A 115,343-nucleotide genomic window follows, 5' to 3' on the forward strand; every position below is an offset into this window, starting at 1 on the left:
TGCAGGTTCAGCGGCAAGCCGAGCTTTTCGGAGACGTCGCGGCCGGCCTCCAGCCATGCCTCGCCCATCGGGCCGGCGACCACCGTGAATTCCTTGTCGAACCAGTCGAGCGTGGAATGCTTGCGTGCCATGTCGATCCAAAGATGCGGGAAACGGCCACCCGGCCGGTCGGAGGGCGTGTAGTAGCGTGTCAGATGCCCACCGCGCGGCGTGCCGTCCGGAATCACGGCGCCCTCCTCGTAGGAAAATCCCAGCGCCTGGCCGATGCTGTGCAAATGGTTGTCGAGGTCGTCGACCCAGAACCGGATGAGGTCCTCGTTGCCGGAGCGAACGGCAGCGTCGATCTTGCGGAAGCGGATCATGTTGCCGTAGCTGAAATCGGCATTCGACTGCGCAACCGGCCGCCGCTCGAGGTCGTAGGACTCGAGCAGTTTTTCCGACGCCTGACCGCGCAGGACGTAGACCAGCTTCCAGGCCAAGTTGTGCGCATCCTGCACGCCCGAGTTCAACCCGAAGCCGCCGGTCGGCGGGAAGCGATGGGCGGCGTCGCCAACCACGAAGACGCGGCGGTTGCGAAAATTGGCCGCGACCTGCTTGCTCATGCGCCAGACCGAGCGGTTGAGCAGCGTCACATCGAGATCGGGCACGCCGACATGGGCCCGGATGATCTCGATCATCTCCGCGTCCGTCCACGGCCGGGGCCGCTCGTCCTTCTCCCAACCGATCTGGATGATGGAGAGCCAGCGATCGCGGCCATTCGTGTTGAGAATGCCGGCGCGCGGCGGCACGCCGGGCTTGTCGGTGTAGACCTGATAGCCGGCCGCCTCGCGCGCCAGCGGGAAACGCGAAAGGTCGCCGCGCCAGTACTCGTTCTGCAGAACCGCGAGCGCCGCCGGGCCTACCATCTCGATGCCGGCGTTGCGCCGCGTCTGGCTGCCGGCGCCGTCGCAGGCGAGCAGATATTTCGTGTGCCAGCGCTCGGTCTGTCCCGTCTCGACCGAGCGTATCTCGCAGACCACGCCGTCCTCGACTTCCTCGAAGCTCACGAATTCGGTCGAGAAATGCACTTGCACGAGGTTGGAGTGTTCGATGGTGTTGTAGATCTCCTCCTCCACCGCGTCCTGTGCCACGAGGCATTTCCAGGCCGGGGTCTGGCCGAGATTAGGTTCGGGGCGCGAGCGGCTGATCTCCCGCCCCGCGATGCTTTCGACCTGGACGAACATGTCGGAATCGCCCTGCAGGCCGCGGTCACGGATCGCCTGCTCGATGCCCCATTGCCGGAACAGCTCCATGGTGCGAACCCAACAGCCACGCGATTTCGGATGATCTGTCGTGGTCGGGCTCTTCTCGACGATCACGGCGTCGATGCCGAAACGGTCGAGCAGCAAGCCCATCGCAAGCCCGACCGGCCCTCCGCCGACGATGAAGACCGAGGTGCGGCGATGTGGTTCCGCGGCAATGCCCATGAGGCCTCCTCCCTGCTGTTTTCCTTTCCGCAGAGAGTGCGCCGATTTTGCTATCTCGCAAGAATATGTTTGATATGGTTCTGATCTCGTTTTGCGATGGAGTATCCCATGGACCTCCGGCAGCTTCGCTATTTCGTCGCGGTCGCCGAACGCGGCGGCTTCGGTGCCGCGGCAAGCACGCTCAACATCGCGCAGTCCGCGCTCAGCCGTCACATCAAGGAGCTTGAACACGAACTCGGCGGCGCATTGCTCGAGCGTAGCGCGCGCGGCGTCACCGTCACCGAGTCCGGCAAGGTGCTGCTGGCGCGTGGGCGCTGGCTGCTCGGCGCGGTCGACGACGTCAAGGCCGAGGTCCGCACCGAGAACCGCGAGCCGGGCGGCACAGTGCGGATCGGCGCGCCGTCGAGCCTTGCCGACATCTTCTACGCACCGCTCGCAAGACTCTTCGTTGAGCGCTTTCCGAAGGTCCAGCTCGAGTTGCACGAGGGCCTGACGGAAGCGATGTGCGACCGCCTGCTACGTGCTGAGCTGGATCTCGCGATCGTCACCATGCCGGAACCCAACCATCATCTCGATTTCGAGACGCTGGTGAGCGAGAAGGTCTTCCTGATCGGGCCACCTCGCGATCCGCTGCTGAAGCGCGGAACGCTGACGCGCAAGGAATTCGACCGCCTGCCGGCCGCCGTGGTGCCGCTCAGCCGCAATCCGTTTCCGCCGAACATTCCGTTTTCGTTGCGAGTGGAGAGCAGTTCCCTGATGAAGCGGAGCGTCGCGTCCGGGCTCGGTTACGGTCTGCTGACGTTTTCCGGCATCCACGAAGAAGTGGCGGCGGACAAGCTCTCGGCCGCGCTCCTGCCCTGGTTGCAGGCCGAACGCGTCCTGGCGCTTCCACGCGGCCGGCCGATCACTCGCGCGACGCGTGAAGCCGTTGCCGGGCTGAAGGAAATCTGCGGCATCCTGATCCGCGAGGGAAAGATCCTGACGGTGACAAAGCCACGGTCAGCACCGCGGGCGCCGTCACGGCAACATGCCGCACGGCGTGCTCGATGAACTGGATCGCAGTTTCGATTTGGCATTTGGCGAGAGTCAGGCCTCCGGAAACGTTTCGAGATGACACGCCACCCACTGACCGTCTCCGGCCGACCGAAGCTCCGGCTCCTCTGCTTTGCAGCGATCAAAGACGAATGGACACCTGGTGTTGAAACGGCATCCGCTCGGTGGATTGATCGGGCTCGGCACGTCACCCTTCAGGATGATCGGGTTTCTGATAGCGCCGGGCTCCGGCACCGGCACGGCCGAGAGTAACGCCTTGGTGTAGGGATGCCTCGGCGCGGTAAAGATTTGCTGCCTCGGCGCCATCTCGACGATCTTGCCGAGATACATCACGGCGACCCGGTGCGTCATGTGCTCGACCACAGCCAGATCATGGCTGATGAAGAGCAGCGCAAGACCGAACTGCTGCTGCAGATCCTGCAACAGGTTGACGATCTGCGCCTTGACCGAGACGTCGAGCGCCGACACCGCCTCGTCGCAGACGATCAGGTCGGGCTCCGCCGCAAGCGCGCGGGCGATCCCGATGCGCTGGCGCTGACCGCCGGAGAATTCGTGCGGCCGCCGGTTCAACGCGTCGCGCGGCAGGCGCACGGTGTCCATCAGCGTCGCAACCCGAGCCTCGAGGTCGGCGGAAGACTTGGCGAGACCGAAATTGCGGATCGGCTCGGCCAGGATATCGCGCACGCGCATCCTCGGATTGAGACTCGAGAACGGATCCTGGAACACCACCTGCACGCGGCGACGCATGCTGCGCAGCCCCGCAGGTGAAAGATCGTCGATGCGCTGGCCATCGAGCACCACCTGACCGGCGGTAATGTCGAACAGTCGCAGGATGGCCCGGCCGACCGTCGACTTGCCGCAGCCGGATTCACCGACCAGCGACAGGGTCTCGCCACGTTCGACCTCGAAGGACACGCCGTCCACAGCGTGGACCAGGCCGGACCTGCGGCCGAACAGGCCGCCGCGAACCGGGAAATGCTTCTTGAGGTCGTTGACCTGGAGTAGCGGGGTGCTCATGCCACGGCCGCTTCTTTGGCGGCGTAGTGGCACGCGGCGATGTGGCCGGGGCCCTTCTCTTCGAGACCCGGCGTGACCTGGCGGCAGAGATCGGTCGCGAGCGCACAGCGCCCGGCGAAAACGCAGCCGACGATTGCCTTCTTGAGGCTGGGCACCTGCCCTGGGATCTCGGCAAGCCGCCGCGCCGTGCCGGTGAGAGATGAGCCGAGCCTGGGAACCGCGCCAAGGAGGCCCTGCGTATAGGGATGACGGGGGGAGCGGAACAGTCCGGCCACCGGCGCTTCCTCGACCTTGCGGCCGGCATACATCACCATGACGCGCTCGGCGATCTCGGCGACCACGCCGAGATCATGGGTAATCAGGACGATCGCCGCACCGACGCGGCGTTTGAGGTCCAGCATCAACTGCAATATCTGCGCCTGAATCGTCACGTCCAGCGCCGTGGTCGGCTCGTCGGCGATCAGTAGTTTTGGATTGCAGGCGAGCGCCATGGCGATCATCACGCGCTGGCGCATGCCGCCCGAAAGCTGATGCGGATACTCGCGCACGCGCCGCGCCGGCTCGGGGATGCCGACCAAATTCAGCATCTCGATGGCGCGTGCCTCTGCGGCCTGCTTGTCCAGTCCCTGATGCATCCGTAGCGTCTCGCCGATCTGGCGACCAACGGTCAGCACCGGGTTGAGGCTCGACATCGGCTCCTGGAAGATCATCGAAATGTCGTTGCCACGGATGGCGCGCATCTCGCGCTCGGACAGTTGCAACAAGTCTCTGCCCTGGAAGCGGACTGCCCCCGCGATTTTGCCCGGCGGCTCGGAAATAAGCCGCATCAGCGACATCGAGGTGACCGACTTGCCACAACCGGATTCACCGACGATGGCCAGCGTCTCGCCTTCATCAACCTGAAAGGACACCCCGTCGACGGCGCGGTTGATCCCGTCCGGGGTCCGGAAATGGGTCTGCAGATTCTCGACTTCGAGCAATGCCATTGGATCAAAAACCTCGACTGCCCTACAGGCTCTCTACAGGCTCTTGGCCATGCGCGGATCGAGCGCATCGCGCAGACCGTCGCCGAGCAGGTTGACGGCGAGAACGGTGACGGACAGGAACACGGAAGGGAAGAACACGATGAAAGGCTTGACCTGCCAAAGCGCCCTGCCCTCGGCCATGATGTTGCCCCAAGATGGAATGGTAGGCGGTGTGCCGGCGCCGATGAAGGAGAGGATCGACTCCACGATCATCGCGCTGGCGCAGATATAGGTGGCCTGGACCAGCATCGGCGCCAGCGTATTCGGCAAGATGTGGCGCACGATGATCATCGGCGTACGCGTGCCGGAGGCGACGGCAGCGTCCACATAAGGCTGCTCGCGCAGTGACAGCACGACGCCGCGCACGAGACGCGTGACGCGCGGAATCTCGGCAACAGTGATGGCCAGGATGACGTTGCCGACGCTGCCGCGTGTCAACGCCATCAACGCAATCGCGAGCAGGATCGGCGGTATCGACATCAACCCGTCGATGAACCGCATGAGGATGCCGTCCGCCCATCGCACGAATCCCGCAATGAGACCGATGGCAAGACCGGCCAGCGAAGCCAGGATTGCCACCGAAAGGCCTACGGTCAACGAGACCCGTGCCCCGTAAAGCACGCGTGAATAGATATCGCGGCCCAGCATGTCACTACCGAACCAGAATTCCGCGGATGGCGCGCGCGTACGCTTGGCGGGCGCGAGGGCAGTCGGGTCGACGGTGCCGAGATAGGGCGCGAAGATCGCGATCAATACCAGGCAGAGGAGCAATGCGGCGCCAACCGCAACCGTCGGATGATTGCGGAGAAAGCCGAGCAGGCCGCGCCGGATCTTCACCGGCTGCAGCAGATCAGGCAGCTGCGACGCGATCACGAGGCCGGGCGGCAGGGCAGCGGTGCTGGTGCTGGATACGGTCAATAGCGGATCCTCGGATCGACCAGTGTATAAATGACGTCGACCATCAGATTGACCAGCACGTAGAGGAAGCTGAATAGCAGCACGATGCCCTGGATGACCGGATAGTCGCGCCGCAGGATCGCATCAATCGTCAGTCGGCCGAGGCCCGGGATCGCGAACACGCTTTCGGTCACCACCGCGCCGCCGATCAGCAGGGCAATGCCGATGCCAATCACCGTCACGATCGGGACCGCGGCGTTTTTCAGCGCATGAACGAACAGGATGCTGGGCATCCCGAGGCCCTTGGCGCGGGCGGTGCGGATATAATCCTGCTGCAGCACTTCGAGCATCGAGGCGCGGGTAATGCGCGCAATCAGCGCGATATAGACGCAGCCGAGCGCGACCGAGGGCAGGATCAGATTCTGCAGCCATGGCCAGAAGCCTTCGGCCAGCGGCGTGTAGCCTTGCACGGGAAGCCACTCAAACTTGAGCGCGAACACATAGGCGAGCACGTATCCGACCACAAAGACGGGAAGCGAGAAGCCGAACACGGCGAATGTCATGATGGTGCGATCGATCCAGCTTCCCGCTTTCCACGCCGCCACCACGCCGAGCGGGACTGCGATGAGGATCGTCAGCAGCAGCGTGAGCACCATCAGCGAAAGCGTCGGTTCGATGCGCTGCGCGATCAACGTCGAGACCGGCAGGCTGGTGAAGATCGAGGTGCCGAGATCGCCGTGCACGATGTGCCAGAGCCAGGACCCGAACTGCACCAGGAAAGGCCGGTCGAGGCCGAGGCTCTGGCGAATCCGTTCAACGTCGGCGGGGCTGGCCTGATCGCCTGCGATCACCACGGCCGGATCGCCCGGCGCAATGTAAAGCAGACTGAATACGAACAGCGCGACGATCGCCATCACCGGCAACGTCGCGAGCATGCGCCGCAGGATATACGAGACCATGTCGGTTCACCGTGCCGTCATGCCGCCTTCGACACGCCCCAGAAGAACGGCAGCGGCCCCTTGACGATCCCGGAGATGTTCTTGCGCCACGCCGTGTAACCCAGGAAGAAGCCGGTCGGCGCATAGACCACGTCCTCGAGCGCCGCCTTGTTGAGACGATTGATCGTGGCCTTCTCCTCATCGAGGTTCTTGGCGTCGAACCATGCCACAACCTCCTTTTCCACGGCCTCGCTCGTCGGCCATCCGAACCACGCCTTGTCGCCATTGGCGCGAATGGCGTTGTAGGGGGCAGGATTGATGCAGTCGGCGCCGGCGTGCCAGGTGTGGAACATCTGCCAGCCGCCCTGCCCCGGAGGCGTCTTCATGGCCCGGCGGGAACCGACCGTGCCCCAATCGGTCGCGACGAAGTCGACATTCATGCCCAGCTTCTTCAGCAAATCCGCGGTGACGTCGCCCTGCGCCTTGGTGATCGGTTGATCCTGCGCGACGAGGCAGGTGACGGGCTGGCCCGAATAACCGCTCTCGGCCAACAGCTTCTTGGCCGCGTCGAGATCGCGCTTACCCTTGAGTATCTCGCCGCCCGCCTCTGAATAAAGCGGCGTGCCCGGCGTGAAGAAGCCCGGCAGCGTCTTCCAGAGCGAGGTGTCATCCCCAACCAGCGCCCGCATGTAATCTTCCTGGCTCATCGCCATGAGCACGGCACGCCGCGCCCTGACGTCGTTGAAGGGCGGATAGAGGTGGTTCATCCCGAACGAACCGACATTGCCGAGCGGGTCGGCGATGTCGACGTTGATGTTGCGGTTGCTCTTGAGTACCGGCACCAGATCGGTGATCGGACTCTCCCACCAATCGACCTCGCCGTTCTGCAATGCGGCTGCTGCGGTGGCGGGATCCGGGATGACCACCCATTCCAGGCGGTCGATCAGTATCTGCTTGCCGCCGGCGAGCCAGGACGCCTTCTCCTGCCGCGGCACGTAGTCGGTGAACTTCTCGAACACCGCCTTGGCGCCGGGGACCCACTCGGCCTTCGCGAACTTCATTGGCCCCGAACCGACATAGTCCGTAATCTGCTTGAACGGATCGGTCTGCGCGATGCGCTCCGGCATGATGAAGGCAATCGGCGTGTTGTTCTTGCCCAGCGCATAGAGCAGCTTCGGATAAGGCTGCTTCAGCACCAATTTGAACGTCTTGTCGTCGACGGCGGTCAACTCCTGCTGGAGCGCCTTGATCATGAGTCCCATCGGATCGCGGACCGACCAGCGCGCAATGCTCGCAACCACGTCCTTGCTCCGCACCGGCTCGCCGTCGTGGAACTTCAGCCCCGACCGGAGACGAAAGGTCCAGCTCAGGCCGTCATCGGTGACCTCCTCGGACTCGACCATCTGGCGCTGTGGCTGCAGCATCGCGTCGACGCCGTAGAGTGTGTCCCACACCAGCGCGGCCGCGTTGCGCACGACATACTGCGTCCCCCAGATCGGATCGAAATTCGCAAGGTTGGCCTGGGGCACGAAGCGCAAAGTGCGCGCCGCGGCGCCTTGGGAAAGGGCGGGCATCGAAAGACCGCCCATCGCCGCCAGGCTGCCTGCCCCGGCCAATCCTTTCAACAGGGTCCTGCGATCCATGAAACTCTCCAAGCGTCGGGTTAATGTGGCGATTCCGTCCGTTTTCGTCGGCCAGGGTTCGGCGCCAGGTGAGGTGAAACGGTCGGACCGATGATAAGTGCTTATTTTGCGTGCAAATGGTATGCCAGCGGCCAGGGCATCAACATAGTTATGTTGTCGATCAGGACCTTAACCGGAAGGCTCGACGCTGACGACGCCGTCGATCAGATTGAGGCCGAGCAAGAATTCCGAACTGAACTGCGTGCGCAACAATGGCTCGACGACGATGCCGCGCGCCAGCGCGGCGGCCTCTTCGCGGCGCGCTGCGACCGCCCGCTCAATCGATACCGCCTCGAAGTGGAACGTGGCTCCCGGTCTCGCCTGCGCCAGCCGGCCAAGATCGGGACCGATGACGGTCGCGATCTTGGGATACCCTCCGGTCGATTGACGATCGGCCATCAGGACGATCGGACGGCCATCTCCCGGCACCTGGATCGCACCCATCGCAATCCCGTCGGAGACGATATTGTAGCCGCGGGCGTGCGTCAGTCGGGGGCCGTCGAGAAAACACGCCATGCGATCGCCTTTGGCGGAGACGGTCCACGGCCCGGCCAGAAACGCTGATATCTGATCGTCGGCGAAGTAATCCTGTTGAGGACCGAGGACCACGCGAACGGTATCGATCGGGCGGTCGAGCCAGGGCGCCATGATAGCGCCCTGCGACGGCACCGACGACCCCGACGGTTCGATTCCGAGGCCATCGCCGGCGACGATCGCGCGGCCGTTCATGCCGCCGAAGCCGGTGCGGGTGTGGGTGGCGTGCGAACCAAGCACTTTTGGCACGACGAAGCGACCCGCCACCGCGAGATAGCACCATGAGCCACTGCGCCCGGCACGAATTTTCAGCACCGCGCCTTCATCCAGATTGAGAACCATCGCAGGCGGCAGCGGCCTGCCGTCGAGGCTGAGCGCAAACTCGCCGCCGGCCACGGCAATATGGAGCGGCGCGGATTGGGCGGTCACTTCGACACCCCCCACGGAGACTTCGAGTGCGGTGGCGCCTGCGGGATTGCCGACGGCGAGATTGGCGGCGGCATGCGCCAACCGATCCATCGGGCCTGCCGCGGTGACGCCGAACCGCAGATAGCCGTGACGACCAGCATCCTGCAATGTCACCCCCGGCCCGGCCGAGAGCACGCGAAGGATCGCATCCGACGCGACAGCCGTCATGCGGCACTCATGCGGGCAACGACCTCGCCGCTTGCTGCGCGCCGCTCCATCTCCCGAAAGGTCGCCAGATCGATCGAGTCGAAGCGCAAGAGCTCGCCGGCCTGAATCAAAAAGACATCCTGCTGCTCCGCTGCGTAAAGACGCTCCGGAGTCCGGCCGATGACGTACCAGCCGGTCGGCATCACGAAGGGCGCAACAACGCAGAGGCCGCCGCCGATCAGAACCGCACCTGCGGCATGCGGCGGCCGGGGTGTCGGACGGCGCGATATCTTGAGGGCCTCCGGCACGCCGCCGAGATAGGGCTGTCCCGGCGTGAAGCCGCACATGTAGACCCGATACGTCGCCTTCAGATGCAACGCGACCGCTTCGTCACGGGTCAGCTTCAGGAGTTGTGCCGCCTCGTCGAGATCCTCAGCCAAGGCCGGATCGTAGCAGCAAGGCAATGTCCAAATGGTGCCTTGGCCACGCCCTTCCACGGCGGCTTCGATCGCCCGGCGCACGGTAGCAACCAGCGTGCCCCTGTCTATCTCCAGAGGATCGTAGTGGATCATCAGTGAGCGGTAAGTGGGAACAAACTCGCGCGTCCCCGCGGGAGGATCGGCGCGCAAGGCCGCATCGAGCGCAAGCACCCTGTCGTTGATTGCGGGATCGACGGTCTCGCCGAACTGGACGACGAGCGCGGCCTCTCCCGCATCGAGGAAGCGCGGGTTGCACAGCGCTGGATCGGGATCGACCCGACGTGTCATGCCGCAATTGGGCTGAATGGCTTCAAAGCGACACCGGCACGCTCCAGACGCTCGCGAACACGGCGAGCGGTCGCGACCGCATAATCGGAATCGCCATGAACGCAGATCGAGCGAATGGGTGTCGGCAGGTGCTTGCCGCTCGCCGTGATCACCGACCCGGTTTCGACCATCTCAAGCACGCGCGCAGCGGCCTCCTCCGCGCCTTCGATCATCGCGCCGGGCTGGCCGCGCGGAATCAACTGGCCGGTCTCGGTGTAGCCGCGATCGGCATAGATCTCCTGATAGACTTCGAGCCCGGCGGCCTCACCGGCCGCGACCGTCTCGGTCAACGCGATGCCAAGCATGGCGAGACCGGGATCGACCGCGCGTACGGCCCGCGCCACCGCATCGGCGACGCTGCGTTCTTCGCAGGCGATGTTACCGAGCGCGCCGTGGGTCTTCACGTAGGTAATGCGATGCCCGGCGTAAGCCGCAAGCGCGGCAGCGGCGCCGATCTGATAGGCAACAAGCCTTTCGATCTCCCCATTCGTGAACGGGAGGCGGCGGCGGCCGAAGCCCCACAGATCCGGGAATCCGGGATGGGCTCCGACGGCAACGCCGCGCTCGCGGGCAATGGCAAAGGTCCGCGCCATCACCTCGGGATCGCCGGCATGAAGCCCGCACGCCACATTGGCCGAGGTGACGATCGAGAGCATGGCGGCGTCGTCCCCGCAACGATAGGTCCCAAACCCTTCGCCAAGATCGGAATTGAGATCAACTGACGGCATGGTGGCCTCCTCGACGTTGCTGATGCCGGTCAGGCGTTCATTGGCCAGAGCGCTTCGGCAAGCGCCACTGCTGCCGGAAAGATCGTGACGAATGAGCCATTAACGTACTGGACCAGCACGGGATCGGCATCCACATTCTGCCCGTCTGCCTGGAACTTGACGCGCTTCCACGGCATGATGGTGCGCTCACCGGGAATCTCGGTTGCCACGAGGGCCTCGCGAATCTTGTCGCCGTCCGTCGACTTGGCGCGATCGATCGCATCGGCAAGGACGAGCAGCCCCATCAGCTCACGCGAGGTACTGTCGTTCAGGTCACGGCTGGAACGCACCTTGAACATGTTGTTGACCTTGAGAACGCTCGGCCGCTTCTCGGCCATATCGAGCGAGAAGCTCGCGCGCGAGATGATGCCGACCGCCTTGTCGCCGACCGCGTCGAAAAAGGCCTTGTCGGAAAAGCCGCTCGCCTGGGCGACGATATTTCTGGGCTTGTAGCCCAGTTCAGCCATCGTCCGCATCAGCAGGATCGCATCGGTGATATAGCTCGACGGCATCAAGACGTCGGGATCGGTGGTCTTGATCTGTTGCACTTCAACGCCCAGGGACGGCGAGTTCGATTTGTATTTGATGTCGGCGACAATCTTGTAGCCTCGCTCGGCCGCCAGCTCGCGCTGCGTGTTCGAGGAATCGGTGCCGAAGATCGTATCCTCGAAAAACAGGCCAACGGTCTCGATCTTCTTTCCCTTTGCCTTCTGGGCGTCGAGGAAATCGAACATCGCGGCCGAGAACATTTCGTCCTGTGCGGCCGGACGGAAGAAGAATCTCAGCCCGCGGCGCGCCAGGCTTGGCGACGAGGAATCTGCGCACAGGAACGGCAAGCCATAGCGCTCAGCGACCGCACTGACGGTGGAGGAAACCGACGACAAATAGCAGCCGATCAGGGCGCAGACTTTCTCCTGGGTGATCAGGCGTTCGGCCTCCGAGCGGCCCTTTTGCGGATCGGACTGATGGTCGGCGAAAACCAGCTTGATCTTGGCGTTGCCGAGCCCGGCCAGACCTGCATTCTTTGCCGTCGGCAAATCCAGATCGTAGGAGTTGTTGATGATGTCAGCCGCTGTTTCCATCGCGTGGCGGGCGTCGACACCCACTTGCGCGTTCGCACCGGACATCGGAAACAACACCCCGATGGCAACTTCCTGGCCGGATTGGGCAATCGCAGGTCCCGTCACACCTGACAGCGCCGCAAAGGACAGCATTGACGCGCCGCTCATCAGCACTTGTCTGCGATTCATCCGATTGCTCCTCTGTGTGGGCTTGCGCCCGTCGGTTTCAACCTCGAAAGTCCGGCAGCGATCCTGTCGTCAGGCGGCGAGAGCGACGCTGGAACGCCGATCAGCGGCCAACTCTTGCAGCACCCCTGCAATCTGCTTGATCTTGTTGGCCTTGAGATCCCGCAGCGGCGGGCGGACCGAGCCCCCGTCGAAGCCGCGCAGGTTCATGGCGGCCTTGGTGGTCTGCGGCTGCCCGAACTCCCGTGCCAGCGTGCGGAACGGGTACCAAAGCCGGTGCAGGTCGCGCGCGGCCGCCGCGTCGCCGACTTCCAGTGCCCGATAGGCCGCGAGAATCAGTTCCGGCAACGCGCAGCTGTTGGTCGAGCTGATGCCGTCGAATCCGCACATCATCGGACCGAGGAAGGCGAGGTCCGACGCGCAGAACAAACGGATGCGTCCGCCGATCCGGTTGGCAATCTGATCGATCGCCGTCGGCGACAGGTCGCCCTGCTTCACGCCGACGACACCGGGAATATCGGCGAGCTGCTCCAGCGTCGACGGCGACAAGGTGATGCCGATGCCCGGCGCGTTGTAGACCAGCACGCCGGTCCGCGAACACGGCACCATGTCGCGAAAGAACGCAACAATCTGTGCATCGGTGACCTCCGAGACGAAAGGCGGGGTCACCATCGGCAGGCCGCCGAGATCGCCGGCGAGCGATGTCAGTTCGCGAACGACGCGGACGTCGGAGCCCGCGCTGCACAGCATCACCGGAACGCGATCGCCGACGATGTCCGTGACACGACGGAACAGATCGGCTCGCTCGTCGCCCGACATCGCCGGAAACTCGCCGTAGGTGCCGCCGATCAGGATTCCGTCGAAGCCGAGGCCGATGACCCGTTCGATATTCCGCGCCAGGCCCGGGTAGTCGAACGCGCCATCAGCGATTGGAAGGCAGACGATGCCTAAGACTTTTGCAGGTTTATTTGCCTAGAATTGCACCAGCAGGTGATTGTACTATTGGCAGCTGACCGTACTCTCGTAACGCTCCCTCAAATCGTCCAATAAGCCATGGCGCTTTCAGCTCGTCAGAGCAGTTTCCATCTGGCCAATCAGCTTCTCGACGTCATCCGTGACGCCAAGCTGGAGCCGGGCCATCACCTGCGCGAGCAGCAGCTTGCCGATCTAATCGGCGTTTCACGCACGCCGATCAGATCGGCGCTCGAGGTGCTCGCGAAGCGCGGCATCGTGGAGACGCGAAAGAACCGCGGATACTTCGTGCGAACGCCGTTCGACTCGTTGCATCGCATCGAGATCGAGGTTCCATCGACGGCCGACGAGAGACTCTACCAGCGGCTGGTCCGCGACCGCCTGGACGACGTCGCTCCAAACTCCATGACCCAAAGCGAAATCGCGCGCCGCTATGGCGTCGACCGGGCCGCGCTAACGCGTACCCTGTCGCGGCTCGCCGAGGATGGATTGATTGCAAAAAATAAGGGTCACGGATGGACCTTCCTTCCAACGCTCGACTCGCTGGTCTCGCTCAAGGCCAGCTACCAATTTCGTCTCACGCTCGAGCCCGCCTGCTTCCTGCTGCCGACATTCCGGCCGGGTCTCGCGGCAATCGAGCGGATGCGGCTGCAGCATTTGTATCTGATCTCGCATCCCGACATTGCGACGGTCAGCGGCGCACAACTGTTCGAGACCGATGCGGCGTTTCACGAAATGTGCGCCGAATTCTGCGGCAACGCCTTCTTCGTCCAGGCGATCCAGCACCAGAACCGGTTGAGGCGGCTGCTGGAATTCGGCAGCTACGTCAACAGCCGCCGGGTCCAGGACTGGTGCCGCGAGCACGTCACGATCATCGATGCGATAGCGGCAGGAGATTTGGTCCAGGCCTCCGCCAAGATGCGCATGCACCTTGAACACGCCTTGGCCGCGGCACCATCTGCGCAAGAGAATGACGGCTGACGATCCGGCATCAGCCTGACACCGCACATTCAGCGTTCCGGAGGCGGCTGTGCGCCGGTACGACTGGTGATCAGGCCGTAATGCTCGATGCGGCGGTGCTGTGCGAAGTTGAAGATCGTGTCCTTGCCGAAGGCGGTGGCGTCGAGATCGCAGCGATGAACCAGCAGTTCGTCTTGTTCGGTTTTGGCTTCCACGACGATCTCGCCGTCGGGATTGACGATCAGAGTGCCACCGATCAGGGGGTGACCATCTTCGACGCCCGCCTTGGCGACACATACGACCCATGTCGAGTTCTGGTAGGCACCAGCCTGCACGGAGAGCCGGTTGTGGAACAACCGCTTCGCGGGTCCCTCCTCACTCTTCTCGGCGTTCACCGAGGGCGTGTTGTAGCCGATCATCACCATCTCGACGCCCTGCAGGCCCATCACGCGATAGGTCTCCGGCCAGCGCCGATCGTTGCAGATCGCCATGCCAAGGATACCACCAAGCGCTCGCCAGACGTCGAAACCGAGATCACCCGGCTCGAAGTAGCGTTTCTCCAGATGCTGGAAGGCGCGCTCGGTATCGAATTCCGAATGACCGGGCAGATGAACCTTGCGGTACTTGCCGACGATCCGGCCGGATTTGTCGGTCAGGATGCAGGTATTGAAATGATGCCCGTCCGGCGTCAGCTCGGCGTAGCCGAAGTTCATCGCCATCTGGAATTTGGCAGCCCGCTCGAACAGCGGCCTGGTCGCCGCATTCGGCATCTCGCGCTCAAACCAGCGGTCGACCTCGGATTGATCCGTCATGTACCAGCGCGGAAAGAACGTGGTGAGCGCCAGCTCCGGATAGACGATGAGATCGGCGCCCCCGGCCTTGGCCTCATCCATCAGCGCGATCATGCGCGTGACGACCGCTTCTCGGCTGTCGGCCTTCTGGATCGGACCCATCTGGGCGGCGGCTACATTGATAATGCGCATGAATGACTTCCTGATTGCCCTACTTGGTGTTGCGTTGCGCGCCCGACCAAGCGCACTGACAGTGCCTCGAATCTATGCGGACTGCTTACGCAAGTGGCGCATGCCCCGGCTCCGTCAGCGCTCCGTCACTCATTAAGGGAAAACCACCCGCGAATTGCAATCACCTATCCTATGATATTTCAGGCCAGCCAATAACCGGCACACTTGGCTATGCTCCGCTCAAAGCCTGTACGATGTCAGCGATCAGATCAGACGGATGCTCGATGCCGATCGATAGTCGGATCGTGGAGTCGAGAACGCCGATTCGTTTACGGATGTCGGCAGGAACGCCGGAATGGGTCATGGTTGCCGGCAGGCTGGCAAGCGACTCGGTGCCGCCCAGGCTCACCGCCAGCTTGAATATCTGCAGGGCATTTAGAAATTTCTCTGCGGCCGCCTGACCTCCGACGATGTCGAACGAAAATGTAGATCCCGCACCGCTGCATTGCCTCGCGAACAGGCGGCCGGCGACAGACTCTGCTTCGTGGTGACCGAGGTAATGGACCTTTGCCACCTTGGGATGGTCGCGCAGGTAGTCCGCCACGAGCCGGGCGTTTGCGTCGGCCTTTTCCATGCGCAAGCTCAGTGTTTCCAGCGACCGGCCAAGCATCCAGCAGGAATGCGGATCAAGCTGAGTGCCGATGGCACTACGCAGCGCCTTGACGTCCTTCATGAGGGTCTTTGAGCCGAGCGCCGCGCCCGCAATCAGGTCGGAATGGCCGCCGACATATTTGGTCAGCGAGTACAGCGAAAGATCCGCGCCGTGCTCGATCGGGCGCTGAAACACCGGTCCGAGCAAGGTGTTGTCGCATGCGACGACCGGCGTGTGGCGCTGCGCCTTGCCGATCATGTCGGCGATGCGGCGGATCATCGCGATGTCGACCAGGCCGTTGGTGGGATTGGCGGGGGTCTCGATGAGGATCATCGCAACCCGCCCCTTGCGCATCGCCTCTTCCGCCGCCTGCCGGACGATGGACTCATCAAGACCGTCGGCAAAGCCGACGGCGCCGATCGAAAACCCTGCAAGTGTTTTCACCAGCAACGTTTCCGTTCCGCCATAAAGCGGTTGCGAGTGCAGAATGACGTCGCCAGGCCGGACGAAGGCGAGGATCGTGGTCGATATCGCCGCCATGCCCGACGCGAACAGCGCGCAGCTTTCCGCGCGCTCATAGACCGAAAGCCTGTCCTCGACGATCTCGCTGTTTGGATGATTGAATCGCGAATAGACGAGACCGGCGCCCATGCCTTCCGGCGGCTCGCGGCGACCCGAGACAAAATCGAAGAAATCCTTGCCATCTTCGGCGGTCCTGAAGACGAAGGTCGAAGTCAGGAAGACCGGTGGCTTGACGGCTCCCTCCGACAATTGCGGATCGTAGCCATAGTTCAGCATCTGCGTCTCGGGATGCAGCACGTGATTTCCGATATGAGTCTTCGACGGAAATGGTTTCACCATGGCCTGCCTCGATGTCTTGAGGAAACGACGAACCTACTACGCACCTGTGGCAGTATTAATTCTCCAGCGTGCTACACTGGCAGACTGGGCAGATCGAGCCCGTTGGTACGGGCAGATTCAATCGCGCTTTCGTAGCCGGCGTCGGCATGACGCATAACACCGCTCGCCGGATCATTCCACAAGACACGTTCGAGACGGCGCGCTGCATCCGGAGTTCCGTCGGCGACGATGACCATGCCGGCATGCTGCGAGTAACCGATGCCGACACCGCCGCCGTGATGCAATGACACCCAGGTGGCCCCGCTCGCACAATTGAGCAACGCATTGAGCAGCGGCCAGTCGGACACCGCGTCCGAGCCATCGCGCATCGCTTCGGTCTCGCGGTTTGGACTTGCAACCGAGCCGCTGTCCAAATGGTCGCGGCCGATCACGATCGGCGCCTTCAGCTCACCGCGCGCCACCATCTCGTTGAAGGCCAGGCCCAGCCGGTGGCGATCGCCGAGGCCGACCCAGCAGATCCGCGCCGGCAGCCCCTGGAACTTGATCCGTGCTTTCGCCATGTCGAGCCAGTTGTGCAGATGCTTGTCATGCGGCATCAGCTCCTTGACCTTGGCGTCGGTGCGAAAGATATCCTCAGGGTCACCCGACAGCGCCGCCCACCGGAATGGTCCGACACCGCGGCAGAACAACGGACGAATATAGGCGGGCACGAAGCCAGGGAAGTCGAACGCGTTGTTCAGCCCCATATCCTTCGCCATCTGGCGAATGTTGTTGCCGTAGTCGAGGGTGGGAATGCCTTGGGCGTGGAAATCGAGCATCGCTTTGACGTGATGGACCATCGACGTCTTGGCCGCGGCTTCAACGGCCTTGGGGTTGGCCTCGCGTTTCGCCTCCCACTCGGCAAGCGACCAGCCTTTCGGCAGGTAACCGTTGATGGGATCGTGCGCGCTGGTCTGGTCAGTCACGATGTCGGGTCGTACGCCGCGGCGCACCAGCTCCGGAAAAATCTCGGCCGCATTTCCGAGCAGACCGACCGAGACCGGTTTCTTGCTCTCAGCGCTCTCCGCCATGACCGCAAGCGCCTCGTCGAGCGTGCCGGCCTGACGGTCGAGGTAGCCGGTGCGCAGCCGCATCTCGATTCGGCTCGGTTGGCATTCGACCGCGAGCATGGACGCGCCGGCCATCGTGGCGGCAAGTGGTTGCGCACCGCCCATGCCGCCGAGGCCCGCCGTCAGGATCCATCTGCCGGCAAGGCTGCCGCCGTAATGACGACGTCCGACCTCGACAAAGGTCTCATAGGTGCCCTGCACGATGCCCTGACTGCCGATGTAAATCCAGGAGCCTGCCGTCATCTGGCCGAACATCATCAGGCCGGCTCTGTCGAGCGCATTGAAGTGATCGAGCCTCGCCCAGTGCGGCACGAGATTGGAGTTCGCAATCAGGACCCGCGGCGCGTCGGCGTGGGTGCGGAAAATTCCGACCGGCTTGCCGGATTGAACGAGCAGCGTCTGATCGCCCTCGAGCTTGCGCAGGGACGCGACGATCCGATCGAAACTGTCCCAATCGCGGGCGGCGCGGCCGATGCCGCCATAGACGACGAGCTCACCGGGCCGCTCGGCAACATCAGGATCGAGATTGTTCATCAGCATTCGAAGCGGCGCCTCCGTCAGCCAACTCCTGGCGCTGATGTCGGATCCGCGAGGAGCCCGGATCGTGCGTTCGTTGTCCAGCCGGCTATTCATGAGGCGACCTTTCAGGCAAGCGATGGAAACGGATTTTGCGCGAGCACCGACATGGCGACGCTCGGCAGCATGCCGGCCTCGACCAGCGCCTTTGCCTTCGCGAGGTCGTCGGCCATGTAGCGGTCGGGCCCGAGCGCCGCCACCTGCTCGCGCAACACGGCAATGACGGCAGCAAGCGCCGGGCTCGTCAGGTGCGGCAGACGCAGGTCAATGCCTTGCGCCGCGACCAACAGCTCGATGCCGAGAATGGCGGCAAGATTGTCGGCCATATCCGACAGCCGTCTCGCGGCATGCGCCGCCATCGAGACGTGATCCTCCTGATTGGCGCTGGTCGGCGTCGAGTCGATCGAGCACGGCGCGGCGCGCTGCTTGTTCTCGGCATACAGCGCGGCCGCTGTCACTTCGGCGATCATGAAACCGGAATTGAGGCCGGGTTCCGGCGTGAGAAACGGCGGCAGCCCGAAATTCAATGCAGGATCGACCAGGGTCGCGATGCGCCGCTCGCTGATGGCGCCGATCTCCGACAATATCAGCGCGATCTGGTCCGCAGCGAAGGCGACTGGCTCCGCGTGGAAATTTCCGCCCGAGACGATTTCACCAGTCTCAACCAGGACCAGCGGATTGTCGGTAACGGCATTGGCTTCGATCGTCAGCGTCCGCGCGGCCTGCACGAGCACATCAAGCGCTGCGCCAGCAACCTGTGGCTGGCAGCGCAGGCAATAAGGATCCTGCACACGCTCATCGCCTTCGAGATGCGACTGTCTGATATCGCTGCCATCGAGCAAGCACATGAGGGCCGCGCCGGCCGCGATCTGTCCGGCATGCCCGCGCAACTGCTGGATCTCGGGGCGGAACGGCGCCGTCGACGCCATGGCCGCATCAACCGACAGGGCGCCCGTCACCAGCGCAGCGCAGGTCAGTCGGTGGGCGCGCAGCAAGCCGGCAATGGCGTAGGCGGTCGAGAACTGGGTGCCATTGATCAGCGCGAGCCCTTCCTTCGGCCCGAGTGTCAACGGTGCGAGACCAATGGCCGCCAGCGCTTCACTGCCCGGCACGGTCCGACCATCGACGATCGCCTCGCCTTCGCCGATCATCACGGCAGTCATATGCGCAAGCGGCGCCAGATCGCCGGAGGCGCCGACCGAGCCCTGCTGCGGCACCAGCGGACAGACGCCGCCTGCCAGCATCGTCTGCAACTGCTCGATGATCTCCCGCCGCACGCCCGAAGCGCCACGCCCGAGCGAGATGATTTTCAGGGCCATCATCAGGCGAACGATCGGCTCGGGCGTCGCTGGACCCACTCCGCAGCAATGCGACACGATCAGATTGCGCTGAAGCAGCGCCGTCTGGTCGGCCGCAATGCGCGTCGAGGCCAGCTTACCGAACCCGGTGTTGATGCCGTAGGCGGGAACGTCGGCACGCGCGGCCTTCGCGACGATGTGCGAGGCCGCCTCGACGCGCGGCCAAAATGCGGGATCGAGCACGACAGATGCGCCCGCAAGCACGCGCGCCAGATCATCGAGGCTGACCGTTCCCGGCGCAACGACAAGCGCGGGTTCCCGTTCCGTCATCGTCCCCTCCACACCCGGCTGTGCAACGGATTGAAGCCGATCCGGTAGACCAGCTCGGCGGGACGATCGATGTTCCAGATCGCGAGATCGCACCATTTACCGGCCTCGAGCGTGCCGACGTCATCAAGCAGGCCGAGCGCGCGTGCGCCTTCCCGCGTGGTGCCGGCGATGCATTCGGCAATGGTCATCCGGAACAGCGTCGCCGCCATGTTCATCACGAGAAGCAGCGACGTCAGCGGCGAGCTGCCCGGATTGCAATCGGTCGCCAACGCCATCTTGACGCCATGCTTGCGGAACAGTTCGACCGGCGGCTTCTGCGTTTCGCGAGTGAAGTAGAAGGCCCCCGGAAGCAGGACGGCCACCGTTCCGGCCTTCGCCATCGCCGCCGCGCCGGCCTCATCGCTATGCTCCAAATGATCGGCGGACAGCGCGGAGAAACTTGCGGCAAGCGCCGCGCCCCCAAGATTCGACAGCTGATCGGCGTGCAGCTTGACGGGCAGCCCCAAAGCTTTTGCGGCCTGAAATACGCGCGCCGTCTGCTCACCGGAAAACGCGAGGCCCTCCATGAAGGCGTCCACGGCGTCGGCAAGCCCGGCCTGGGCGACCGCCGGAAGCATCTCCTTGCAGACAAGATCGATGTAGCGGTCCTTGTCGCCATCAGCTTCGGGCGGCAGGGCATGCGCACCGAGAAACGATGTGCGGATCGCGACCGGCCGCTTGCTGCCGAGGTGACGCGCGGCCGAAAGCTGTCGCATCTCGGTCTCGGTGTTGAGGCCATAGCCGGACTTGATCTCGATCGTCGTCACGCCCTCGCCGATCAGCGCGTCAAGTCTCGGTAGCGCGCCGGCGACCAGCTCGGACTCGGTTGCCTTCCGCGTTGCCGCAACGGTCGAGACGATGCCACCTCCGGCGCGTGCAATCTCTTCGTAGCTTGCGCCCCTGAGCCGCAGCTCGAATTCATGCGCGCGGTTGCCGCCATAGACGAGATGGGTGTGACAATCGATGAGGCCAGGCGTGATCCAGCGGCCCTCACAATCGATCCGTTCGGCCGCGTCGGCATCCGCCGGAAAGTCCGATTGCGCGCCGGCATAGACGATGCGGCCACCGCGTGCAGCGACCAGGCCGCGCTCGATCTCGCCGAGATCGGGACGATCCGTTTGCATCGTGGCGAGCCGGGCATTGTGCCAGATACGGTCGAAGCGCTCAGCCATGCGATCGTCCCTCGACTCGAGATGCTTGACAGATATGTCTAGACATATAATCGTGTCGACGTTCTGTCCAGCCGGCTGGAAACATGACACGACTGCATTTCGCTTTCGCGCTGTTGCCCTCGGGCTGGACCGACAACGTGCGGGTAGTCGTCACCGACGGCACGATCGCGGAAATGACGGCCGGCATTGCGCCGGACGCCGGAGACGAACGCCACCAGATCGCGGTTCCCGGACTGGCGAGCCTGCACAGTCACGCGTTTCAGCGCGGCATGGCCGGGCTTGCCGAACTCCGCGGCGACACTACCGACACGTTCTGGACCTGGCGCGAGACGATGTATCGCTTCGCACTGGAAATGACGCCGGATGACGTCGCCGATGTCGCAACCTTGCTCTATGTCGAGATGCTCGAGCAGGGCTTTACCCGCGTCGGCGAATTTCACTATCTCCACCATGATCGCGATGGCTCGCCCTATGGCAACCCTGCCGAGATGGCCGCGCGAATTGCGGAGGCCGCCGAGACCGCCGGTATCGGACTCACGCTGCTGCCAAGTTTTTACGCGCATGGCGGCTTTGGTGGCGTGGCACCACACGCCGGCCAGCGCCGCTTCATCTGTTCCGTCGATCAGTTTGCCGCACTGGTGGCAGCCTCGCGCAAGGTGGTTGGCGAATTGCCCGGAGCCAATATTGGTATCGCGCCGCACAGCCTGCGGGCGGTGACACCGGATGAATTGGCGGCGATTATTCCGCTCGCCGGAGCAGATCCGATCCACATCCACGCCGCCGAACAGACCAGGGAGGTCGAGGACTGTCTCGCCTGGTCGGGCCGGCGGCCGGTCGAGTGGCTGCTCGAACATGCGCCACTCGATCAGCGCTGGTGCCTCATTCACGCGACCCACACGACGGCATCCGAAGTCACCACGCTCGCCAGTACCGGGTCCATCGCCGGCCTCTGCCCGGTGACGGAAGCGAGCCTCGGCGACGGAATCTTCCCCGCCCGCGAATTCCTCGACGCGGGCGGCCGGTTCGGCATCGGCACGGATTCCAACGTATTGGTCGGCATCGCCGACGAGCTGCGCCAGCTCGAATATGGCCAGCGGCTCAAGCACCGCGAGCGCAATGTGCTGTCCGGGGCACCCGGCGCATCAACCGGCCGCGCGTTGTTCGACGGCGCGCTCGCGGGCGGCACCCGGGCACTGGAGCAGCAGAAGGCAGGACTGCAGCCGGGCGCGCGCGCCGACATCGTCACGCTCGACCTCGACCATCCATCGCTGGCCGGACGCCGGGGTGATGCCGTCATCGACGGTTGGATTTTTGCGGCAGGCGGCGGCGCGATCGATTGCGTCTGGGCCGGCGGCAGCAAGGTGGTCGAGGGCGGACGGCACAGGTTTCGCTCAAAAGCGCGCGAACGTTTCAACGCGACGGTGCGGAGGCTGGTGGCATGAGCCTCGCGACCGATCGCGGCAAGGTCGAGGCGGCGGACAGGCTGACGCTCTACAAGCAGATCCGGCACGACATCGAGACGCACATCCTGACCGGGGAATGGCCGCCGGGTCACCGCATTCCGTTCGAGCATCAATTGATGGCGCGCTATGGCTGCTCGCGCATGACGGTGAACAAGGCGCTGTCGGAGTTGGCGCAAGCCGACCTGATCGAGCGGCGGCGGCGGGCCGGCAGCTTCGTCCGTCGCCCCCAGCATCTGTCGGCCGTGCTCAAGATCGCCGATATGCGCGCCGAGATCACCGCACTCGGCCGCAGCTACGGCTATCAGCTTGTTCATTGCGTGCGCCGCGCCGCAACCGCCGCCGATCGTGCCCGCCTCGGCGTGCGCAAGACCGGCAAGGTCGTCGTGATCACCTGCCGGCACAGCGCCGATGACGTGCCGTTCGCGGTCGAAGACAGGCTCATCGATCTCGAGGCCGTGCCGGAAGCGGCGACCGCCGACTTTGCGGTTGAACCACCAGGGTCATGGCTGCTTCATCATGTCCCATGGACAGAAGCCGAACATACGATCAGCGCCGTTGTTGCGGACGATCGCACGGCGGCTGCGCTGGGCATCGCCATCGGCGCGCCCTGTCTCGTGATCGACCGTTACACATGGCGCAGCGCACGAACGCTGACCGCGGTGCGACTGATTTATCCCGGCGACACTCACCGTCTTGTCGCCCGCTTCAACGGGGGCTGAGAAGGTCGGATGCGGCACAATTCATGCAGTGCACTTGGTGCAGTATGGGTCACGCAATACGGATTATGCGACAGTCCGCCGCGCCTGATGCGGAGATCGACAGGGGTTCAATGGGTAGGCAAGAGGAAGACCATCATGCGTAGCTCTCAGGTCATTACGGCAATCATTGCTCTCGTGGTATCCGCACCGGCGCTGGCTGACGACGTCAAGGTCGGCGTCGGCATTTCCGGATGGACCGGCTTTGCACCACTGACACTCGCCAAGGAGGCGGGCATCTTCAAAAAGAACGGCCTCGACGTGACACTGAAGAAGATTCCGCAGAAGGACCGGCATCTCGCCATTGCATCCGGTGACATCCAGTGCGCGGCGACGACGGTCGAGACCTGGATCTCCTGGAACGCCAATGGCGTTGCGACCAAGCAGATCTTCCAGCTCGACAAGAGCTATGGCGCCGACGGCATGGCAGTGCGCAACGACGTCGCCGCGATCAAGGATTTGAAGGGCAAGACGGTCGCCGCATCCGCGCCAGGCACCTCACCCTATTTCGCGCTGGCCTGGATGCTCAAGAAGAACGGCCTCTCGGTGAAGGATGTCACCGTGGTCAATTTGGAGCCGGCGGCCGCGGCGCAGGCTTTCGTCGCCGGCCAGAATGATGCGGCAATGACCTATGAGCCTTATCTCTCGACCGTGCGCGCCGCACCGGACAAGGGCAAGATCATCGCCACCACGCTGGACTATCCGATCGTCATGGATACGTTCGGCTGCACGCCGAAGTTCCTGACCGAGAATCCGAAAGCCGCCCAGGCGCTGGCCGATAGCTATTTCGAAGCGGTCGACATGATCGCCAAGGATCAGACCAAGGCCTACGAGATCATGGGCGCCGACGTGAAGCAGTCCGGCGAACAGTTCGGCAACTCGGCGAAGTATCTGCGCTGGCAGGACAAGGCCGCGAACCAGAAATTCTTCGCCGGCGATTTCCTTGCCTTCAACAAAGAAGCTGCGGACCTCCTGCTTGAGGTCGGCATCATCAAGGCCGCGCCTGACGTCAAGGACCTCTTCGACGCAAGCTACATCAAGTAGCACCATCCCACGTGCGCTTCCGGTTCCACTTCCGCCACTTTGCGGAGCGGAACCGGAGCCTGATCGAACATCACCCGGATATATTGCGATGCGGCCTCTGGATCCCGTGACATCGAGGCAACGCGTGGCTTACGGCCTCGCGTTCTTCGTGCTGTTCGTTGCCCTCTGGGCCTGGGCAACCTTCGGCGGCCATGTCTCAAAGACGTTCCTCGCCAATCCGCTGACCATGGTGCAGGAAGGCTATGAACTGCTGACCCGCCAAGGCTTCCTGTTCGACATCGGCATGACCGTCTGGCGCGTCGTCGGCGGCTTTGCGCTCGCCGCTGTTATCGCGGTGCCGCTCGGCGTGCTGATGGGTGCCTACAAGCCTGTCGAGGCGTTTCTCGAACCGTTCGTCTCCTTTGCGCGCTATCTGCCCGCCTCCGCCTTCATTCCGCTGTTGATCCTGTGGGCGGGCATCGGCGAATTGCAGAAGCTGCTGGTGATCTTCATCGGCTCGGTCTTTCAGGTCATCCTGATGGTCGCCGTGACCGTCGGTGGCACGCGGCGCGATCTGGTCGAAGCAGCCTATACGCTGGGCGCCGGCGATCGCGGTGTCATCCGCCGTGTGTTGCTGCCCTCCACAGCCCCTGACATCGCGGAGATTCTTCGGCTGGTTCTGGGCTGGGCCTGGACCTACGTCATCGTGGCCGAACTCATCGGATCATCGTCCGGCATCGGTCACATGATCACCGACAGTCAGGCCCTGCTCAACACCGGCCAGATCATCTTCGGCATCATCGTCATCGGCCTTATTGGGCTCGCCTCGGACTTCCTCTTCAAGGCTTTCAACGCCTGGCTGTTTCCGTGGAAACTCGCATGACGGCGCTTAGGATCGAGCAGGTGTCTCGCACCTTTCCGGCGCGCGCAGGCCATGCACCGACGCGCGCGCTGGAACCGACCGATCTCAACGTCCGCGACAATGACTTCGTCACCATCCTTGGACCCTCTGGCTGCGGAAAATCTACCCTGCTCCGCATCGTCGCCGGCCTCGACCGGCCGACCACCGGAAGTGTCGTACTCGACGGCCGCGAGGTGACCGGTCCCGGTGCGGATCGCGGAATGGTGTTTCAATCCTACACGCTGTTTCCCTGGCTGACCGTGCGCGAGAATATCGCCTTCGGCCTGCGCGAGCGCGGAGTTTCGCAAGCCGAACGCAGCAAGGTCGCAGACCGGTTCATCCATCAGGTCGGATTGTCCGGCTTCGAGAACCACTGGCCAAAACAGCTTTCCGGTGGCATGCAGCAGCGCACCGCGATTGCGCGCGCCCTGGCCAATGATCCCAAAATCCTGCTGCTCGACGAGCCGTTCGGTGCGCTCGACAATCAGACCCGCGCACTGATGCAGGAGATGCTGCTCGGAATCTGGGAGCGCGACCAGAAAACCGTGCTGTTCGTCACCCACGACATCGAGGAAGCGATCTTTCTCGGGAGTCGCGTCATTGTCATGAGTGCACGCCCGGGCCGCATCAAGACGGAGATTGCCGTCGATCTACCGCATCCACGGTCCTACAAGATCAAGACGAGCCAGGAATTCGTCGCCCTGAAGGAACGGCTTGTCGAAGAGATCCGCACCGAGGCTTTGAAGGTGGCTGGCGAAACCTGACAATCGCTCGGCAGATTTCCTGTTGTCAGACCGGGCTCAAGGCATGGGGGCGCTCGACTGGCTATAGTCACGTTGATAAGCCCGTCCGGCAAGGAATTTTGAGTCGAGACATGACCGTTGCGATTGAGTTGGGGAATACGACGGCCGGCGGCTCAGCAACTCTGGACCTCGAGGAACTGCTGGCCACCCGCCTGCTCGTGCAGGGTAATTCGGGCTCCGGCAAATCCCATCTGCTGCGGAGGCTGCTGGAACAGAGTGCCCAATGGGTGCAGCAGACCATCGTTGACCCGGAAGGTGACTTCGTCACGCTGGCCGAACGTTTCGGCCACCTCGTGATCGATGCCGAGGACCATACCGAGCGCGGTCTGCAGGTCGCCGGCGAGCGGGCGCGCATCCATCGCGTCTCCACGGTGCTTAATCTCGAGGGACTAGACGCCGAGAACCAGATGCGGCGCGCGGCCGCCTTTCTTGGCGGGCTTTTCGAGGTTGCCCGTGACCATTGGTACCCGGTGCTGGTGGTCGTGGATGAGGCGCAGCTGTTCGCGCCGGCGGTTGCCGGAGAGGTTTCGGACGAGGCGCGCAAGCTCTCGCTCGGAGCCATGACAAACCTGATGTGCCGAGGCCGCAAGCGCGGGCTTGCAGGGGTGATCGCGACCCAACGACTGGCAAAGCTTGCCAAGAACGTCGCGGCGGAGGCTTCCAATTTCCTCATGGGCCGAACCTTCCTGGACATCGATATGGCGCGCGCCGCCGATCTTCTGGGGATGGAGCGGCGCCAGGCAGAGGCCTTTCGGGACCTCGAACGCGGTCAATTCATGGCGCTGGGACCTGCCCTCTCCCGCCGTCCACTCGGATTGCGCATCGGTCCAACCGAGACCCAGCCACGCAACGCAACCCCGCGACTCATGCCGCTGCCGGGAACGACACTGGAAGACGCACGCGCCATTGTCCTGGCAGCTCCGCCACCCGAGAATATCCGGCCTCAGCGCCGGCCGGCGCCTGACCTGCTGAGCCAGCTCATGACGGCGAAGTCCGGGCCAATGGAGACCGGTCCCGAAACGGAGGAGCAGCCATTCAGCGCCGAGGAACTGGCAGAGCGGCGTGAACGGCTGGATCGTATCCTCTGTGCCATCCTGGCGGAACCTGACGCGGGATTCCGTGCCATCGGCGTTCTCTACCAGGAGTTCGTGGTCCGCTGCCGAATCGAGGGCCTCGGCTTGGCCGTGCCTGATCTCGGCGACTTCCGCCGCATGCTGACGCGCGCCCGCGCCGGCCTCGGCACCGACATGGCGGAGGACGACGCGTGGCAGGACGTCTCGGTCCGTGCCGCCATCCTGCCTGAGGACATGCAGGGTGTCTTCATGATGATCGCCCGCGCTGCAAAGGACAGCCAACCCTGCCCAAGCGATGCCGCGATTGCCCGCGCCTATGGAACGCATTCGTTTCGGCGCGCGCGGCGTCTGCTGACCTATATCGAGGAACAGGGGCTCATCGTTTGCCAGCTTGATGGCGCGGGTCGGCGCATCGTGACGCTCGTCGAACTGGCCTGGGCGACGGCACCGGGCGCCCCCGATGCGGAAGAACTGTTGACGAAGGGAGTCATTAGCAGTCCTTCTCTCTGATGCGACGATCAAGCGCGCCCGAAACGCTCTCATATCCGCCGCCGCAAGAGAGTTGTCATCCTCTCGGAACCAAGCCCGGAGTTCGCCGCCCGCAGGTCAGCGGCGCAGTTTGTATCCGGCAGCATCGCGATCCCAGGTGTCGGGAGTCTCTCCGGCCTCGCGCAGCGCGACCTTTCGAATCTTGCCGTTCTCCGTGAGCGGCATTTCGGCGACAATCCGCACAAAACGGGGAACCGCAAAGTACGCCATCTGCCCCTCGCAGTACCTGACCACGTCGACGGCATCGAGCGCATGGCCGTCTTCGAGCTGAATGGCGGCGGCAACTTCATCCTCGCCGAGTTCTGACGGCAGCGGATAGACGGCGCAGGCGGCGATCGCCGGATGCTTAAGCAGGACCTGCTCTACCTCCCAGGACGAAACGTTCTCGCCGCGGCGGCGGATCGAATCCTTCATCCGGTCGACGAAACGGTAGTGGCCATCTGCATCGCGCACGACCCGGTCGCCGGTGTGAAACCAGAGATTTCGCCAGGCTTCGACCGTCTTGTCGGGCATCCCGAAATAGCCCGTCGCAAACGCGAACGGCTCGCGCGCGCGAAGCAGCAATTCGCCGGCCGCACCATCAGGCAAGACCGCATCATCGGGATCGACGATGCATGCGTCTACGCCCTCGGCGAGATGGCCCATGGTGCCGGGGCGATCGGACGGGATCGGGCTTGCGAATGCGAAATTCGTCTCGGTCGAGCCGTAGCCATCAAGCAGCGGCACGCCGAAACGCTCCAGAAACGGACCATGAAATTGGCCGGGAACGCCGCCACCGAGCGCAACCCTGAGGCTGTGCGTGGCATCATCGGTGGACGGTGGCTGTGCCAGCAGCATCACGGCCATGGCGCCCAGGAGGTAGCCGACCGTCGCCTGTTGCCGCCGTGCCGCTGCCCAGAAGCCGGAAGCGGAGAATTTCGGCTCGAGCACGTAGGTGCAGCCGTTGAGCAGCGCCTGATAGAATGCGTTCAGCGCGTTGGTGTGGAACAGCGGCAGCGTCGTGAACAGGACATCACCCTCGAGGATGCCGAGCGCGCGCGCCGAATAGACGCCCCACCAAAACATCTGCGCTTGCGGGCAGCAAACGCCCTTGGATGGACCTGTCGTACCTGACGTATAGAGGATCGCGACCGTGTCGCCGGGCCTGACCGGCGCGGGCAGAACCGCCTCGCCGAGCGCGGGCAGCCGCGAAATCGATGCCGGCCCGATCAGCGGCTTGTCGCCCTCCCCAATCGTCCATACAAGATCCGGCGGCGCAACATCGCTCCCGAGCGTTTCGATCGCCGGCACAAGGCCCGCCTCGATCACCAGCAGTTTCGGCGCGGAGTTGCGCAGGATGTGACTCAACTGGATGCCGCGCAGTGCCGTGTTGATCGGCACGCAGACGGCCCCCATCCAGGCGCAACCGAGATAGACTTCGAGGAATTCAGGCCGGTTCGAGCACATCAGCACGACACGGTCGCCGGCGCGAAGTCCGGCCCGCATCAAACGCGCGGCTGACGCGGCGGCAATCCCGGCCGTCTCGGCGTAGCTCCATTGGGTTTCGCCGAAGACAAAGAGCGCACGTTCGCCGTATTGCGCGGCCTGCCGCGTCAGAATGGTCGAGAGGATACGGTCCGCCGGCGGAAAGCGTTCTGCTGCCTGCGGCCAGATCGACCGGCCCGGCCGTTGCCCGGCCGCGCTGCTGTCACCTGCCTGCACGTGCACCTCCACCGATTGCTGCTCCGATCCGCCGAGATCGCCACTGGCCAGCGAGATAGTTTAGGCTTAAAGTATTCACCAAAGCTGCCGCCACAGCAAGCGCCGCGTGCGGGTTCCGGCCGCCGTCCGTCGCGGTGAGCCGGAGGCATCAACAGGAGCTATGTCTGCGATGAGTTCTGACATTCCCTATCGATCGCCATCCGACGCCTTCGCGGCCAGCGCCGCCAGACGGCCGGACGCGCCGTTCCTGCTGGCGCCTCCAAGCGCGGAACTGGCTTACGCGCCCAACGGATTTTCGATCGCATACGGTCCGTTCAAGACGGAAGTCGATCGACTGCGCGCGGAATACGCTGCCGCCGGCTATGGACGCGGTGCGCGCGTCGCCTTGCTGCTGGAAAATCGCCCGGTCTTCTTCCTGCATTGGCTCGCGCTCAACGCGCTCGGGGTTTCGATCGTCCCGATCAACTCCGACGTCCGCCCCGATGAGTTGTCCTTCCAGCTCGAGCTGTCACAGGCCGACCTGCTGGTGGCAACGACGGATCGCATGCACGTGACCAAGGATGCAGCACTCGGGCGCGCCCGCCTGATCGACACCGACAGCCGCATTCCATCCTGCCGGACTGATGTGACTGCCCAGGATCCCGAGTTCAACGGCGAATGCGCATTGCTGTTCACCTCGGGCAGCACCGGCAAGCCAAAGGGGTGCATGCTCTCGAACCGCTACTTTCTCGGGGTTGCCGATTGGTATCTCGCGCAGGGCGGTGTGGCCGAGTTGCAGACGGACCGCGAGATCAATCTGACGCCATTGCCGATGTTCCATATGAACGCACTCGGCTGCAGCGCAGTCGGGATGATGGTGCTCGGTGGCGCCGTGGTGCCGCTCGACCGTTTTCATGCCAACCGCTGGTGGCAGTGCGTCGCCGACAGCGGCGCAACTGTCGTGCATTGTCTCGGCGTGATCCCGGCCATCCTGCTGCAACTGCCGGTGACCGAGGTCGAAAGGCAGCACCGCGTGCGCTTCGCCTTTGCGCCCGGCGTCGATGTTCGCCACCGTGCTACCTTCGAGGAGCGTTACCGCATTCCGATCGTCGAAGCCTGGGCGATGACCGAGACCGGGGGCGCGGCGGCCACGACCACCGCGCGCGAGCCCGCAGGCTTTGGCGCCCGCTGCGTCGGCCGGCCATCCAAAGGCATGGACTATCGCCTCGTTGATGATCAGGGCGCCGATGTCGCACTTGGGAAACCCGGCGAATTGCTGGTCCGGTCCAAGGGCGACGATGTCAGGGCCGGATTCTTCAGCGGCTACCTGAAGGACGAGGAAGCCACCGAAGCAGCCTGGCAGGGCGGCTGGTTTCACACCGGGGACCTCGTTTTCGCCGACGACGACGGGCTGATGTATTTCTTCGATCGCAAGAAGACTATCGTGCGGCGCAGCGGCGAGAATATCGGCGTGCTCGAGGTCGAAAGCGCGCTTTACATGGACACGCGTATCGGCAGCTGCGCGGTGACACCCGTTCCTGACGACATCCGCGGCGAAGAGGTTTTCGCGTTCATCGTGCCGAACACTGAGGTCGACGACGCGGCCGCGCTGGCGACCTCGATCGTCAAGACCTGCGCCGAGCGCCTCGCCTATCACAAGGTGCCCGGCTATGTCGCCATCGTCGACGAGTTGCCGCTGTCGTCGACGCGCAAACTCGCCCGCGGCGAGATCAAGTCGCTCGCGGCCGCGGCCGTCAGCGCCAACCATGCGATCGACTTGCGCGCGCTCAAGGCGAAGCTGCGTCACGCCTGAGCCGCGGGGTGGCTGCTGCACTACGGCAGCAGCTTGTACTTTCCGTTTTCGATCTGGACCAGGATCCGTGCGCGCTCGTCGACCCCGTAGCGGTCGGCCGGCGTGTAGGTGTAGATGCCGTGCGTGCCGACCATATCCTTGGTCGTGAACAGCGCCTCGCGCAGTGCATTGCGGAACGCCGGCGTACCCGGCACCGCACCTGTCGCCTTGGCACGTTTGGCGGCATCCATGAACACCAGCCAACCGTCGAAGGCATACGGCGAAAACGCATCCGACGGCGGCTCGCCATTGACCTTCTCGTAGGCGGCGCGGAACGCCAGCGCGACCTTGCGGATCGGATTGCTCTCGGGAAGTTGCTCGGCTGCGGTGACCGGTCCGGTCGGGCAAATGATGCCCTCCGCCGCTTTGCCCGCCAATCGCAGGAAGTCGGCGCTGATCATGCCGTGGTTGCCGTAGAGTGGCCCTCTATAGCCACGCTCGGACAGCGCGATCACGGGCAACGCGCCAGGCGTCCCGGTACCGCCCAGCATGATTGCATCCGGGCGCGCGGACAGCGCACGCAGCACCTGCGCTGTGACCGAGTTGTCCGAACGCGCGTAACGCTCGTTCGCGACCACCTTGATCCCGGCCTTCTCGGCGCTTTGCAGCAACGAATTGTACATCAAGTCCCCGAAGGCGTCGGAAAAGCCGATAAACGCCACGGTCTTCACACCGCGGCCCTTCATGTGATCGACGATGCCCTGGACGAGAAGCGACGTCGGCTGCGGCGTCTGCACCACCCATGGGCCGCCCTCGCCGGCCGGTACTGGCGCAATGGGTGAGATCGCCACCATCGGCACCTTCATTTCAATCGCGGCAGTCGCCATCGCCAGTGTCTGCGGCGCGCCCGACGTTCCGATCAGGAAGTCGACCTTTTCCTGTTCGACCAGCTTGCGCGCGTTGCGCGTCGACGCGGCCGGATCCGAGCCGTCATCGAGTTGGATCACGCGAACTTTCTCCCCGTCGACCTCGCCGATGTAAGCCTGTCCCGCCGCTAACCCCTTGGCATTCGGCACGCCGATCGACGACACCGGCCCACTCAGGCCGGTGACGAACCCGACCAGGATTTCAGCGTGGGCCGGCGCCATGACGCCGAGCAGTAGCGCGGCGCCGATCTGGAACGTTTTCTTCTTGTTCATTTTGTCACTCGATATGGACCGGAATGGCTCAACCCTGGCCCGCAGACACCAGCGCAAGCACGCGCAGCGGACTGCCGGAGCCGTTCTGAATCTTCAGCGGCGCGGCAACAATCACCGCCCCGGTCGCAGGAAGCTGATCGAGATTGCACAGGCACTGCAGACCGTAACGCCCGCCGCCGTGCAGGAAATGGTGCGCCGGATAGGGTGGATCGAGATGACCGGCCTGGCCGGCGTCGGTCCCGATCGTTTCGTTGCCGAAGCCGATGATGCCGCGCTCCTCGACCAGCCAACGCATCACAGCGGCATCTGGCCCGGGCGTGTGTGCGCCGTCGTCCTTCAGATTGGCGTAGTCGCGCCAACCCTTCTTCGACCAGTCGGTGCGCAGCAGCACCCAATGGCGTTGCGGAATCCGTCCGTGACGGCTTTCCCATGCCTCGACAACCGGAATCGAGAGCAGGAAATCCGGGTCTTGCGCGACCTGTGCCGAACAATCGATGACGCAGGCGGGCGCGATCATGTCGCGGACCGGCAGCGTGTCGACCGAATTGTTCGGCAGATCCTTGCCGGTGAACCAGTGGATCGGGGCGTCGAAATGCGTCCCGGTGTGCTCGCCGAAGGTCAAATTGTTCCAGTACCAGGCGGGACCAGCCGCATCGTATTGCGATATCCGCTGGATGCGCACCGGTGCGGCCTGGCCGAACTCGGGCGGCAGCACGATGACCGGGAAATCCGGGCTGAGCGTGAAGGTCAAATCGACAACGCGCACCGCTCCCGATGCAACGGCGTCGGCAAACTGCACGAGGTGGTTGCTGTCCATTGTGCTTCTCCTGTTTTCAACCGACCTACGACCCCAGCTCGCGCTCGACGGCCTTCGGGTTGGCTGCAAGGCGCTGGCGAATGTCCTCGGCGACATCGCCGACGAACACGTCCTCAAGCCCGCGCTTGAGCGCCGAGACGATCGAGGTCGCGACCATACGGGGCGCGACCTTCGGCGGTGGCACCGTCTGAAACCACTCGATATCGAGTGGACCTGTGAAGACGTTCACCACCTTGATGCCGCCCGGCCGCAACTCCGCGCGCAGGCAGTGCGACAACGACAGAGACGCCGCCTGTGACGCGGAATACGCACCGAACACTGGCCAGTTCGCCAGCGCATACACCGACAGGATATTGACCCATGCGGCGGCACTGTTGACGCCATCCGAACCCCGCATCCGCATCGCCGGCCCGAATGCCTGCGCCAGGTGTACGAAGCCAAGATAGCTCTGATCGATCTCGTCACGCACGACGCTGGTGCCCTGGCGGTCGAGCAGTCCGCCGGCACGAACATGCTCCGCGGTGTTGATGAGGATATCGACCTTGCCGCCGATATCGGCCGCCAGATCGGCAACCGATTTCTCGTCGCCGATGTCGAGCGGCACGATCTCGACGCCATCAAGCCTGCGCAGCGCATCCTCGCCGCGGAACGGCTTCCACGGTTCGGCGACGCCGACAAAAACGATCGACGCGCCGGCAGCCTTCAACGTGGCCACAACTTCCTGACCGACGATGCTGCGCCCATTGGTCACCAGGACGCGCCGGAACTTCGGATCGGCGGTCATCTCACGCCACTGCCTGTCGTCCGTCATGTTGGGGGTCTCACGTTCGGGGTGCGCAAAGGCTACGGCCTGCCCGCTCTTGTCCAGTTGAAACGACATCGTGACCGGCCGACCCTCTTCGCAGTCGGCGTGCAGATGCGCCACCAGCTTCGGCCCACATTCCATCGCGACCAAGCCCACGCGCCATGGCGCACGCTCCCGGAAATGCACGTCGGCAGGGACATGCAAGGTGGTTTCGCTCAACAACGTGCCGCGGCGCGGCGCATCGGCAAAGGCGAGGTCGGCGGACAGGCACGCAGGGCACGCATCGCGTGCCGGATAACAGAACGTGTTGCAGGCTCCGCAGCGCTGCAGCAGGAAGCGCCCCTCGGCGGCGGCGCGCGTAAAGCCATGCGACGCACGGCTGCGGGCGCGCGGTGGCGACGTCGGCCGCCGCGTCCGCAACAGGGGATTCTTGCGGCGCGGTCTTACGATCGGTTCGATCATGTGCCCGGTCCCGCAAGGATCGCCGCGCCCGAGGCGAGGCCGCGATCATAATTGATCATTCCGAAGCCCGACGCCAATCCGATGCGCGCATCCGTGACCTGGGTCGGACCAGCAAGTCCAAGCACCTGGCGCATCGCTTCGACCACCCCGAGATAGGCGCCGCCGGCGCCGGCCTGTCCGACTGACAATTGGCCACCGGAGGTGTTGTGCGGGAAAGTTCCGTCGATCGTAAAATCATGCTGTCGAACGAAATCCGGTCCCTCGCCCTTACGGCAGAAACCGAGATCCTCGAACTGCATCATCGAGATCACGGGGTAATCATCATAGGTCTCAACGAAATCCAGATCATCAGGCTTGACCCCCGCCATTGCGTAGAGTTCGTCGACATCCATCGCCCAGCCACCACGCACCTGAACAGGGTCATCGCCGAACGCGTTGTGGCGCTCGATCGTGGCGAGAATCTTGGCCGCAGGCAATTTCAGCGACATGGCGTCATCTTCCCTCATCACGAGGAACGCCTCCGCGCCGGCACAAGGCATCACGCAATCGAACAAATGGATCGGATCAGCAATCGGCCGTGCCGCCATGTAGTGTTCGATGGTCAGCGGCGTCTTCATCAGGGCATGCGGATTGCGAAGCGCGTTCGAGCGCTGCGCGACGGCGATCTTGCCGAAATCCTCACGCCGGGCTCCGAACGTGCGCATGTAATTGCGCGCGATCAGCGCGAAGCTCGCATTGGCGCCGCCGGCACCATAGGGATAAACCGCGTCCTGGTTGAAGCGCGAGAAGTTCTCGAGCGTGAAGCGGAACGAATCGACATGGTTGGTGTCTCCGGCGACGCAGGCGACGACGCGGGCATCGCCCGCCTGCACGGCCCGCGCGGCACGCCGCAGCGCGGCAATCGCGCTGGCACCGCCAAGCGGAATGGTATCGATCCATCGCACGCACAGGCCGAAATGCTGGGTCAGGCTGATCCCGCTGTCGAGCCCCGCCGTGAAGCTTGACACACAGAACCCGTCGATGTCGCGCGGTGTGATCCCGGCACCATCGACCAGCGATTTCAAGGCCCGGCCGATCCACCATTGCGCGCTCTCGATCGAGTAGCGCACATAGGGGATCGTCACCGGAACCGCCATCACGACCCGGTCGTAAGGTGTGCGGATGGAGTTCTGCATTGGACTGCCGGATTCCTGTCGTGAGGCTCAGAGCACGGTCAATTCGAGGTCGATGTTGCCGCGCGCCGCATTCGAATACTTTATCTCGTTAGACTGCAGCATGCAGGGCCCTAGCGTTGCCTGGATTCGGTGGCTTGGGCACGCGCCACGACCGCGCGAAAATCCTTGCGTGCGCGCTCATTGGCGAGCGCGAAGCTCGGCCCGCGGCTCGGCTCGGTGCCGTTGAGACGCTGTAACTGCACCCACATCTCGGCGCTCTTCAGTGCGACCGCCGCGCAGTTGACCACCGGCGCATAACCAATCCTGAAGCCATGTTCGCTCGCAATCAGGAGAGCGGGCAGCACGCCGGCCGGAATGATGACGTCGACGCCGCGATCGACCAGCGGCTGTGCGCAGGCCGCAAAGTCGCTCAGCATGCGCGCTTTCGCGGCCGCATCGCCGGCAAACGCCGCGCTGAAATCCTCGGGCCGGCAGCCCATGCCGGTGACATGCGCCACACGGCCGCACAGACCATAGCGATCAGCCTGCTCGTAGTGCCAGACCTCGAAAGCTGAATCGAGCGTGACAAGGCCAAGGCGGCGTCCAAGCTGCGACGCCGCGAGCAGCGTCGCCTCACCAGCACCGACCACGGGTATCGTCAGCGCCGAACGCAGTTCGTACAATCCGGGATCCTGGAAGTGGCCCATGACATAAGCGTCGAAGCCGCGCTCCTGCGCAGCGAGCCCATTGTCAACCGCCTGGATCGCACAACGAAATTCGCTCAAGCGGCCGAAATCGCGATCCGCGGGCGTGATACCCTCTACATGGACGGTGGTGCCGGGCGCGGCGATCTCGTTCAGATAGGTCGCAAGCCGCGCCATGTAGGGCGCGCTCGTGGCCTGGTCGACGAAGCTCTGCCAGAAGATGCGCACAGCGGATATCCTGTTCACAGGCGACTGTGCCGATCCCCGAGCCGCCGAAGTCTATGACGGCTGGCGACACACTAGGCTGCCGTTGTGAACGCGTGCCGCAGCCATACACCGTCCCATCGACCAAATTATTTCAACCACAAAATAATTTTGGCGTCAATCGAACGGCTCGACGACACACGCCGCGCACCACAGGGGCGATTTGTCGAAACCGCGGGCAGTTGGCGCCTTTCCCTTTTGCACAAGCGAATTCAGCGTTCGCGACCGCTGATGTTGCGGCAAAACTTTTCCGCCAGGCACCAAGCTGGCGTATTGACGTTCGGCCGAAAGATACTTTAGGCTTTAAACAATTGGCGGCAACCGGCGCTCCGCAGGCGCGTCGGGTTGATCGTGCGTCGATCAAGGGTTCCTTCATCGTGGCTGAGATCATCGACCTCGGAACAACGGGCGCCGTCGGCGAGGTCGCATTCGCCGCAGCCCCTCACTGCGTTTCAGGGCTTTGCGATTTGGGCGGCCAAAAAGTCGCTCACGAGGCCGGCAAAAGCCTCCGGCATCTGATCGGGAAGGGGCACCATGCCTCCTGAAAGCTCGCGCAAAATACTGCCGTCGATCGCTCCAGCGACCTTCGGAGCCATCGGATGAACGTGTGGATCGCCCGTCGGAGCAATGACCAGCGTCGGGCACAGGATGTGTCCCAGACGGTCTTCCATCCGATAGCGATTCACCACCCGGTGGCCTTCCGCGGCCATCTCGCCGGACCTCAGCGCATCAATGATGAATCGTTGCAGCAAATCGGTATCGCCGACCGGATAAAACGGCTGACGGCGCGCCCAGAGCTCGGTGAGATGGGCACCGTCGCTGCGCGTCTCGACATCGTCGATGACCCGCATGCCATGATGCTTGGCACGGCGCGCCGCATCAACGAAAGGACAGGCCGAGAGCACCAGCGCGCTCACCCGCGCCGGTGCCGAGGCGGCCATTTCTACCGCGATGACAGCGCCGGTGTGATGACCGACAATCGCGGCGCGCGGCACGTCCAGCGCGTCGAGCAACGCCAGCGCGGTCTGCGCCCACACTTCGATCGAAGGTTCGCCGATCGGCCGGTCGGAATCCCCGAAGCCCGGCGTGTCGATCGCGATCGCGCGAAAATCGCGGCCGAGCAAAGGCAACACATCGCGATACTCGTCCCACGAGCGTGGCGTCTGATGCAGCAGCAAGACGGGAAAGCCTGCTCCTGCCATGGCCGCGTGAATGCGGCCATGCTGCGTCGTGACGAAGCGGCGCTCGACGGTCGAACCGTGTTTGCGGGCAGTCATTTCACAACTCCTGTTCGGACGCGGCGGTCGGGCGCAGCGGGTTTCGGCGGCGATTGATGTCGATCGTGCCCTTTCAAAATAGCGGCTGTTTTCAACCAAGGGGAACGCAATGCGCAAGATCTTGAGTTTGGTTGCACTGTTCAGCGGCCTCGTCACCGCCTCGACTGCACAGGCCGACATCACGGTCGGATTCGTGACGTCGCTCAGTGGACCCGGTGCCTCGATTGGTATCCCCTACGGGCGCGGTATCCAGGCCGCGCTGGAATACAAAGGCGAGGTCAACGGCGAGAAGATCAAGCTGATCCAACTCGATGACGGGTCCGATCCCTCGGCCGCGAGCCGCGCTGCACGCAAGCTCATTGAGGAAGAGAAGGTCGACCTCCTGATCGGCACCGCAACCGCCCCGTCGACGATTGCCATGATGGCGGTCGCGACTGAACTGAAGGTTCCGATGATCGCCGTTTCCCCGATCACCGGACTGCCAAATCCGGCCGATCAGTGGGGCATTTGCGTGCCGCAGCCCGCCTCGCTGCTGGTCAAGGTCGTCGCTGACCGCATGAAGCGCGATGGCGTCAAGAACATCGGCTATATCGGCTTCTCCGACGCCTGGGGCGATCTCGTCTATAACGGCGCCAAGGCAGCGGAAGCCGATGAAGGCATCAAGGTGCTGACCAACGAACGCTATGCGCGGGTCGACACCTCGGTCACGGGCCAGATCCTCAAGGTCCTCGCCGCGCGTCCGGATGCCGTGCTGATCGGCGGATCGGGCACCCAGGGCGCGCTGCCGCTGCTGGCGCTCAGCGACCGCGGCTTCAAGGGCTCGACCTATGGCACGGTCGCGCTGATCAATCCGGATTTTGTGCGTGTCGGCGGCAAGTCTGCCGAAGGCATTCAGGTCTCCGCCGGTCCGGTCGTCGTCGCCGAGCAGCTTCCGGACAACCATTTTGCCAAGAAGCTCTCGCTGGCATTCCGCGCGGCCTACCAGAAGGCCATCAATGCCCCGACGACGGACGTCTTCTCGGCCTATTCCTTCGACGGCTGGATGATCTTCACGTCAGCTGCAGAACGCGCGCTGAAGACGGCGAAGCCCGGCACCGCGGAATTCCATAAGGCCCTGCGCGACGAGATCCTCAACACCAGGGAATTCGCCGGCGTGCACGCGATCTACAACTTCAAGGCCGGCACCTACCACGGCGTGGACGAGCGCTCGCTGGTGATCGTCCGGCTGGTCAACGGTGTCTGGACCTACGCGCCCTGAGCGACAAGGCTAGCACGGAAGGACGGCCCAAAGGACGGACCACAGCATGACGGCAGACATCGCAGCGATCCTGGCGATCGATGGAATATCGACCGGGGCAGTTTATGCCCTGGTGGCGATCGGAACCGTGCTGATCTTCACCGTCACACGGGTGATCTTTATTCCATTCGGCGATATCGCGGCCTTCACCGCGCTGACGCTGGCGGCGCTCGACGCCAAACAGCTCCCGGGAACGGTTGGGCTGGTCGTCGTGCTGGCCTGCATGGCTTGCGTGATGGAGGTGGCCTCGCTGGTGCGCGCCGGTGAGCTTCGCTCGGTGCCGAAAGCCGTGCTGGGCTATCTCGTGCTTCCTTTGGTTGCGGTCGGCATCGTCTGGCTGGCGATGCGCTTCAATCCAGCGGCGCCGATCAGGATTGTGCTGGCGCTGCTGCTTATCCTGCCGGTCGCGCCGCTGCTCGACCGGATCGTATTTCGTCCGATCGCGGATGCTTCGGTTCTGCTGCTCTTGACGGTCTCGGTCGCACTCCACTTCGCGCTGGTCGGACTGGGGTTGCTGTTCTTCGGCCCCGAAGGTGTCAGGACCGAACCGCTGACATCGCTTGCGCTTGACATCGCCGACGTTCACGTTCCCGGTCAGACGGTACTGATCCTGACGGCTGCGCTGGTGTTCAGCGGCCTGCTGTTCCTGTTCTTCGATTTCACCCTTCTCGGCAAGGCGCTGCGTGCGACGGCTCTCAACCGGACCGGCGCACGACTGATGGGCATCAGGCCGGCGCGCGCCGGGACCATCGCCTATCTGCTGGGGTCGCTGATGGCCGGCGTATCCGGCATCCTGATCGCCCCGGTCAACACCATCTTCTACGACTCCGGTTTCCTGCTCGGCCTGAAAGCCTTCGTCGGCGCCATCATCGGCGGCATGATCAGTTATCCGGGAGCAGCGCTCGGTGCGTTCGGCGTCGGCATTCTCGAAAGCTTCGCCTCATTCGAGAGCAGCACCATGAAGGACGTCATCGTGTTCTCGCTGCTGATCCCCGTCCTGCTCTGGCGTTCGCTCGCCTCGCAGCATTCCGAAGAGGAAGTCGAGGAATGACCCGGCTGCAGATCCGCCTCATCATTGCCGCGGCGATTGCCTGCCTCGTCGCCGCGCCCTTTGTTCTCAATCCGTTCAACATCACCCTGCTGAACTACATCGGGATCTACGCGCTGGCGGCCGTCGGGCTCGCGCTGTTGACCGGGGTCGGCGGCATCGTGTCGTTCGGCCAGGCGGCTTTCGTTGGCATCGCAGCCTATTCCACGGCATGGGTGACCGTTGTGAACGGCTATTCGCCCTGGCTCGGATTGGTGCTGGCGGTCGTCCTGACCTGCAGCGTCGCGGCGATCCTGGGCCTGGTGACACTGCGCTTGCAGGGGCATTTCCTGTCGCTGAGCACGGTCGCCTGGGGACTGGCGATCGCATTCCTGTTCGGCAACATCGAGGGGCTTGGCGAGCATAACGGCCTTTCGGGCCTTCCCCCGATCTCGATCGGCCCGGTCGCCCTGGTCGACAGCTGGCAGATCTACTTCCTGATCTGGGCCATCGTCGCTGCGGTCCTTCTCCTTTGCTACAATCTGCTGGATTCCCGCATCGGCCGCGCGATGCGCGCACTCCGCGGCGGTAATACGCTCGTCGAAAGCCTCGGCATCAGCGCGTTCCGGATCAGGCTCGTGACATTCGTCATCGCCGCTTTCTTCGGCGCACTGTCTGGATGGCTTTACGCCCATCTTGGCCGCTTCGTCAGTCCCGGACCGTTCGATGCCAGCATGGGCATCGAATATCTGATGATGGCCATGGTCGGCGGTGCCGGCAGCGTCTTGGGCGGCGTGGTTGGTGCTGCGGTCGTTACACTGTTGAAGAACTCCGTGCAGGACTACCTTCCGCTGATTGCGAAAGGCGCCTCAGGTCAGCTCGAGATCGTGGCTTTCTCGGCGCTGTTCATTCTGTTTCTACAACGAGCGCGGCAAGGCATCGTCCCGTTCTTCTCCGGCTTCCTGCCGGATCTGAAAATGTCCCGTCCGCAGCAGGCTGCCCCGCTGCCGCACCGCGAACAACCGGCACCCGGCAGCCTTCTCCTCAAGGTTAGCGGCGCGCAACGGCGGTTTGGCGGCCTCGTCGCCGTCAACAATGTCAGCTTCGAGGTGCGCGCCGGCGAGATCCTCGGCCTGATCGGTCCGAATGGCGCCGGTAAGTCCACGATGTTCAACCTGCTCACCGGTGCGCTTCGCGCCAATGCCGGCGAGATCAAATTCGCAGGCCGGTCGATCACCCGTGACCCGCAATTCCGCATCGCCCGGTCCGGGATCTCCCGCACCTTCCAGCACGTCAAGCTGCGACCGCGCATGACGCTGCTCGACAATGTGCTACTCGGTACCTATTCGCGCACCAGGACCGGCCTGCTCGCCGGCGCCTTGCGCCTGAACCGGGCGGAAGAAGCCAGCGCGCGCTACGAGGCGCTACAACAGCTCGAGCGGGTTGGGCTTGGCGACAAGCCTTTCGATCTCGCCGGCAACCTGCCACTCGGCAATCAGCGCGTGCTTGAAATCGCCCGCGCGCTTGCCGCCGATCCGACGCTACTCGTGCTCGACGAGCCCGCGGCCGGGTTGCGCCGTCAGGAGAAGCAGAAGCTCGCCGAATTGCTGCGTTCGTTGCGATCAGACCATCTGACGATCCTTCTGGTCGAGCACGACATGGAGTTCGTGATGTCGTTGGTCGATCGCATCGTGGTGCTCGATTTCGGCTCCAAGCTCTGCGAGGGCGGGCCCGCCGCGATCCGGAGCGACGCCCGGGTTCAGGAAGCCTATCTCGGAGGGGTCGCGTGACGCAGATGCTCTCGATCGAGAATGTGTCTGTCAGCTACGGCAAGGTGGAGGCCGTGCGGAACGTCTCGCTGTCCGTCGAGCAGGGACAAATTGTGACCGTGATCGGCCCGAACGGCGCCGGCAAAACCACGCTGCTCATGGCAGCGATCGGCCTGTTGCGGTCGACGGGACGGATGCTGTTCCAGGGGACAGATCTGGCGAAAATCGACGTTGAGGGCCGGGTCGAACGTGGCCTCTGCCTGGTGCCCGAGAAGCGCGAACTGTTCGCCGACATGTCCGTTGCCGACAACTTGCTGCTCGGCACCTACAGCTTGCGCGATCGCTCGACGACACGGAAGAGCCTCGACGACGTGTTCGACCGCTTCCCGCGGCTCAAGGAACGCAGCAAACAGGCCGCCGGCACGTTATCCGGCGGCGAGCGGCAGATGCTGGCGCTCGGCCGCGCGCTGATGGCGAAGCCGAAGCTGCTCGTGCTCGATGAACCCAGCCTCGGCCTGGCGCCGCTCATCGTCCGCGAGATCTTCCGCACCATCGCGTCGCTGCGGAGCCTCGGCGTATCGGTCCTGCTGGTCGAGCAGAACGCGCGTGCCGCGCTGGAGACCGCGGATTACGGCTATGTGCTGGAGACCGGCGAGATCATCCAGTCGGGCCCGGCAGAAACCCTGATCCATGACCCGAAGTTGATCGCAGCCTATCTCGGCGGGCATTAGAGACCGAGAGCGGAACCAAAAATTGCGAAAACAACCCCATGCAAAGAAGCAGTGGGGTCTCCCATCATCCGAACACACCATATCTGGGGCCGGGACAGCCAGCGTTACGCGACAGGATCGCGCGCCAGCCCCATCGCGCGCAGCGCCGACGCAAAGGCAGCGAGCCGCTGTTCGCGATAGGCGGCCTGATCGACACCTTCATAGTTCATGAAGCCCTGCCCGGTTTTCATGCCGATGCGGCCCTCGCGCATGTTCGACGCGATGATGGGAGGAGCAGCATAGCGACCGTCCCCCAACGCCTCGACCAGATAGCGGCTGGCGTGGTGCAGGATATCGCCACCGCCCCAGTCGATGAACTCGAGCAGGCCCAGCACCGCGAAGCGGAAGCCGAAGCCATAGATCACGGCCTTGTCGATATCCTCCGCCGACGCAACGCCCTCCTCCACCATGCGGGCCGCCTCGTTCATCGCCAGCGTCTGGATTCGCGGAACGATGAAGCCGGGCCGTGCCGCACAGACGACCGGCACCTTGCCAATGTCTTCGAGCAGCGCCTTCATTCGTGCTGTGGTCTCGGGCGCGGTGAGCCTGCCGGGCGACAGCTCGATAAGCGGCACCAGATAGGCCGGGTTGAGCCAGTGGGCGTTGAGAAAGCGGCCGGGATGCTCGACCGCGCCTGAGAGATCGTCGACCAGGATCGTCGACGTGGTCGAGGCGATGATCGGACCTGCGCCTGCGAGCCGCGAGGCTTCGGCCAGCGCCGTCTGCTTCAGGTCCAGGATCTCCGGCATTCCCTCAAAGATGACATCACAAGTTGGCAGCTTCGACGCGGCTTCCTGCCTCGGCACAATCGTGACGCGGTCGGCAATTGTGGTCACAAGCTCCGGCGGCAGCAGATCGATCCGCGAGAGGATCTCCAGCGTCGATCGGATCTCCGCGATGGCCTCGGCCGCCAGCGCATCGAATGCCGACGTCTCGCGTTCCTTGAAGTCCACGACGACGACCTGGTGGCCGGCGAACGCAAAGACGACGGCGATGCCGCGGCCCATTCGTCCGGCACCGAGGCATCCGATCACCGGTTTCATTGAAAGCCCTCGGCGAGATGGTTCTGCAAGGCGGCCCGGTCGAGATCGCCGAGGCCGAGTGACGACAATGTGCGGCCGGTCTTCGCGAAATCCTGACCCGTGATGGCGGAGCCGATCGCCAGGAACGCCTTCGCGAGCGGCGTCGGCACGCCCGCAACGACGGCCACCGATGTGAGGAACGACAAGCCGAGACGCAAATCCTCCAGCATGTAGCGGTGCTCGACGAGATTGAGGCGTTCGGACCAATCACCGGAATCGGTGAGCTGGTCATGCGCATCGCGCGCATACATCCAGGGTTCGCCGTCGCGCGAATAATGGTCGGCCAACGGGAAATGCGGTCCCGCATAACCGAGGGCTTCGCGGATCGCGATACGTTCGGCATCGAGCGCATCGGTGACGCGGCGGATCGCCGGCTGCGTACCCTCCTTGTGGATGTCCCACTTCTCAAAATGCTCGATCGGGCCGGCGTTCATGGTGATCAGCGGCGGATGGATGATTGGGCCCGCATTCATCAGGGCGCCCGACAGCGCGTCGCCGCAGGGCTCGATGGCGTTCGGAAACGCGCGCTCGATCACGCCGAGCGCATGCCGGCTCAAGCGTGACGGAAACACGCCGGTCGGCAACCGTGCGCCGCGCCCCGAAATGCGGACCGCGTAAATCCCCTGCTTGCGCGCAAGCCACGGCAGGGTTCCGGTCTCCGCGGTTGCGATCTCGGCGCGGTTGCCGGCGTCCCGTGCGGCGCGGGCGAAGATGTAGGAGCCGAACGTGCCTGGTGGCAGGAACACGACTTGGCCGTCACGCAAATGCGGCGCAGCGAGATCGGCGATGGCCGCTTGTGCGAATGCCGGTGCCGGACACAGGATGAGATCGGCGGCCTCGACGGCTTCCGCAATCGAAGATGTAATCGTCGCGAGCCGGGCTTCATGCCGGCCCGACCGGTCGATGACCGAAATCGTGCCGCCCTGCGCCCGATGCGCTGCGACTTCCGTCGAATTTCGCCGCCACAAACGGACTTCGTGACCGGCCAACGCCAGGTCACCGGCGGCTGCGAACGAGCCGTTGCCTCCACCCAATACCGCGATCTTCAAGATATCCTCCGCTTCAAACCGTTATGCAGGTTTCGCCCCGACGTCCCTGTCCTGCCAGGCGGCCCAAGTCGGCCGGTCGATCTGGAACAGGTCGGTGGACCGCGCATACCAGCCGCTGCCGTGCATGCGGGCAACCAGACGCAGCGCCTGCGTGTCGATATGACAGCGCTCCCTGTCCAGGATCACCGCGTCATCAACATGAGCACGGACCACGCGGCCGATGACGGCGGTCTGCCGCGGTCCGGTCACCAGCGAGGCGAGGACCCGGCATTCGAACGACACCGGCAATTCGGCGATCCGCGGCGAGCGTACCGCCTGTGAGGCCGCCGGCGTCAGTCCGGCCAGTTTCAGTTCGTCGATCTCGGGCGGCGCGTCGATACAGGTGATGTTCATGGCCTCGGCGTTGCTTTCCGCGACAAGATTGACGACGAATTCCCCGGTATCGAGAATGTTGGCCGCGGTGTCCTTGAATCGCCCCGCCCCCGCCAGAAACCCGATCGCAACCGTCGGCGGCTCATGGCCCATCACGTTGAAGAAGCTGAAGGGCGCGGCATTGAACACGCCGCTTGCGGAGAGCGTGGTGATCCACGCGATCGGCCGCGGCGTCACCGTGGCGGTCAGGATCTTGTAGCGGTTCTGCGCCTCCAGCGTCTCCATGTCGAAGATCATGCCACCCTCTCAGATCGCCACTACCGGATGGCGCAGCCGACCGATGCCCGTGACCTCGGCTTCGACGACGTCGCCTGGCCACAGCCATTCCTGCGGCGTCCGTCCGGCGCCGACGCCCTCGGGCGTGCCGGTTGCGATGATATCGCCGGGCTCGAGCGTCATCGCAGCCGAAATGTCGGCGATCAGATGCGGCACCTTGAACAGCATGTGGCGCGTGTTGGAGCGTTGCTTCTCGACCCCGTTCACCGTCAGCCAGAGATCGAGCGCGTGCGGGTCGGTGATTTCATCTGATGTGACGATGTACGGTCCGAATGGCGCATAGGTGTCCCGCACGATATCGTTCCTAGGATACGAGGGGCTGGCGGCCGCCATTGTCGCCAAACGCTTCCTCGCGATAGAGCCCGAGTGCGTGCATGACCGGCATGTCGTTGAAGGTGAAGAGACAAGCGTCCTCGCTGGCGGAGGCGTTCACATGCTCGTGCCAGGCCCAGGACGGCACACAGAAAATGTCGCGCTCCTTCCAGTCGAAGTGCTTGCCGTCGATGATCGAATGACCGCATCCCTTGGCGACCTGATAGATGAAGCTGCCAGTGTGTCGATGCGCTTTGGTGCCCTCGCCCGGCCGCAGCATCTGCATCGATGCGCCGATCGTCTGCATGACCGGACCGCCGGTCACCGGATTCACATAATTCATGAGCACGCCGTCATAGGGCGAGCCGTCGGTGGCCTTGCCATAGCGCTGCAGCGCCTCGTAGGTCGGGGCCCACTCGTATTTCAGCAGTGGCGAATAGCCCTTGGACCATTCGGCGCCGGGCGGACGCAGGCCGGGATTGCCCCAGCGGTGCGTCATGTCGTCCACGGGATAGCCGACGCTCTGCTGCAAATCGGGGTGAACCACATAGAAGTTGGCTTCGAGCATGTTGACCAGGGGAATGTCGAGGCCGTCCTGCCAGATGCAGGGCGTGCCGTCGCTGGAGACGCCGTGTTCGTGCCAGGTGCCGTTCGGCGTCAGCACGAAGTCGTTGGCGCCGAGTGTCATCTTGTGACCGTCGACGATGGTGTAAGCGCCCTCGCCTTCCATGATGAAGCGAAGCGCGGAGGCCGAATGGGCGTGGGCGGATGCAACCTCGCCCGGGTGCATCACCTGCAGGCCGGAATACAGCCAGCCGACTGCGGCGGCGTGCTCGCGGCGGCCAGGGTTGTTCAGGTAGATCACGCGGCGGCCGGCCTTCTCGGGCGACACCAGTTCGACCGAACGCAGCACATGGGCCCGCAGATCCTCATAGCGCCACAGCATCGGAATCGAGGACGATTTCGGCTGCCAGGGCTCGATCTTGTTCGCAACCGTCCAGAGCGCGCCGGCCTCCAGCTTTTCGAGCTGGTCATAGTAGGCGAGCAGTTCAGGCGTATCCTCGACATTGGCCCGTCCTGCCACGTCTTCCCGGTGATTTTCACCCGCTGTCGTTGCCATGCCGCCCTCCTGTGACTTTCGCCGTGTCCGGTGCCGCTTCTTCTCGATCAGGCTTCCTTCAGCACATCGCGTCCGATGATGAGTTTCTGGACCTCGGTCGCGCCTTCATAGATACGGAGCGCGCGGATCTCGCGGTAAAGCTGCTCCACCATTTCGCCCGAGCGCACGCCGCGACCGCCGAACATCTGCACGGCCCGGTCGATCACCGCCTGCGCGGTTTCGGTTGCGACCATCTTCGCCATCGCCGCTTCGCGTGTCGCGGGCGCCTTCTGCACGTCGCGCCGCCACGCTGCGCGATAGGTCAGGAGCGCACTGGCATCGACGCCTGCGGCCATGTCGCCGAGCGCCGCCTGGGTCAACTGCTGGTCGCCCAGCACGCCACCGAACATCCGGCGTGCCTTCGCGTGCGCCGTCGCTTCATCGAGCGCACGGCGGGCGAACCCGAGCGCGGCGGCCGCAACCGACGCGCGGAAGATGTCGAGGGTGCGCATCGCGATCTTGAAACCTTCACCCGGCGAACCCAACAGCCGCGCCGCCGGCATCCGGCAGCCCTCGAAGCGCAGCGTCGCCAGCGGGTGCGGCGCCATCACATCGATGCGCTCGGCAATCGAAAATCCGGGATCATCCGGGAGCACGACAAAGGCCGAAATGCCCCGCGCGCCCGGAGCCTCGCCGGTTCGCGCAAACAACGTATAGACATCGGCGATGCCGCCGTTGGAAATCCAGGTCTTCTCGCCGTCCAGGATGTAATGGTCGCCCTCACGCCGGGCGGTGCAGCCCATCGCGGCGACATCGGAACCGGCGTCCTTCTCGGACAGCGCGAAGGCCGCGACCCATTCGCCACGCCGCGCCTTGGGCAGGACCAACGCGCGCAACTCGGGCGATCCCGCGATAGCCACCGCGCCGGTGCCAAGTCCCTGCATTGCGAAGGCGAAATCGGCAAGTCCGCTGTGCCAGGCCAGCGTCTCGCGAGCCAGACAGATCAATCGGGAGTCGATTATTGCGTCCGGCCGATCGCCGGCGACCGACGCCTCCAGTAATCCCGCAGCACCAAGCCTGTGAACCAGCGAACGGCAGGTGCCGTCGACGTCATGGCCATGCGTATCGCCGAGATCGGCCGCAAACGCATCGAGCGCGGCGGCATAGTCGCTGTGGCGGGAATCGAAAAACGGCCATGCGAGGTGTTCGCGCGATGGCCCGCGCAACTGCGAAACCGGGGTCATGTCTGTCTCCCGCAAAAGCCGCTTTTGCGTGCGCCGACCGGCGCGAGGCGCCTCAATAACGTTTCATACCTAAAATATCTTGTCAAGCGAGCCGCTGTAAGCCTGGAGCCCGGCCGCTATGCAGGAAGCCCACGAAACAGGCTGCAAACTGGGCAGAAATGAAACGCATGGTGTTTTACCTCGTTGGACTCCACGAGTCCGATTGACTTCATTTTTGTTTGACGTCTAAAATTATATTCGGTCGCCCCGAGTTCCGGGCAGGACCGAGGAGACGAGCATGGCAGAACGCTCTTTCGCGCGCGAAGTGGAAGACCTCAAGCTCGGCGCCGGCGAGGAATTCCGCGGCGAAGGTATCCTCGCCATTACCAAGGCCCTGCTCGAATGCGGCGTCAGCTATGTCGCCGGCTACCAGGGCGCGCCGATCTCTCATCTGATGGACGTGCTGTCTGACGCGCAGGATATCCTGTCCGATCTCGGCGTGCATTTCGAAACCAGCGCGAGCGAGGCGACCGCGGCGGCAACGCTGGCGGCATCGGTGATGTACCCGGTTCGCGGCGCGGTCACCTTCAAGGCTCCGGTCGGAATCAACGTCGCCTCCGACGCGCTCGCCAACCTCACGTCGGGCGGTGTGACCGGCGGCGCACTCATCATCATCGGCGAGGACTACGGCGAAGGCTCCTCCATCATGCAGGAGCGTTCGCACGCCTTTGCGATGAAGTCGCAGCTCTGGCTGGTCGATCCGCGGCCCGACGTGGCCTCGATCGTCAAGGGGGTGCGGGATTCCTTCGAACTGTCCGAGGCGTCGAACACGCCTGTTATGCTGGAGGTGCGGATTCGCGCCTGCCATGTGCATGGGCGCTTCGCCACGCGTGACAATGTCCGCCCGACCTTCCCGCTGTCCCGCGCGCTCGAGCAGCCGTCGCGCGACACCAACCGGATCGTGCTGCCTCCGGCCTCGTTCATGCACGAGAAAGAGAAGATCGAGAAGCGCTGGCCCGCAGCCGTCGAATTCATCCGCGCGCGCGGCATGAACGAGACGTTCGATGGCGATATCGACGATATCGGCATCATCATGCAGGGCGGCATGTATAACGGCGTCATCACCGCGCTGCGCGAGGCTGGGCTTGCCGACGTCTGGGGCCAAACCCGGGTGCCGCTCTATGTGATGAACGTGACCTACCCGATTGTCGACAGCGAAGTGATCGACTTCTGCCGCGGCAAGAAGGCCGTGCTGATGGTCGAGGAAGGCCAACCCGAATTCATCGAGCAGTCGCTGCACAAGATCCTGCGCAATGCGGACATTCCGGCCAGGCTCCATGGCAAGGACCTGTTGCCGATGGCCGGCGAGTATACGTCGCAGGTGATGGCGGCTGCGATCGGCGCCTTCATCCGCCGGTGGCGCTCCGACGTGTTGCCGGATGCCGCACGCGCGCCGAACATCGACCGTGTCGAAGTCGACGACAAGATCCGCGCGCTGGCCGACGTGGTGCCGCCGCGGCCGCCGGGCTTCTGCACCGGCTGTCCGGAACGGCCAATCTTTTCCGCGATGAAGCTCGTGGAAAAGGAGCTCGGCCCGCACCATATCGCCGCCGATATCGGCTGCCATCTGTTCTCGATCCTGCCGCCGTTCAATATCGGCGCCACCACGATGGGCTACGGGCTCGGCCCGGCGTCGGCTTCTGCCTTCAATGTTCCCGCGGCGAAGCGCTCGATCTCGATGATGGGCGACGGCGGCTTCTGGCACAACGGGCTGACGAGCGGCATCGGCAACGCCGTCTTCAACCAGCACGACGGTGTGATCGTCGTGGTCGACAACTACTATTCCGCAGCGACCGGCGGCCAGGACATTCCCTCCTCGCGCGCCGACAACCGCTCGCGTTCGACCAAGCATCCAATCGTCGAGGCGGTGAAGGGCGTCGGCGCCAAATGGGTACGCCAGATCGACCGCACCTACGACGTGACGCGGATGCGCGACACGCTACGCGAGGCGCTGACCACGGAGGAAAAGGGGCCGAAGATCATCGTCGCCTCGTCCGAATGCATGCTCAACAAGCAGCGGCGCGTGAAGCCGCTGGCGGCGGCTGCCGCCAAGCGCGGCGAGCGTATCGTACGCGAGCGCTTCGGGGTCGATGAAGATGTCTGTTCCGGCGATCACGCCTGCATCCGCCTGTCCGGCTGCCCGTCGCTGTCGGTGAAGCCGACCGACGACCCGCTGAAGGACAATCCAGTCGCCGCCGTCGACAATACTTGTGTCGGCTGCGGTCATTGCGGCGAGGTCGCCGACGCAGCCGTGCTGTGCCCCTCGTTCTATCGCGCCGACGTCGTCTCCAATCCGACCGCGTTCGAAGCGCGGCTCGATCGGATCTGGCAACGGATGATCAGCGCGTTGCAGCGCTGGCGCGCGGGACGACGGGTCACGTTCGAACAGGGGGCGGCATGAACGTCTCGGTCGCGCCCTCCCCGGTTGGCCTCAGCCAGGCACATCCCATCAGCGTCGCGGTGCTCGCGATGGGCGGCCAGGGCGGCGGCGTGCTGGTCGACTGGATCGTGGCGCTCGCCGAGCACCGCGGCTGGTGCGCGCAATCGACGTCGGTGCCCGGTGTCGCCCAGCGCACCGGCGCCACGATCTATTACATCGAGATGATCGCGCCCGACACGAGCACGCCCGGCCGCATTCCCGTGCTGTCGCTGATGCCGGCGCCGGGCAAGGTCGACATCGTCATCGGCGCTGAATTGATGGAAGCCGGCCGCGCCATCCTGCGCGGGCTGGTCTCGCCCGACCGGACGCTCCTGATCGGTTCCTCCCACCGCTCCTTGGCTGTCGTCGAGAAGACCGCCCCCGGCGATGGCACGGCCGACGCCTCGCAGGTCTATGAAGCGGCGAACGTGGCGGCCAATCGCTTCATCGCTTTCGACATGGCCGAAATCGCCGATGCGACCGGCAGCGTGGTCTCTTCGGTGCTGTTCGGTGCGCTCGCGGGGTCGGGCGCGCTGCCCTTCACGACAGAGGATTTTGAAGCCACCATCCGGGCCGCCGGCGTCGGTGTCGACGCCAGCCTGCGCGCCTTCGCCGCGGGCCGCGAGCGCGCCACTGCCACGCTCAAGCAGGACCCAAGGATCAAGCCGACGGCGAAGCCGCCGCTCGCCAAGCGCTTTCCAAAGCTCGAGCCGATCGGCCACGCCGGCTACGACGCTCTCGTCGTACGGGCACAGCAATTGCCGGCCGAGCTGCACGGCATCGTCGCGGCCGGCCTGCAGCGCGTGGTCGATTTCCAGGACATCGCTTATGGAAGCGAGTATCTCGACCGGCTGGAGACGATGCCGCGTGGAGCGACCGGCCTGCTGCAGACATTCGCCAAGTATCTTGCGGTCGCCATGGCCTATGACGACGTGATCCGCGTGGCCGATCTCAAGACGCGTGCGGGACGGTTCGGCCGGGTTCGTCGCGAGGCGCGGGCCGGCGACGACCAGGTGCTCACTATCACGGAATTCTTCCATCCGCGGATCGAGGAAATGGCCGGGCTCTTGCCGCCGCCGCTTGGCGAGAAACTCGAGCGCAGCGAATGGCTCGCTCGGCTGGTCGACCGCGGACGCAAACTCCGCACCACCGCGCCGTCGGCCTTCCTGATGTTGTACTGTGTCGCGGGCCTGCGCCGCTTCCGCCGTGGCACATTGCGGCATAAGCGCGAGATGCGCCATCTCGACGATTGGGCGCAACGCGTCAGGACATTCGCCGCTCGCGACGTCGCGCTCGCGACTGCCGTGTGCGAGGCGCGCCGTCTCGTCGCCGGCTACTCGGACACCCACTCCCGCGGTGAATCGAAATTCGACAAAGTCATGCTTGCGTCCGAACGGCTGGCCGGCCGGCCTGACGCCGCCGAATGGGTGCAACGGTTGATCAAGGTCGCGCTGAAAGATGCCGACGGCGTCGAGCTCGACGGCGCGCTGCGCACCGTCGAGACCCTATTCGAGGACGCTTGAGGATGGATCAATTCGAAGTCGTGGTGTCGAAGATCGAGGCGCTGACCCCACGCATCCGTGAATTCGTGCTCGCGCGCGGCAACGGCGCGCCGATGCCGGGCTGGGCGGCCGGCGCCCATATCGATGTCTATCTGCCCGACGTCGGCCGGCGCTCCTATTCGTTGATCGAGACCGCCTCGCCCCGCGCGGCCGAACATCCGACCAGCTATCGCATCGCCGTGCTCCAGGAAAGCAAAAGCCAGGGCGGCTCTGTTTACATGCACGGTCTCAAGACCGGCGATCACCTGACGATCTCGCCGCCTGCGAATAATTTTCCGCTCGGGGCCGGCGCCGGCAAAGTCGCCCTGGTCGCTGGTGGCATCGGCGTGACGCCGCTGCTCACGATGGCATGTGAGCTGAGCGCCGCGAAACGACCGTTCTCGTTTCATTACGCCGGCCGCAGCCGCGCCGAGCTTGCCTTTGTCGGCGAGATCGAGCGACTTTTCCGCGGAAATGCCGCGATCCACGCCGATGACGAAGCCGGCCGCCTGTTCGACCTCGAGGGCCTGATGACGCGGCTGGCTCCCGACGTTCCGCTTTACCTCTGCGGACCTCTGCCGATGATCGAGGCGGCCATTGCGCTGGCGAAGCGGATGAATTGGCCACAGGGCCGGCTGCATTTCGAAATCTTCACCGCGCCCGAGGAAAAATCCGGCGATAGCAGTTTTGAGGTCGAGCTCAAGAGCAGCGGCCGCGTCTACGAGATCCCCGCCGGCAAGACCATCCTCGACATACTGCTCGAGGCCGGAGAAGACCCGATCCATGACTGCAAACGCGGCGATTGCGGGATCTGCCAGACCGCAATCATCGAGGGCATCCCCGACCATCGCGACTATATCCTGAGTGAAAGCGAACGGGCGTCGAACAAGGTGATGCAGATCTGTATTTCGCGCGCGAAGACCAAGCGGCTCGTGCTCGACCTGTGATGGAGGAACGCATGATCAGATATGCCGGCAACTCCGCGGCGATCCGCGCCCTGGTGCGCGAACAGGAGGTTCATCGCGACGTCTATGTCAGCGAAGAGGTGTTCCAGCTCGAGATGGAGCACATGTTCCCGAACAGCTGGGTCTATGTCGGTCACGACAGCCAGGTTCCCAATCCCGGCGACTATTTCGGCACCACGATCGGCACACAGCCGATCCTGCTGGTCCGCCACACCGACGGCACGGTGCGCGTGCTGCACAACCGCTGTCCCCACAAGGGCACGCGCATCACCTCCGAGACCTGCGGCAACACCGGAAAATTCTTCCGCTGTCCCTACCATGCCTGGAGTTTCAAGACGGACGGCTCGCTGCTCGCGATTCCCCTCAAGAAAGGCTACGAGAACACCGGCTTCGAACAGAGCCGTGCCGCCCCCGGCATGGCTCCGGTGCGCCATATCAGGAACTATCGCGGTTTCGTGTTCGCCAAGATCAACGACAGCGGCCTCGATTTCGAGGAGTTCTTCGGCGAAAGCCTGTCGAGCCTCGACAACATGATCGACCGGTCACCGGTCGGCCAGCTCAAGGTCGCAGGCGGCGTGCTGCGTTACATGCACAATTGCAACTGGAAGATGCTGGTCGAGAACCAGACCGATACCTGCCATCCGATGGTGGCACACGAATCCTCCGCCGGAACCGTGGTCGACGTCTGGAAGAAGGCACCTCCCGGCACCAGGAAGCCGATGGCGGTGGAGATCATCGCCCCCTTCATGAGCCCGTACGAGTTCTTCGAAAACATGGGCATCCGGATCTGGGACAACGGCCACGGCCACACCGGCGTGCATCACTCGATCCATTCCGACTATTCGGCGGTGCCAGGCTATTTCGAGAAAATGACCAACGCCTATGGCGAGGATCGCGCCAAGGCGATCCTCGGCGAGGCCAGGCACAACACGGTCTATTTCCCCAACATCATGATCAAGGGGCCGATCCAGCTGCTGCGGCAGTTCAAGCCGATCTCGGCCAACAAGACGCTGGTCGAGTCCTGGACGTTCCAGCTCGTCGACGCGCCCGACATGCTGCTCGAGCGCACGCTGATGTACAACCGTCTGATCAACGCCCCGACCTCCATCGTCGGCCACGACGATCTTGAAATGTATGAACGCGCGCAGGAAGGCCTGCATTCGAACGGTAACGAGTGGGTCAATCTGCAGCGTCTCTACAGTCCCGACGAGGCCGGGCAGACCAATGTGGCCATCAACGGGACCAGCGAGTGGCCGATGCGCCACCAGTTCCGGGCGTGGACCAAGTTCATGATGATGGGGATGTGACATGAGCATGGTCACTGATGCTCCTCTGCGGAATTTGGTCCCGACCGATCAGGAATTGATCGACTTCGTCGTCCGTGAAGCACGGCTGATCGATCAGCAGCGTTTCGACGAATGGCTCGACATGTACGCCGATGACGCCTTCTACTGGATGCCGCTGGAATGGAATCAAACCGATCCGCGGCTGACCTGCTCGCTGATGTACGAGGACAAGCTGTTGCTTTCGATCCGGGTCGAGCGACTCAAGGGGGCGCGGACTTTCAGCCAGAAGCCGAAGAGCCGCTGCCATCACGTGCTGCAGACACCTCAGGTGGATTCCCGTGACCCCGCGGCCAACAGCTACGTCACCTGGACCCCGATACACTATGTCGAGACCCGCCTGGACGAGCAGACGCTCTACGCAGCCTGGGTCACCCATCATCTGGGTGTCGAGAACGGCGGACTGAAGATCAAGCTGAAGCGCGTCGACCTGATCAATTGCGATGCGGCCTTCGGCAACATCCAGCTCTTTATGTGAGGTAAGATGAGTACGGTCCACCACACGGCAATCGTCAGCGGCGGCAATACCGGGATTGGCGCCGCGATCGCGCGCGGTCTTCTCGCCGATGGGTATGACGTGATCTCGCTGTCGCGGCGAAAGCCCGACTGGAGCCATCCGAGGCTCTCCTCGCACGAGGTCGATCTGCTCGATGCGGCTGCGACACGCCAGATGGCCGGTGATATCGCCGCCAAGGTTGCAATCACCCATGTCGTGCACAATGCAGGCGCCATCCGTGCCAAGCTGCTGGAAGAGGTTGACGACGAAGACGTCGGCGCCCTCGCCCAGCTGCATTTCGGCGCCGGAATTGCGCTGGCGCAGGCGGCGCTGCCCGGCATGAAGCAGGCGCGCTTCGGCCGCATCGTGCTGCTGTCGTCGCGCGCCGCGCTCGGGGCTGTGACCCGCACGGTCTATTCGGCCACCAAGGCCGGCATCATCGGCATGGCGCGAACCTGGGCGCTGGAGCTCGCTCCCTTCGGGATCACCGTCAATGTCGTCGCGCCAGGCCCGATCGCGGATACCGAAATGTTCGAGAGCGTGATGTCGCCGGAATCCGAACGCGCGAAGACGCTGGCCCGGTCGATTCCGCTTGGCCGTCTCGGCAAATCCACCGACGTTGCGCGCGCGGTCAGTTTCTTCAGTTCGCCGGATGCGGACTTCATCACCGGGCAGACGCTCTATGTCTGCGGCGGTGCCAGCATCGGTTCGATTTCCATCTAGTTTTCGGCGAGACGCAGCCATGGATGCCACAGTCAAACGAAACGCACGATCCCCGAAGAGCGCACGCCCGCCGCCGCTGCAGCCGATCGAGCCGGCGCACGAGTCCGACGGCGCGCATCTTGAGCTGCGCATCTGGCTGCGGCTGCTCTCCTGCGCGACCCGAATTGAGAAGTCGCTGAATGCGCGGCTGCGCAAGGAGTTCAACACCACGCTGGCCCGCTTCGACCTGCTGGCGCAGCTTGCTCGCAAACCTGAGGGAGCGAGCATGTCCGAGGTCTCCGACCTTCTGATGGTATCGAACGGCGCGATCACCGCGCTGGTGCAGAAGCTGGAAGCCGACGGATTGATCCATCGCGAGGTCGATTCCGAGGATCGCCGTACCTTCCGTTTGCGCTTGTCACAGGACGGTACAAAGGAATTCGGCCGGATGGCGCGCCGGCACGAGGAGTGGGTGATTGCGCTGATCGGCGAGCTGTCACCCGTCGCGCAGTCCGACCTGCTGCAGCACCTGACGCTGCTCAAGCGCCGCCTCGACAAACACGCCTGACGTCACGGATGTCTGGTCCATCGATGATCCCTCGGGCACAAGATTGCGTTCGCGCCGTCTCGCCTTTCGGAACTGGACGCCCTCTCGAATTCTGATCTATACATCTCATGGACGGACTAGCTAAAGTCCGCGGCAGCCGTTCTACCGGCGCGCAGGTGGGCATACCTACCGCGGTTCGAGAGGAAATCATGGCAGCGACATATTCAGATCTCGCCGGCAAGGTCGTTCTCGTCACGGGCGGCGCTTCGGGCATCGGCGAAGCGATCGTGCGGCGCTTCGCGCAGCAGAAATCCACGGTCGTGTTTTTCGACATCAAGGTCGAAGAAGGAGCTCATCTCGCGCGCGAGCTATCGGGCATGGGTCTCAGCGCGCATTTCCTCAACGTCGACCTCACTAATATCGCGGCACTGCGCGCCGGCATCTCCGATGCACAGAAAACCCACGGTCCGATCAATATCCTCGTCAACAACGCCGCCCATGACGAACGGCACCCGACGGAGGAGGTGACGCCGGAGTATTGGGATGATCGCATCGCCGTCAACTTGAAGCATCAATTCTTTGCCGCACAGGCGGTACTGCCGGACATGAAGGCGGAAAACGCCGGCGCAATCATCAATTTCGGCTCGGTCTCGTGGATGGTGGGCCAGGGCGGCATGGCCGCCTATACCGCCAGCAAGTCCGGCGTGATCGGCCTCACCCGCTCGCTGGCGCGCGACTACGGCCCCTACAACATTCGGGTCAATGCAATCGCGCCCGGCTGGATCATGACCCAGCGCCAGATCGAGAAATGGCTAACGCCGGCGGGCGTGGAAGAGCTGATGCACCGCCAGTGCCTGAAGCGGAAGCTCGTCCCGGATGAGATCGCAAAATTCACCGTGTTTCTCGCGTCCGACGAAGCATCGGCCTGCACGTCGCAGCATTACGTCGTGGATGGCGGCTGGGTGTAGAGCGCGTCGTATTCTCGCCGTCTCGGGGCTCTCCGGATTGACCCACATGGCGACCGTATCCATATGGGATTCAGGAATCGGATGAATCCCGCCGTTTCGGACCAGCTTGGACGCGACCGAGCACCCGCTCGCGGCGTCATCCCAGCACATGGTTTGATTCGGGAGCTCCTATGACGGCACTGTCTATCCTCGACCTGGTCCGCGTCACCGAAGAGACCGATGCGCGCGGTGCACTCGACAACGCCCGCGATCTTGCGCTCCACGCCGAGGCATGGGGCTATCGTCGCATTTGGGTGGCGGAGCATCACAACATGGCCGGCATCGCAAGCGCCGCGACGTCCGTTGTGATTGGCCATATCGCAGCAGGAACAAAAACCATCCGTGTCGGCGCCGGCGGCATCATGCTCCCCAACCATGCGCCCTACATCATTGCGGAGCAGTTCGGGACGTTGGCGCGACTGTTTCCAGGCCGCATTGACCTGGGACTGGGCCGCGCGCCCGGGACCGACCAGCTCACACTGCGCGCCTTGCGCCGCACGCCCGAAGCCGCCGAGAATTTCCCGCAGGACGTCCTCGAGGTGCAGGCCTTTCTGGCCCCTGCCGGTCCAAATCAGCGTATCCAGGCCGTGCCGGCCGCAGGGACAGAAGTGCCGTTGTGGATTTTGGGATCGAGCCATTTTGGTGCGATGCTTGCGGCTGAGCTCGGGCTTCCTTATGCCTTCGCCTCGCATTTTGCGCCCGACGAGCTCATCCCGGCGCTGCAAATCTACCGCAGCCGCTTCAAACAGTCGGAGCAGCTTGACCGCCCCTACACCGTGGTCGGCGTCAACATCATCGCGGCGGGCAGCGACGACGAAGCGCGCAGACTGGCGACGACGCAGCAGATGTCCTTTGCGAACATCTTCCGCGGTGCGCGAGGCCTCAGCCAGCCACCGATCGACGACATCGAAAGCTACTGGTCGCCCGCGGAAAAAGCGCAGGCGATGAGAATGCTCGCCCGTTCCATCATAGGCTCGCCCCAGACGGTTCGTTCCGGTATCGATGCGCTCGTTGCGGAGACAGGCGCCGACGAACTCATGATCGTGTCGGACGTCTACGATCACGCAACCCGGCTAAGATCCTTCGAACTCATCGCCAGTATCGCCGGCGGCTGACTTCGGAATTTTCAAGAAGTTCTCGCCAGGGGTTCCTTGTTCAGGATGAAACGGGACGCACGTTCGCCGAACATCATTGTCGGCGCGTTGGTGTTTCCGGAGACGAGCCGCGTCTTGCGCGCGGGCTCCGTCCGGCCACACGAGACACGCGGATCATGGCTCGGCAACTTGCCGCCGGACCATCATCCTCAATCGAACTGGACCGGCTCCGATCCCGGATAGGCGTGCGAGACAAACTCGCAGAAGGCACGGGCTGCTGGAGAAAGCCGCGTCTTGCTTTTCCAGGCAAGCCCAACGTCCATGGTGTGGACGTCATCATCCAGCACCTTGACGTCGATACGGTGTCCTTCCAGCGACCAGGGCCGATAGACCATATCGGACAGGACCGTGATGCCCATTCCGGTAGCCACCATGCTCCGAACGGCTTCTACGGACAACGTGCGGAAGGTTACGTTGGGTACATGGGGCGTACGCTGCCAGTAACGCATTGCGGAGCGTTCGGCCTCGTCGACCGTCAGCATCAAATATGGCTCGCCAGCAAGATCGGCCAGCGTGACCTTGTCCTTGTGCAATAGCGGATGATTGGCGCAGGTCCATAGACGGCGCGGAGAACGCAACAACAGGCGTGAACGAATACTGCGTCGATCATGCAGATTCGAGACAAGCATGATGGCGGCATCGACGCTGCCCTTCACAAGGCTTTGCTCGATCGCATCGCGCTGAAATTCGTGAAGCCGCACGGTGATGCCGGGAAAGGATCGCCAGAAGCGCGACAGCAGCGGCGGCAGGAAATAGCCGGCGACCGTATAGCTGACCGCGACATCGACGGTGCCACCGACCTGGGTTCCCCAGCGGTGCGGCCCCCGCATCGCATCCGACACGCTGGCTTCGATGGCCCGCGCGCGCTGCAGGAATTCCTGACCGTCGAAGGTGAGCGTGACGCCGTTGGAATGCCGGTCGAACAGCTTGCGACCGAGATCGGCTTCGAGCGCCTTGATTGATGCCGTGACAGCCGATTGCGTCACGTTGAGCCCAGCCGCGGCGGCCGAAACCCTCCCGGACTCCGCGGTAGCAATGAAATGCCGAACCTGACGGAAACTCAGAGCCATCAATTTTTCCGATATCAGCGACTAGTATTTCGAATTTTACAATCCCCCCCTCCGAAGCAAAAATCAATCGTTGGTTCGCGTGGGACGTGGGAGACGGGCATATCGATGACTTCCCAGGGCTTGGAGTTGGTCGCTCGCGACGTCAGCGTCCAGTTCGAGGGCCTGAAAGCACTGTCGGGCGTCACCCTTGCCGTCCCGCGCGGCCGCATCACCGGGTTGATCGGGCCCAATGGCGCGGGAAAAACCACCCTCATCAACGTCCTGACCGGATTCCAGCCGGTCGGAACGGGAGTGGTCGAACTGGAAGCCGAAGCGATCGGAGGCGTGGCCGCGCACAAGCTGCGGCGCATGGGTGTCGCGCGCACGTTTCAATCGGGGCGGCTCTTCCGCGATCTCCCTGTTATCGACAACCTCGAGGTGACAGGCGTCGGCCTCGGCCAAAGCCGGCGCGACGCGATCGCGGAAGCCAAGCGAGTGCTGGCCTGGCTCGGCATTTCACCGCTTGCAGCCACGATCGCAGGTGCCCTGCCCTATACCGACGAACGCCGCGTCGCCATCGGCCGCGCCATCATGTGCACGCCGCGATATCTGCTGCTCGACGAACCGGCGGCGGGCATGTCAGAGCACGAAAGCCACGATCTGGCCGTCGTCATCAAGCGGATCGCCGGCGAACTCGGCGTCGGCGTCCTCCTGATCGAGCACAATATCGGGCTTGTGCTCGAATTGTGCGAGCGCATCTTCGTGCTCGACTCCGGCGAGATCATCGAGGTCGGCGCGCCCGACCAGATCCGACGCAGCGACGCGGTCCGCCACGCCTATATGGGCACGCAACAGGACGAGATCATCCCGGCGCTCGCGGAAGAGGCCACGGCGTCATGACGTTACTGGCGGTCGACGACATCACCGTGCGTTATGGGCGCCTCACCGCCTTGCGCGGTGTAACGCTGACCATCGCCGAAGGCGAGATCCTGTTCGTGACCGGCCCGAACGGCGCCGGGAAGTCGACCCTGCTGAACGCCATCGCCGGCGTCGTTCCCACCGGTTCGGGCAGCATCATGCTGAACGGCACGAGAATGACCGGCGCCGCACCGGAAGAGATCGCGCGGCGCGGATTTTCGCTGGTCCCCGAAGGACGCAACGTGTTCGGCGGCCTGACCGTCGAGGAAAATCTAAGGGTCGGTACCGGCATGCGCACCGACCGGAAAAAGATCGCCGACGATCTCGAGTCCGTCTACCAGGACTTTCCGATGCTGGCGGAGCGCCGCCACGGCACCGCCGGCATGCTGTCCGGCGGGCAGCAGCAGATGCTGGTGATCGGCCGCGCCCTGATGGCCGCTCCGCGCCTCATGGCGATCGACGAGCCCTCGCTCGGCCTTGCGCCCAAGATCATCGACCAGGTCTACGAAATCCTGATGCGGCTGCGATCGCAGCGCAAGCTCACCCTCCTGATCGTGGAGCAAAGCTCGGCGCGCGCGATAATGACGGGTGGGCGCATGGTTCTGATCCGGGGCGGCCGCATCGTGCTGGAGGGAGAGGCCGCGAGCATGGTCAAGGACGAGCGGCTGAAACAGGCTTATTTCGGTTTCGGGGACCATTAGGCGATGACCGCTGTCCTGCAAATCGTCTTCGACGCGCTGAGCCTGGGCAGCATTTACGCGCTTGGCGCGCTCGGCATCGCCGCAGTCTTCGGCGTCATGCGCCTGGTGAATTTCGCACATGGCGACTTCATCGCCTTTTGCGTGTTCGCGATGCTGTGGCCGTCGGTCGATGCCGCGGCAATCGTATTCACCGGCAGGCTGCCATTCTATCTGCTGATTCCGCTGCTGCTACTCGTCGGAGCTGGCCTGTCGATGCTCTCGGAAGTGATTGTCTTCCGCCAATTCCGGAACGCCAATCCGGCGACCATGATGATCGCATCGTTCGCGCTCGGCTTCGTGATCCGGCACCTGCTGCTGATGTTCTATTCGAGCCGCCCGAAGTCGATCACACTGTGGCCCAGCCTCGGCCTGCCGGTGGAGTTTCTCGGCGCTTACATTCCGATGCTGCAGGTCGTCACGATTATCATCACGCTGGTGGTCCTGGCCGTGCTGGTGCTGTTCCTGAAGTACACGCGCTATGGCCTGGAAATGCGCGCCGCGGCCGAGAATTTCACCATGGCCCGCATGCTCGGGGTGCGCGCCAATGGCGTCATTCTGCTGGCGTTTGCCATCAGCGGCATGCTGGCGGCTGCAATCGGTCTGATCCTCGCCACCAACTCCGGCACTGCCGATATTGGTATGGGCGCCAATGTGATGCTGATCGCGTTCATCGCCACCGTCATCGGCGGCCTCGGCAGCGCGCCCGGCGCGGTCGCCGCCGGCTTCCTGATCGGCGCCGCAAGCGTCGTGTTTCAGGCCACTTTGCCGCATGACGCCCGGGTGTTCCGCGATGCCTTCGTTTACGGCGCGGTGATCGTGGTCCTGCTGGTTCGCCCGCAGGGCCTGTTCGCCCCGAAGTCCGCCAAGCAGAGAGTCTGATCGATGTCGCGGCCGCCTTCCGTCATCCGGCAAACGATCGTTACCCCGATCATACTGATCGTGGTGCTGCTCGCGATGGCGGCGTTGTCCTATCAGTTCGGCAGCCGGGCCTTCAACCGCACCGCGATTGAGATGTTCATCAACATCATGGTGGTGGTCGGGCTCTACGCCTTCGTCGGCAATTCGGGCCTGCTGTCGTTCGGGCATATCAGCTTCATGTGCCTTGGAGCCTACATGACGGCATGGTTGACCATTCCGCCGGTGATGAAGTCGATCACGCTCAAGGGACTGCCGGCGTGGCTGTTGCATACGCAATTGCCGATGTGGTTGGCCACGCCAATCTCGGGCGTGTTCGCAGCGCTGTTTGCGCTGATCGTCGGGCGCATCATCATGCGGCTCTCGGGAATCGCCGCCTCGATCGCCACGTTCGGCCTGCTAGGCGTCGTCAACAACATCTATTCGAATTGGGACTCCGTCACCGGCGGCCAAGGCTCGATCGTCGGAATCCCCCCCACTATGAGCGTCTGGACCGGGTGGCTGGGTGCCGCGGTCGCTATCGTAACGGCGTATCTCTATTCGATTTCCCGCTCGGGACTTGCGCTGCGTGCCGCGCGCGACGAGGCGGTGGCCGCCAGAGCCTCCGGCGTCGATATCGTGCGGGAGCGGTTGGTTGCCTTTGTCGTCAGCGCCTTCATCATCGGTCTGGCGGGCGCGCTCTACGCGCATTTCCTGAGCATCGTCAATCCGGGCTCATTCTACCTGCGCACGACCTTTATCGCCCTGTCGATGCTGGTGGTGGGCGGCATGTACAGCCTTAGCGGCGCGGTTACCGGCGTGGTTGCGATGTCGGTTCTGATCGAGCTGTTTCGCGACCTCGAGAGGGGCGTCAGCGTCGAAGGCTTGACCGTGGCGCTGCCGAACGGTGCCCAGGAAATCGCAATCGGCATCATCACGATCGTCATCCTGATCTACCTGCCGAGCGGTCTCACCCGCAACCGGGAATTCTCATGGCGAGGCTGGCCGCTCCAGCGGCGCCTCGCACCGCCTGTGCAGACCGCGCTGAAGGAAACCAACTGAAGTCCGTTGCATCATTGAAGGAGTGGACAATGCGTTTCGATAAAGTACTTGGGATACTGGCCGGCGCCGCCACGTTGTGGTTCACGCCGGCCCATGCCGCCGATGAAATCATCGTTGGATTCGCCACCGCCGCTTCCGGGTTCATGCAGGCCTATGACAAGCCGGCCCAGGATGCCGCCCTGATCCGCATCGACGAGATCAACAAGGCGGGTGGCCTGCTCGGCAAGAAGATCAAGCCGGTGTTCGCGGATACCAAGACCGATCAGGCCGAAGGCGCCAAGGCCGGACTTGCGGTACTCGACCAGGGCGCCGACCTCGTCATCGTCTCCTGCGACTATGATTTCGGCGCACCGGCGGCGTTGCAGGCCCAGGCGGCCGGCAAGGTCTCCTTCTTCCTATGCGCCGAATCGATCAAGGCCGGCATCCAGGGCGTCGGCCCCTTCTCGTTCTCGGCCTCGGTGCTGGCGCCGGTGCAGGGCGCGACCATGTCGGAATGGGCTTACAAGAAGAAGAACGCTCGCAGCTTCTACCGGCTGCTCGACAGCTGGACCGTTTACAACAAGGGTATCTGCGACGGCTTCGACTGGATGCTGCCGCGCCTGAAGGACGCCACGCTCGTCGGCAGCGACACGTTCAAGAACGACGACGCCTCGATCGCGTCCCAGATCACGCGCATCAAGAGCCTGCCCAAGGAACCCGACGCCATCATGCTCTGCACGATGATGCCGGGGGCCGTATCCGCCATCAAGCAAATCCGCGCCGCCGGCATCAAGTCCATGATCCTCAACGGCTCGGGCGTCGATGGCAGCTACTGGCAGAACGCCGTGCCTGACCTGTCGAACTTCTACGTACCGGTGCAGGGTTCGGTCTACGGCGACGACCCGAATCCGAAGGTCAACGAGTTCAACAAGAAGTACAAGGATGTGACCGGCGGCGATCCTTCCAGCCAATATGTCTATCCCGGCTATGTCCTGATCGACGTCTGGGCCAAAGCAGTCGAACGCGCCAAGACGACGGATGCCGCCGGCGTCGTGGCCGAGCTCGAGAAGATGACCAACGAGTCCACGCTGTTCGGGCCTCGCACCTTCACCAAGGACCTCCACCACCAGAACCAGGGCCGTTACCTCATTGTCGACACCGAGGCCGGCAAGCCGAAGGTGATCGACCAGTGGACAATCTCGGAAAAGATCCCGGTCGACTACCTGATCTCCAAGTAAGCTCTCAAAGTAAGCCTTCGAAGTAAGCTCGCCCTACGCCGCTCGCCGATGCGTCTTCGCATCCGCGAGCGGCGCAACCCTCAAGTCACACGCAATAACCCGAAAGAAAGACAACGGGAGGATAATGAAAGATGGTGGTTATCAACTGCGACATGGGCGAAGCCTACGGCCTGTACCGAATGGGCGACGACAATGCCCTGATGCCTCATATCGACGTCGCCAATGTCGCCTGCGGATTCCACGCTTCCGACTTCAATCACATGCGCAAGACCGTACAATTGGCCAGGCAGCATGGCGTCAAGGTAGGCGCTCATCCGTCGCTGCCGGACCACCAGGGCTTCGGACGCAGGGAGATGAAGATCGACCGTGAAGAACTGGCGAACTGCCTGCTCTACCAGATCGGAGCGCTCAAGGCGTTCCTCGACGCCGAAGGCATGGCACTCAATCATATCAAGCCGCACGGTGCGCTGTACGGCATGGCATCCCGCAACGAGGACATTGCCGAAGCGATAGCCGACGCGGCCGATGTCTACAAGGTGCCACTACTGGGCATGAAGGGCACGCTGCATCAAAAGGTCTACGAGCGCCGTGGCCACACTTTCGTCGCTGAATACTATGCCGACCTCGACTACAACGCCGACGGCAGCCTCATCATCACGCGCGAACATGACGCCAAGGATCCCATCGATGCGGCGTCGCGCTGCACACGCGCGGTGAACGAGGGCAAGACGCGCACAGTGGCCGGCAACGACATCATCGTCGGAGCCGATTCCATCTGTATCCATTCCGACACGCCCAATGCCGTCGCGATTGCGGAAGCGGTTCGCGAAGCGGTCCGTCCCTATCTGACGGCGCCCTGACGCATCGCGCACCGAAGGTCGAAGCCAACACACGAGGAGAATTCCGTGGCCACCCAGCAGATATTCTCGCCACTACCCGGCATCTTCTACCGCAAGCCCGCGCCCGACAAACCAGACTACAAATCCGACGGCGACATCATCACGGAAGACGACACGATCGGTCTCATCGAGGTGATGAAATCGTTCAACGAGGTGAAGGCGGGCGCAGCGGGTAAGATCCTGCGCTTCCTGGCGGAGAACGAGGAGGCCGTGATGGCCGGCCAGCCCATTGCCGAAATCGAAGTCTGAGATGACGATCAAGAAGCTCCTCATCGCCAACCGCGGCGAGATCGCCGTGCGGATCAATCGCGCGGCGCGCGAACTGGGCATTGCGACCGTGCAGGTCTACAGCAAGGCCGACAAGGACTCGCTCGCCGTCCGCCTCGCTGGCGAGGCGATCGACATCGGGCCGCCGCAGGCGTCGAAATCCTACCTCAACCAGGCGGCGATCCTCGCTGCAGCCGGCGCCACCGGCGCCGACGCCATCCATCCGGGCTATGGTTTCCTGGCGGAGAACGCCAATTTCGCCGCGGCCGTCGAGGATGCCGGCCTGACCTTCGTCGGTCCCACGGCCCAATCGATCCGCCTGATGGGTGACAAGGTTGCTGCGCGTGAAGCCGCAGCCGCAGCCGGCGTTCCGACCGTCCCGGGCAGCCGTGGACGCCTGGACTCCGCCGAGGCCGCCTTCGCGCTCGTCGAGACGACCGGCTTCCCGGTGATGATCAAAGCCGCGGCCGGCGGCGGCGGGCGCGGCATCCGCATTGCGCGAACCGCCGAGGAGTTTCATCATTTGATGCCGCAGGCGCAGGCCGAGGCGCTTGCAGCGTTCGGCGATGGCGGTCTTTATGTCGAGAAACTGGTGGAGGGCGCGCGGCATATCGAGGTGCAGGTGCTGGGCGACGGACGCGACGTCATCCACTGCTTCGAACGCGAATGCTCGCTGCAACGCCGCCGTCAGAAGGTCTGGGAAGAAGCACCCTCCCCGTCGCTCACGCCGGCGGTTCGCGGACTGCTCTGCGCGTCGGCGGTCGCGCTCGCCAAAGCGGTGCAGTATCGCGGCGCGGGAACGATCGAATATCTCTATGACGACCGCAGCCACGAATTCTATTTCCTCGAGATGAACACCCGCATCCAGGTCGAACACCCGGTAACGGAGATGGTGACCGGCATCGACCTGATGATCGAGATGATCCGGATCGCCGGCGGCGAACCGTTGCGCATCCGCCAGGATGAGGTGCGGGTCAAAGGCCATTCGATCGAGGTCCGCATCAATGCCGAGGATCCGGCGAAGGGCTTCCTTCCGAATCCAGGCACGGTGAGCGCCCTCAGCATCCCCGGCGGCGACGGGGTCCGTTTCGACAGCATGCTCTATGCCGGCTACACCGTCCCGCCGTTCTACGATAGCCTGCTCGGAAAGCTGATCGTTCATGATCGGGACCGAGCCAGCGCCATCGCACGGCTCGATCGTGCGCTGGCCGAGCTTGAGGTCGATGGATTGACGACGACAAAATCCTTGCACCAGGCGCTGGCACGCGATCCCGACGTGCAGTCCGCACGTTTCCACACCGCCTGGCTCGAGCCGTGGCTCACTTCGCATGCCGAGGCGCTTGCGTCGGCAACGCCGACGCCGTCAGCCAAGCTCACCCCGACGACCGCACGATAACCCGCCCCGTCAGCAACAGGAGGCCGCAGTCCCATGCAAACCAGATTTTCCTTCGGCGGCGACGAGCACATCTTTGCCGAAGTTGACGAGGCGATGTCGCTCGAGGCTTTTTTCAAGAGCCTATTCGTCACCAACGCGGTGCGCGAGGCCAAGATCAAGGGTGTGACCGAGATCTGCCCGGCCAACGCCTCCTATCAGGTCAAGTTCGATCCGGATCAGATCAAGCCCGACGACATGCTCGCCGAACTGAAGCGGCTGGATTCGTCGACTGAGAAATCCGAGCCGGTCATCAAAACACGGATCATCGAGATCCCCGTGCTCTACAACGATCCCTGGACGCACGAGACCCTGATGCGCTTTCGCGAGCGCCATCAGAATCCTGAGGGCACCGACCTCGAATATGCGGCTGAGATCAACAACCTCGACAGCGTCGACGCGTTCATCAAGGCGCATTCCAGCGCGCCCTGGTTCGTCTCGATGGTCGGTTTCGTCGCCGGCCTGCCCTTCCTCTACCAGATGGTAGAACGCAAGCGGCAGCTTCAGGCCCCGAAATATCTGCGCCCGCGCACGGATACGCCGAGACTCACGGTCGGGCACGGCGGGTGCTTCAGCTGCATCTATTCGGTGCGTGGCGCCGGCGGCTACCAGATGTTCGGCATTACGCCGATGCCGATCTACGATCCCAACCAGAAGATCAGCTATCTCCGCGACTTCATGTGCCTGTTCAGGCCGGGCGATATCGTGAAGTGGAAGCCGATCGACCGGCCGGCCTATGATGCCGCGATCGAGGATGTCGATGCCGGCCGCTTCGCGCCCGTGATCCGCGAGGTCTCGTTCTCGCTGACCGAATTCAACCGCGACATCGACGCCTATAATCGCAAGCTCGAGGGAGTCCTCCATGCCCATTAAGGTCTTGAAGCCGGGTCTTGCGACCACCGTCCAGGATCTCGGGCGTCCCGGCTATTATCACATCGGCATCCCGCTTTCCGGCGGCATGGACCGTCACGCGCTCGCGGCCGCCAATCTGCTCGTTGGCAATGAGGAAGGCGCCGCCGTCCTCGAAGCCGTGTTCATGGGACCGGAGCTCGAATTCACCGACGACGCCACGGTCGCGGTCACCGGAGCCGAGTTGCCGCCGAAGCTCGATGGTACGCCACGCGAGACCTGGACCAGCTTCGAAGTCAAGCGCGGCCAGAAACTGTCGTTCGATTTCCTCAAGCAGGGCGCGCGCGCCTACATCGCAATCGCCGGCGGCATTGACGTGCCGCTGGTGCTCGGCTCGCGCTCGACCTACGCGCTCGGCGCGCTCGGCGGCTTCAAGGGTCGCAAGATCGAGGCCGGCGATGAACTGCCCGTTGGCGTATCAGCGGCGCCGGCCAAGGCGGGCCGCACGATCGCAAAGGAATTACGCGGCATGCCGGCCGGGATGCCGACGGAGTTACGCGCCATGCCCGGACTCTATTGGCACCGCCTCACCGAGGCCGCCGGCAGCGGATTCTTCTCCGATACCTGGAAGGTCGCTCCGGAAGCCGACCGCATCGGCTACCGCTTCAAGGGCGGCAAGCCGCTCGAATTCGTGCCACGCGAGCCACCCTTCGGGGCCGGCTCCGATCCGTCCAACATCACCGATGCCTGCTACCCCTATGGTTCGATCCAGGTACCCGGCGGGACCGAGCCAATCGTGCTGCATCGCGACGCCGTATCGGGCGGCGGCTATTTCATGGTCGGCACGGTTATCGCGGCGGACATGGACCTGATCGGTCAGCTCCAGCCCAACACGCCGGTCAAGTTCGTCAAGGTCGGGATGGATCAGGCGCTTGCGGCGCGCCACGACCGGGCCGGACTCTTGGCTCAGCTCCGCAGTTCCCTCGCGTGATCACGTCAAGGCACTGCTCTGACAAGATGCAGCGTAGCGGACAGAATCTGTTCAGCACGCTTGTTCCGGCGGCAGACGTCGTCATTCCGTAGCTCAGGAGCAAAATCAGATCGCGCAGTACGCGGAACGTGACGAGGACCTGGCGCCTGTTCGTCTCTCGTTCGGGCACAAGAGTTGCAGGGCCCGAAAGTTACAGGAGCCAAGAGTTGCAGGAGCAGTGACGAGCCGACAACCAACGCCGGAGACCTCGTGCGACCAGAATTTGGTCATCGCCCGCGATGTCCGAAACCGATACGGTCCGCGTCGGGAGAGAAGGCGAGGCCCAGTAGTCGACGGCAGTGACGGAGCGCAAGATGCAGACCACTTACGCGACCAACGACATTCCCTCGCATCTGCGCCGGCAATACTGGCAGCAAGTCGTCTCCGACGCTTATTTCTCGCTCGACCTCCGCTTTCTCGGAGGGCACGACTTCCACGGCAGCTTGGGCGCCTGGTCGCTCGGGCCGCTCTCGGTCTCGCGCAACGTGTCGGACGGCCTGCTCTACAAGCGGCACGAGCGCCATCTCCTCAACGAGCGTGAAGAGTGCTTCCTGATCACGGTGCCGGAACTCGCGGAGATTCGTTTCGCCCAGGACGGCAAGGAGGTGCTGTGCCGGCCGGGCGCCTTCCTGATCGAGCGCAGCCATTTGCCATACGAGTTCAGCCATCGCGATCCGTCTGCGCTCTGGGTGCTAAAGGTCCCGAGCGCGGTGCTGAGGGGACGGATCTCCCGCCCCGAACGCCTCGCGACCCTGCAATTCGACTGCACCCGCAGCGTCGGTGCGCTGTTTGTCGATACTCTGCGCCTCGCCGGCGAACGCATCGAGGAGATGGACGAGCCGGCGCGCGCCATGGTGGGCAAGCACCTCATCGACTTACTGGCGATGGCGGTCGAGTCCGACGAGCGCGTGCTGGCCGGGCACTCGTCCTCGATCCGTAACGCTCACCTGCATCGCTGCGAGCACTTCATCCGCACTCGGCTCGACGACATGCGGCTGACACCGCAGATGGTGGCTGACGGCTGCGGCATCTCGCTCAGATATCTGCACCAGATCTTCGAAGGCGAAGGCGTCACCGTGAGCACCTATATCCGCAGCGAGCGCCTCCTGATGTGCGACGCCATGCTGCGCGATCCGCAGTGCCGGAAGAGCATTTCGGAGATCGCCTATCACTGGGGATTCGGTGACCAGGCGCAGTTCAGCCGCAACTACCGCGGCCGGTTCGGCTGCACGCCGAGCGAAGCGCGCGCCGCGTCCCGTACGGTTCAGCCCTGATCTAATCAGAACGGCCAAGGCTCCAGGCAGAATCCGATCTGGCGCTTCGTGCTCTCTGGCACAAGTCTTCCTGCGCTCAGCGTCAAGAGCTCCGCCAGCAGCCGCTTATAATCCTCACGACATCTGCGGAAATCCGCCGGTCGAACCAACCGTCTGCGGCAGCCGGATCTGGCGTTCAGTCGCGTTTCGTCACGTCCGGCACTCGTTCGAAAGGAAGTCGTATCGTGCAGAACCTTCGCGTTGCCGTCGACGTCGGCGGCACCTTTACCGACATCTGCATCATGGACGAGGTCACGGGCCTCATTCGCATCGAGAAAACGGCATCAACGCCTGATCCCATCGAGGGAATCATGGGCGGCGTCTCCAAGGCCGGCATCGACCTCTCCAAGGTCGCGCTGTTCTCGCATGGCACCACGGTCGCGACCAACGCGCTGATCACGCGCCGACTGCCGCGCACCGCGATCGTGACGACCGAGGGCTTCCGCGACGTCATCGAAATCCGCCGCGCCAACAAGGAAGATCTCTGGGACACCTACAAGGATGTCGTCAAACCCTACGTGCCGCGGCGCGACCGGCTGACCGTACCCGAACGCGTCGATGCCGGCGGCAAGGTGATCCAGCCGCTCGACGTCGAGGCCGCGCACGACGTCGCGCGCATCCTCAAGCGCCGGGGCGTCGCCGCGATCGCGGTCTGCTTCATGAACGCCTATCTCAACGGCGCGAACGAGCGCGCGATGCGCGACATTCTACTGAAGGTGATGCCGGATATTCCGGTGTCGATCTCCTCGCAAGTGCTCCCCGAGATCTTCGAGCACGAGCGGTTCTCGACCACGGTCGCCAATGCCGTCGTGAGCCCGGTCGTCGTCAGCTACACCAGCCGGCTCGGCGACCGGCTCGCCCACGAAGGCTACACCCGCGACCTGCTGCTGTTGCACACCGGCGGCGGCGTCATGACGCCGGCAAGCGTTAAGGATTTTGCCGCGCGCCTGGCCGGCTCCGGGATCGCCGCCGGCGCCATCGCCAGCCGCTACATCGCCGGCCTGTGCGGCTTCCCCAATTCGATCGGCCTCGACATGGGCGGCACCTCGACCGACGTGTCGCTGGCCTATGAGGGCCAGTCGCGCATCACCAAGGACTGGTACGTCGAATTCGGCTACCCGATCCGCTTTGCCTCGATCGAGGTGCTGACCATCGGCGCCGGCGGCGGCTCGCTCGCCTGGACCGATCCGGCCGGCTCCCTGCGCAACGGCCCGCAATCGGCCGGCGCCCATCCGGGTCCGGCCTGCTACGGCAACGGCAACACGCAGCCGACCAACACCGATGCCAACGTCACGCTGGGCCGGCTCGGCACCAGTCTGGCCGGCGGCAAGGTGACGCTCGATCCGGAGCTTGCCCACCAGGCCGTCGAGGACGGTGTCGCAAAGCCGTTCGGCCTCGGCCTGCATGAGGCCGCGGATGCCATTCTGAAGGTTGCGAACGCCAACATGTCGGATGCGGTTCGCCTGATTTCGATCAGCCGCGGCTACGATCCGCGCGACTTCGCGTTGGTCGCCTTCGGCGGTGCCGGCGCCCTGCACGGCGTCGACGTCGCGCGCGAACTCGCGATCCCTGTCGTCATCGTGCCGCCGAATCCCGGCGTGACCTCGGCGCTCGGCTGCCTCCTGGTCGATATGCAGCACGACTTCTCGCAAAGCTGCATGGTCGGCGCCGATGAAGCCGATTCCGCCGATATCGAGGCGCAATTCGCCGCGCTCGAGAGGGAGGCGCTCGCGCGGTTGACCCATGAAGGCGTCGCGTCGCAGGACGTCGTGCTGCAGCGATCGATCGACATGATGTATCGCGGCCAGTGGCGCTCGCTCGCGGTCACCGCGCCGCGCCCGATCGGCCCGATCGCGGATCTGGTTCGGAGCTTTCATGCCGAGCACAAGCGCGAATACAATTTCCGCCGCGACGACGCGCCGGTCAGCTTCTTCCGTCTCAACCTGAAGGCCACCGGCGTCGTCCCAAAGGCCGAGTTTGCCGTCCATCAGCCGACTGGCGTAATCCCGGATCCGGTCGACCGGCGCCGGGTCTGGTTCGACGGCAGCGGGCTCGACACTCCGGTCTACCAGCGCGACGACCTGCCCTGCGGTTTCAGCTTCCAGGGTCCCGCGATCATCGAGCAGGTCGATGCCACCACGGTGGTGCCGCCTGGCTCCAGTGCGGACGTCGACAAATACCTCAACATCATCATCCGCGTGAAGGAGTGATCCGATGGCCGGCGATCTCACGCTCGACCCCGTAACGTTCGAAGTGCTGAAGAACTCCTTCATCACCAGTGTCGACCAGATGGGCGAGCAGGTGCTGCGGACCTGCTACTCCTTCGTGATCTACAATCGCGACTTCTCGAGCGCCCTGCACGATGCCAAGGGTGAATGCGCCGCGCAAGGCAACCAGGACATCGCCGTCCATGTCGGCACGCTGCACTTCACCTGCCAGGACGTCATGCGTCACTTCGAAGGCGACATGCATGAAGGCGACGTCTTTGCGATCAACGATCCCTATGCCGGCGGCACGCATTTCTCCGATGTCCGCTTGATCCGGCCGATCTTCGCCGACGGCAAGATCATCGCCTTCAGCCAGTCGAACGGACATTGGTCCGATGTGGGCGGCAGCGTGCCGGGGTCGTTCGACGTCGCTGCCCGCGAAATGTTCCGTGAGGGATTGCGCATCACGCCGGTGCGCCTGTTCGACAAGCGCGGCTTGCGCAAGGACGTCGCGCACCTGATCGCCTCCAACACGCGCGATCCGGCTTCGATCATCGGCGATATCCAGGCCCAGGCCGAGGCGACGGCAGTCTGCGAGCGCGAGATCCTGCGCCTCGTCAGCAAATACGGCCGCGACACCGTCGAAACCGGACTTTCCGCCGTGCAGGACTATGTCGAGCGCTCGGCACGCCAGCGGATCGTCGCCCTCCCCGACGGCGAATGGGAAACGGTCGACTTCATCGATCGCGATCCGGCCGGCGGCGAAGGCATGATCCCGATCCGCATCAAGATGACGATCAAGGGCGACCGCGCGATCTACGATTTCACCGGAAGTCATCCGACCATCGGATCGATCTACAATTCGGCCTTCGGCGCGACTTTCTCCGCCGTCGCCGCCGGCATGAAGACCTTTTTTCCCGATCTGCCGCTCAACTCCGGCTTCTATCGCTGCTTCGACATCATCGCGCCGGAAGGCTCGATCGTCGACGCCAAATGGCCGATCGCGGTCACCGGCTTCCTGATGCCGTTCGAGAAGATCATGAACTCGATCTACGAGATGTGGTCGAAGCTGATGCCGGAGCGCGCGCTGGCCTGCGCCTTCAACCTCGAATATCTGCTGACCGGTGGGCTCGACGCCCGCAGCTCCGACAAACCGATCTTCATGTTCTACGACTGGCTGCCCGGCGGCTGGGGCGGCCGCAACGGCAAGGACGGCAGCAATGTCACCACCGCCTGCTTCGGAACCGGGCTGATGTCGCAGCCAGTCGAGGGCCAGGAGCGCGCCAATCCGATCCTGACCACGAAGTGCGAGATCCTCACCGATTCCCCGGGCCCCGGCAAATGGCGCGGCGGCGCAGGGGTCGAGAAGATCTCGCGGATGTTGCAGGCGGAGAAGACCGTGATCTCCTACATCTGCGACCGCGAACGCGCCGTCGTATGGGGCATCGAGGGCGGCCTGCCGTCGATGCCGCACGGCTTGACCTTGACGCGCGCCGGCGGCAAAGGCGAAGAACGGCTCGGCTCGATCTTCTCCGACATTCCGATCGGCGAAGGTGACGTGTTCTCGCGGCCGACCGCCGGCGGCGGCGGGTTCGGCGACCCGCTGCAACGCGATCCGCGTCTCGTGATCGAAGACATCAAGGACGACTATGTCTCGATCGCGCGCGCCGCCAAGGATTATGGCGTGGTGGTTCAAACTGTCGATGCCGAGCTCTGCGAATACGAGGTCGACAAGGCTGCAACCGATGCGCTCCGCGCGAGCATCAGAGCCGAGCGCATCGCCAAGGTGAGGCAAGATCCGGAGGTCGTGGCACAGCGTTATCGCAGCGGCGCACTCGATGTCTTCGACGTCATCCGTCAGCACGCCGTGATCCTCGATTGGGGCACCGGTGCTCTCCTTCCCAACTCTACGCGCCAGTTTCGCGAGGTCTTCGAGCGGCGCTCGGTCGCAAACTGGGTCGCCGGCTGACGCAATCGATACCCGCGTCGCCCACGGCGGCACGGCACGTGCATAAGAGGAGATCCGAAGTCATCGGCCCTCACCTTTCATTCGAACCCTGAGGACAGATTTTATGACCCGCTCCACATCGTGCCATCCTGCCAATCGGCTTCGACCTATCAGCTCCACACTCGGCATCGTCGCCGGCCTTGCGATTGCCGCGGCGATCTCGCCGGCGGCGGCCGAGACGCCCTGGTTTCCCATGCAGGTCTACGACGCTTCGTCCGGCACGCCGAAGCTGGCGGAGTACACTCCGCTGCCGAAGGCCGAGAAGCCCTACAAGCTCTGCGTGCTGTTTCCGCACATGAAAGACAGTTTTTGGGTGGCAGTCGCCTACGGCATTGTGAAGCAGGCCGAGGCGATGAACGTCAACATGACGCTCTATGAAGCCGGCGGCTACGAGAACCTCCCCAAGCAGCTCTCGCAGTTTGACGACTGCATGGCGAGCGGCGTCGACGCCATCATCGTCGGCGCGATTTCCGGCGCCGGCCTCAGCAAGAAATTCGAGGAAGCCAAGGCCAAGGGCGTGCCGGTGGTCGGAGTCACCAATCCGCTGCCGCCCAACGCCCTGCCGGCGGCGATCTATGTCGACTTCGTCGCCATGGGTGCGGTCACCGGCGAAGGTCTGCTGGCACAGACCAAGCCCGGCGACAAACTCAACGTCGTGACATTTCCCGGACCGGCCGGCTCCGGCTGGGCGGAGTCGTTCAACGAGGGCTTCAAGAAAGCCGTCGCGAAGAACCCGAACGTCAAGATCCTCGGCGAGAAATTCGGCGACTCCGGCGTCGCGGTCCAGCTTCAGTTGATTCAGGACGCGCTGCAGGCGTACCCAAGCATGAACGTGATCTGGGGCACCGCACCCACCGCCGAGGCCGCCATCGGCGCGGTCGCCGAATCCGGACGCAACGATATCAAGATCATGTCGTCTTACGAAAACCAGGCCATGCTCGACGCACTGAACCGCGGCGACATCCTGGCGTTTGCGACCCAGTACCCGGTCGGCGAAGGCGCCATCTCGATCGATCAGGCGGTGCGCTTGATCGAGAAGAAGCCGGTCATGAGCCTGGCTCAGCCGCTGGCCGCGGCGATCGACAAGACCAGCGTATCGAAGTTGCAGATGGACCTCGTGCTGGCGCCCGCAAGCTGGACCCCGGTCTATTCGGTCAAGGCCAAGTAAGCCACCGCCACTCGTCTCAGGCGAGAGCAACGTGCTCTCGCCTGCCCGCCCCACGGAGCAGGAGATGGATGCCGACATCGATCTGAACCAGACCGAGCCCCTGCTCAGTCTGCGGGGCATCTCGAAACGATTCAGTGGCGTCCGGGCGCTCGACCGGGTCGATCTCGATGTTCGCGCTGGCGAACTGCACGTGCTGTTCGGAGAGAACGGTGCCGGCAAATCGACCTTGATCAATGTCGTGTCGGGCACCTTTCCGCCCGACGAAGGTACCTTCCATTTCGGCGGCGAGGAGATCTGTCACCTCACGCCGCAGCGGGCGCGCGCGATCGGCATCAGCCCGGTGTTCCAGGAATTCTCGCTGGTGCCGAGCCTCACCGTGGAAGAGAATCTGTTCCTCGGCCGTGAGGCCTCGCGCGGCGGAATCCTGCGCACGCGGGAGATGCGGCAACGCGCTCAGGCGCTCATCGACGAGCTCGGCTTCGACCTCGATCCCTCGCAGCGCGTCGACGACCTCTCGCGCGCGCACCAGCAGATGACCGAGATCGCCAAGGCTTTGCTCGGCCGGGTGCGCCTGCTGATCCTCGACGAGCCGACCGCATCGTTGACCGAACGCGAGACCGGGCGGCTGTTCGAACTGATTAGCCGGCTGAAGAGCCAGAATGTCGGACTGATCTACGTCTCGCACCGCATGCGCGAGATCCGCGCGCTCGCCGATCGCGTGACGGTGTTGCGCGATGGCCGCCACATCCGCACGGTCGACGCAACAGCGTCGACCGACGGCGAGCTTGTCGAATTGATGACCGGCCGCAAGATCGACCTGCTGTTTCCGGCAATCGCGCACAAGCCCGACAAGGTGATGGTCGACGTCGAGAACCTCACGCTGGTCGACGGCAGCGTTCGCGACGTGAACTTCTACGCCCAGGCCGGCGAGATCACCGGCATTGCGGGTCTCGTCGGCTGCGGCAAGTCCGAGCTTATCCGCGCGATCTACGGGCTCGCGCCGGTCGCCTCCGGCGCCATCAGGATCGACGGCCTGCCTTACGAATTCCCGGCGCCGCGGCGCAGCCTTAAGCATGGCATCGCCTATTTTCCCGCCGACCGGATCGCCGAAGGCCTCGCTTTGTCGCGTCCGATCCGCGAGAACGCCTCGATGACGGGGCTCGACCTTCCCGCCTTCGCCCGCTTCGGTGTGCTGCGGCAGGCAGCGGAGCGCACGGCGATCACTGGCGTCATGGAGCAGTTGCAGCTCAGGCCGCCCGACATCGAGCGGCCCGCCGGCGCGCTGTCCGGCGGCAATCGGCAGAAAGTGATGCTCGGCCGCGCGCTGACGCGCGAACTGACTGTGTTCCTGTTCGACGAGCCGAGCGTCGGCATCGACGTCGGCGCCAAGCTCGAGGTCTACGAATTCATGAAGCGCCTCGTCGAGGCTGGCGCCGCGGTCATCGTGGTCTCGTCCGAACTGCCGGAGGTGCTGGCGCTGTCGAACCGGCTCTATGTCATGCATAACGGCCGAATCGCCGCCGAACTGAAGGACGCCGCGAAAACCGAGCAGAACGTGCTTGCGAGCTTCTTCAAGGATCAGCTCGCAGCGGAGGTCGCATGAGCACCGTCCTTGCCGCCGCCCAACCCCGGGCATCGATCGGCCTCGGCAGATCGATCGCAGGACGGATCGGATTGCTGCCCGCTTTATTGCTGGCGGTTGTCGCCGGCATGTCGGCGATCGACCCGCAATTCTACGGCCTGATCAACATCCTCAACATCCTCCGCAACGGCTCGTTCCTGGCGATCGTCGCTTGCGGACAGGCACTGGTGATCATCGCGGGCGGCTTCGATCTGTCGGTCGGCGCCGTCGTCGCGCTGGCCAGCGTGGTGACCGCCAAGACCATGGCCGCCGCGGCGATCGCGTTTCCCGGCAATACCACGCTCGTCATCGCAAGCGGCGTCGCCTCCGGGCTCGGTTGCGGGCTTGTGGTCGGGCTCATCAACGGGTTCTGCGTGGCGAAGCTGAAAGTCTCCGGATTTGTGGTCACCCTGGGCACGATGTCGGCGACATCAGGCGTCGGCCTCATGATCACGAGCGGCATCCCGGTTTACGGCATGCCGGAGGTTTTCGTGAAGGGTTTTGGGCGCGCCCAGGTGTTCGGGCTGCCGACGGCCGTCTATGTCGCGCTCGCCGTGATGGTCGTGATGATGTTCGCGCAGCGGCGCACGCTGTTTGGCCGCTACGTCTATGCGATCGGGGGCAATGTCGATGCGGCCATAGTCTCGGGCGTATCGATCCGACGTCATATCGTCGGCACCTACGCCGTCTCCAGCGTGCTCGCGGCGCTGACCGGGATATTGCTCACCGCGCAGGTCGGCTCCGGCCAGGCGAGTTTTGGCGGCGACCGCATGATGCTGCAATCGATCGCCGCCGCCGTGATTGGCGGCGTTAGCCTGCGTGGCGGCATCGGCCGGGTCGAGATCGTCGCGATCAGCGCGCTGTTCCTGACCATTCTCGGCAACGCGCTCAACCTGTTGCACATCGACTCCCGCCTGCAACCGGTGTTCCTGGGCGTCATCATGGTTGCCGCCGTGGCGATGGACGAACTTAGCCGACGGAGGAAATCGCGTGTCTGACGTCGAATCGTCAGTCGCCGCCAAGGACACAAGGAAGGACACGGGGAAGGACACGGGGTCCGAAATGCCGTTCCCGATCAAATGGCTTTGGCATGCAGCGCTGCCGATCGCACTGATCGTGCTTCTGTTCGGTTTTGCCGCCGTCGACCACCGCGTGCTCTCGCCGGCCAATCTGCTCAATATCGCGCAACAGACCAGCTATCTGGCGTTGTTTGCGATGGCGCAGAGCGTGGTGATCCTGACCCGCGGCTTCGATCTGGCGCTCGGCCCTGCGGTGTCGATGGTCAGCGTCGGCACCGCTTTGGCGATGGCTGGCGCCACCGCAGCGGGCCACGGCACAGCGACCGTTCTGCTCGCCGGGCTTGGCGCCGGATTTGGCCTCGGCGTCGCCTGCGGCCTCTTCAACGGCGTGGTGATCGCGCTGCTCGGCGTGAATCCCTTTGTCGCGACGCTCGGCAGCTACAACATCGCGATCGGCGTCGCGACGACGCTTTCGGCGGGACGGCCGGTGCAGGGCGTACCGAACCTGTTCTCGCAGATTTTCTACGGCGGCAGCATCTTCGGAGTGCCGGCCGCCATCGTCATCACCGTTGCGGTCGGCGTCGTCTTGCACTTGATGCTGGCGCGCACCGTGTTCGGCCGTTCGCTCTACATCATCGGCACCAACCCACGCGCTGCGGCGGTGGCAGGCCTACCGGTGAAGCGAGTCCTGGCCCTGACCTATGTGCTCTGCTCGACGCTTGCCGCGCTTGGCGCCATCATGTTGACGGCGCGCACTGGCTCGGGCGAGCCGAACCTTGGCGGTTCATTGTCGTTGCAGGCGATCGCCGGCGCCGTGGTCGGAGGAACTAGCCTCGCCGGCGGCCGCGGCGGCGTCGGCACCGCGGTGCTCGGCGCGTTGTTCGTCACTATCCTGTCCAACGGCATGAACCTCACCCGCATCGACGGCTACGTCCAGATGGTCGTGCTCGGTGCGATCGTCATCATCGGCGTGCTGCTCGATCGCCTACGACAGGAACGAAGCCAATGACGAGCAGCCTTGTCCTGCAAGCCGAGCGCCGCGACGCGGGATCGATCTATGTCGCCCCCACGTTGCCGGCCGCGCTCGATGCGCTGAATGACTACGGCCCCGCGGGCGCCCCATTCGCCGGTGGCACCTGGATCATGCGGTCCCCGATCCGGCACGAGCCACTCAAGCCGCACTACGTCGCGATCGGAAAAATCCCCGAGCTGAGCGCCATCCGGATCGACGCCGCTGCGATCGAGATCGGCGCGGCGGTGACGCACACGGCGCTGGCGGCGGCATTGACCGGTCTCCCCGAGTTCGGCGTCCTCGCGGCCGCGGCCGGCCGCTCCGCCAACCCGGCGATCCGCGGCATGGCGACGGTTGGCGGCAATCTTGCGGCATCGGATTTCGCCGCGGCGGATTGCGTGCCGGCGCTGCTCTGCCTCGATGCTACAGTCGAAATTGCCAGCCGGGATAACAGCGATCGCATCAGCCTGGTCGACTTCCTCAAGGTGCGATCGACACTGCCGCCCGGCCGCTTGGTTACCCGGATCATCGTGCCGCGGACGGAGCGCAAGACCGCGCATGCCCGCCTGCCGCTGCGCAAATCAGGTGACTATCCCGTCGCTATCGTCAGCCTCTCGGTGAACGTCGATCCGGCCGGCCGTGTCCAGGCGATCCGGATCGCGGTCGGGTCCGTCGAACCGGTCGCGCGCCGCTGGGGGCGGCTTGAGGCCGCCCTGCTCGGCTGCATACTCGATCCCCAGCAGGCGGCAGACATGACCGCAGAACTGGCCGCAGATCTGGCCGGGGAGTTTACCGGCCGCGACAGCATCGAGGTGCCCGCCTGGTATCGCGTCAGCGTGTTGCCGAACCTGATGCGTCGTGCGGCCACCGCCGCGCTTGGCAATTGAACACGCGCGAGGGAGCAACCATGATCTTGAGCCTGACCGTCAACGGCGATCATCTCACCTCGACCGCCGATCCCGCTACGCCGCTCGTCGACGTTCTGCGCGAGGAGTTTCACCTGACCGGCGCCAAGCCGGTATGCCGCGAAGGCTTTTGCGGCGCCTGCATGGTGTTGGTCGACGGCACACCTGCCCCGTCGTGCCTGATGCCCGCAGCGCTCGCGCAGGGCTGTGAGATCCGCACGGTCGAAGGCCTCGCCGCCAAGGGCGCACTGAATCCGATCCAACAGGCCTTCGAGGCCTCCGACGCGGTGCAATGCGGCATGTGCTTTCCCGGCATGGTGGTGACCTTGACGCACCTTCTGGCGACCATGCCCGGCGCGACGCGCGATGACATCCGCGCGGCGCTGACCGGCAACATCTGCCGTTGCACTGGATACGAGCGCATTGTCGACGCCACGGTGCTGGCGCTCGCCACGACATGACAGGGGGCCCAGCAATGTCCGACGTATCAGCGATCATGGATTTCCGGCGTCGCGATTCGAGCGACAAGCTGCGCGGCCGTACGCGCTACACGATCGATCGCTATTTGCCGGGGATGCTGCACGCGGCCGTGCTGCGCGCCAACGTGCCTTCGGGGCGGATCGTCCGTCTTGACACGGCCCGGGCCGCGCGCGTGCCCGGCGTCCGCGCCATCGTGACCGCGGCCGACGCACCCGGCAAGATCGGAATCGGCATTGCCGACCATCCATTGTTCGCGCGCGACGTGATCCGCTATGACGGTGAACCCTTGGCGGCGGTTGCCGCCGACACGCTCGCCCAAGCTCAGGCCGCGCTCACAGCGATCGATCTCGAGATCGCGCCCTTGCCGGCGGTGCTCACCATGGCAGAGGCGCTTCAAGCCGCCGCGCCGTTCGTTCACCCGGACTGGCGCGAGCACGAGATACTGCTCGAGGGTGGTGCGCGCGCTGGCAATGTAGCCTGGGAGGCGACCGTAGTCCGCGGCGATGTCGATGCCGCGTTCGCCAGGCCTGACGTCGAAATTGTCGAAAGCGCGTTCCGCGTCGGACGCCAGAACCATGTCGCCTTCGAGCCGCGCGCGGTGGTCGCAAGCTATGAAGATGGACGTTTCCACATCGAGACGTCGACCCAGGTGCCATGGACCGTCCGCAACGCAACCGCGCGCCTGCTCGGTGTTGCCGCCTCGCAGGTACGGGTCACGGTGCCGGCGGTCGGCGGCGGCTTCGGTCTCAAATTCGACCTTGCGGTCGAGCCGTTCGCCGCCCTGCTGGCGCGCGCCAGCGGGCGGTCGGTGCGGCTGGTCAACTCGCGCGAGGAAGAGATGCTGACCTGCCTGTTCCGCGAGAATGCCGAGATCAGCATTCGCTCGGCGGTGACCCGCGACGGCGAGATCGTCGGCCGCGAGGCCGTCGTGCTGATGGATTGCGGCGCTTATGGCGGGGAACAGATATTCCTGACCACCATGACCGCGCATACGCTCGGCGGCAACTACCGGCTCGGCGCGGCGCGGCTGGTGTCACGCGCGGTCTATACCAACACCGCCCCGAACGGCGCCTTCCGTTGCTGCAACGGCGTCTACAACACCTTCGCGCTGGAGCGCCACACCGACGAGATCGCCGCACGGATCGGCATCGATCCCCTCGCCTTCCGCCGCCGCAATGTGCTCGGCGACGGCGATCTCGGCGCCACCGGCCAGGTGTTTGACGGCGATGTGCTGGGCCCGATGCTGGAGCGAATGGACACGCTGCGGGACGCGGCCGCGCCGCCGCGCGTACTTGACGACGGCCGGCTCTATGGGCGCGCCACCACGGTCGGCACCTGGTTCGTCTTTGTCGGTCCGTCGGCCGCGACGGTGAACATGAATGCCGATGGCACGGCAACGCTCGTGACGTCAGGCGTCGAGATCGGCTCAGGCTCGATGATGCAGAGCCTGCCGCAGATCGTCGCCGGGACGCTCGGCATGAATCCTGGAGACGTGATCGTGCGCGCGGCCGACACCGATGCCGCCGGCTATGATGTCGGCGTCGGCGGCGGCCGCACCACGGTCGCGCTCGGCGACGCGAGCCTGTCAGCCGCGCAGGAGGTGCGCACCAAACTGCTCAAGGTCGCCTCTGACATGTTCGAGGCGGCACCCGAAGACCTTGTGATGCGCCAGGGACGGATCGAGATTGCCGGCGCGCCCGGCTCCGGCCGCACGATTGCCGACGTCGCCGCCCGCGCCCAAGCCAAGATCGGCCCGATCTCAGGCACCGGCGCTTTCACCGGCCCCGGCGTATCAGCGATGCCGGGATGCGTCGCCGGCCACTTCATCGATGCGATCGATATCCCGGTCTTTGCCGTGCATGACTGCGAGGTCGCCGTCGACAAGGAGACCGGACATGTCGAGGTGCTCAGTTATCGCGTCGTCCAGGATGTCGGCCGCGCGCTGAACCCGCGCGCGGTCCACGGCCAGATCCAGGGCGGCGTCGTGCAGGGACTTGGCTATGCCCTGCACGAAGAGGTGACGATCGGCAGCAACGGCCGTGTCTGCCAGAACGGCTTCGAGACCTACCGCGTGCCGCTGGCGCTCGATGTCGTTCCGGTCGAGATAAGTCTCTACGAGGGCGCGCCGTCGATCGGACCTCTGGGTACCAAGGGCGCGGGCGAGGTCCCGATCCTCAATGTCGGCGCGGCCGTCGCATGCGCCGTGGCGAATGCAACCGGAAAGCGCGTTCAGGAACTGCCGCTGACGCCGCCGCGCGTGCTCGAACTCCTGCTCGACCGCAAGCAGGACCTTGCCCTGCCGCACATTGCCGAGGCCTGGGCGGACAATCTGGTGCGTCCTCACGGCGCGTCGGATCGCGCAATCTGAGCGGGGACGTGTTCGGCTACTTCAGGACCTCGACGGTCGCGGAACGGCCCGCCACCAGCGCAACGTTGTCGGGGAGTTGATCCAGGACGATACGCACAGGCACGCGCTGCGCGAGGCGAACCCAACTGAAGGTCGGATTGACGTTGGCCAGGAGGCTCGCTCCTTCGGCCCGGTCACGATCCTCGATGCCCGCCGCGATGCTCTCGACATGCCCGGTGAGCCGAACCGGATCGCCCATCAGGCGGACCTCTACCTTATCGCCGACATGGATGCGCGCCAGCTTGGTCTCCTCGAAATAACCCTCGACATGCAGCGTGTCGGTGTCGACCAGGGCCATCACACCCTTGCCGGCGGTCACGTAGGCACCGGGCCGCAAATCCATGTTGGTGATCGTGCCGTTCACGGATGCGTGCACTTCGCTGCGATCGAGGTTGAGCTGCGCCACCGCGCGATCGGCGACGGCCTGGTCGTAGGCCGCCTTGGCCTGCAGCTGGGTCGCCAGCACCTGCTCCTGCCTCTGCTGCGACACCGCGTCGGTGGTTAGCGCGCTGTAGCGCTTCAGGTCCAAATCGGCCTGGTCGAGTGTCGCGCGATGGCCTGCGACCGCCGCATCGGCGGTTTGTAGCGCGAGTGCGAAGCGCGCGCGGTCGATCCGGAACAGGACGTCGCCGCGATGGACCTTCTGATTGTCCTTGACCAGCACATCGGTGACGAAGCCGGACACGTCGGGCGCGACCTGCACCACGTCGGCGCGGACCCGGCCGTCGCGCGTCCAAGGCGACTCCATGTAGTAGACCCACAGCGCGCGGCCGACCGCGAGCGCCGCGACGACGGCGATGAGCGTCAGCACAACGCGGCCGAGCCAGGCGAAATTCCCTTTCATGGCAGAAACTCCGAGAGATAGACGACGACGCCCAAGAGGCAGACGTAGAGGGCGAAATTGAACAGCGCGCGGTGCCAGACCAGCCGGTACAGGCCGAAGCGCTGCATGATCCGGCTCACGATGGCACTGAGCACATAGGCCACGATCAGCCACAGCAGCAGCGCCGGGACCAGCACACCGTAGATGTCGAGCTCAAACCTCATGCGGCAAAACTCTCATCTAGCCGCGACTGATACGCCGGCGCATGTGGAAACAGGCCGCGGCGGATGCCGACGAGGCCGAGCAATGCATCGTCCCGTGCCTTCTCATTGGGGTCCTTGACGACCTCGGCCACCGCCGCATCAATGCGCGACAATAGCTCGACCGGCAACGCCTCGTCCCTATGGGCGCGAAACACCGCCGCGAGATCGTCCAGCATGGCATCGATGGCCTGCACGGTCGATGTCGCCAGGCCATAACGCGCGCGCCTGAGGTCGATGATGTTGAGCCCGACCCGAAGCTGGGTCAGGCTGTCGGTATCACGGCGGTCGCTTTCGGAGATGAAGGCGATGCGCTGCACCAGCAGTCCGAGCCGGTGCAGCATCAGCCCGGCAAACTGCGCGCGATCGCCGTGGCCACGGCGCTCGGCAGCGACCGCGAGCGTGTTCCAGCTCGATTCCATCAGGCGCCTGGCGATCCATTCGGCGCCGACGCCGCGTGCGACCCGCGTCACGATCTCGGCGATGACGATGCCGAGGAAGAAGGCGACGGAGGTGTTGGCAAAGCTGCCGAAGTCCGCGCTGTAGGTCGATTGCAGCGCAAGCAGGGTTGCGGTGTTGGCGGCGAGCGCCGAGCCGATCGGCTGGGTCGCGGGCCGCGAGATCAAAAAGCCGTACAGGAGAAAGGTCGGTGCGAGTGCGACGATCAGGACCTCGATATGGGAGATCCCGGGCACCAGCGCGAATTGATAGATCGCGACGACGACGATCGCGACCAGCGACCACAGGCCGAAGGCCCGGATGCTGCGCGCCGGCTCATCCTGCGCGGCAAAGAAGGAGCAGGCGACCGCCGCCATCATCGGCGCCGAGGCGCCGTCCGCCCAGCCGGTTGCGATCCACAGCCCGCAGCAGATCAGAATGGCAACGGCGGCACCCGCGGCCGACCACAGCGCCATGCCATGATCGCGATGCCGAACCGGCGCAGCCCCGGCCTCGGGGCGGAACGCCAGCGCGACGGAGGAGACATCCTTACCCGCGGCGATCGCATCACCGATCGCGCGGCAGTCGGCCGAGATGTCGACGAGGTCGCGCAGCCGCAGCAGCAGGCTGATCGTGATGATGCGTTCCCGCGTTGCCAGGCCGTCGAGCGCAGATTGCCGCTCCGCGATCGCGGCGCGGATCTGCTCACTGGATTGCCGGATGCGATCCTCGTCCACGATCCATTCAGCGATATCGCCAAGCAGGCGTCGGAGTTCTGGCCGCTGTTTCCGCACGGCCTCGCCGAGTGCGGCAAGCCGGTCTTCGATTGACGTTATCACCGGCAACAGCATCAGCATGCGCAACCGGATCTCGCCGAGGCCGTCCACGGCGCCGACGCTGGCCAGGCGATCATAGGCGAGATGGGTCGCCAGCGTATCGATCTCGACGACATCGGTCGCAAGGCGGAGCCGCTGGGCCCGGCGCGTCTCGCTGGTCCCGCGATCGAGCAGCACATCGCTCGACAGAGCGCGCGCATCTGCTACCCATTTCCTGACACGGCCGCGGACGGCTGGCCCGACACTGCGGGGAAACACCACTGTTGAGACCAGGCTCGCACAGATGATGCCAAGCGAGATTTCCTCAACCCGCGCCAGCGCGATATCGAAGATGCTTCCCGGCTCGGACACCGACGGAAAGCCAATCAACGCGACAGTATATCCGGCCAGCATGAAGACATAGCTGCGCGGCGTGCCGTCTAGCAGCGACAGATAGAGGCAGAGCCCGACCCACAGCGCGATCGCCAGGCACAGCAGCTCCGGCGCATTGACCAGGTTCGGTACCAAGGCGACCGTCACGGCTGCGCCCACCCACGTGCCCATCACGCGGAAGAAGGCCTTCGAGCTCGTCGCGCCCGCTAGCGGCTGCGAGGCGATATAGACGGTTGCCATCGCCCAATAGGGCCGCGGCAAATCGATCGCCAGCGCAATGACGAGCGCCAGCATCGACGCGGCGAACGTCTTCAAGGCAAAAATCAGGTCCGCGTGGCGGACCAGGAACGGCTCTTCCGCGCGCATCACTATTTCGCCTCTGCAACAACCTTCGCGTCATGCAGGCGGTCGGCCCGCTGCTCGATGCGCTGGAGCGTCTCGAAGGTTACCGCAAGTTCGTCGTTGCCGACATCCCTGAGCAGACTGGCGCGCACCCGGCGCAGCACCCGGTTGATCTCCTCGACCTTGGCCTCGCCGGTCGCCGTGACATGCAGGGTCTTGGCGCGGCGGTCGCTCGAAATCCTCGCGACGCTCGACCAGGCCTTCGGCCTGGAGCAGGTCGATCAGCCGCACCAACGACGGCCCCTCGATGCCCAACTCGTCGGCCAGCACGCCCTGCCGGACATTTTCGCCCTGCCGCGCCAGCAGCAGCAGCGGAATCGCGGTCGCGTAGGACAGTCCATGATCGGACAAGGCCTGGTCAGCCTCGCGACGCCAGATCCGGCCGAGCCTGGTGATCAGGCGGCCGATCTCGGCGTGCATCTGGGTTTGGGTGGGAGGCATGCAAATTAGATAGGACACAAACTATTAGGCTACAACTATGTAATCCGCAGAGGCGATCACGAAACGGCGAACCAGGACAGCGCAGATGGGCGCGGGCTCGACGGCAGAGGTACGGCAGGAATATGCGGGTGCCGGCAGCCTGGCGCTCGTCCCGACCTTCGTCGTCGTGGCCGTGGATGCCACCGGGATGGGGATCATCCTGCCCTTGCTCCCGTTCTACTCGCAGCGGCTCGGCGCAACGCCGTTCCTGATCGGCGCGCTGATCTCGGTCTATGCGGTTTGCCAGCTCATTGCGGGCCCGGTGGTCGGCATACTCTCCGACCGCTACGGCCGCCGGAAGGTACTGGTCGTGAGCCAGATCGGAACCTTTGTCGGATTCGTGCTCCTCGCCATGGCGGGCAACCTGACGCTGGTGTTTCTGGCTCGCATCATCGACGGACTGACGTCCGGCAATATTTCCGTGGCCCACGCCTATGCGGCCGAGCACAGCGCGCCATCCACCCGCAAACAGGCGCTCGGGATGACCAGCGGCGCGATTGGCACCGGATTGCTGGTTGGTCCTGCGCTCTCGGGTCTTCTGGTGCACTACGGCGACACCGCGCCGGTGTGGGCGGCAGCAGCCCTGTCGCTGATCAGCATTCTTGCGACGATCGTCCTGCTATCGCCCGATCACCCAGCCTCCGAGCCGCTCTACCAGCACCGGGTCCCTGAGCCGACGTTCGCGCGTACGTTACTCGAGATGCGCTATGCGTGGCGCCTGCTCGGCCTGCTCATCGTGTTCTTTTTCGTCAACTCGATGTTCCTGTCGCAGATCGGCTTGTTTCTGTCGGCGCGGTTCAGTTGGGACGGGCATCCTTTCGGCGCCCGCGAGCTCGGTTGGGTATTCGCCTATGCCGGCTTCATCAACATGGTCGTCCAGGGTTTCTTCATCACGCGCGCCAACCTGTTCGTATCCGACCGCAGCATCGTGACAATGGCGTTTGCCTGCATGGGAGTTGGATTCCTGGGGCTTGCGATCGGAACCCTGATCAGCACGCTCGTCGTGTTCCTGACGCTGATCATCATCGGCACCATGTTCGCCCGCAGCACGCTGACGGCGGAACTTTCCCGCAGCACCGCGATCAACCGCCAGGGGATGATCATGGGCCTCAATCAATCGCTGATGTCGGGTGCCAACATCAGCGCGCCGCTCCTGAGCGGCGCGCTGATCGGCCACCAGCTCTTCATCATCTGGGCGCTTGCGATGGCGGCGATCGCGACGGTCGGCGTCGCACTGGCGCGACAGTTGCTCGCCTATGCACAACCCGAAAGCCAACGGTTCAGCTGATCATGGCAACCTCGCAGTTCTGTCCCGCCTGTTTATTTCTTCAGTTCCATGTAGAGCTGCATCACGCGTTGCGGCAGCACTTCAATGCGCGGTACGCGAAGCGCATGGCGTTCGCCGAAAATGCGGTCGAGCTGAGGGAACCCGCCGCCACCCATGCCAAAGGCAAAAATATCGGTGCCGCGCCCCCGCAGCTGCTGGACGGCCCGACGTGCGTCTTCGGCCAAATACCTCGGGTCCGGCACGTCGATGTCGGAGGGTTCGCCGTCGGTCAGCACCAGCAGCACCTTGCGAAATGCGCGGCGTTCTGCGAGGTAGCTGCCCGCGTGGCGTAGCGCTGAACCGAGCCGCGTCGAATGGCTGCTGCGAAGCCCCGCAAGACGCGAACGCACCACCGCATCCATCGGCTCGTCAAAACTCTTGATGCGCAGATAGCGCACGCGCTCGCGGCCATCCGAGTTGAAGCCGTGCACCGCGATCGCGTCGTTGGCGGCCTCCACCGCCGTGGTCATGATCGCGGCCGCCTTGCACTCGACATCGAGGATGGTTCGGCCGGAGCGATCGCGGTCCGCAGTCGATTGCGACAGGTCCATCAGCAACAGAATGGCGAGATCGCGCGGCCCGGGCGTATCGCGCTGGTAGACCCTGGGCTCACTGACATACCCGGAGCGCCGCTCGATCGTCAGCGCGATCGCGGCATCAATGTCAATCACGTCACCATCGGGTTGGCCCTTGTGGCGAAGACGGCGGCCGATCGGCGCATCGCGGGCCAACCTCGTGATCCTGCGCATCGCGTCGGTATCCGCCGGCGGATCGAAAGGCTTGGCGGACGCGGCAGCGTCCGCTTCCAGAACAGTCGTCCAGTCGATCCGCTCGGTGCCCGCGGCATAGTCCCACTCCGGATAGGTTGCGACAGGAAGCCCCTCCAGCAGCGTCACCGTGCTCGCCCGCGCCCGCAGCGTCTCGTCCGGCCAGGCGCTGTCGTCGGTCGAGTGTCCGTCCGCATCGTCGCGCCGCTCGATCCGCACCGAATCTACCGCGAGCTCGATCGTCTCGTTCGGAGCATCCGGCGCGTCGCCGAAATCCCACAGCGCCAGATTGTCATCGCGATAGGCAGGTTCGACGACATAGCTCCTGGCGTTGAACTGCAGCCGCATCTGTCCGATGTCGTTGCCCAAGAGTCCACCGATCTCGCGGCTGATCGCGGGTTCGGCCCAGCGATCGGCGGCCGCGGCGAACAGTGCTCGTCCCTTGCCGACCCACGCGTCGGAATCCTGATAGTCCGGATCGATTAGTGCCCGCGCCAGCCGCATCATCAGTCCCGCCGCGGTTGCCTGGCCGGACGGTGCCGCCGCGTGAAATGGCAGCCACAGCCGGCGCAACCCGGGCATGTCACGGATCGCCAGCGTCTCGACCCTGGCATCCTCGACCAAGGAGATCAGCGCAAGCTGCAGCGCTTTCAGCCGGCCGACGGGAAAGCGGATAACGGAATGGGCGAGATGCGCCCCCGCGTGTGCCGCTGACGCGAGATAGATCGTATCCGCCCGCTCGCCTACGAAGCCGGGAAATGTGTCCGGCAAGCCGACGAAGCCGGCTGCGAGCGAGGTCCGTCGCGGCACCGGCGTCGGCGCAACCGCGAGCTTGCGGAAGCGCGGCTTCTTGTTCCACAGCGCAACCATGGTCGCGGCGAGCCGCTTCTCCAGCCGCGTGAAATCGTCAGCAGTCCGGCCGAGCGCAAACAGCCGCGCTGAGAGCGGATCAGCAAGCGCAAAATAGGCACGTCGCCGCGCCGCGCGGCCGCCGGTCGCCCGCAAGCCTGCGGAAATCCAGGCCGAAAAGTCCTCGGCGCCGGCGTGTACAAGGAGTTGCTCAAGCCGGCTGATGGCGAGGCCGACCGATTCCGGACCGGCGTCGGCGAGTTGGCACAGCGCGGCAAGAACGGCGGTCAATTCTCCGGCGTCCGCGAGCCGCGGCAGGAGCTTTGACAGTTCGGTCAGCAGCGCGTGGGCTGCACGGCTTCCAGCGCTACGGCCGATATCCCTGACGCCGTATCCGATTGCGATCAGATCTTCGGCCGGCCGCAGCGCAGGCCAATGCTCCGACAGCCGCAGAAAGCCAAGAACCACGGTCTCGCCGAGATTGGCCTCGAACAGGCCGTGCACGGCCTCGTCCCAGGCCGCGAGGCGACCGATCGGCGCAGGCAGGCGTTGCAATGCAGCCCGCGCCGCCTGTACGGCTGCCGCTACGTTGTCGTGGCCGCGCAGCAGCGCCGTAAGCCGGCGGCCGGACTTGATATTATCGAGCGAACTGATTTGCGCGACCGCCACTCAAAAGCTTCCATCTACGCACAGGCCGAGATTACATCACGCAACGTGTTCCTGGTGTCCGCATCATCGGTCAAGGGAACGACGATCGTGGTCTCGCACGCCTTGTCGAGGCTGATGCCATATCCGATCAGCCGGCCGGCATTGACCAGCATCCGGGTCGACGCACCCTCGTCGAGGCCCTGCCCTTTCAAATTACGGCTGTGCTGCGCGATCTTCACCAGGAGGTCGGCGATCACGGGATCGATGCTGGCTTCGCGCGACACCACCTCGATTTCCGCCGAACGGTCCGGATAGCCGAAATCGAGCGCCGCGAAGCGCTGCTTGGTGGATTCCTTGAGGTCCTTGATCGCGCTCTGATAGCCGGGATTATAGGAGATCACGAGCTGGAAATCGGAATGGGCATGGATCAGCTCGCCGCGCTTTTCCAGCGGCAGCACGCGACGGTCATCGGTTAGTGGATGGATCACGACCGTCGTATCCTGACGCGCCTCGACGATCTCGTCGAGATAACAGATCGCGCCAAGCCGCACCGCCGTCGTCAGCGGCCCGTCACTCCACACGGTGCCCTGGGCATCGAGGAGCCAGCGGCCGACCAGATCCGCCGCCGTCATGTCCTCGTGACAGGCGACCGTGATCAGCGGACGGCCGAGCCGCCAGGCCATATACTCGATGAAGCGGGTCTTGCCGCAGCCGGTGGGGCCCTTCAGCATCACCGGCATGCGGCTCGCATAGGCCGCGCCGAACAGTTCGACCTCATCCTTGAGCGGCCGGTAATACGGTTCGTCAAGGATGCGGTACTGGTCGAGCAGCAGAGTGGAATTGGACAAGCTCACGACGCAAGCAATTCCTTGAGCTTGGCATCGATGAAGGCGACGTCGACCGGATTGGTCCCCGGCCCGCCCGCGAAATGGCCCCAGACCGATGGCACCGGCACGAACTTGGCGTTCGGCATGTTGGCCACCTCGAACTCACTGTCTTCGGGCGGGAAATAGAGATCGGTCTGTCCCGGCATCACATAGGTCTTGGCCTTGATGGCGCCGAGCGCGGCCTTGAAATCGCGCTTGTAGATTTCGTTGTCGCTGATGTCGCCGTTCTGCCAGGTCCACAGCATGGTCAGAAGGTTGTTGGGGTCCTTTGGCAGGAAGAAACCTTCCCAGAACGCCACCAGGAAATCCTCCAGCGAGGAATAGCCGAGCGTCTTGATGTCGAGCTGCTCGCGATAGAACGCCTGCGAAAAGCCCCAGCCGGCATAGACGCGTGCGGCGGCACGCAGGCCGCGCGCCGGCTTTTCGGTGTACCAACCTTCCTTCCAGGCCGCATCCGCCGTCAACGCCGCCTTGACGCCCTCGAGGAACACAAAATTGTGGCGCGAGCATTTTGCCGAACCGCAGAACGGCGCCAGCAGATCCATCGTGTCAGGATAGAGCGCGCCCCAATGGAAGGTCTGCAGCGCCCCCATCGACCATCCGACCACCATGCGAATGTGCTTGATGCCGAACTTCTCGGTGACCAGCCGATGCTGGGCCTGCACATTGTCGTAGGCGGTCACTTGCGGAAAACGCGGCCCGTTGTACGGCTCGGGCGTGTTGCTCGGCGACGACGACAGGCCGTTGCCGAACATGTTGGGGATGATGATGAAGTATTTTGCGGGATCGAGCGCCATGCCTGGGCCGATCAGCCATTCATTGTCGTAGTGCTGGCCGGAGTACCAGGTCGGATAGACGATCACGTTGTCCTTGGCCGCATTGAGCTGGCCGAAGGTCTTGTAGGCAAGCTTGCAGTCGCGAATCGTTGCGCCGCGCTGCAAGGCCACGTTCCCGAGATCATAAATCTGATAGTCGATGCTCATCGATACATCCCTCTTGCTTGATCAAGGCCGCACTTCATGCAGCGCTCGCTACCTTCTTCGTCGCGCCGTCCACCCGCGCGATCGCCACATAGACGATTCCGGCAACCAGCGCGGCCGAGATCGCAGTCGACAGCCCCGGCATCAGATTTTCAACCGCAAACGCGCATAGCGACCCGATGCCCCATGCAATGAAGGGCTTCGCCCGCCAGTCCACGTCCGCCCGCGCACCGGCGCGCAACAAATATTGATCGACCAGGATGATCGCCCCGATCGGGGGCACCAGGACGCCGAGCAGCGACAGCCATTGGATGAAGAACGCCCAGACGTTGCCCGCCGCCACTACGATGCCGATGGCGCCGAGCACGACCGCCATCAACCGCATGTTGGTGCCGAGAATGCGCGACCAGCCGGTTGCCGCGTTGTACAGGCAGTGCGAGCAGACCGAGCCGAGATTGGCGTAAAGGAAGATGAAGGCGAGAATGCTGAGCCAGGTCAGCTGCTTGCCGTTCATGTAGCCGAACATGTTGTCGACCCCGAATGGATTGGCGTTCGGCACGGCGAGCGCCGCGGTCATCACCCCGCCAACCAGCATCGCCACCAGATTGGCGAACGGAAATGCGCTGAACGTGGCGGCAAGCGAGGCCGCTGGGCTCGGCGCCCAGCGATTGAAGTCCGCCGTCACCGTGCCCGCGTCGATGAACAGCGCAAGCACCACCGTGAGCCCGACGCCCATCGACATCGTGGCGGCGCCATTGTTGCCGGCATAGCCGAAGATCGCGGCAGCCGTCGTGGTCGAGGCTGCGTCGCCCGCGACCCAGAGCCCCAGCACCACGAACAGCGGCACCGACGCCAAACCGATCCATTGCAATCCCCGCACTCCGACAAAGGTGATGCCGATATAAAGCACGCCCGCGACGACGGTCATCGCCACGTAATTCAGGCCATAGGTCGAGGAGATCAGGGCGCCGGTGATACCGGTCTGCACCGCATACCAGCCGAGCAGCAAGGTCGACAGCAGGCCGGATGCCAGCACATAGCCTTTCCTGCCGAACACGATGCTCGCGATCAACGCGAAGTTCATGCCGCGCCTTGTGCCAATCAGGCCGAGCGCGCCGACATACGCGAACATGATCAGGTTGCCGATGATCATCGCCGCGAGCGCATTCTTGAAGCCCATGCCGAGCACCAGCAACGATCCGGTCATGGCACCGGTGATGATCATGGGAAAGCCCAGCCACACCATGGTGACCGAGAAGGCGCTGCGCCGGGCGCTCATCGGCACCGGCTCGTGTTCGAACTCATGGCCGAGGAGTTCCTCGATCTGTCCTTCGGCCTGCTGAACGATACCGCTATTCGCTTCACTGCTCATGGTAATCCCCGTTTCCCCTTGCGTGACAATGTCCTAGCTGCACCGACGCGGCACACCGCGCCGGCGCAGACCACCCCTTCCCGATCACCGATGTGCAACTTTCTGGTTCGGAATGCCCTCGATCGGACATTCATCGGTTCCGACGGTCGGACGGGTCATGGCTTCGACCATTTCCCGCGTGCCTTCGGGGTCCGTGATCCAGTTCTTGTAGAAGGTGTAAGGACAGACGGCATGGCCGCGATCGCCCTCGCCGGAATTGATCAGGCCGGTATAGCCGCGATGCACCAGCTTGAAGAGATGGTTCTGCGATTGCATGTTGCGGCGCGCGTCGCGGATCAGCGACACCGAGAGCTGCGCGTACTGGATACCGTTTTCCTCGGTCCCGCACTCGCCGAGCGTCCGGCCATCGAAACCGATGATCGCCGAATGACCGAAATAGGAGTAGACGCCGTCGAAGCCGGAGGCGTTGGCGACTGCGACATAGCAGTTGTTGGCCCACGCCATCGATTTCGATATCTGGATCTGCTGCTCCTTGGCCGGATACATGTAGCCCTGGCAACGGACGATCAGCTCCGCGCCGCGCATCGCGCAGTCGCGCCAGATCTCCGGAAAATTGCCGTCGTCGCAGATGATCAGGCTGATCTTCAGGCCCTTCGGACCTTCCGAAACATAGGTGCAATCGCCGGGATACCAGCCCTCGATCGGCACCCACGGCATGATCTTGCGATACTTCTGGACGATCTCGCCCTTGTCGTTCATCAGGATCAGCGTGTTGTACGGCGCCTTGTTGGGGTGCTCCTCGTGACGCTCGCCGGTCAGCGAGAACACGCCCCATACCCGCGACTTGCGGCAGGCGTCCGCGAAGATGCGGGTCTCCTCGCCCGGGATCGACGACGCCGTCTCGTACATCTCCTTGGAGTCGTACATGATGCCGTGGGTCGAGTATTCGGGAAAGATCACGAGGTCCATGCCTGGCAGGCCGAGCTTCATGCCCTCGACCATCTTGGCGATGTTGCGCGCGTTATCCAGCACCTCGGCCTTGGTGTGCAGGCGCGGCATCTTGTAGTTGACCACGGCGACGCCGACCGTGTCCTTGCTGGAAGAAATATCACCGTGCAGCATATCGCTCTCCTTGGTTTTTCGTCACAAACTCCCGGTGCCACTCCTCATGCACCGCTACTCACTGCTCTTCGACGCGATTGGTCACACCGCCATGTGACGATGAACCAACGCATCGCTGAGCTCGCCAATATCGCCCGATGCCACGACGCGTCCCTTCTCCATCATGGCGAAGCGATGAGCCGCACGGCGAACAAACGAGACGTTTTGCTCGACCAGAATAACGGTGATCCCGAAATCCCGGTTGAGCCGAATGATGACGCCCTCGATATCCTCGACGATCGACGGCTGGATGCCTTCGTTCGGCTCGTCGAGCAGGACGATCTTCGGACCCGCGGCAAGTGCCCGGGCGATCGCGAGCTGCTGCTGCTGGCCGCCGGAGAGCACGCCGCCATTGCGGTTGAGATTGTTCATCAGATACGGGAATAGCTCGGCGACCAGAGGCGGAATCTCGCGCCCGCCATCGGCCCGCGCGAACGAGCCCATCAGGATGTTCTCACGGATCGAAAAATCCGGAATGATCTCGCGTCCCTGCGGCACATAGGCGATACCGGCCCGCGCGCGCCGGAACGTCGGCAGCTTGCCGAGATCCATCGCATCGAGGCGGATCTCGCCGTTCATGCGGTCGGTCAAGCCCATCAACGTCTTGAGCAGCGTCGTCTTCCCGACGCCGTTACGGCCGAGCACCGCGGTGATCCTGCCCTTGGGCACGTCGAGACAGACGTCGTGAAGGATGTGGCTGCGGTCATAGAAGCTGTCGACATGCGCGAAGGCCAGCATCAGGAAATCCCCTTCGATCCGAGATAGGCTTCACGGACTTTTGGATTGTTCTCGATCTGCTCGACATTGCCTTCAGCCAGCACCTGCCCGAGATGCAGAACCGTGATGCGCTCGGCGATTTCGCGCACGAAGGCCATGTCGTGCTCGACCACCACAATGGTGTGCCGGCCCTTGAGATTGTTGACGATCAGAGAGGTCTTGTGCGTCTCGGCCTGCGTCATCCCGGCGGTCGGCTCATCGAGCAGGATGATCTTCGGGTTCTGGGTGATCAGCAGCCCGAGCTCGAGCCACTGCGTCTGGCCATGGCTGAGATAGGCTGCAACATGGTCGGCCTCCTCGGTCAGACCGATCAACTCGAGCACCTCATCGACGTTGCGTTTGGCTTCCGCGCCGAAACCGAAGCGCAGATTGGCGAACACCCCGGGATTCCTGCAGCTCGCGACCTCGAGATTGCGGCGAACCGTGAGCTCCTTGAACACGCTCGGAATCTGGAACTTGCGGCCGATTCCGGCACGCGCAATCTTGTGCTCTTCCCAGTTGGTGATGTCGGTATCGTGCAAAAACACGCGCCCGGAAGTCGACTTGGTCTTGCCTGAGATCAGATCCATCAGCGTGGTCTTGCCGGCCCCGTTGGCACCGAGCAACACGCGCAATTCGCCTTCGTCGATCGTCATGGTCACGCCGTTGACGGCTTTGAAACCTTCGAAATCGACACCAAGTCCATCGACCGTCAGGGCTACCTGTCCCATCGGCTACTCCGCCAGTTGCGAGGACGCATCGCCGACCCGTCCCGGGTTGGGCGAAGTGCGGGACTTCCGCGCCAGCACGCGATCGACGAAGTCGTGGGCGAGGCCACCAAGGCCCCGCGGCAGGTAAAGCACGACCAGCACGAAGATCAGGCCGATGATTGCCTTCCAGGATTCGGCAAAGCCCTCGGTTTCGCTGACCGTCGCGGAGATGGTGTTGATCAGGATCGCGCCGATGCAGGCGCCGAGAATCGAGGAGCGTCCGCCGACCGCGGCCCACACCACCATGGTGATGGAGAAGGCCAGGTCCATGAAGGTCGGCGACGCGAACTCCGACACGACAACGTAGAGCATGCCGGCAAAGCCTGCGATCGCCGCCGAGACCGCGAAGAAGAAGGTCTGGTAGGCCGTCACGTCGAAACCGAGGTAGCGTGCCCGGTTCTGGTCGTCCCGCACCGCCTGCAGGATCAGGCCGGCGCGCGTGTCGATCAGGAGCCGTGCGCCAACCAGCACGAGGCTGAGCGACACCGCGACGAGGTAGTAGGTGGGAACGATATAGGGGTCGAATTCAAAGCCTGCGACCTTGAACCAGCCGAGGTCCGTCAGACCATTGAAGCCATTGGTGATCGGCTGAGCATCGATCACGACGAGGCGCACGAGCAGTACCAGCGCCAGCGTGATGATGGATACGAACACGCCGGAGATCCGCTTGCGGAACACGATGCTGCCAAGCACCAGTGCAAGCAGCACCGGCAGGATCAGGCCCATCGCAACGCCGAACCACTGGCTCTGGAACGGCAGCCAGAGGAAGGACGCCTTGTTGATGCAGCAGAGTTCGGTTGGCGCGCCCGGCTCGGCATTCCACAGCATGAAATCGGGCACCGGCTTGTCGGAGCCTTGCTGCAGACTGGTGGTGCTCGCAAGCTTCAGCGACATCGCGAGCATGTAGGCGCCGGCGCCGAAGAACAGCCCCTGCCCCAGATTGAGAATGCCGGCATACCCCCAGGACAGCGCCACCGCGACGCCGAGTATCCCGTACACGAGGTACTTGGCGGCGCGATTGAGCCAGAACGCATCCACGAAGAGCGGAAGGATCATCACCAGAACGATGAATGCAGCGTAGATCGCCCAGTCGATACGGCGCCTCGGTGTCAGCGTCATCACCGGCCTTTCAGGGCGAACAGGCCCTTCGGCTTGAGCACGATGATGGCGATGACGACTCCGAAGACCACTGCGCGCGCCAGGATGTCGTTGGTCTCCGCGGCGACCAGGCCGTTGATCTCGCCGAGGATGCCGGCGGAAAGCACTGATCCGAGCAGACTGCCGACGCCGCCCATGACGACCACCAGGAAGCCGTCGACCACCATCGACGTGCCCATGTCGGGAAACACCGTCTTGAAGCCGGACATCATGACGCCGGCAACGCCGGCAAGCCCCGAGCCGAACGCAAAGGTCAGCGCGTTGACGCGGGTGACGTCGATACCGCACGCCGCCGCCATCTTCGGATTTCGGATGATCGCGCGCACCTGCGTGCCGATGGAAGTCCGGTAGATGATGAACCACGTCAAGAGCGCAAGGATCGCGGTGACCAGAATGATGAAAGAGCGGTAGCGGTTGATGTCAGCACCGAGGACCGAGAACGTGCCCTGCAGGAATGGCGGTACGCTGACATTCTGCAGGCCGGGGCCAAGGCCCTGAATGTGGATGCCGAGGAAGGACAGGCCGAACTCGAGCCGTACCGCCTGCTGGATCAGGATCGCGATCCCCCACGTCGCTAGCAACGTATCAAGCAGGCGACCGTACAGCTTCCGCACCACCACGCGCTCGATCAGGAGTCCGAGCAAAGCGGTGACGATGAACGCCAGCGGAATGGCGACGAAGATATTGGTGCCGAGCCAGATGCCCGAGAGCACCGTGACATAGGCGCCGACCATGACCATCTCGCCATGCGCCATGTTGATGACGCCCATGGCACCATAGGTGATCGCAAGACCAAGGGCGACCAGAAGCAGGATCGACCCCAAGCTTAAACCGATGAATAGGACTTCAAGCATGATATCGCCCCGTCATCCACCGCGCGGGAGATGGCGCGGTGGATGATCTTTGTCGCCGTCAGGTTTTCAGCTTGGTCGAATCGAGCCCCTTGCCTGTGCAGAACAGGTTGGTCGGGGTCTCGCCATAGGCGACATAGGGCAGCGGAATCGTCGGCTCCTTGTAGGCGTCGATGATCTTGCCTTGCCCATCGGGGAGCCACTGCGCGATGCGCGGCGTCAGGTAGGTATGCAAATTGTCCGGATCGATCTTGACGTGGCCGTTCGGGGCGTCGAACTCCTGCCCTTTCACCGCATCGCGGATCGCGAGCGGCGCGATCTCGGCCGCCTTCTCTACCGCCTGTTTCCAGAGGAATACCTGGAAATAGGACGATTCCAACGCGTGATGGGTCACGGCCTTCGGGTCCTTGACGAAAGCGCGGTAGCGCTCGACGAAGGCCTTGTTGCGGTCAGTATCGATTGCCTGGAAGTATGGGAACGAGGTGTAGCTGCCGACGGCATATTCCGCGCCCATCGCCGCAATCTCGATCTCGGAGGTTACGGTCGCGCAGATCGGCAGCTTGTCGTGGGTCAGGCCCTGGTTCTTGTATTCGCGGTAGAACGCCACGACGGAGTCGCCGACCACGTTGGACAGCACGACATCGCAGCCGGAGCCCTTGATCTTGTTGACCATCGAGCCCCACTCGGAGTGGCCAAGCTCGAGATATTCATCGGCAATCCATTCGCCGCCGTTCTTCTCGATCAGGATCTTCGACACCTTGGCCATCTCGCGCGGATAGATGTAGTTCGATCCGACGATGAAGAACTTCTTCTTGCCGAGCGTCTTGATGATCCACGGGATGAAGTTGGAAAGCTGCTGGTTCGGAACGGCACCGGTGTAGACGACGTTCTTGGAACACTCGAAGCCTTCGTAATAGGTCGGGTAGAAATAGAGATTGTTGCGCTTCTCGAACACCGGCAGCACGGCCTTGCGGCTCGCCGACGTGTAGGAGCCGAACACGGTCGGCACCTTGTCCTGAATGACGAGTTTCGACGCCTTTTCGTTGTAGGTCTTCGGATCGGAGGCGCCGTCCTCGGCGATCGCGGAGACCTTCATACCCTTGACGCCGCCGGCGGCGTTGATCTCGCTGATCGCCATCAAGGTGGCGTCGTGCAGCGATTTCTCGATGATCGAGAGACCGCCGGTCAGCGAGAACAGCACACCGACCTTGATGTCACCGCCAGCGGCATAAGTGAGATCGGCGTTCTTGTTCCAGATGTGCGGCAATCCGGCGCCCGCAAAAGCGCCAAGCGCTGCCGTATTCCTCAGCAAAGTCCGCCTCGATATGCTCATCCCTAACTCCTTCAAGATCAAAAACGCAAAAAGCCCTCCCGATGCGCGCTGACGCGAGCATTGGGAGGGCTTTGTTGCCGGTTGTGTCGAAGGCGGCTATGTCGCCGCCGGCCCCGCTATTGGGGCTTACTGTTGATGATCGTAGCCAAGCAATTCGAACGAGTCAACAATCGCCGCCGCGACTGCGCTTGCCGACACCCGACGATCCATCGCCTGCCGCCGAATGAAACCATAGGCTTCGGTTTCCGGCATCTGACGCGTCGCCATCAAGATGGCCTTGGCGCGCTCCACCGTGCGCATCGAGCGCAGATTGTCATCGAGCTTCTCGATCTTGCTGCGAAGCCGCCGCTCGTAACCGAACTGGCTGCGTGCGAGCACGAGGCTCGACAACACCGCGTTGGACGTGAACGGACGCGACAGGACTGCGTTCGGCGTCGCATGGCACAGCGCATCGGCGTGAACCGGTTCTGTCGCCGGCAGGATGACGACCAGCGCCGACCGCGCGTCGCCGGGAATCCACGGCAAGCGACGCGCCAGATCCGGCGCATATTCGCAGTACACCACGTCGGCGTCGGCAGGCACGCTTTCCGGCATCGGCCAGACCTGGCGAACGCGCATCCTGAACCGCTGCAATTCGCGCAGCAACATGCCAACCTGATCGTCGACCGGGGCGACCACCACGGCCGACAGATCGGCAAGTTCCTGCACCATGGTCTTACGTCCGCCGATGTCCCGGTTGACGGACGGTTTACGCGACATTTCGTTCATTGGACGCTTCCTGTTTGCGTTGCGCGACCATACCCGATCAGGAACGGGTCTGCATGCACCGGCTCTTTCGACTGACGGACAACGTCAAACTGCCCGTGGTGATTGGCACGTCCGATGCGGGTCCACAGATCGGTGTGGCCCGACGTCGGGTTGACGGTGACCGCGCCCTGTGGCGCGTCGAAGCTGGTGCCGAACACCATCGAGCGCAGCACTTCGGTATCGAGCGTATTGACCTGCTCGAGTGCTTTCGCAAACAGATGCAGCTGGAAATACGACGCCTCGGCGCACATGTTGGTCGAGATGTCGGAACCGAACCTCTTTTTGAAGCGCTGCACAAACGCGTTGTTGGCGCTGCCTTCGACACCCTGAAAGTAGGAGGCTGCCGTGATGTGCCCTTCGCCGACGTCGAATCCCATGGCTGCGATTTCGGCTTCCGTCGTGGTCAGGCTGGCGATCGGCATCTGTTTCGGATTGAGCCCGACATTCGCATAGGCTCGATAGAGAAAGACTGTCCCCTCCCCGACGACCGTCGAAAAGATCACGTCGGGCCTGACACGCTTGATATCCTGGATGATCGGCAGAAAATCCTGCCAGCGCGCATGGACATTGACATAGCGCTCGCCGACCACGGAGCCACCGTTAGCCTTGAGCAACTCCCGCATCACGCGGTTGGACTCGCGCGGATAGATGTAGTCCGACCCGACGAAGTAGAACCGTGTCCCGAACGTATCCATCAGGTAGCGACATAGCGCGAGGCTGTTCTGGTTAGGCGACGCGCCGGTGTAGATGACGTTCGGCGACGCCTCGAAACCTTCGTAGAGCGTCGGATACCACAGCAGGCCGTTCAGCCTTTCGACGACCGGCAGCACAGCCTTGCGGCTCGACGAGGTGTAACAGCCGAAGATCGTGTTGACCTGATCCTCGATCATCAGCCGCTTGGCGTAGTGGCCATACGCGACCGAATCTGAACCCGGGTCGTAGGCGACAGGAACCAGCTCGCGGCCGCAGACCCCGCCGGCGCCATTCACCTCCTCGATCGCGAGCTGCGTGCCCTGATATTGGGTTTCCTCGATAACCGACATGAAGCCGGTTCGCGAAAACAACACCCCGATCCGCCATGGAGCGGACGTCATTTGCTTAAGGTTCGACATGATCTAGCCCTCAACATAGCGGGAGGGACGAGAGTGATTGTTGCTCTTGTTGCTCTCGAACAGGATTGCCGGCGGCACAGAATTGCATGTCACCTGCCACGGGACAAGGACTGAGACAACCGACGTTGGTAGCAAAATTATGCAACCGAACGAAATATAGGCAACAGCGAAGTCGTAGCAGGCTTCAGTGCAGAGGCATTATCGCGTGCAGGACGCCCGGCTTCCACGTTTGACGGGTACTGTCGAAAGCCGCGAAATCATGGTCGAACTGCCAATAGGCCCACGCCCAGCCAAATTTGTCCGCGCTTCGCGCCACGAACGACAAGTATCTCAAACGGCTCTCGGCTGGAGCACGCTCGTAAACCCCGAACTCGCCAAGATAGATCGGGCGCCTTTCCCGCTCCGACCAGAGACGGACCTTGCTGAAATCAGCGATGACTTTCGCTTCGTCCTCTGGCGCCCCCCAGTTCAACGGCCCGATCTTCGAAAATGTCGAGGACCATGGCGCACCTTGATGGGTGAATTGTATGGGCGCGTAATAGTGAAAAGTCACGATGAGCCTTCTGTCCTCAGCCGGCAACGCGAGATCGTCGATCGGCGCATCATCCGTGTTGAGCGCGGCGACAATGACCGTTCGCTCCGGGTTCGTGTTTCGGACGATAACAAGGCATTCATTGAGCAATGAATTCCACTCGGCCGAGGTCATATGTCCTCCCGGCTCGTTGAGAATCTCAAAGACCAGAGCGGGATATCTCCCCGCATAGCGCGACGCGACTTGCCTCCAGAACGATGTGAGCTTCTCTGTGCATCCCGGGACATCCCGTTGGCAGAGGTCCGTATCATGCTCGTCGAGGATCGGGATGAGCCGCTTCGCAAGAACGGCTTCGATAACGGCATCGAGCCGCTGCAAGACAGCCTCATCAAGGGTATTCTCGGAATTCATGTACTTGAAGCCGAAAAAATTGATCCTGACGTGCGCGAAGCCAGCCTTCCGGATTGCAGTCAAGTTTTCGAGGCGGAACGGCGCATTGGCGGCGCCTTCCCAAATGCCGTCGTATCCGAGAATGTTGATGCCACGCCCCAATGCCGCCACGTCCCGGGACGAGTGCGGCTCAGCCGCGTGAGCGGGAGAGGCCAGCATTGCAAGAAGAACCGCCAGTGGCAGATTGAACGTCCGTGACCAATGGGAACGGACCGCCCTCATGGCTGCGCCAACTCGCGATCTGGCGACGGCACGGGCCTGCAGACTGCAAGGAAGAAAGCGACGAACAGCACCGACGTAAACATCGTCGATCGAAGAAACGTCGTCTCCGTAAAGTTCGTCTGACAGTTGAGAAAGACAAATCCTATGATGAGCGCACAGTGGGAACGATCAATGGCCCGGGCAGAAATCAGGTAGAGCACCTTGTTCGAAAAGAGAACGACGCCTGCTGTGAACAGCAGATAACCAAGAAACCCCGTTTCGATCAGTATGGCGATGTAGCCGTTGTGGTAGTTATCAAGCACCCAACCATGGTTCTGTTCGAAATAGTCGTAGATCGCCGGGTTCGTCCAGAATCCGTTGATTCCGAAGCCCAGCAAGGGCGCGTCGTCGAAATGACTGATCGCGTACTGCCAGATGTAGGTTCTCTCGGTGAAGTCGATCGTCGAGTCAAAGAGATGGATCGAATCGTATCCGGTCGAATAGAAATACAGGATCAAGAGACCCGCCACGATGCACATGACGACCGGCAACACCGCATAGGCCTTCATGCATCTGATCGACCGCAGGGACGTAAAGAGCAGGCCGCAGGCAACCAACGCCAGGGCGCCGGCGCCGCGCGATTCCGATGCGAAAACGCAGACCGAGGCGAGCAGGAAGGTAACGAGAAAGGGTAGCCAGCTCTGCCCGGTCATCTTTCGATAACACGAAAAGAACATCAGATAGGCGCCGACAAAGCCCAGAGTCTGTTTTGACTCGAAGACGCCTTGCCATTGACCATTATGCATCCAGCTCTGGTCGACCCCGATATCAGGGACGAACAGCGCACAAAATGCTGATGCTGCAACCAGCACGAACAGGCCTCGCGTGGTCGATTTTACGATGTCGTCGATGTCGGCGCGGGTGATAAGGCAGAACGCGCCGAAGGTCGTCATTGCAAGTGCCGCAGCCTTCATCATTGCGGCAGGACCGAGATTCGTCCAAAGCACGGAAATCGTGGCAAAGGCGTAGAAGGCAACAATCGCGATCGTGTCCGGGTTGAAGGCCAGTCGTAGCCTGGGCCGTACAAACGCGCTCGCGTAGATCAGCAAGCCCCACATCAACATGGCAACGGCCTGCTGCAGATAGGTCTGTTCCTCAGCAAGCAGCGCGGTGTTGAAGGTCCCCATCGACATGACCACGTTGACGGTGATGGACCAGTCGATAAGCGCCTTTGCGAGGCGTTGCGTATCAATACCGCGCGCCGGCGCGGTCGCGCTGTCAAACGCGTCCCAACCCGTCTCGGTTTGTGCTCTGGTCATTGAATGAGCTTCGCGAGGCACGGTTAATTAATGGTGCTTAGCAGTTCGGTCCCGCTTCGTGAACGAAGGTTTGGTCTGATGGAGCAGCAGATAGAGGGCACGCGGATTGGTGATCAGGTAGCGCCAGAACAGCCGGCGCGGTTCGAGCCAGACGCGCCAGGCCCATTCCAGCCCGATGGCCTGCATCCACTTCGGCGCGCGCGGGCGGCTGCCCGACAGGAAGTTGAACAATCCCCCCGAAGTCTTGATGACTCCCACATTGCAGAGCCGCGGCATGAACTCCTCGACGAAGTTCTGCTCGTGGGGCACGCCAAGCGCGACCCAGAGATAATCCGGCGCCAGCGCGTTGATCTCGTCCACCTTGGACCGCAGCGCCTCGCCGCGCAGATAGCCATGCGAATGACCGACGATCTTCAGCTTCGGATACAGCGTGCGGACAGTGGCGACCGCCGCTTCGTTCTCGGCCTCGTCGGCGCCGAGCATGTAGAACGTCAGTCCGGCGGCTTGCGCCTTGCGTGCGACCACGTGGAACAGGTCAGTGGTCGCGACGCGTTCGGGAAGCGGTTCCTGCAGCTTGAGCTTCGACATCGTGACCAGCGGTTGGCCATCGGCGTTGATCAGATCGGCGGCGCGAAACAGCCGATCGGTCATCGGCTCGGTTGCGCAGCGCGACAGCACCTCGCCATTGGCCGAGGTCAGGTATACCGGCCGACTGATGCGCCGGCGCGGATACACCATGTCGATCATGAAGCTTGCCGTCTGCTCGAGATCGAGCACGGCGAGCCGCAGCCCGCCCACCGTCGCCCGGGGAACCCCGGCGGTGGCGGCCCTGCCGAGAGGATTGGCGCGACGTTCATGTACGTTGGCGGCTCCGCTTGGCGTCGACGGCCGTGCGGCCGGCTCCGCTGCCGATGTCGGCGTGCCACGCGAAGTGTTGTAAATCCGGACAGGTGGAACAGCTGTGTCGGAATCGAGACGCCGAATGCGCGCGCCGTCGCCGCGCGACAACGCAATCGGGTCGGAAACGCAGGCTTTTTGACGATGGCTCAACATGATCACCAGAATTCCAATGTTATGCCATCCTAATTGCAATATCCGGTCCAGACCCGGCGTTGGTTCTTGCTGCAGCAATCAACTCGGGCCGTAAAGGGTTGGTTAACCATGGCGATGTCTGCGCGGATCCCCGCAGGCCATCTCGGCTCTACGCGGAGCAAGAATTCGCGGAGGCGCTGATTGGAAATACGTTAAGCCAAATTACATTCCGTCGCTGCCTCGACCCATCGGCTTCTGCTATAAGAGTGCTGCGACGGATTGACCCGCGCTCCGAAACTGCCTGGTTGTTGGTTTCAAATGAACAAGAATAATGGCGCGTTCGATGTCAGCATCGACGGCGCATTTGATTTTTTGTCTCAAGAATACGCGGAGCTGTTCGATAGCTCGGACGCGACCGCATTCCAGCATCCGCTGTGGCTCGACAGCCTCTATCGCAAGCTTGTTCCATCAGCGGCGGCGAAGCCTCTGGTCGTCGTCGTCCGCTATCGCGCAACCGGAGCGCTCGCGGTGGTGCTGCCCCTGTTGCGGGTGCGGCGCGGGCCCATGCGGACGATCGAATTCGCTGACCTTCGGGTGTCGGACTACCTGGCGCCCGTCTGCACCGCCAGGACATTTGCAGATCTGCTGCACGATGAGGATGGCTGTCTGAAGCTTCGGCAACTCATCAAGCCGTTCGACCTGCTGCGGATACCCAAGCTGCTCGACGCAAGGATGCCGCTCGAGAGCCTCTTGGCCGCGCCGCGCCGTGTCTCCATGGATACGAATGCATACGCAACGGTCCTCGTCGCCCCGTTCGAGCAGTGGCAAGCCAATGCGCTGGGGCGGTCCTATCAAAAAGAACTCGCAAAGAAATGGCGCCAGATTCAGAAAAAGGGCGCGCTGACGTTCTCATGTTGCGACGACAGTACCTCCACCCTCGAGGCAATGGAGGTAATGAAGAAGTTTCGTGGCCCACGGTTTGAGGCACACGGCGACGGCGATCTGTTGCAGCGTCCGGAGTATTTCGAATTTTACTCCGACGTGGCCATCCGAGGTCTCGGCTCCTTCGTTCGGCTCTATGCGATGAAGATGGACGGCGACGTGATCGCAACCGCGCTGGGACTACGTCACCGTGACAGCCTGCTCGTCGTCATGACTGCGTTCGACCTCGCGGGATACAAGAGCCAGTCAATTGGCGCGCTGATGTTTGAGCGGGTTGCAAAGGATTGTATCGAGCGCGGAGACCAGGTTCTGGATTTCACCATTGGTGACGAGCCGTACAAGAAGACCTTTGGAGCACAGCCCACCCCGATGTCGAGCGTGACGCAAGCCGGTAGCGCTGCCGGCTCTATCGCCCTGTTCGCGCTGAAGCAGGCCCCCTGGATCAAGCAGGCCGCCAAAAAAGTGGCCGACTACCGGCTCCCGCCGATCCGCATCTCGACCGGCACGCGCTAGCCGCGCCGCTCAGCGGGCCGATCCTCGGCTACCTGAGCGCACCACGGAAGCGCGCGATCCATCCCGGCTGAATCCGGTCCACCCGGTAAGTGAAGCTCCGCCGCAGGAAGTGCAGCCTGCGCCGGACGGTCCACTCCACGTCGTTGCTCGACGTCAGGGCTCGCCGATAGCGCGCCATTCGCAGCGAGCGCTGGTCAGCCGCGATCTTGTCTCGGTCGGAATAGAACTGCGATATCTTCTCCGCGCCCATGCCGTCGGTTTCGAGCCAGCGCGGCGCATAATGCGTGCAAAGGCGCTCGACATCCACCAGCAGGCGGCTTACGCCGGTTCCGGCGGCGGGACAGTTGGTTTGAAACGCGTCGCCGATCAGAACGACGCCTGGCTGCAGATGTCCTTCGACCACGGACAGGTCCATCACCCAGTTCTGCACGCGATCGACGATCCGGAAGTCATCGAGATAGGGCCGCAATCCAGGCATCAGCCGAAGCAGTGTCGATCTTGTGTCTCGGCGTAGCTCACGCATGATCGGATCGGTCGGATCACGAAACATGAACAGGTTCGCCCGCATGCCGGCAGGGACCGGAAACAGGCTGAGATAATCGACGCCGTCGTTGGTCCGCTCGCCGTAGCAGGTCAGCGCCTCGAACTCGAACGGCGCGTTATCCGGACGTGCGATCGTGAAGCCGAACGTCACCGAATGACGCGCGGCGATCACTCGCCGCCTCATTCCAAGATTGTAACCGAGGGCTCCTGCCATACCCGTCGCCAGGACGACCAGCCGCGAGACGACGCGTCTTCCGGAAGCCAGCACCAGATGTTGACGGTCATCGCTGCAATTGATGCCGGTCACCTGATCGACCACGAAACCGGAAGGATCGGGCATCAGCCGGCGGGCCATGGCAACGAGGTCAGCATAGGGCAGTCCGTATGCCTGGCTGGTGCTGACATCGACCAACCTGCCATCCCTGATGTTGAGCACATGATCATACGACGACGCGACAGCCTCGACTTCGGCGATGAAGCCCAGCCGGCGAAGACCATCGACCTGCTGACCTGCAATCTTTTCGACGCGGAATTCATCCGGCTGGATCGCACGCTTCTCGATCACGACAACCCGGTAGCCTGCCCGCATGAGCACCGCCCCCGCCAATGAGCCCGCCAATCCGCCGCCAACGATAGCGATGTCCGTCTCGATTGTATGAGGCTCGCTTGCCGCAACTGGTCTTGTCACGCTCTCGCTGACGATCATGCTGTCCACTCCGGCGGCTACTGCCGGCAGAATTGCAATATTCTTGCCGACCACGCGCTTCCTCGAGGCGGCACGGGTTAGTTCCGGAATTGAGGTTAACCGCAATGCGTGGAATCCAACTGTCGATATCTCGGCACACGCCTTGCACTATCTGCGTCATGAAAACCTGTTTCCCGGTCGCTCGGCGGCAGAATGGGTGTTTGATGACTGCCGGATCGATGGCCCGAAGCCATTTCCGGGGGCACACGCCAACTCGAACGTGCCGTTGATGCGCAGACTAAGCTTCGCCAAGCTTTGGTGGCTCGGTTACGTCGACGACAAGGAAAAGCCCGCGCCTGCCCTGTTTGGGGACAGCGAGGACGGCGGCGTTCCAGAATGGAGCAAGGCAGTCGATTCGGAAGGCTCACATTCGCGCGGAGCAGGTGCCGGCAAGGAAGAACGAAATCTTAGCAACGGATCATTAACATTTCCGGCGCGATCGAATGCTGCACCCGAACGGGCTGTACGGCCCCTGAGAGAGAGTTCCCTCGTTTCATGCTTGGCTCCATTCTCCAATTGATGCGGCGCGATGTGACGCGCGGCGTTGCCGGGACCATTCTTCTCAAGGTCGGCAGCGGCGGACTGGCGTTCGTGCTTTTTTCGCTGGCGGCGCGAGCAATGTCGGCTGACGCGTTTGGAGATTTCGCGACCTGGCTTTCCGTTGCCCAGATCGCATCCGTCGTGGGTCTGGTCGGCCAGGAGTTGCTTCTCGTTCGGTTCCTTAACGAGTACCAGGTGGGAGGTCACGCCGATCTCACCAAGGGTGTGCTGCAATCCAGCGTGAGGATCTGCGCTGTTGCCATGCTGATTTCGATCGCCGTGGTCGTGGCGACGGCGGGCATTCGCGGCGAGTGGTGGCTCCTGATCGTATCGATCGCGGCGTTTACCGCCGTGAACGCCGGACTCATGCTTGGCAGCCAGATCGCGCGGTCGCTGGTCGGTATTCTGATGGGAGAGGGCAATCGGGAATTCTTCTGGCGGGTCGCTGTCGTCCTGTTCCTGATCGCGGTCCTGTTCGGTCACCGGCAGCTCGATCCCGCTGAGCTTATCACCGCGATGACGATCGCCATGGCTCTGGGCCTGGTCGTACAGGTCGTTTCGATCACGCGTGCGCTTCCGAATCTGCGCAACGTATCGGCCCGCACCGAGGCGGCCCGCTGGAGGTCGAGCGCACTGCGCTTCTGGCTCGCCTCCATTCTCGAAGCTGCAAACCAATACTTCGATGTTATCCTCGTCTACTGGATGCTGGATCCGGCGACCGCCGGAGTCTATTTCGCGGCTTCGCGTCTTGCGAACATCTTTGCGATGCTCTCGTCCGCCCTGTACACGTTCGGGGCGCGCCGGCTCCCGTCGCTGTACTTCAACAAAAATCATCGGGAATTCGAGCACACGCTGCAGCTCATGGCGGAGGTCACCGCGCTTTGCGTCCTCAGCGGGCTTGCCCTTGTCTGGATCGGCGCCCCCTATCTTCTCGGCCTGTTCGGGCCGCATTTCGCCGGGCAGCAATGGGTGCTGATCGTGCTCGCGCTCGGGACCGCCATTCAGGCGGCCGGCGGCCCGGCCGCGGCGATCTTGCAACTCACCGGCCACGAGGGTGAGTATATTCCCGTGGTCGCGGCGAACGTGGTGTTGCGGGTGGTCGGATTTCTCGTTCTGATCCCCTGGCTCGGCGTGCTCGGCGCCGCCATATCGGCCACCGTTTCGCTGGCACTCGCGACCGTCGCGCTCAACGTGCTTTGCCGCCGGCGCGCTCGCGTTGACCCGTCAATTCTGGTGCTCTCGCGCCTCTTGTCGTCCAAGGCCGGCGGTTACGCGGTTCGCGCCGCGGAATCGAAGGAATAAGCAAGTTCAGCTCGCCAATCCCAGCACTTTGCCTCGAGAACCACGAACCGCGGAAGTGGCGGCCACCCGATTGACAATGAGCGCCATCGGCACAGTACCGAACTTCGAGAGCGTCGCCCTTGCTTTGTGTATCGCCGCTGCCTTGGCCGTGCCGTCGCGAACCACCAGGATGACCAGATCGGCGTAGGCGGCCAGCGCCGCAGCGTCCGGTTGCGCGTCAAGGGATGACGCGTCGACGATGATCCGATCGAACTCGGAACGAATATCGTCGGCAGGCAACGGAGTTGTTTTTTTGCTGGCCCTCAGCAGTTCATCGACGGAATGAAGGTCTGCCTTGATGGTTCCTGTACCTTGCGCCGCAGGCGTAGCATCAGCGGCCTTTTCCAACTCGATCAGGACGCTGAGCATGCCGCTCTTCACGATCGACCGATTTAGCGATCGTGCAACGGTGCTGCCGCCTGCACCGGCCTCAACCGAGATCAGCAATAGGACCTTGCCATGAGGCCCCGGAAGCCGCTCGATCGTCTCGCTCAGTGGGCGAAGATGCGGACCGACGTCCGGCTCAGCCGCTACGGAAATCGGGTTCTGCCAAACGCTTCTGACGGAACCCGGTGGCACCAGGTTGGGAATACGGGCCAGGACCGGCAGATCCAAAGGCGGATCGGGCTGCAGCGAAGGCGAATCTGTACCAGGAAGCTCGGGACTGGACTTGGCTGGGCTCCATGCCATGCCGGGTATCGCCACGATGGCGGTCGATATCAGTGTTGAGGCAATCGCGAGCGCCGCGAGCAGCAAAGGAAGCGGCGGGAGGGTCGAACGAACCGGTGGGGTCGCTAACGACGCGACCTTGGTCTGAGAGCTTTGCAGAAGGCGCTGCTCATCGGTCGTCTTGTACCGTGACAGGAACTGTTCGTAGATATTCTTGTTGGCATCCGCGTCGCGCTGCAGTTCCTGCAGTTTGACCTGCGCCTGACCGTCAACCAGTATTTGTGACTCGGCCGCCTTGAACTGGTCTTCCAGCGATTTTTGCTGCTCGCGCTGAGCCTCGTATTCCGACTTGGCGGTTTCGATGTTCTTCTTGCGCTCGAGCTCGATCTGCTTGTTGAGCTCGTTCAACTGACTGTACGAAATGACGAGATCGGGGTGGCGGTCGCCAAACACCGCCCGCTTCTGCGCAATTTGATCGTTGAGCGCCGAGCGCTGGGCTCGCAGCGTGCTCAGGAGATCCTGCTTGACCGGTCCGTCGACATTCGTCTTCAGGTCGCGCTGCGCCTGCTCGTAGCGGGCCCTCGCCTCCTCGGTCCGAGCACGGGCGATGGAGACCTGCTGCGTCAGATCGGTCACGCGCAATTGCTGCGTCGTTGCATCCTTGCCCGCATTCACGATCCGGTGCTCGAGTTTGAAGGCGGCAACAGCATCCTCCGATGCCCGCAACCGGTCGTTCATCGACTTGAGCCGGCTCTTCAGCCAATCGGCCGCTTCATCGGTGGCGACACTGCGGGTTCCGCGCTGGTTGGCAACGAATGCGTCCGCCACGGCATTGGCATAGTGCGCAGCGCGCTGCGGATTGTTGGACGTGAACTTGATGGCGATAACATAGGTTAACCCGCGCCGGGAGATATCGAGCCGGTTACGAAATCGCTCGAGCAGACGGTCGGTATCGGTTTGGCCACCGGCGATGTCGTCGTCCTCGGCGACCTTGAGCTGCTCGATCAGCGGCCGGAGAAACCCATCGGATTTGGCGATCTCGACGAAGCTCTGAAGTGCAGCGGCATCCTGGCCAATCCCTGGCAACACGTCCTGGTCCGCGGTCACACGCTGCTCGCGCGGGTCGACGACGACCAGCGCGGTCGCGGCGTATCGAGCTGGAATCATCAGCAGGACAATCATACCGATCGCGAAGATAACCGACGCGAGCGCCAAAATGCGTCGGCCGTTGTCGCGCAGGAAAGCAACCGTACCCGAGAGGGTCAGTGTTCCCTTGACGGATTCGGCAGCGGGCTGGCCGGCCGGCACAGCGGGAACCTCCCACGACGCCGCGGGTTCCGTCGGACCGGACCTTCTCGGGCCTGCGCGGCCACCGAACAACATGGGTTCTGACTTCAACCTACTGGCAGACACAGTTCAGTGCCTGCGCCAACCTAAATATCTATGGTTAATTGGCAGTTACCCTCTCATTACGCGGCCGTAACCAATTAGTTAACGAGCCGCCTGTACCCTGTTCGTGAGACAATGGTTCTCGTCTTACCAGGCAACGTCCGGCCGCACTAAATGAGCAGTAACCTCAACACGCGCTACTCGATGTACGAGCGTTCTTCGCGTGGTAAGTACAACCACAAAAATGAAGGAGGCGAATCCTCTCCTTCTACGGGTGAGGAATCCGTGCTCCGTTACACGCCAGGCACAGAATTGCACACGGCAGCGCTCGCCTCGTCGACCGCGTCGCCGGACGGGCCGAGCGAGATCAAGCCCAAGCTGCGCGTCGTCCTGGTGCAGACCCAGGCGGAGAACGCCGGCGCTCAAGAGATATCGAGGTTGCTCGGCGCCGGCCTGACCGCGCGCGGCTATGACGTCTCCAATCTGTTCTTCTTCCGCAAGTCGGACTCGTTCGATGAGCCACCGAACACGTTCTATTGCTCGCCGCGCCGACCGGGAAATCCTTTGGCATTGCTGCGGATGCTGCGGAAGCTCGCCGGCCATATCAGGAGCATCAGGCCCGATGTTGTCCTGACGTTTCAGCATTTCGGCAATGTCATTGGCGGCGGCGTGTCTCGCTTTGTCAGCCCCGCCCCGGTTATCGCCAACCAGGTGTCCTCGGCGATGTCGATGAGTTGGCCGGTCCGTGCCGCCGACATCGCCATGGGCAGCCTTGGCTTCTTCAAATGCATCACGCTGAACTCGCAGGCCATGCAACGCGAATATGAGCGGTATCCCGAGCCTTATCGATCGCGGATGAAGCATGTCCCGCACGGCTTCGACGACAAATCGCACAGCCTGCCGAAAGAGATCGCGCGGCAAACGTTCAAGCTTCCGGCGGATCGCATCCTGCTCGGTTGCGCTGCAAGATTGCACCCTCACAAGCGGCTTGATGCGGCGATCCGTTTGCTGGTCCGCGATCCGTCATGGCACCTTGCGCTTGCCGGACAGGGCGCGGACGAGGAACGGCTGCGGCTGCTGGCAGACGAACTAAAAGTAGCCGACAGACTGCACTTCATCGGCGAGATTCCGCCAAGCCGGATGGCCGACTTTCTGGCCTGCCTGGACGTGTTCGTGTTCCCCTCGCAAGCCGAAACCTTCGGTCTCGCCGCCGTCGAAGCGGCGAGCGCAGGTGTTCCTTGCGTTGTGACCGATCTTCCGGTCCTGCGCGAGGTGCTGTCGTCAGAGGGAAAGCCGACGGCTCTCTTTGTCGATGCCTCTGATAATGCCGAGCTGTCGGCCGCAGTGTCCCGAGTCTTGACGGATGCGCCCCTGGCCGACGAACTGCGACAAAGCGCCAAGGGTCTGAGGTCGCGTTATTCGGTAGACAGTATGGTGGAGGAATACGTCCACATTCTCAGCGATGTCGCTCAAGCGAGCGAACGTTAAACAGATGGGCCGGACATGATCATCGAGTTTCGCTGCGAACGTGAGTCTGCCCGGCTCTGGATGTGCCGCGAGACGCTGCTGGTCAACGGCCAGGACGTTCCGATTCGAATCACGTGGATCCCAACGGCGGCGCCTCGGCCGGCCGGCCTGGAGGCGCTGTTCGAGCTTGAGCGGGTGGTGCTGCGCAACGGCAGGAGCGGTGGCGCCGACAGGCTGAAGCACATCCCGGCGCGGTCGCAGGTCCAGGCGGACGACGCCGACGTGATTGTCGATTTTACGCGCGCCGAACGAAGTCCGAACTGTTCTGCCCGCCTCTATCTCCGTCCGCTGTTCAACGGGCTCGCGGGGGAAAGCGGTGCGCTCGCGGCCATTCTCGCAGGTAGCTTGCCGGTTGTCGAAATCGTCAATGAGCTCGACGGTACAGTCGTGGACCGCGGTCATCCCTCCGGAGAGATCGCGGCCGGCCTGAGCGGTGCACTCGAAGCGGTCATGATCCGAACCATGACCATGCTGGCGGCGATACTGTCCGGGGCACCAAGAATACTGCCGCAGTTGGCGTCGTCAGCCAGCGGCTGCACCGCACGAAATCCCGCCACATATGTCGCGCGCGGCCTGGCCGTTTCGATCGCAAAGGAAATCTATCGCCTCTGCTGCTATGCGCCCCATTGGCACATCGGGTGGCGCTACAGCGAAACTGCGGATGTCTGGCGTACCGGTGATTTAGCGGGACCGGACTGGAAAGTGCTGCGAGATCCCGGATACTGCTTCTACGCTGACCCCTTTCCGATCAAATGGCAGGGAAGAACGTTCGTCTTCTTTGAAGAGCTCGACCACCGGATCGGCAAGGGCATCATTTCCGCAGTCGAATTCGACTCTAACGGGCCGGTTGGAAACGTCCAGCCGGTGCTGGAGGAGCCATGGCATCTGTCGTATCCATTCCTGATCGAGGACGATGGCGAACTCTGGATGATCCCCGAGAGCTCCGAGCACCGGGACGTTGCGGTCTATAGATGCGTTCGGTTTCCCGACAAGTGGGAGCGGCACGCCACGCTGTTCTCGGGGCTCGAACTCGCCGACGTGACCATCACGCGGTACAATGGTCTGTACTATCTGTTCGGTGCCTGGCGCGACGGGACCGGCGGCTATTCCGATACGTTGGCGATATTCTACGCCGAGCACCTGTTCGGTCCCTGGCTGCCCCATGCCAGCAATCCGGTCCTGGTCGACCGTGCAAGTGCGCGGCCAGCCGGCAACTTCGTGAACATCAATGGAAAGCTGTGGCGGCCGGTCCAGGATTGCTCCAATGGATATGGTGCGGCGCTCGGTCTTGCGGAAGTTATCGAACTGTCGCCGACGACGTTCAGGCAGACGATCCGGCACCTGCTCAAGCCCGGTCCGCTGTGGACCGGAAGGAAACTGCACACGCTCAACCGCTGCGGCCCGCTTGAGGTGATCGACGGCTCGCGGGTTCAGCCGAAGACCGCGCCTTTCCTGAGCGGACTTCTGTCGACCACGCGGTCATCACAGTGGGAATGGCATAGCGCGGCAGCGGCGAAGCCGATCGCAAGGCGCGTCCAATAGCGCGCCCTGCTGGCAGATCTTTCAGTGAAAAACACCAACGCCGCTCCAGCTCAGTTCGGGTCAGCCCCCAGCACGCCACCGAACTGCTCCCAGGAACTCCCCGTCCAGCGTTGCAGCTGAAGCTGGGTGTAGGCCATGCTGTTGTCGGGGCCGGTGTTGATCGCAATTCCCGGCATCATTGTCGGCAGCACCAGCCCCTTGATGTTGCGCGCCTGCTTCACGATGTTCTCGCGCGACAGATCGTCGCCGCACTGCTTCAGCACCTGCTCCAGGATCTGCCCCTGTTGCGTGCCGAACAGATAATTGTTGTCGCCGATGTCAGCACCCGGGAGGTACTTTTCGAAGTGGGCGCGATACCATTTCATGCCGGGATCGTCGGCCCATTTCTTGTCATTCGGATCCTTGGTGATCGTCGCCACGACCACCCCCGTCGCCTTGTCCGCGCCGGCCGGCACGATGGTCGCGGAGACCGAGCTCGATATGAAGTTGACGATGGTGAGCGGCGACCAGCCGATCTCGCTCGCCTTCTTGATCGCCTGGGCGGCGAATTTCGGCGTGCCTGCGATCAGGAACGCTTGCGCCCCCGATGATTTGAGCGAGACCACATGGGACTCGATCGTCGGTTCGGTGACCTCGTAGGACGACGTCACCACCTTCTCGTCGAAATCGCCCTTGAGGACTTCCTTGAACGCCGCCACGAAGTCGCGACCGAGATCGTCGTTCTGGTACAGGATCGCGATCTTCGCCTCGGGCGCTGTCTGCGCAATGTACTTTGCGTAGATCTTGCCTTCGGTTTTGTAGCTCGGCAATCCCGTGGTCGTCATCGGATAGTCCGCGAAGTTCGCAAACTTCGACACGCCGCTGACGACAAACAGATGCGGCACCTTCTTTGCGTTGACGTAT

General features: G+C 63.5%; 99 protein-coding genes and 1 pseudogene (2 of these 100 cut by a window edge). 48 read left to right on the top strand and 52 right to left on the bottom strand.

Translation table 11 applies throughout. The features are described 5' to 3' along the window. Positions 1 to 1,466: the 5' portion of an FAD-dependent monooxygenase gene (locus ACP2YO_RS29335; protein WP_426434622.1), read on the bottom strand. It extends 157 nt beyond the left edge of the window; only the first 1,466 of its 1,623 coding nucleotides appear in the window; the start codon lies at positions 1,464 to 1,466; its stop codon lies off the left edge, out of view. Positions 1,467 to 1,574: 108 nt separating this feature from the next. Between ACP2YO_RS29335 and ACP2YO_RS29340 the strand changes: the two genes are divergently transcribed. Beyond that, positions 1,575 to 2,516, top strand: coding sequence for a LysR family transcriptional regulator (locus tag ACP2YO_RS29340; protein ID WP_426434623.1), 942 nt, complete (start codon positions 1,575 to 1,577; stop codon positions 2,514 to 2,516). Positions 2,517 to 2,552: 36 nt separating this feature from the next. Here ACP2YO_RS29340 and ACP2YO_RS29345 read toward each other — a convergent pair whose 3' ends face one another. The 10 genes from ACP2YO_RS29345 to ACP2YO_RS29390 form a co-directional block, all read right to left on the bottom strand. Then, a complete protein-coding gene (locus ACP2YO_RS29345) occupies positions 2,553 to 3,536 on the bottom strand; it encodes an ABC transporter ATP-binding protein (protein WP_426434624.1) in 984 nt (327 codons plus the stop codon). Then, on the bottom strand, positions 3,533 to 4,522 hold the full coding sequence (locus tag ACP2YO_RS29350; protein ID WP_426434625.1) for an ABC transporter ATP-binding protein: 990 nt from the start codon (positions 4,520 to 4,522) through the stop codon (positions 3,533 to 3,535). The genes ACP2YO_RS29345 and ACP2YO_RS29350 overlap by 4 nt, the downstream gene beginning before the upstream one ends. A 33-nt stretch (positions 4,523 to 4,555) precedes the next feature. Continuing rightward, entirely contained in the window at positions 4,556 to 5,479 is a 924-nt protein-coding gene (locus ACP2YO_RS29355) for an ABC transporter permease (protein WP_426434626.1), read from the bottom strand. Next, positions 5,476 to 6,417 carry an ABC transporter permease gene (locus ACP2YO_RS29360; RefSeq protein ID WP_426434627.1) on the bottom strand — a complete coding sequence of 314 codons (942 nt, stop codon included), beginning with the start codon at positions 6,415 to 6,417 and terminating at the stop codon, positions 5,476 to 5,478. The genes ACP2YO_RS29355 and ACP2YO_RS29360 overlap by 4 nt, the downstream gene beginning before the upstream one ends. Before the next feature lie 17 nt (positions 6,418 to 6,434). After that, positions 6,435 to 8,039, bottom strand: a complete 1,605-nt coding sequence (locus tag ACP2YO_RS29365; RefSeq protein WP_426434628.1) for an ABC transporter substrate-binding protein — start codon at positions 8,037 to 8,039, stop codon at positions 6,435 to 6,437. Positions 8,040 to 8,207: 168 nt separating this feature from the next. Next, a complete protein-coding gene (locus tag ACP2YO_RS29370; protein ID WP_426434629.1) occupies positions 8,208 to 9,248 on the bottom strand; it encodes a biotin-dependent carboxyltransferase family protein in 1,041 nt (346 codons plus the stop codon). Beyond that, complete coding sequence (locus ACP2YO_RS29375) at positions 9,245 to 9,994, bottom strand: 5-oxoprolinase subunit B family protein (protein ID WP_426434630.1); 750 nt, start codon at positions 9,992 to 9,994, stop codon at positions 9,245 to 9,247. The genes ACP2YO_RS29370 and ACP2YO_RS29375 overlap by 4 nt, the downstream gene beginning before the upstream one ends. Continuing rightward, the gene (locus ACP2YO_RS29380; RefSeq protein WP_426434631.1) at positions 9,991 to 10,761 is read right to left on the bottom strand and encodes a 5-oxoprolinase subunit PxpA; all 771 of its coding nucleotides are present in this window, start codon (positions 10,759 to 10,761) and stop codon (positions 9,991 to 9,993) included. The genes ACP2YO_RS29375 and ACP2YO_RS29380 overlap by 4 nt, the downstream gene beginning before the upstream one ends. A gap of 29 nt (positions 10,762 to 10,790) precedes the next feature. After that, on the bottom strand, positions 10,791 to 12,050 hold the full coding sequence (locus tag ACP2YO_RS29385; RefSeq protein ID WP_426434632.1) for an ABC transporter substrate-binding protein: 1,260 nt from the start codon (positions 12,048 to 12,050) through the stop codon (positions 10,791 to 10,793). A 69-nt stretch (positions 12,051 to 12,119) separates the two neighbouring features. Beyond that, complete coding sequence (locus ACP2YO_RS29390) at positions 12,120 to 12,992, bottom strand: dihydrodipicolinate synthase family protein (RefSeq protein ID WP_426443343.1); 873 nt, start codon at positions 12,990 to 12,992, stop codon at positions 12,120 to 12,122. 108 nt (positions 12,993 to 13,100) lie between these two features. On the opposite strand from ACP2YO_RS29390, the gene ACP2YO_RS29395 reads away from it, so the two are divergent. Beyond that, positions 13,101 to 14,000: a GntR family transcriptional regulator gene (locus tag ACP2YO_RS29395; RefSeq protein ID WP_426434633.1), complete on the top strand. Its 900-nt coding sequence runs from the start codon at positions 13,101 to 13,103 to the stop codon at positions 13,998 to 14,000. Positions 14,001 to 14,029: 29 nt separating this feature from the next. On the opposite strand, the gene ACP2YO_RS29400 is transcribed toward ACP2YO_RS29395, so the two are convergent. From ACP2YO_RS29400 to hutI, 5 genes are all read right to left on the bottom strand, one after another. After that, positions 14,030 to 14,962, bottom strand: coding sequence for an N-carbamoyl-D-amino-acid hydrolase (locus ACP2YO_RS29400; RefSeq protein ID WP_426434634.1), 933 nt, complete (start codon positions 14,960 to 14,962; stop codon positions 14,030 to 14,032). A 208-nt stretch (positions 14,963 to 15,170) separates the two neighbouring features. After that, positions 15,171 to 16,454 (bottom strand): cystathionine gamma-synthase family protein, encoded by a 1,284-nt coding sequence (locus ACP2YO_RS29405; protein ID WP_426434635.1) that lies wholly within the window; start codon positions 16,452 to 16,454, stop codon positions 15,171 to 15,173. A 71-nt stretch (positions 16,455 to 16,525) separates the two neighbouring features. Next, the gene (gene hutU, locus ACP2YO_RS29410) at positions 16,526 to 18,196 is read right to left on the bottom strand and encodes a urocanate hydratase (protein ID WP_426434636.1); all 1,671 of its coding nucleotides are present in this window, start codon (positions 18,194 to 18,196) and stop codon (positions 16,526 to 16,528) included. Between the two features lie 11 nt (positions 18,197 to 18,207). After that, entirely contained in the window at positions 18,208 to 19,767 is a 1,560-nt protein-coding gene (gene hutH / locus ACP2YO_RS29415) for a histidine ammonia-lyase (RefSeq protein WP_426434637.1), read from the bottom strand. Continuing rightward, a complete protein-coding gene (gene hutI, locus ACP2YO_RS29420) occupies positions 19,764 to 20,978 on the bottom strand; it encodes an imidazolonepropionase (RefSeq protein WP_426434638.1) in 1,215 nt (404 codons plus the stop codon). The genes hutH and hutI overlap by 4 nt, the downstream gene beginning before the upstream one ends. A gap of 83 nt (positions 20,979 to 21,061) precedes the next feature. Between hutI and ACP2YO_RS29425 the strand changes: the two genes are divergently transcribed. The 6 genes from ACP2YO_RS29425 (at position 21,062) to ACP2YO_RS29450 (ending at position 27,506) form a co-directional block, all read left to right on the top strand. Further along, entirely contained in the window at positions 21,062 to 22,420 is a 1,359-nt protein-coding gene (locus tag ACP2YO_RS29425; protein ID WP_426434639.1) for a formimidoylglutamate deiminase, read from the top strand. Next, entirely contained in the window at positions 22,417 to 23,160 is a 744-nt protein-coding gene (gene hutC, locus ACP2YO_RS29430; protein ID WP_426434640.1) for a histidine utilization repressor, read from the top strand. The genes ACP2YO_RS29425 and hutC overlap by 4 nt, the downstream gene beginning before the upstream one ends. Positions 23,161 to 23,295: 135 nt before the next feature. Then, positions 23,296 to 24,240: an ABC transporter substrate-binding protein gene (locus ACP2YO_RS29435; protein WP_426434641.1), complete on the top strand. Its 945-nt coding sequence runs from the start codon at positions 23,296 to 23,298 to the stop codon at positions 24,238 to 24,240. Positions 24,241 to 24,328: 88 nt separating this feature from the next. Beyond that, complete coding sequence (locus ACP2YO_RS29440) at positions 24,329 to 25,102, top strand: ABC transporter permease (protein WP_426434642.1); 774 nt, start codon at positions 24,329 to 24,331, stop codon at positions 25,100 to 25,102. Continuing rightward, a complete protein-coding gene (locus ACP2YO_RS29445; protein ID WP_426434643.1) occupies positions 25,099 to 25,884 on the top strand; it encodes an ABC transporter ATP-binding protein in 786 nt (261 codons plus the stop codon). Before ACP2YO_RS29440 ends, ACP2YO_RS29445 begins: the two co-directional genes overlap by 4 nt. 110 nt (positions 25,885 to 25,994) lie before the next feature. Next, positions 25,995 to 27,506, top strand: coding sequence for a helicase HerA domain-containing protein (locus ACP2YO_RS29450; protein WP_426434644.1), 1,512 nt, complete (start codon positions 25,995 to 25,997; stop codon positions 27,504 to 27,506). Positions 27,507 to 27,602: 96 nt separating this feature from the next. Here the strand turns inward: ACP2YO_RS29450 and ACP2YO_RS29455 are convergent, their stop codons facing one another. Then, positions 27,603 to 29,246, bottom strand: a complete 1,644-nt coding sequence (locus ACP2YO_RS29455) for an ATP-dependent acyl-CoA ligase (RefSeq protein ID WP_426434645.1) — start codon at positions 29,244 to 29,246, stop codon at positions 27,603 to 27,605. Between the two features lie 169 nt (positions 29,247 to 29,415). Here ACP2YO_RS29455 and ACP2YO_RS29460 point away from each other — a divergent pair, with 169 nt between their 5' ends. After that, entirely contained in the window at positions 29,416 to 31,038 is a 1,623-nt protein-coding gene (locus ACP2YO_RS29460) for an AMP-binding protein (protein ID WP_426434646.1), read from the top strand. A 20-nt stretch (positions 31,039 to 31,058) separates the two neighbouring features. Here ACP2YO_RS29460 and ACP2YO_RS29465 read toward each other — a convergent pair whose 3' ends face one another. From ACP2YO_RS29465 to ACP2YO_RS29490, 6 genes are all read right to left on the bottom strand, one after another. Beyond that, positions 31,059 to 32,216 carry an ABC transporter substrate-binding protein gene (locus ACP2YO_RS29465; RefSeq protein WP_426434647.1) on the bottom strand — a complete coding sequence of 386 codons (1,158 nt, stop codon included), beginning with the start codon at positions 32,214 to 32,216 and terminating at the stop codon, positions 31,059 to 31,061. A gap of 28 nt (positions 32,217 to 32,244) precedes the next feature. Next, complete coding sequence (locus ACP2YO_RS29470) at positions 32,245 to 33,033, bottom strand: cyclase family protein (RefSeq protein ID WP_426434648.1); 789 nt, start codon at positions 33,031 to 33,033, stop codon at positions 32,245 to 32,247. A gap of 25 nt (positions 33,034 to 33,058) precedes the next feature. Next, a complete protein-coding gene (locus ACP2YO_RS29475; RefSeq protein WP_426434649.1) occupies positions 33,059 to 34,300 on the bottom strand; it encodes an SDR family NAD(P)-dependent oxidoreductase in 1,242 nt (413 codons plus the stop codon). Further along, positions 34,297 to 35,475 carry a thiolase family protein gene (locus ACP2YO_RS29480; RefSeq protein WP_426434650.1) on the bottom strand — a complete coding sequence of 393 codons (1,179 nt, stop codon included), beginning with the start codon at positions 35,473 to 35,475 and terminating at the stop codon, positions 34,297 to 34,299. Before ACP2YO_RS29480 ends, ACP2YO_RS29475 begins: the two co-directional genes overlap by 4 nt. 110 nt (positions 35,476 to 35,585) lie before the next feature. Then, the gene (locus ACP2YO_RS29485; RefSeq protein ID WP_426434651.1) at positions 35,586 to 36,386 is read right to left on the bottom strand and encodes an aspartate/glutamate racemase family protein; all 801 of its coding nucleotides are present in this window, start codon (positions 36,384 to 36,386) and stop codon (positions 35,586 to 35,588) included. Between the two features lie 488 nt (positions 36,387 to 36,874). Further along, complete coding sequence (locus ACP2YO_RS29490; RefSeq protein WP_426434652.1) at positions 36,875 to 37,699, bottom strand: alpha/beta fold hydrolase; 825 nt, start codon at positions 37,697 to 37,699, stop codon at positions 36,875 to 36,877. A 109-nt stretch (positions 37,700 to 37,808) separates the two neighbouring features. Here ACP2YO_RS29490 and ACP2YO_RS29495 point away from each other — a divergent pair, with 109 nt between their 5' ends. From ACP2YO_RS29495 to ACP2YO_RS29510, 4 genes are read left to right on the top strand one after another with little or no spacing between them, the layout of a single operon-like run. Further along, positions 37,809 to 38,957: an ABC transporter substrate-binding protein gene (locus ACP2YO_RS29495; protein ID WP_426434653.1), complete on the top strand. Its 1,149-nt coding sequence runs from the start codon at positions 37,809 to 37,811 to the stop codon at positions 38,955 to 38,957. A gap of 46 nt (positions 38,958 to 39,003) precedes the next feature. After that, entirely contained in the window at positions 39,004 to 40,047 is a 1,044-nt protein-coding gene (locus ACP2YO_RS29500) for a branched-chain amino acid ABC transporter permease (RefSeq protein WP_426434654.1), read from the top strand. Further along, positions 40,044 to 41,813, top strand: coding sequence for an ABC transporter permease subunit (locus tag ACP2YO_RS29505; protein WP_426434655.1), 1,770 nt, complete (start codon positions 40,044 to 40,046; stop codon positions 41,811 to 41,813). The genes ACP2YO_RS29500 and ACP2YO_RS29505 overlap by 4 nt, the downstream gene beginning before the upstream one ends. Beyond that, positions 41,810 to 42,523: an ABC transporter ATP-binding protein gene (locus ACP2YO_RS29510; protein WP_426434656.1), complete on the top strand. Its 714-nt coding sequence runs from the start codon at positions 41,810 to 41,812 to the stop codon at positions 42,521 to 42,523. The genes ACP2YO_RS29505 and ACP2YO_RS29510 overlap by 4 nt, the downstream gene beginning before the upstream one ends. 104 nt (positions 42,524 to 42,627) lie before the next feature. On the opposite strand, the gene ACP2YO_RS29515 is transcribed toward ACP2YO_RS29510, so the two are convergent. The 6 genes from ACP2YO_RS29515 to ACP2YO_RS29540 are packed head-to-tail and all read right to left on the bottom strand — an operon-like array spanning position 42,628 to position 48,056. Beyond that, positions 42,628 to 43,569 carry a 3-hydroxybutyryl-CoA dehydrogenase gene (locus tag ACP2YO_RS29515; RefSeq protein ID WP_426443344.1) on the bottom strand — a complete coding sequence of 314 codons (942 nt, stop codon included), beginning with the start codon at positions 43,567 to 43,569 and terminating at the stop codon, positions 42,628 to 42,630. Between the two features lie 32 nt (positions 43,570 to 43,601). Continuing rightward, positions 43,602 to 44,693, bottom strand: coding sequence for an NAD/NADP octopine/nopaline dehydrogenase family protein (locus ACP2YO_RS29520; RefSeq protein WP_426434657.1), 1,092 nt, complete (start codon positions 44,691 to 44,693; stop codon positions 43,602 to 43,604). 21 nt (positions 44,694 to 44,714) lie between these two features. Next, a complete protein-coding gene (locus tag ACP2YO_RS29525; protein WP_426434658.1) occupies positions 44,715 to 45,362 on the bottom strand; it encodes a flavin reductase family protein in 648 nt (215 codons plus the stop codon). A 9-nt stretch (positions 45,363 to 45,371) separates the two neighbouring features. Continuing rightward, the gene (locus ACP2YO_RS29530; RefSeq protein ID WP_426434659.1) at positions 45,372 to 45,695 is read right to left on the bottom strand and encodes a fumarylacetoacetate hydrolase family protein; all 324 of its coding nucleotides are present in this window, start codon (positions 45,693 to 45,695) and stop codon (positions 45,372 to 45,374) included. Between the two features lie 10 nt (positions 45,696 to 45,705). Beyond that, positions 45,706 to 46,833, bottom strand: a complete 1,128-nt coding sequence (locus tag ACP2YO_RS29535) for a cupin domain-containing protein (protein WP_426434660.1) — start codon at positions 46,831 to 46,833, stop codon at positions 45,706 to 45,708. Between the two features lie 47 nt (positions 46,834 to 46,880). Beyond that, positions 46,881 to 48,056 (bottom strand): acyl-CoA dehydrogenase family protein, encoded by a 1,176-nt coding sequence (locus tag ACP2YO_RS29540; protein ID WP_426434661.1) that lies wholly within the window; start codon positions 48,054 to 48,056, stop codon positions 46,881 to 46,883. A 277-nt stretch (positions 48,057 to 48,333) separates the two neighbouring features. Between ACP2YO_RS29540 and ACP2YO_RS29545 the strand changes: the two genes are divergently transcribed. The 9 genes from ACP2YO_RS29545 to ACP2YO_RS29585 all read left to right on the top strand — a co-directional run bounded on the left by ACP2YO_RS29545 (position 48,334) and on the right by ACP2YO_RS29585 (position 58,230). Next, positions 48,334 to 50,496 carry a thiamine pyrophosphate-dependent enzyme gene (locus tag ACP2YO_RS29545; RefSeq protein WP_426434662.1) on the top strand — a complete coding sequence of 721 codons (2,163 nt, stop codon included), beginning with the start codon at positions 48,334 to 48,336 and terminating at the stop codon, positions 50,494 to 50,496. After that, complete coding sequence (locus ACP2YO_RS29550; protein WP_426434663.1) at positions 50,493 to 52,037, top strand: indolepyruvate oxidoreductase subunit beta family protein; 1,545 nt, start codon at positions 50,493 to 50,495, stop codon at positions 52,035 to 52,037. The genes ACP2YO_RS29545 and ACP2YO_RS29550 overlap by 4 nt, the downstream gene beginning before the upstream one ends. A 2-nt stretch (positions 52,038 to 52,039) precedes the next feature. Beyond that, positions 52,040 to 53,002, top strand: a complete 963-nt coding sequence (locus tag ACP2YO_RS29555) for a PDR/VanB family oxidoreductase (protein ID WP_426434664.1) — start codon at positions 52,040 to 52,042, stop codon at positions 53,000 to 53,002. Between the two features lie 11 nt (positions 53,003 to 53,013). Next, entirely contained in the window at positions 53,014 to 54,327 is a 1,314-nt protein-coding gene (locus ACP2YO_RS29560; RefSeq protein WP_426434665.1) for an aromatic ring-hydroxylating dioxygenase subunit alpha, read from the top strand. Between the two features lies 1 nt (position 54,328). Continuing rightward, the gene (locus ACP2YO_RS29565; RefSeq protein WP_426434666.1) at positions 54,329 to 54,841 is read left to right on the top strand and encodes an aromatic-ring-hydroxylating dioxygenase subunit beta; all 513 of its coding nucleotides are present in this window, start codon (positions 54,329 to 54,331) and stop codon (positions 54,839 to 54,841) included. Between the two features lie 6 nt (positions 54,842 to 54,847). Further along, the gene (locus ACP2YO_RS29570; RefSeq protein WP_426434667.1) at positions 54,848 to 55,582 is read left to right on the top strand and encodes an SDR family NAD(P)-dependent oxidoreductase; all 735 of its coding nucleotides are present in this window, start codon (positions 54,848 to 54,850) and stop codon (positions 55,580 to 55,582) included. Between the two features lie 19 nt (positions 55,583 to 55,601). Further along, positions 55,602 to 56,129, top strand: a complete 528-nt coding sequence (locus ACP2YO_RS29575; RefSeq protein WP_426434668.1) for a MarR family winged helix-turn-helix transcriptional regulator — start codon at positions 55,602 to 55,604, stop codon at positions 56,127 to 56,129. A gap of 188 nt (positions 56,130 to 56,317) precedes the next feature. Next, the gene (locus ACP2YO_RS29580) at positions 56,318 to 57,076 is read left to right on the top strand and encodes an SDR family NAD(P)-dependent oxidoreductase (RefSeq protein WP_426434669.1); all 759 of its coding nucleotides are present in this window, start codon (positions 56,318 to 56,320) and stop codon (positions 57,074 to 57,076) included. 170 nt (positions 57,077 to 57,246) lie between these two features. Next, positions 57,247 to 58,230 carry an LLM class flavin-dependent oxidoreductase gene (locus ACP2YO_RS29585; protein ID WP_426434670.1) on the top strand — a complete coding sequence of 328 codons (984 nt, stop codon included), beginning with the start codon at positions 57,247 to 57,249 and terminating at the stop codon, positions 58,228 to 58,230. A gap of 188 nt (positions 58,231 to 58,418) precedes the next feature. Here the strand turns inward: ACP2YO_RS29585 and ACP2YO_RS29590 are convergent, their stop codons facing one another. Continuing rightward, positions 58,419 to 59,339 carry a LysR substrate-binding domain-containing protein gene (locus ACP2YO_RS29590; RefSeq protein WP_426434671.1) on the bottom strand — a complete coding sequence of 307 codons (921 nt, stop codon included), beginning with the start codon at positions 59,337 to 59,339 and terminating at the stop codon, positions 58,419 to 58,421. Here ACP2YO_RS29590 and ACP2YO_RS29595 point away from each other — a divergent pair. The 20 genes from ACP2YO_RS29595 to ACP2YO_RS29690 all read left to right on the top strand — a co-directional run bounded on the left by ACP2YO_RS29595 (position 59,310) and on the right by ACP2YO_RS29690 (position 82,727). Beyond that, on the top strand, positions 59,310 to 60,218 hold the full coding sequence (locus ACP2YO_RS29595) for an ABC transporter ATP-binding protein (RefSeq protein ID WP_426434672.1): 909 nt from the start codon (positions 59,310 to 59,312) through the stop codon (positions 60,216 to 60,218). The two genes, ACP2YO_RS29590 and ACP2YO_RS29595, sit on opposite strands and share 30 nt — an antisense overlap. Further along, the gene (locus tag ACP2YO_RS29600) at positions 60,215 to 60,937 is read left to right on the top strand and encodes an ABC transporter ATP-binding protein (protein WP_426434673.1); all 723 of its coding nucleotides are present in this window, start codon (positions 60,215 to 60,217) and stop codon (positions 60,935 to 60,937) included. Before ACP2YO_RS29595 ends, ACP2YO_RS29600 begins: the two co-directional genes overlap by 4 nt. Before the next feature lie 3 nt (positions 60,938 to 60,940). Next, a complete protein-coding gene (locus tag ACP2YO_RS29605; RefSeq protein WP_426434674.1) occupies positions 60,941 to 61,855 on the top strand; it encodes a branched-chain amino acid ABC transporter permease in 915 nt (304 codons plus the stop codon). Between the two features lie 3 nt (positions 61,856 to 61,858). Beyond that, positions 61,859 to 62,932: a branched-chain amino acid ABC transporter permease gene (locus ACP2YO_RS29610; RefSeq protein ID WP_426434675.1), complete on the top strand. Its 1,074-nt coding sequence runs from the start codon at positions 61,859 to 61,861 to the stop codon at positions 62,930 to 62,932. 29 nt (positions 62,933 to 62,961) lie between these two features. Beyond that, positions 62,962 to 64,149, top strand: a complete 1,188-nt coding sequence (locus ACP2YO_RS29615) for an ABC transporter substrate-binding protein (RefSeq protein ID WP_426434676.1) — start codon at positions 62,962 to 62,964, stop codon at positions 64,147 to 64,149. A 131-nt stretch (positions 64,150 to 64,280) separates the two neighbouring features. Further along, on the top strand, positions 64,281 to 65,009 hold the full coding sequence (gene pxpA, locus ACP2YO_RS29620; protein ID WP_426434677.1) for a 5-oxoprolinase subunit PxpA: 729 nt from the start codon (positions 64,281 to 64,283) through the stop codon (positions 65,007 to 65,009). Positions 65,010 to 65,054: 45 nt separating this feature from the next. After that, a complete protein-coding gene (locus ACP2YO_RS29625) occupies positions 65,055 to 65,297 on the top strand; it encodes an acetyl-CoA carboxylase (RefSeq protein WP_426434678.1) in 243 nt (80 codons plus the stop codon). 1 nt (position 65,298) lies between these two features. Continuing rightward, on the top strand, positions 65,299 to 66,711 hold the full coding sequence (locus ACP2YO_RS29630; protein ID WP_426434679.1) for an acetyl-CoA carboxylase biotin carboxylase subunit: 1,413 nt from the start codon (positions 65,299 to 65,301) through the stop codon (positions 66,709 to 66,711). Positions 66,712 to 66,744: 33 nt separating this feature from the next. Then, positions 66,745 to 67,620 (top strand): 5-oxoprolinase subunit B family protein, encoded by an 876-nt coding sequence (locus ACP2YO_RS29635; RefSeq protein ID WP_426434680.1) that lies wholly within the window; start codon positions 66,745 to 66,747, stop codon positions 67,618 to 67,620. Beyond that, positions 67,610 to 68,587 (top strand): biotin-dependent carboxyltransferase family protein, encoded by a 978-nt coding sequence (locus ACP2YO_RS29640; protein ID WP_426434681.1) that lies wholly within the window; start codon positions 67,610 to 67,612, stop codon positions 68,585 to 68,587. The genes ACP2YO_RS29635 and ACP2YO_RS29640 overlap by 11 nt, the downstream gene beginning before the upstream one ends. Before the next feature lie 353 nt (positions 68,588 to 68,940). Next, positions 68,941 to 69,900: a helix-turn-helix domain-containing protein gene (locus ACP2YO_RS29645; RefSeq protein WP_426434682.1), complete on the top strand. Its 960-nt coding sequence runs from the start codon at positions 68,941 to 68,943 to the stop codon at positions 69,898 to 69,900. Positions 69,901 to 70,124: 224 nt separating this feature from the next. Beyond that, entirely contained in the window at positions 70,125 to 72,149 is a 2,025-nt protein-coding gene (locus ACP2YO_RS29650) for a hydantoinase/oxoprolinase family protein (RefSeq protein WP_426434683.1), read from the top strand. A gap of 4 nt (positions 72,150 to 72,153) precedes the next feature. Beyond that, positions 72,154 to 74,115, top strand: coding sequence for a hydantoinase B/oxoprolinase family protein (locus ACP2YO_RS29655; RefSeq protein ID WP_426434684.1), 1,962 nt, complete (start codon positions 72,154 to 72,156; stop codon positions 74,113 to 74,115). 103 nt (positions 74,116 to 74,218) lie between these two features. Next, positions 74,219 to 75,322: a TMAO reductase system periplasmic protein TorT gene (gene torT, locus ACP2YO_RS29660; protein ID WP_426434685.1), complete on the top strand. Its 1,104-nt coding sequence runs from the start codon at positions 74,219 to 74,221 to the stop codon at positions 75,320 to 75,322. A 64-nt stretch (positions 75,323 to 75,386) separates the two neighbouring features. Further along, positions 75,387 to 76,925: a sugar ABC transporter ATP-binding protein gene (locus tag ACP2YO_RS29665; RefSeq protein ID WP_426434686.1), complete on the top strand. Its 1,539-nt coding sequence runs from the start codon at positions 75,387 to 75,389 to the stop codon at positions 76,923 to 76,925. After that, the gene (locus ACP2YO_RS29670; RefSeq protein ID WP_426434687.1) at positions 76,922 to 77,941 is read left to right on the top strand and encodes an ABC transporter permease; all 1,020 of its coding nucleotides are present in this window, start codon (positions 76,922 to 76,924) and stop codon (positions 77,939 to 77,941) included. The genes ACP2YO_RS29665 and ACP2YO_RS29670 overlap by 4 nt, the downstream gene beginning before the upstream one ends. After that, positions 77,934 to 78,971 carry an ABC transporter permease gene (locus ACP2YO_RS29675; RefSeq protein ID WP_426434688.1) on the top strand — a complete coding sequence of 346 codons (1,038 nt, stop codon included), beginning with the start codon at positions 77,934 to 77,936 and terminating at the stop codon, positions 78,969 to 78,971. The genes ACP2YO_RS29670 and ACP2YO_RS29675 overlap by 8 nt, the downstream gene beginning before the upstream one ends. Next, on the top strand, positions 78,968 to 79,861 hold the full coding sequence (locus ACP2YO_RS29680; RefSeq protein ID WP_426434689.1) for an FAD binding domain-containing protein: 894 nt from the start codon (positions 78,968 to 78,970) through the stop codon (positions 79,859 to 79,861). Before ACP2YO_RS29675 ends, ACP2YO_RS29680 begins: the two co-directional genes overlap by 4 nt. Positions 79,862 to 79,881: 20 nt before the next feature. Beyond that, a complete protein-coding gene (locus ACP2YO_RS29685; protein WP_426434690.1) occupies positions 79,882 to 80,340 on the top strand; it encodes a (2Fe-2S)-binding protein in 459 nt (152 codons plus the stop codon). A 14-nt stretch (positions 80,341 to 80,354) separates the two neighbouring features. Next, positions 80,355 to 82,727 (top strand): xanthine dehydrogenase family protein molybdopterin-binding subunit, encoded by a 2,373-nt coding sequence (locus ACP2YO_RS29690; protein ID WP_426434691.1) that lies wholly within the window; start codon positions 80,355 to 80,357, stop codon positions 82,725 to 82,727. A 16-nt stretch (positions 82,728 to 82,743) separates the two neighbouring features. On the opposite strand, the gene ACP2YO_RS29695 is transcribed toward ACP2YO_RS29690, so the two are convergent. From ACP2YO_RS29695 to ACP2YO_RS29710, 4 genes and pseudogenes are all read right to left on the bottom strand, one after another. Further along, positions 82,744 to 83,610 (bottom strand): efflux RND transporter periplasmic adaptor subunit, encoded by an 867-nt coding sequence (locus tag ACP2YO_RS29695; RefSeq protein ID WP_426434692.1) that lies wholly within the window; start codon positions 83,608 to 83,610, stop codon positions 82,744 to 82,746. Further along, positions 83,607 to 83,813: a DUF1656 domain-containing protein gene (locus ACP2YO_RS29700; protein ID WP_426434693.1), complete on the bottom strand. Its 207-nt coding sequence runs from the start codon at positions 83,811 to 83,813 to the stop codon at positions 83,607 to 83,609. The genes ACP2YO_RS29695 and ACP2YO_RS29700 overlap by 4 nt, the downstream gene beginning before the upstream one ends. After that, positions 83,810 to 85,861, bottom strand: a complete 2,052-nt coding sequence (locus ACP2YO_RS29705; protein ID WP_426434694.1) for an FUSC family protein — start codon at positions 85,859 to 85,861, stop codon at positions 83,810 to 83,812. Before ACP2YO_RS29705 ends, ACP2YO_RS29700 begins: the two co-directional genes overlap by 4 nt. A gap of 2 nt (positions 85,862 to 85,863) precedes the next feature. Then, positions 85,864 to 86,338 (bottom strand): annotated as a pseudogene (locus tag ACP2YO_RS29710) (MarR family winged helix-turn-helix transcriptional regulator). A gap of 85 nt (positions 86,339 to 86,423) precedes the next feature. Between ACP2YO_RS29710 and ACP2YO_RS29715 the strand changes: the two are divergent. After that, positions 86,424 to 87,665 carry an MFS transporter gene (locus tag ACP2YO_RS29715; RefSeq protein WP_426434695.1) on the top strand — a complete coding sequence of 414 codons (1,242 nt, stop codon included), beginning with the start codon at positions 86,424 to 86,426 and terminating at the stop codon, positions 87,663 to 87,665. Positions 87,666 to 87,697: 32 nt separating this feature from the next. Here ACP2YO_RS29715 and ACP2YO_RS29720 read toward each other — a convergent pair whose 3' ends face one another. The 15 genes from ACP2YO_RS29720 to ACP2YO_RS29790 all read right to left on the bottom strand — a co-directional run bounded on the left by ACP2YO_RS29720 (position 87,698) and on the right by ACP2YO_RS29790 (position 104,716). Then, entirely contained in the window at positions 87,698 to 89,989 is a 2,292-nt protein-coding gene (locus tag ACP2YO_RS29720) for a nitric oxide reductase activation protein NorD (RefSeq protein ID WP_426434696.1), read from the bottom strand. A 14-nt stretch (positions 89,990 to 90,003) separates the two neighbouring features. After that, on the bottom strand, positions 90,004 to 90,816 hold the full coding sequence (locus ACP2YO_RS29725) for a CbbQ/NirQ/NorQ/GpvN family protein (protein ID WP_426443345.1): 813 nt from the start codon (positions 90,814 to 90,816) through the stop codon (positions 90,004 to 90,006). Between the two features lie 2 nt (positions 90,817 to 90,818). Then, the gene (locus ACP2YO_RS29730) at positions 90,819 to 91,838 is read right to left on the bottom strand and encodes an alpha/beta fold hydrolase (protein ID WP_426434697.1); all 1,020 of its coding nucleotides are present in this window, start codon (positions 91,836 to 91,838) and stop codon (positions 90,819 to 90,821) included. Positions 91,839 to 91,872: 34 nt separating this feature from the next. After that, positions 91,873 to 93,207, bottom strand: coding sequence for a purine-cytosine permease family protein (locus ACP2YO_RS29735; RefSeq protein ID WP_426434698.1), 1,335 nt, complete (start codon positions 93,205 to 93,207; stop codon positions 91,873 to 91,875). Positions 93,208 to 93,291: 84 nt separating this feature from the next. Beyond that, positions 93,292 to 94,329 (bottom strand): aliphatic amidase, encoded by a 1,038-nt coding sequence (locus ACP2YO_RS29740; protein WP_426434699.1) that lies wholly within the window; start codon positions 94,327 to 94,329, stop codon positions 93,292 to 93,294. A gap of 81 nt (positions 94,330 to 94,410) precedes the next feature. Further along, positions 94,411 to 95,106, bottom strand: a complete 696-nt coding sequence (gene urtE, locus ACP2YO_RS29745) for an urea ABC transporter ATP-binding subunit UrtE (protein ID WP_426434700.1) — start codon at positions 95,104 to 95,106, stop codon at positions 94,411 to 94,413. Next, positions 95,106 to 95,855, bottom strand: a complete 750-nt coding sequence (gene urtD, locus ACP2YO_RS29750) for an urea ABC transporter ATP-binding protein UrtD (RefSeq protein WP_426434701.1) — start codon at positions 95,853 to 95,855, stop codon at positions 95,106 to 95,108. Before urtD ends, urtE begins: the two co-directional genes overlap by 1 nt. A gap of 3 nt (positions 95,856 to 95,858) precedes the next feature. Then, positions 95,859 to 96,950, bottom strand: coding sequence for an urea ABC transporter permease subunit UrtC (urtC, locus tag ACP2YO_RS29755; RefSeq protein WP_426443346.1), 1,092 nt, complete (start codon positions 96,948 to 96,950; stop codon positions 95,859 to 95,861). Positions 96,951 to 97,012: 62 nt separating this feature from the next. Next, positions 97,013 to 97,906: an urea ABC transporter permease subunit UrtB gene (urtB, locus tag ACP2YO_RS29760; RefSeq protein ID WP_426434702.1), complete on the bottom strand. Its 894-nt coding sequence runs from the start codon at positions 97,904 to 97,906 to the stop codon at positions 97,013 to 97,015. Positions 97,907 to 97,964: 58 nt separating this feature from the next. Then, a complete protein-coding gene (locus ACP2YO_RS29765; RefSeq protein WP_426434703.1) occupies positions 97,965 to 99,236 on the bottom strand; it encodes an ABC transporter substrate-binding protein in 1,272 nt (423 codons plus the stop codon). Between the two features lie 126 nt (positions 99,237 to 99,362). Then, a complete protein-coding gene (locus ACP2YO_RS29770) occupies positions 99,363 to 100,004 on the bottom strand; it encodes an ANTAR domain-containing response regulator (protein WP_426434704.1) in 642 nt (213 codons plus the stop codon). Beyond that, on the bottom strand, positions 100,001 to 101,137 hold the full coding sequence (locus tag ACP2YO_RS29775) for a transporter substrate-binding domain-containing protein (protein ID WP_426443347.1): 1,137 nt from the start codon (positions 101,135 to 101,137) through the stop codon (positions 100,001 to 100,003). The genes ACP2YO_RS29770 and ACP2YO_RS29775 overlap by 4 nt, the downstream gene beginning before the upstream one ends. 202 nt (positions 101,138 to 101,339) lie before the next feature. Continuing rightward, a complete protein-coding gene (locus tag ACP2YO_RS29780; RefSeq protein ID WP_426434705.1) occupies positions 101,340 to 102,359 on the bottom strand; it encodes a glycoside hydrolase family 5 protein in 1,020 nt (339 codons plus the stop codon). Beyond that, positions 102,356 to 103,657: an O-antigen ligase family protein gene (locus ACP2YO_RS29785; protein ID WP_426434706.1), complete on the bottom strand. Its 1,302-nt coding sequence runs from the start codon at positions 103,655 to 103,657 to the stop codon at positions 102,356 to 102,358. Before ACP2YO_RS29785 ends, ACP2YO_RS29780 begins: the two co-directional genes overlap by 4 nt. Positions 103,658 to 103,684: 27 nt before the next feature. Further along, positions 103,685 to 104,716, bottom strand: coding sequence for a WecB/TagA/CpsF family glycosyltransferase (locus ACP2YO_RS29790; protein WP_426434707.1), 1,032 nt, complete (start codon positions 104,714 to 104,716; stop codon positions 103,685 to 103,687). 291 nt (positions 104,717 to 105,007) lie between these two features. Here ACP2YO_RS29790 and ACP2YO_RS29795 point away from each other — a divergent pair, with 291 nt between their 5' ends. Next, a complete protein-coding gene (locus ACP2YO_RS29795; RefSeq protein ID WP_426434708.1) occupies positions 105,008 to 106,144 on the top strand; it encodes a GNAT family N-acetyltransferase in 1,137 nt (378 codons plus the stop codon). 28 nt (positions 106,145 to 106,172) lie between these two features. Here ACP2YO_RS29795 and ACP2YO_RS29800 read toward each other — a convergent pair whose 3' ends face one another. Further along, complete coding sequence (locus ACP2YO_RS29800; RefSeq protein WP_426434709.1) at positions 106,173 to 107,393, bottom strand: FAD-dependent oxidoreductase; 1,221 nt, start codon at positions 107,391 to 107,393, stop codon at positions 106,173 to 106,175. Here ACP2YO_RS29800 and ACP2YO_RS29805 point away from each other — a divergent pair. Both ACP2YO_RS29805 and ACP2YO_RS29810 read left to right on the top strand, forming a co-directional pair. Next, positions 107,392 to 107,952: a hypothetical protein gene (locus ACP2YO_RS29805; protein ID WP_426434710.1), complete on the top strand. Its 561-nt coding sequence runs from the start codon at positions 107,392 to 107,394 to the stop codon at positions 107,950 to 107,952. The genes ACP2YO_RS29800 and ACP2YO_RS29805 overlap by 2 nt on opposite strands. After that, on the top strand, positions 107,928 to 109,274 hold the full coding sequence (locus ACP2YO_RS29810; protein ID WP_426434711.1) for a lipopolysaccharide biosynthesis protein: 1,347 nt from the start codon (positions 107,928 to 107,930) through the stop codon (positions 109,272 to 109,274). The genes ACP2YO_RS29805 and ACP2YO_RS29810 overlap by 25 nt, the downstream gene beginning before the upstream one ends. Before the next feature lie 6 nt (positions 109,275 to 109,280). Here ACP2YO_RS29810 and ACP2YO_RS29815 read toward each other — a convergent pair whose 3' ends face one another. Beyond that, positions 109,281 to 111,365: a GumC family protein gene (locus ACP2YO_RS29815; RefSeq protein WP_426434712.1), complete on the bottom strand. Its 2,085-nt coding sequence runs from the start codon at positions 111,363 to 111,365 to the stop codon at positions 109,281 to 109,283. 291 nt (positions 111,366 to 111,656) lie between these two features. Here ACP2YO_RS29815 and ACP2YO_RS29820 point away from each other — a divergent pair, with 291 nt between their 5' ends. Then, positions 111,657 to 112,859: a glycosyltransferase family 4 protein gene (locus ACP2YO_RS29820; protein ID WP_426434713.1), complete on the top strand. Its 1,203-nt coding sequence runs from the start codon at positions 111,657 to 111,659 to the stop codon at positions 112,857 to 112,859. A 15-nt stretch (positions 112,860 to 112,874) separates the two neighbouring features. Beyond that, a complete protein-coding gene (locus ACP2YO_RS29825) occupies positions 112,875 to 114,440 on the top strand; it encodes a glucosamine inositolphosphorylceramide transferase family protein (protein WP_426434714.1) in 1,566 nt (521 codons plus the stop codon). A 50-nt stretch (positions 114,441 to 114,490) separates the two neighbouring features. On the opposite strand, the gene ACP2YO_RS29830 is transcribed toward ACP2YO_RS29825, so the two are convergent. Further along, a protein-coding gene (locus ACP2YO_RS29830) for an ABC transporter substrate-binding protein (RefSeq protein ID WP_426434715.1) crosses the window boundary here: on the bottom strand, positions 114,491 to 115,343 show its 3' portion. Its footprint extends 350 nt past the window's final position; the window shows 853 of its 1,203 coding nt (coding positions 351–1,203); its start codon lies off the right edge, out of view; the stop codon is at positions 114,491 to 114,493.

This window comes from Bradyrhizobium genosp. P (assembly GCF_049949265.1).
In the GTDB taxonomy this organism is placed as follows: Bacteria; Pseudomonadota; Alphaproteobacteria; order Rhizobiales; family Xanthobacteraceae; genus Bradyrhizobium.

Coding starts and splice junctions, on each gene's coding strand:
- ACP2YO_RS29340 (WP_426434623.1), top strand. CDS start 1,575: ATGGACCTCCGGCAGCTTCGCTATTTCGTCGCGGTCGCCGAACGCGGC.
- ACP2YO_RS29345 (WP_426434624.1), bottom strand. CDS start 3,536: ATGAGCACCCCGCTACTCCAGGTCAACGACCTCAAGAAGCATTTCCCG.
- ACP2YO_RS29350 (WP_426434625.1), bottom strand. CDS start 4,522: ATGGCATTGCTCGAAGTCGAGAATCTGCAGACCCATTTCCGGACCCCG.
- ACP2YO_RS29360 (WP_426434627.1), bottom strand. CDS start 6,417: ATGGTCTCGTATATCCTGCGGCGCATGCTCGCGACGTTGCCGGTGATG.
- ACP2YO_RS29365 (WP_426434628.1), bottom strand. CDS start 8,039: ATGGATCGCAGGACCCTGTTGAAAGGATTGGCCGGGGCAGGCAGCCTG.
- ACP2YO_RS29370 (WP_426434629.1), bottom strand. CDS start 9,248: ATGACGGCTGTCGCGTCGGATGCGATCCTTCGCGTGCTCTCGGCCGGG.
- ACP2YO_RS29375 (WP_426434630.1), bottom strand. CDS start 9,994: ATGACACGTCGGGTCGATCCCGATCCAGCGCTGTGCAACCCGCGCTTC.
- ACP2YO_RS29380 (WP_426434631.1), bottom strand. CDS start 10,761: ATGCCGTCAGTTGATCTCAATTCCGATCTTGGCGAAGGGTTTGGGACC.
- ACP2YO_RS29385 (WP_426434632.1), bottom strand. CDS start 12,050: ATGAATCGCAGACAAGTGCTGATGAGCGGCGCGTCAATGCTGTCCTTT.
- ACP2YO_RS29395 (WP_426434633.1), top strand. CDS start 13,101: ATGGCGCTTTCAGCTCGTCAGAGCAGTTTCCATCTGGCCAATCAGCTT.
- ACP2YO_RS29400 (WP_426434634.1), bottom strand. CDS start 14,962: ATGCGCATTATCAATGTAGCCGCCGCCCAGATGGGTCCGATCCAGAAG.
- ACP2YO_RS29405 (WP_426434635.1), bottom strand. CDS start 16,454: ATGGTGAAACCATTTCCGTCGAAGACTCATATCGGAAATCACGTGCTG.
- hutU (WP_426434636.1), bottom strand. CDS start 18,196: ATGAATAGCCGGCTGGACAACGAACGCACGATCCGGGCTCCTCGCGGA.
- hutH (WP_426434637.1), bottom strand. CDS start 19,767: ATGACGGAACGGGAACCCGCGCTTGTCGTTGCGCCGGGAACGGTCAGC.
- hutI (WP_426434638.1), bottom strand. CDS start 20,978: ATGGCTGAGCGCTTCGACCGTATCTGGCACAATGCCCGGCTCGCCACG.
- ACP2YO_RS29425 (WP_426434639.1), top strand. CDS start 21,062: ATGACACGACTGCATTTCGCTTTCGCGCTGTTGCCCTCGGGCTGGACC.
- hutC (WP_426434640.1), top strand. CDS start 22,417: ATGAGCCTCGCGACCGATCGCGGCAAGGTCGAGGCGGCGGACAGGCTG.
- ACP2YO_RS29435 (WP_426434641.1), top strand. CDS start 23,296: ATGCGTAGCTCTCAGGTCATTACGGCAATCATTGCTCTCGTGGTATCC.
- ACP2YO_RS29440 (WP_426434642.1), top strand. CDS start 24,329: ATGCGGCCTCTGGATCCCGTGACATCGAGGCAACGCGTGGCTTACGGC.
- ACP2YO_RS29445 (WP_426434643.1), top strand. CDS start 25,099: ATGACGGCGCTTAGGATCGAGCAGGTGTCTCGCACCTTTCCGGCGCGC.
- ACP2YO_RS29450 (WP_426434644.1), top strand. CDS start 25,995: ATGACCGTTGCGATTGAGTTGGGGAATACGACGGCCGGCGGCTCAGCA.
- ACP2YO_RS29460 (WP_426434646.1), top strand. CDS start 29,416: ATGAGTTCTGACATTCCCTATCGATCGCCATCCGACGCCTTCGCGGCC.
- ACP2YO_RS29465 (WP_426434647.1), bottom strand. CDS start 32,216: ATGAACAAGAAGAAAACGTTCCAGATCGGCGCCGCGCTACTGCTCGGC.
- ACP2YO_RS29470 (WP_426434648.1), bottom strand. CDS start 33,033: ATGGACAGCAACCACCTCGTGCAGTTTGCCGACGCCGTTGCATCGGGA.
- ACP2YO_RS29475 (WP_426434649.1), bottom strand. CDS start 34,300: ATGATCGAACCGATCGTAAGACCGCGCCGCAAGAATCCCCTGTTGCGG.
- ACP2YO_RS29480 (WP_426434650.1), bottom strand. CDS start 35,475: ATGCAGAACTCCATCCGCACACCTTACGACCGGGTCGTGATGGCGGTT.
- ACP2YO_RS29490 (WP_426434652.1), bottom strand. CDS start 37,699: ATGACTGCCCGCAAACACGGTTCGACCGTCGAGCGCCGCTTCGTCACG.
- ACP2YO_RS29495 (WP_426434653.1), top strand. CDS start 37,809: ATGCGCAAGATCTTGAGTTTGGTTGCACTGTTCAGCGGCCTCGTCACC.
- ACP2YO_RS29500 (WP_426434654.1), top strand. CDS start 39,004: ATGACGGCAGACATCGCAGCGATCCTGGCGATCGATGGAATATCGACC.
- ACP2YO_RS29505 (WP_426434655.1), top strand. CDS start 40,044: ATGACCCGGCTGCAGATCCGCCTCATCATTGCCGCGGCGATTGCCTGC.
- ACP2YO_RS29515 (WP_426443344.1), bottom strand. CDS start 43,569: ATGGGCCGCGGCATCGCCGTCGTCTTTGCGTTCGCCGGCCACCAGGTC.
- ACP2YO_RS29525 (WP_426434658.1), bottom strand. CDS start 45,362: ATGATCTTCGACATGGAGACGCTGGAGGCGCAGAACCGCTACAAGATC.
- ACP2YO_RS29535 (WP_426434660.1), bottom strand. CDS start 46,833: ATGGCAACGACAGCGGGTGAAAATCACCGGGAAGACGTGGCAGGACGG.
- ACP2YO_RS29540 (WP_426434661.1), bottom strand. CDS start 48,056: ATGACCCCGGTTTCGCAGTTGCGCGGGCCATCGCGCGAACACCTCGCA.
- ACP2YO_RS29545 (WP_426434662.1), top strand. CDS start 48,334: ATGGCAGAACGCTCTTTCGCGCGCGAAGTGGAAGACCTCAAGCTCGGC.
- ACP2YO_RS29550 (WP_426434663.1), top strand. CDS start 50,493: ATGAACGTCTCGGTCGCGCCCTCCCCGGTTGGCCTCAGCCAGGCACAT.
- ACP2YO_RS29555 (WP_426434664.1), top strand. CDS start 52,040: ATGGATCAATTCGAAGTCGTGGTGTCGAAGATCGAGGCGCTGACCCCA.
- ACP2YO_RS29560 (WP_426434665.1), top strand. CDS start 53,014: ATGATCAGATATGCCGGCAACTCCGCGGCGATCCGCGCCCTGGTGCGC.
- ACP2YO_RS29565 (WP_426434666.1), top strand. CDS start 54,329: ATGAGCATGGTCACTGATGCTCCTCTGCGGAATTTGGTCCCGACCGAT.
- ACP2YO_RS29570 (WP_426434667.1), top strand. CDS start 54,848: ATGAGTACGGTCCACCACACGGCAATCGTCAGCGGCGGCAATACCGGG.
- ACP2YO_RS29575 (WP_426434668.1), top strand. CDS start 55,602: ATGGATGCCACAGTCAAACGAAACGCACGATCCCCGAAGAGCGCACGC.
- ACP2YO_RS29580 (WP_426434669.1), top strand. CDS start 56,318: ATGGCAGCGACATATTCAGATCTCGCCGGCAAGGTCGTTCTCGTCACG.
- ACP2YO_RS29585 (WP_426434670.1), top strand. CDS start 57,247: ATGACGGCACTGTCTATCCTCGACCTGGTCCGCGTCACCGAAGAGACC.
- ACP2YO_RS29595 (WP_426434672.1), top strand. CDS start 59,310: ATGCCGAACCTGACGGAAACTCAGAGCCATCAATTTTTCCGATATCAG.
- ACP2YO_RS29590 (WP_426434671.1), bottom strand. CDS start 59,339: ATGGCTCTGAGTTTCCGTCAGGTTCGGCATTTCATTGCTACCGCGGAG.
- ACP2YO_RS29600 (WP_426434673.1), top strand. CDS start 60,215: ATGACGTTACTGGCGGTCGACGACATCACCGTGCGTTATGGGCGCCTC.
- ACP2YO_RS29605 (WP_426434674.1), top strand. CDS start 60,941: ATGACCGCTGTCCTGCAAATCGTCTTCGACGCGCTGAGCCTGGGCAGC.
- ACP2YO_RS29610 (WP_426434675.1), top strand. CDS start 61,859: ATGTCGCGGCCGCCTTCCGTCATCCGGCAAACGATCGTTACCCCGATC.
- ACP2YO_RS29615 (WP_426434676.1), top strand. CDS start 62,962: ATGCGTTTCGATAAAGTACTTGGGATACTGGCCGGCGCCGCCACGTTG.
- pxpA (WP_426434677.1), top strand. CDS start 64,281: ATGGTGGTTATCAACTGCGACATGGGCGAAGCCTACGGCCTGTACCGA.
- ACP2YO_RS29630 (WP_426434679.1), top strand. CDS start 65,299: ATGACGATCAAGAAGCTCCTCATCGCCAACCGCGGCGAGATCGCCGTG.
- ACP2YO_RS29635 (WP_426434680.1), top strand. CDS start 66,745: ATGCAAACCAGATTTTCCTTCGGCGGCGACGAGCACATCTTTGCCGAA.
- ACP2YO_RS29640 (WP_426434681.1), top strand. CDS start 67,610: ATGCCCATTAAGGTCTTGAAGCCGGGTCTTGCGACCACCGTCCAGGAT.
- ACP2YO_RS29645 (WP_426434682.1), top strand. CDS start 68,941: ATGCAGACCACTTACGCGACCAACGACATTCCCTCGCATCTGCGCCGG.
- ACP2YO_RS29655 (WP_426434684.1), top strand. CDS start 72,154: ATGGCCGGCGATCTCACGCTCGACCCCGTAACGTTCGAAGTGCTGAAG.
- torT (WP_426434685.1), top strand. CDS start 74,219: ATGACCCGCTCCACATCGTGCCATCCTGCCAATCGGCTTCGACCTATC.
- ACP2YO_RS29665 (WP_426434686.1), top strand. CDS start 75,387: ATGGATGCCGACATCGATCTGAACCAGACCGAGCCCCTGCTCAGTCTG.
- ACP2YO_RS29670 (WP_426434687.1), top strand. CDS start 76,922: ATGAGCACCGTCCTTGCCGCCGCCCAACCCCGGGCATCGATCGGCCTC.
- ACP2YO_RS29680 (WP_426434689.1), top strand. CDS start 78,968: ATGACGAGCAGCCTTGTCCTGCAAGCCGAGCGCCGCGACGCGGGATCG.
- ACP2YO_RS29685 (WP_426434690.1), top strand. CDS start 79,882: ATGATCTTGAGCCTGACCGTCAACGGCGATCATCTCACCTCGACCGCC.
- ACP2YO_RS29690 (WP_426434691.1), top strand. CDS start 80,355: ATGTCCGACGTATCAGCGATCATGGATTTCCGGCGTCGCGATTCGAGC.
- ACP2YO_RS29695 (WP_426434692.1), bottom strand. CDS start 83,610: ATGAAAGGGAATTTCGCCTGGCTCGGCCGCGTTGTGCTGACGCTCATC.
- ACP2YO_RS29700 (WP_426434693.1), bottom strand. CDS start 83,813: ATGAGGTTTGAGCTCGACATCTACGGTGTGCTGGTCCCGGCGCTGCTG.
- ACP2YO_RS29705 (WP_426434694.1), bottom strand. CDS start 85,861: ATGCGCGCGGAAGAGCCGTTCCTGGTCCGCCACGCGGACCTGATTTTT.
- ACP2YO_RS29715 (WP_426434695.1), top strand. CDS start 86,424: ATGGGCGCGGGCTCGACGGCAGAGGTACGGCAGGAATATGCGGGTGCC.
- ACP2YO_RS29730 (WP_426434697.1), bottom strand. CDS start 91,838: ATGAGCATCGACTATCAGATTTATGATCTCGGGAACGTGGCCTTGCAG.
- ACP2YO_RS29735 (WP_426434698.1), bottom strand. CDS start 93,207: ATGAGCAGTGAAGCGAATAGCGGTATCGTTCAGCAGGCCGAAGGACAG.
- ACP2YO_RS29740 (WP_426434699.1), bottom strand. CDS start 94,329: ATGCTGCACGGTGATATTTCTTCCAGCAAGGACACGGTCGGCGTCGCC.
- urtE (WP_426434700.1), bottom strand. CDS start 95,106: ATGCTGGCCTTCGCGCATGTCGACAGCTTCTATGACCGCAGCCACATC.
- urtD (WP_426434701.1), bottom strand. CDS start 95,855: ATGGGACAGGTAGCCCTGACGGTCGATGGACTTGGTGTCGATTTCGAA.
- urtC (WP_426443346.1), bottom strand. CDS start 96,950: ATGATCCTTCCGCTCTTCGTGGATGCGTTCTGGCTCAATCGCGCCGCC.
- urtB (WP_426434702.1), bottom strand. CDS start 97,906: ATGCTTGAAGTCCTATTCATCGGTTTAAGCTTGGGGTCGATCCTGCTT.
- ACP2YO_RS29765 (WP_426434703.1), bottom strand. CDS start 99,236: ATGAGCATATCGAGGCGGACTTTGCTGAGGAATACGGCAGCGCTTGGC.
- ACP2YO_RS29770 (WP_426434704.1), bottom strand. CDS start 100,004: ATGAACGAAATGTCGCGTAAACCGTCCGTCAACCGGGACATCGGCGGA.
- ACP2YO_RS29775 (WP_426443347.1), bottom strand. CDS start 101,137: ATGACGTCCGCTCCATGGCGGATCGGGGTGTTGTTTTCGCGAACCGGC.
- ACP2YO_RS29780 (WP_426434705.1), bottom strand. CDS start 102,359: ATGAGGGCGGTCCGTTCCCATTGGTCACGGACGTTCAATCTGCCACTG.
- ACP2YO_RS29785 (WP_426434706.1), bottom strand. CDS start 103,657: ATGACCAGAGCACAAACCGAGACGGGTTGGGACGCGTTTGACAGCGCG.
- ACP2YO_RS29795 (WP_426434708.1), top strand. CDS start 105,008: ATGAACAAGAATAATGGCGCGTTCGATGTCAGCATCGACGGCGCATTT.
- ACP2YO_RS29805 (WP_426434710.1), top strand. CDS start 107,392: ATGCTGTCCACTCCGGCGGCTACTGCCGGCAGAATTGCAATATTCTTG.
- ACP2YO_RS29800 (WP_426434709.1), bottom strand. CDS start 107,393: ATGATCGTCAGCGAGAGCGTGACAAGACCAGTTGCGGCAAGCGAGCCT.
- ACP2YO_RS29810 (WP_426434711.1), top strand. CDS start 107,928: ATGCTTGGCTCCATTCTCCAATTGATGCGGCGCGATGTGACGCGCGGC.
- ACP2YO_RS29815 (WP_426434712.1), bottom strand. CDS start 111,365: ATGTTGTTCGGTGGCCGCGCAGGCCCGAGAAGGTCCGGTCCGACGGAA.
- ACP2YO_RS29825 (WP_426434714.1), top strand. CDS start 112,875: ATGATCATCGAGTTTCGCTGCGAACGTGAGTCTGCCCGGCTCTGGATG.